The organism is Streptomyces populi (assembly GCF_002911015.1).
GTDB classification, from domain to species: Bacteria; Actinomycetota; Actinomycetes; order Streptomycetales; family Streptomycetaceae; genus Streptomyces; species Streptomyces populi.
This window is the reverse complement of record NZ_KZ626854.1, coordinates 1-112057: the sequence shown is the minus strand read 5'-3', so window position 1 is coordinate 112057 and position 112057 is coordinate 1. Positions and strand designations below refer to the sequence as shown.

At 69.8% G+C, this 112057-nt stretch carries 114 protein-coding genes, 3 tRNA genes and 1 pseudogene (1 of these 118 cut by a window edge); 25 read left to right on the top strand and 93 right to left on the bottom strand.

Annotation, left to right across the window (positions count from 1 at the left end):
• The 5 genes from CW362_RS11140 to CW362_RS11120 form a co-directional block, all read right to left on the bottom strand.
• Window positions 1–609: the 5' portion of an RNA polymerase sigma factor gene (locus tag CW362_RS11140; RefSeq protein ID WP_103549219.1), read on the bottom strand. It extends 690 nt beyond the left edge of the window; 609 of the gene's 1299 nt are visible here — the first part of the coding sequence; its start codon is at window positions 607–609; its stop codon lies beyond the left edge, outside the window.
• 46 nt (window positions 610–655) lie between these two features.
• Window positions 656–1012, bottom strand: a complete 357-nt coding sequence (locus tag CW362_RS11135) for a YciI family protein (RefSeq protein WP_103549218.1) — start codon at window positions 1010–1012, stop codon at window positions 656–658.
• Between the two features lie 188 nt (window positions 1013–1200).
• Window positions 1201–2268, bottom strand: a complete 1068-nt coding sequence (locus CW362_RS11130; RefSeq protein WP_103549217.1) for an LCP family protein — start codon at window positions 2266–2268, stop codon at window positions 1201–1203.
• Between the two features lie 83 nt (window positions 2269–2351).
• Window positions 2352–3734 carry a glycoside hydrolase family 10 protein gene (locus CW362_RS11125; RefSeq protein WP_103549216.1) on the bottom strand — a complete coding sequence of 461 codons (1383 nt, stop codon included), beginning with the start codon at window positions 3732–3734 and terminating at the stop codon, window positions 2352–2354.
• Between the two features lie 412 nt (window positions 3735–4146).
• On the bottom strand, window positions 4147–5175 hold the full coding sequence (locus CW362_RS11120) for a LacI family DNA-binding transcriptional regulator (protein ID WP_103549215.1): 1029 nt from the start codon (window positions 5173–5175) through the stop codon (window positions 4147–4149).
• 137 nt (window positions 5176–5312) lie between these two features.
• On the opposite strand from CW362_RS11120, the gene CW362_RS11115 reads away from it, so the two are divergent.
• Genes CW362_RS11115 through CW362_RS11100 form a run of 4 tightly spaced genes read left to right on the top strand, consistent with a single transcriptional unit; the run spans window position 5313 to window position 10837 of the window.
• Window positions 5313–6620, top strand: a complete 1308-nt coding sequence (locus CW362_RS11115; RefSeq protein ID WP_103549214.1) for an ABC transporter substrate-binding protein — start codon at window positions 5313–5315, stop codon at window positions 6618–6620.
• The gene (locus tag CW362_RS11110) at window positions 6617–7531 is read left to right on the top strand and encodes a carbohydrate ABC transporter permease (protein WP_103549213.1); all 915 of its coding nucleotides are present in this window, start codon (window positions 6617–6619) and stop codon (window positions 7529–7531) included. The genes CW362_RS11115 and CW362_RS11110 overlap by 4 nt, the downstream gene beginning before the upstream one ends.
• A 4-nt stretch (window positions 7532–7535) precedes the next feature.
• A complete protein-coding gene (locus tag CW362_RS11105) occupies window positions 7536–8435 on the top strand; it encodes a carbohydrate ABC transporter permease (protein WP_103549212.1) in 900 nt (299 codons plus the stop codon).
• Window positions 8436–8485: 50 nt separating this feature from the next.
• Window positions 8486–10837 (top strand): beta-xylosidase/alpha-l-arabinosidase, encoded by a 2352-nt coding sequence (locus CW362_RS11100; protein WP_103549211.1) that lies wholly within the window; start codon window positions 8486–8488, stop codon window positions 10835–10837.
• 122 nt (window positions 10838–10959) lie between these two features.
• Here the strand turns inward: CW362_RS11100 and CW362_RS11095 are convergent, their stop codons facing one another.
• The 4 genes from CW362_RS11095 to tsaB are packed head-to-tail and all read right to left on the bottom strand — an operon-like array spanning window position 10960 to window position 13448.
• Entirely contained in the window at window positions 10960–11211 is a 252-nt protein-coding gene (locus CW362_RS11095; protein ID WP_103549210.1) for a hypothetical protein, read from the bottom strand.
• Complete coding sequence (gene tsaD / locus CW362_RS11090) at window positions 11208–12311, bottom strand: tRNA (adenosine(37)-N6)-threonylcarbamoyltransferase complex transferase subunit TsaD (RefSeq protein ID WP_103549209.1); 1104 nt, start codon at window positions 12309–12311, stop codon at window positions 11208–11210. The genes CW362_RS11095 and tsaD overlap by 4 nt, the downstream gene beginning before the upstream one ends.
• Window positions 12304–12777: a ribosomal protein S18-alanine N-acetyltransferase gene (rimI, locus tag CW362_RS11085; RefSeq protein ID WP_103549226.1), complete on the bottom strand. Its 474-nt coding sequence runs from the start codon at window positions 12775–12777 to the stop codon at window positions 12304–12306. Before rimI ends, tsaD begins: the two co-directional genes overlap by 8 nt.
• A gap of 17 nt (window positions 12778–12794) precedes the next feature.
• On the bottom strand, window positions 12795–13448 hold the full coding sequence (gene tsaB / locus CW362_RS11080) for a tRNA (adenosine(37)-N6)-threonylcarbamoyltransferase complex dimerization subunit type 1 TsaB (protein WP_103549208.1): 654 nt from the start codon (window positions 13446–13448) through the stop codon (window positions 12795–12797).
• 111 nt (window positions 13449–13559) lie between these two features.
• On the opposite strand from tsaB, the gene CW362_RS11075 reads away from it, so the two are divergent.
• A complete protein-coding gene (locus tag CW362_RS11075; RefSeq protein WP_103549207.1) occupies window positions 13560–14126 on the top strand; it encodes a hypothetical protein in 567 nt (188 codons plus the stop codon).
• A 29-nt stretch (window positions 14127–14155) separates the two neighbouring features.
• Here CW362_RS11075 and CW362_RS11070 read toward each other — a convergent pair whose 3' ends face one another.
• The 8 genes from CW362_RS11070 to glmS all read right to left on the bottom strand — a co-directional run bounded on the left by CW362_RS11070 (window position 14156) and on the right by glmS (window position 23313).
• Window positions 14156–14347 carry a hypothetical protein gene (locus tag CW362_RS11070; RefSeq protein WP_103549206.1) on the bottom strand — a complete coding sequence of 64 codons (192 nt, stop codon included), beginning with the start codon at window positions 14345–14347 and terminating at the stop codon, window positions 14156–14158.
• A 264-nt stretch (window positions 14348–14611) separates the two neighbouring features.
• Window positions 14612–15145: a tRNA (adenosine(37)-N6)-threonylcarbamoyltransferase complex ATPase subunit type 1 TsaE gene (gene tsaE, locus CW362_RS11065; RefSeq protein ID WP_103549205.1), complete on the bottom strand. Its 534-nt coding sequence runs from the start codon at window positions 15143–15145 to the stop codon at window positions 14612–14614.
• Window positions 15111–16346, bottom strand: a complete 1236-nt coding sequence (locus CW362_RS11060) for an alpha/beta fold hydrolase (protein WP_103549204.1) — start codon at window positions 16344–16346, stop codon at window positions 15111–15113. The genes tsaE and CW362_RS11060 overlap by 35 nt, the downstream gene beginning before the upstream one ends.
• 127 nt (window positions 16347–16473) lie before the next feature.
• The gene (gene alr / locus CW362_RS11055; protein WP_103549203.1) at window positions 16474–17646 is read right to left on the bottom strand and encodes an alanine racemase; all 1173 of its coding nucleotides are present in this window, start codon (window positions 17644–17646) and stop codon (window positions 16474–16476) included.
• 88 nt (window positions 17647–17734) lie between these two features.
• Complete coding sequence (locus CW362_RS11050) at window positions 17735–18850, bottom strand: L,D-transpeptidase family protein (protein WP_240657746.1); 1116 nt, start codon at window positions 18848–18850, stop codon at window positions 17735–17737.
• 389 nt (window positions 18851–19239) lie between these two features.
• Window positions 19240–20670 (bottom strand): NAD(P)H-hydrate dehydratase, encoded by a 1431-nt coding sequence (locus CW362_RS11045; protein WP_103549202.1) that lies wholly within the window; start codon window positions 20668–20670, stop codon window positions 19240–19242.
• Between the two features lie 375 nt (window positions 20671–21045).
• Window positions 21046–21417 (bottom strand): holo-ACP synthase, encoded by a 372-nt coding sequence (locus CW362_RS11040; protein WP_103549201.1) that lies wholly within the window; start codon window positions 21415–21417, stop codon window positions 21046–21048.
• 48 nt (window positions 21418–21465) lie between these two features.
• Window positions 21466–23313: a glutamine--fructose-6-phosphate transaminase (isomerizing) gene (glmS, locus tag CW362_RS11035; RefSeq protein ID WP_103549200.1), complete on the bottom strand. Its 1848-nt coding sequence runs from the start codon at window positions 23311–23313 to the stop codon at window positions 21466–21468.
• A 152-nt stretch (window positions 23314–23465) separates the two neighbouring features.
• Between glmS and CW362_RS11030 the strand changes: the two genes are divergently transcribed.
• The 3 genes from CW362_RS11030 to CW362_RS11020 all read left to right on the top strand — a co-directional run bounded on the left by CW362_RS11030 (window position 23466) and on the right by CW362_RS11020 (window position 27074).
• Entirely contained in the window at window positions 23466–25007 is a 1542-nt protein-coding gene (locus CW362_RS11030; protein WP_103549199.1) for an FG-GAP and VCBS repeat-containing protein, read from the top strand.
• Window positions 25008–25088: 81 nt separating this feature from the next.
• Window positions 25089–26078, top strand: coding sequence for a type I pantothenate kinase (gene coaA / locus CW362_RS11025; protein WP_103549198.1), 990 nt, complete (start codon window positions 25089–25091; stop codon window positions 26076–26078).
• Between the two features lie 42 nt (window positions 26079–26120).
• Window positions 26121–27074, top strand: coding sequence for a DUF389 domain-containing protein (locus tag CW362_RS11020; RefSeq protein WP_103549197.1), 954 nt, complete (start codon window positions 26121–26123; stop codon window positions 27072–27074).
• A 110-nt stretch (window positions 27075–27184) separates the two neighbouring features.
• Here the strand turns inward: CW362_RS11020 and glmM are convergent, their stop codons facing one another.
• From glmM to rplM, 3 genes are all read right to left on the bottom strand, one after another.
• On the bottom strand, window positions 27185–28543 hold the full coding sequence (gene glmM / locus CW362_RS11015) for a phosphoglucosamine mutase (protein ID WP_103549196.1): 1359 nt from the start codon (window positions 28541–28543) through the stop codon (window positions 27185–27187).
• A gap of 194 nt (window positions 28544–28737) precedes the next feature.
• Window positions 28738–29259 carry a 30S ribosomal protein S9 gene (gene rpsI, locus CW362_RS11010; RefSeq protein WP_103549195.1) on the bottom strand — a complete coding sequence of 174 codons (522 nt, stop codon included), beginning with the start codon at window positions 29257–29259 and terminating at the stop codon, window positions 28738–28740.
• A gap of 42 nt (window positions 29260–29301) precedes the next feature.
• Window positions 29302–29745 carry a 50S ribosomal protein L13 gene (rplM, locus tag CW362_RS11005; protein WP_095936057.1) on the bottom strand — a complete coding sequence of 148 codons (444 nt, stop codon included), beginning with the start codon at window positions 29743–29745 and terminating at the stop codon, window positions 29302–29304.
• An 834-nt stretch (window positions 29746–30579) separates the two neighbouring features.
• Here rplM and CW362_RS11000 point away from each other — a divergent pair.
• Window positions 30580–31467: a hypothetical protein gene (locus tag CW362_RS11000; RefSeq protein ID WP_103549224.1), complete on the top strand. Its 888-nt coding sequence runs from the start codon at window positions 30580–30582 to the stop codon at window positions 31465–31467.
• Window positions 31468–31672: 205 nt separating this feature from the next.
• Here CW362_RS11000 and truA read toward each other — a convergent pair whose 3' ends face one another.
• The 33 genes from truA to CW362_RS10825 form a co-directional block, all read right to left on the bottom strand.
• Window positions 31673–32539, bottom strand: a complete 867-nt coding sequence (truA, locus tag CW362_RS10995) for a tRNA pseudouridine(38-40) synthase TruA (protein WP_103549194.1) — start codon at window positions 32537–32539, stop codon at window positions 31673–31675.
• A gap of 92 nt (window positions 32540–32631) precedes the next feature.
• Window positions 32632–33129 (bottom strand): 50S ribosomal protein L17, encoded by a 498-nt coding sequence (rplQ, locus tag CW362_RS10990; RefSeq protein ID WP_103549193.1) that lies wholly within the window; start codon window positions 33127–33129, stop codon window positions 32632–32634.
• Window positions 33130–33344: 215 nt separating this feature from the next.
• Window positions 33345–34367 (bottom strand): DNA-directed RNA polymerase subunit alpha, encoded by a 1023-nt coding sequence (locus CW362_RS10985; protein ID WP_003966937.1) that lies wholly within the window; start codon window positions 34365–34367, stop codon window positions 33345–33347.
• A 178-nt stretch (window positions 34368–34545) separates the two neighbouring features.
• Complete coding sequence (rpsK, locus tag CW362_RS10980) at window positions 34546–34950, bottom strand: 30S ribosomal protein S11 (RefSeq protein ID WP_003956432.1); 405 nt, start codon at window positions 34948–34950, stop codon at window positions 34546–34548.
• A 69-nt stretch (window positions 34951–35019) separates the two neighbouring features.
• On the bottom strand, window positions 35020–35400 hold the full coding sequence (gene rpsM, locus CW362_RS10975; protein WP_060901485.1) for a 30S ribosomal protein S13: 381 nt from the start codon (window positions 35398–35400) through the stop codon (window positions 35020–35022).
• A gap of 218 nt (window positions 35401–35618) precedes the next feature.
• Window positions 35619–35732, bottom strand: coding sequence for a 50S ribosomal protein L36 (gene rpmJ / locus CW362_RS10970; RefSeq protein ID WP_003998809.1), 114 nt, complete (start codon window positions 35730–35732; stop codon window positions 35619–35621).
• Window positions 35733–35801: 69 nt separating this feature from the next.
• Window positions 35802–36023, bottom strand: coding sequence for a translation initiation factor IF-1 (gene infA / locus CW362_RS10965; RefSeq protein WP_003948620.1), 222 nt, complete (start codon window positions 36021–36023; stop codon window positions 35802–35804).
• Window positions 36024–36396: 373 nt separating this feature from the next.
• The gene (map, locus tag CW362_RS10960; RefSeq protein WP_103549192.1) at window positions 36397–37236 is read right to left on the bottom strand and encodes a type I methionyl aminopeptidase; all 840 of its coding nucleotides are present in this window, start codon (window positions 37234–37236) and stop codon (window positions 36397–36399) included.
• 223 nt (window positions 37237–37459) lie between these two features.
• Complete coding sequence (locus tag CW362_RS10955; protein WP_103549191.1) at window positions 37460–38116, bottom strand: adenylate kinase; 657 nt, start codon at window positions 38114–38116, stop codon at window positions 37460–37462.
• Window positions 38116–39429 (bottom strand): preprotein translocase subunit SecY, encoded by a 1314-nt coding sequence (gene secY / locus CW362_RS10950; RefSeq protein WP_103549190.1) that lies wholly within the window; start codon window positions 39427–39429, stop codon window positions 38116–38118. The genes CW362_RS10955 and secY overlap by 1 nt, the downstream gene beginning before the upstream one ends.
• Before the next feature lie 245 nt (window positions 39430–39674).
• Complete coding sequence (gene rplO, locus CW362_RS10945; RefSeq protein WP_003974249.1) at window positions 39675–40130, bottom strand: 50S ribosomal protein L15; 456 nt, start codon at window positions 40128–40130, stop codon at window positions 39675–39677.
• A 2-nt stretch (window positions 40131–40132) separates the two neighbouring features.
• Complete coding sequence (gene rpmD / locus CW362_RS10940; RefSeq protein ID WP_052580766.1) at window positions 40133–40312, bottom strand: 50S ribosomal protein L30; 180 nt, start codon at window positions 40310–40312, stop codon at window positions 40133–40135.
• The gene (gene rpsE / locus CW362_RS10935) at window positions 40312–40917 is read right to left on the bottom strand and encodes a 30S ribosomal protein S5 (RefSeq protein WP_103549189.1); all 606 of its coding nucleotides are present in this window, start codon (window positions 40915–40917) and stop codon (window positions 40312–40314) included. The genes rpmD and rpsE overlap by 1 nt, the downstream gene beginning before the upstream one ends.
• A 38-nt stretch (window positions 40918–40955) precedes the next feature.
• Window positions 40956–41339 (bottom strand): 50S ribosomal protein L18, encoded by a 384-nt coding sequence (gene rplR, locus CW362_RS10930; RefSeq protein WP_103549188.1) that lies wholly within the window; start codon window positions 41337–41339, stop codon window positions 40956–40958.
• A 3-nt stretch (window positions 41340–41342) separates the two neighbouring features.
• Entirely contained in the window at window positions 41343–41882 is a 540-nt protein-coding gene (rplF, locus tag CW362_RS10925; protein WP_103549187.1) for a 50S ribosomal protein L6, read from the bottom strand.
• Window positions 41883–41906: 24 nt separating this feature from the next.
• Window positions 41907–42305, bottom strand: coding sequence for a 30S ribosomal protein S8 (gene rpsH / locus CW362_RS10920; protein ID WP_010986352.1), 399 nt, complete (start codon window positions 42303–42305; stop codon window positions 41907–41909).
• A 211-nt stretch (window positions 42306–42516) separates the two neighbouring features.
• Window positions 42517–42702, bottom strand: coding sequence for a type Z 30S ribosomal protein S14 (locus CW362_RS10910; RefSeq protein WP_003948630.1), 186 nt, complete (start codon window positions 42700–42702; stop codon window positions 42517–42519).
• A 5-nt stretch (window positions 42703–42707) separates the two neighbouring features.
• Window positions 42708–43265, bottom strand: a complete 558-nt coding sequence (gene rplE / locus CW362_RS10905) for a 50S ribosomal protein L5 (protein ID WP_103549186.1) — start codon at window positions 43263–43265, stop codon at window positions 42708–42710.
• Complete coding sequence (gene rplX / locus CW362_RS10900) at window positions 43262–43585, bottom strand: 50S ribosomal protein L24 (protein WP_037626986.1); 324 nt, start codon at window positions 43583–43585, stop codon at window positions 43262–43264. The genes rplE and rplX overlap by 4 nt, the downstream gene beginning before the upstream one ends.
• A 2-nt stretch (window positions 43586–43587) precedes the next feature.
• Window positions 43588–43956, bottom strand: coding sequence for a 50S ribosomal protein L14 (gene rplN / locus CW362_RS10895; RefSeq protein ID WP_003998823.1), 369 nt, complete (start codon window positions 43954–43956; stop codon window positions 43588–43590).
• A 100-nt stretch (window positions 43957–44056) separates the two neighbouring features.
• Window positions 44057–44341: a 30S ribosomal protein S17 gene (gene rpsQ / locus CW362_RS10890; protein WP_103549185.1), complete on the bottom strand. Its 285-nt coding sequence runs from the start codon at window positions 44339–44341 to the stop codon at window positions 44057–44059.
• The gene (gene rpmC / locus CW362_RS10885) at window positions 44341–44565 is read right to left on the bottom strand and encodes a 50S ribosomal protein L29 (RefSeq protein ID WP_003998824.1); all 225 of its coding nucleotides are present in this window, start codon (window positions 44563–44565) and stop codon (window positions 44341–44343) included. Before rpmC ends, rpsQ begins: the two co-directional genes overlap by 1 nt.
• Complete coding sequence (gene rplP / locus CW362_RS10880) at window positions 44565–44984, bottom strand: 50S ribosomal protein L16 (protein ID WP_007443989.1); 420 nt, start codon at window positions 44982–44984, stop codon at window positions 44565–44567. The genes rpmC and rplP overlap by 1 nt, the downstream gene beginning before the upstream one ends.
• Before the next feature lie 5 nt (window positions 44985–44989).
• The gene (rpsC, locus tag CW362_RS10875) at window positions 44990–45820 is read right to left on the bottom strand and encodes a 30S ribosomal protein S3 (RefSeq protein ID WP_037747976.1); all 831 of its coding nucleotides are present in this window, start codon (window positions 45818–45820) and stop codon (window positions 44990–44992) included.
• Window positions 45820–46167: a 50S ribosomal protein L22 gene (gene rplV / locus CW362_RS10870; RefSeq protein WP_003974262.1), complete on the bottom strand. Its 348-nt coding sequence runs from the start codon at window positions 46165–46167 to the stop codon at window positions 45820–45822. The genes rpsC and rplV overlap by 1 nt, the downstream gene beginning before the upstream one ends.
• A gap of 42 nt (window positions 46168–46209) precedes the next feature.
• The gene (rpsS, locus tag CW362_RS10865) at window positions 46210–46491 is read right to left on the bottom strand and encodes a 30S ribosomal protein S19 (protein ID WP_015035577.1); all 282 of its coding nucleotides are present in this window, start codon (window positions 46489–46491) and stop codon (window positions 46210–46212) included.
• Window positions 46492–46503: 12 nt separating this feature from the next.
• Complete coding sequence (gene rplB, locus CW362_RS10860) at window positions 46504–47340, bottom strand: 50S ribosomal protein L2 (protein ID WP_020132633.1); 837 nt, start codon at window positions 47338–47340, stop codon at window positions 46504–46506.
• 39 nt (window positions 47341–47379) lie between these two features.
• Window positions 47380–47796, bottom strand: coding sequence for a 50S ribosomal protein L23 (gene rplW, locus CW362_RS10855; RefSeq protein ID WP_103549184.1), 417 nt, complete (start codon window positions 47794–47796; stop codon window positions 47380–47382).
• Window positions 47796–48452 (bottom strand): 50S ribosomal protein L4, encoded by a 657-nt coding sequence (rplD, locus tag CW362_RS10850; RefSeq protein WP_103549183.1) that lies wholly within the window; start codon window positions 48450–48452, stop codon window positions 47796–47798. Before rplD ends, rplW begins: the two co-directional genes overlap by 1 nt.
• A gap of 5 nt (window positions 48453–48457) precedes the next feature.
• Window positions 48458–49102 (bottom strand): 50S ribosomal protein L3, encoded by a 645-nt coding sequence (rplC, locus tag CW362_RS10845; RefSeq protein WP_020135811.1) that lies wholly within the window; start codon window positions 49100–49102, stop codon window positions 48458–48460.
• 17 nt (window positions 49103–49119) lie between these two features.
• Entirely contained in the window at window positions 49120–49428 is a 309-nt protein-coding gene (rpsJ, locus tag CW362_RS10840) for a 30S ribosomal protein S10 (protein ID WP_003948644.1), read from the bottom strand.
• Between the two features lie 992 nt (window positions 49429–50420).
• A complete protein-coding gene (locus CW362_RS10830) occupies window positions 50421–50861 on the bottom strand; it encodes a hypothetical protein (protein WP_162684040.1) in 441 nt (146 codons plus the stop codon).
• 107 nt (window positions 50862–50968) lie between these two features.
• Window positions 50969–55468, bottom strand: a complete 4500-nt coding sequence (locus CW362_RS10825; protein WP_103549180.1) for a DUF6531 domain-containing protein — start codon at window positions 55466–55468, stop codon at window positions 50969–50971.
• A 204-nt stretch (window positions 55469–55672) separates the two neighbouring features.
• On the opposite strand from CW362_RS10825, the gene CW362_RS10820 reads away from it, so the two are divergent.
• Entirely contained in the window at window positions 55673–56692 is a 1020-nt protein-coding gene (locus CW362_RS10820) for a hypothetical protein (protein ID WP_103549179.1), read from the top strand.
• Window positions 56693–56708: 16 nt separating this feature from the next.
• Here CW362_RS10820 and CW362_RS10815 read toward each other — a convergent pair whose 3' ends face one another.
• Genes CW362_RS10815 through CW362_RS10805 form a run of 3 tightly spaced genes read right to left on the bottom strand, consistent with a single transcriptional unit; the run spans window position 56709 to window position 58416 of the window.
• On the bottom strand, window positions 56709–57359 hold the full coding sequence (locus CW362_RS10815) for a hypothetical protein (protein WP_103549178.1): 651 nt from the start codon (window positions 57357–57359) through the stop codon (window positions 56709–56711).
• The gene (locus CW362_RS10810) at window positions 57356–57565 is read right to left on the bottom strand and encodes a DUF397 domain-containing protein (protein ID WP_103549177.1); all 210 of its coding nucleotides are present in this window, start codon (window positions 57563–57565) and stop codon (window positions 57356–57358) included. The genes CW362_RS10815 and CW362_RS10810 overlap by 4 nt, the downstream gene beginning before the upstream one ends.
• Complete coding sequence (locus CW362_RS10805; RefSeq protein ID WP_103549176.1) at window positions 57562–58416, bottom strand: helix-turn-helix domain-containing protein; 855 nt, start codon at window positions 58414–58416, stop codon at window positions 57562–57564. Before CW362_RS10805 ends, CW362_RS10810 begins: the two co-directional genes overlap by 4 nt.
• Window positions 58417–58549: 133 nt before the next feature.
• On the opposite strand from CW362_RS10805, the gene CW362_RS10800 reads away from it, so the two are divergent.
• The 4 genes and pseudogenes from CW362_RS10800 (at window position 58550) to CW362_RS10785 (ending at window position 60877) form a co-directional block, all read left to right on the top strand.
• Entirely contained in the window at window positions 58550–58975 is a 426-nt protein-coding gene (locus CW362_RS10800; RefSeq protein WP_103549175.1) for an ATP-binding protein, read from the top strand.
• Window positions 58976–59264: 289 nt separating this feature from the next.
• Window positions 59265–60186 (top strand): annotated as a pseudogene (locus CW362_RS44405) (helix-turn-helix domain-containing protein).
• A 23-nt stretch (window positions 60187–60209) separates the two neighbouring features.
• Entirely contained in the window at window positions 60210–60458 is a 249-nt protein-coding gene (locus tag CW362_RS10790; RefSeq protein ID WP_103549174.1) for a type II toxin-antitoxin system VapB family antitoxin, read from the top strand.
• 2 nt (window positions 60459–60460) lie between these two features.
• The gene (locus CW362_RS10785; protein ID WP_103549173.1) at window positions 60461–60877 is read left to right on the top strand and encodes a PIN domain-containing protein; all 417 of its coding nucleotides are present in this window, start codon (window positions 60461–60463) and stop codon (window positions 60875–60877) included.
• Window positions 60878–60997: 120 nt separating this feature from the next.
• Here the strand turns inward: CW362_RS10785 and gdhA are convergent, their stop codons facing one another.
• The 5 genes from gdhA to rpsL form a co-directional block, all read right to left on the bottom strand.
• Window positions 60998–62353, bottom strand: a complete 1356-nt coding sequence (gdhA, locus tag CW362_RS10780) for an NADP-specific glutamate dehydrogenase (RefSeq protein WP_103549172.1) — start codon at window positions 62351–62353, stop codon at window positions 60998–61000.
• A 347-nt stretch (window positions 62354–62700) separates the two neighbouring features.
• Window positions 62701–63894 (bottom strand): elongation factor Tu, encoded by a 1194-nt coding sequence (gene tuf, locus CW362_RS10775; RefSeq protein ID WP_103549171.1) that lies wholly within the window; start codon window positions 63892–63894, stop codon window positions 62701–62703.
• A gap of 143 nt (window positions 63895–64037) precedes the next feature.
• Window positions 64038–66164 (bottom strand): elongation factor G, encoded by a 2127-nt coding sequence (gene fusA / locus CW362_RS10770; protein ID WP_103549170.1) that lies wholly within the window; start codon window positions 66162–66164, stop codon window positions 64038–64040.
• A 39-nt stretch (window positions 66165–66203) separates the two neighbouring features.
• Entirely contained in the window at window positions 66204–66674 is a 471-nt protein-coding gene (gene rpsG, locus CW362_RS10765) for a 30S ribosomal protein S7 (RefSeq protein ID WP_003992340.1), read from the bottom strand.
• 2 nt (window positions 66675–66676) lie between these two features.
• On the bottom strand, window positions 66677–67048 hold the full coding sequence (rpsL, locus tag CW362_RS10760; RefSeq protein WP_003948652.1) for a 30S ribosomal protein S12: 372 nt from the start codon (window positions 67046–67048) through the stop codon (window positions 66677–66679).
• A gap of 441 nt (window positions 67049–67489) precedes the next feature.
• On the opposite strand from rpsL, the gene CW362_RS10755 reads away from it, so the two are divergent.
• From CW362_RS10755 to CW362_RS10730, 5 genes are all read left to right on the top strand, one after another.
• Window positions 67490–68191 carry a Crp/Fnr family transcriptional regulator gene (locus tag CW362_RS10755; protein WP_103549169.1) on the top strand — a complete coding sequence of 234 codons (702 nt, stop codon included), beginning with the start codon at window positions 67490–67492 and terminating at the stop codon, window positions 68189–68191.
• A gap of 395 nt (window positions 68192–68586) precedes the next feature.
• Window positions 68587–69714 (top strand): hypothetical protein, encoded by a 1128-nt coding sequence (locus CW362_RS10745; RefSeq protein ID WP_103549168.1) that lies wholly within the window; start codon window positions 68587–68589, stop codon window positions 69712–69714.
• The gene (locus CW362_RS10740) at window positions 69711–71891 is read left to right on the top strand and encodes a hypothetical protein (RefSeq protein ID WP_103549167.1); all 2181 of its coding nucleotides are present in this window, start codon (window positions 69711–69713) and stop codon (window positions 71889–71891) included. Before CW362_RS10745 ends, CW362_RS10740 begins: the two co-directional genes overlap by 4 nt.
• Window positions 71892–71894: 3 nt before the next feature.
• Complete coding sequence (locus CW362_RS10735; protein ID WP_103549166.1) at window positions 71895–73358, top strand: PE-PGRS family protein; 1464 nt, start codon at window positions 71895–71897, stop codon at window positions 73356–73358.
• A 123-nt stretch (window positions 73359–73481) separates the two neighbouring features.
• Window positions 73482–74981: a M48 family metalloprotease gene (locus CW362_RS10730; protein WP_240657745.1), complete on the top strand. Its 1500-nt coding sequence runs from the start codon at window positions 73482–73484 to the stop codon at window positions 74979–74981.
• Between the two features lie 59 nt (window positions 74982–75040).
• Here the strand turns inward: CW362_RS10730 and CW362_RS10725 are convergent, their stop codons facing one another.
• The 11 genes from CW362_RS10725 to CW362_RS10670 form a co-directional block, all read right to left on the bottom strand.
• Window positions 75041–78940: a DNA-directed RNA polymerase subunit beta' gene (locus CW362_RS10725; protein ID WP_103549165.1), complete on the bottom strand. Its 3900-nt coding sequence runs from the start codon at window positions 78938–78940 to the stop codon at window positions 75041–75043.
• A 114-nt stretch (window positions 78941–79054) separates the two neighbouring features.
• A complete protein-coding gene (gene rpoB, locus CW362_RS10720; protein ID WP_037627035.1) occupies window positions 79055–82540 on the bottom strand; it encodes a DNA-directed RNA polymerase subunit beta in 3486 nt (1161 codons plus the stop codon).
• Window positions 82541–83176: 636 nt separating this feature from the next.
• The gene (rplL, locus tag CW362_RS10710; RefSeq protein ID WP_103549164.1) at window positions 83177–83560 is read right to left on the bottom strand and encodes a 50S ribosomal protein L7/L12; all 384 of its coding nucleotides are present in this window, start codon (window positions 83558–83560) and stop codon (window positions 83177–83179) included.
• Window positions 83561–83669: 109 nt separating this feature from the next.
• Complete coding sequence (gene rplJ / locus CW362_RS10705; protein ID WP_103549163.1) at window positions 83670–84200, bottom strand: 50S ribosomal protein L10; 531 nt, start codon at window positions 84198–84200, stop codon at window positions 83670–83672.
• Window positions 84201–84520: 320 nt separating this feature from the next.
• Window positions 84521–85372 (bottom strand): SCO4651 family lipoprotein, encoded by an 852-nt coding sequence (locus CW362_RS10700; RefSeq protein WP_240657744.1) that lies wholly within the window; start codon window positions 85370–85372, stop codon window positions 84521–84523.
• Window positions 85373–85563: 191 nt separating this feature from the next.
• Window positions 85564–86511: an SCO4651 family lipoprotein gene (locus CW362_RS10695; RefSeq protein ID WP_103549161.1), complete on the bottom strand. Its 948-nt coding sequence runs from the start codon at window positions 86509–86511 to the stop codon at window positions 85564–85566.
• A 213-nt stretch (window positions 86512–86724) separates the two neighbouring features.
• Window positions 86725–87450, bottom strand: a complete 726-nt coding sequence (gene rplA / locus CW362_RS10690) for a 50S ribosomal protein L1 (protein WP_103549160.1) — start codon at window positions 87448–87450, stop codon at window positions 86725–86727.
• A 94-nt stretch (window positions 87451–87544) separates the two neighbouring features.
• Window positions 87545–87979 carry a 50S ribosomal protein L11 gene (rplK, locus tag CW362_RS10685; RefSeq protein WP_037627044.1) on the bottom strand — a complete coding sequence of 145 codons (435 nt, stop codon included), beginning with the start codon at window positions 87977–87979 and terminating at the stop codon, window positions 87545–87547.
• 193 nt (window positions 87980–88172) lie between these two features.
• Complete coding sequence (gene nusG / locus CW362_RS10680) at window positions 88173–89015, bottom strand: transcription termination/antitermination protein NusG (RefSeq protein ID WP_103549159.1); 843 nt, start codon at window positions 89013–89015, stop codon at window positions 88173–88175.
• Window positions 89016–89092: 77 nt separating this feature from the next.
• Window positions 89093–89374, bottom strand: coding sequence for a preprotein translocase subunit SecE (gene secE, locus CW362_RS10675; RefSeq protein ID WP_103549158.1), 282 nt, complete (start codon window positions 89372–89374; stop codon window positions 89093–89095).
• A gap of 105 nt (window positions 89375–89479) precedes the next feature.
• Window positions 89480–89552: transfer RNA gene (locus CW362_RS10670), tRNA-Trp, on the bottom strand.
• A 246-nt stretch (window positions 89553–89798) separates the two neighbouring features.
• Between CW362_RS10670 and CW362_RS10665 the strand changes: the two genes are divergently transcribed.
• Window positions 89799–91025, top strand: coding sequence for a pyridoxal phosphate-dependent aminotransferase (locus CW362_RS10665; RefSeq protein ID WP_103549157.1), 1227 nt, complete (start codon window positions 89799–89801; stop codon window positions 91023–91025).
• A 171-nt stretch (window positions 91026–91196) separates the two neighbouring features.
• Window positions 91197–92228, top strand: coding sequence for an adenosine deaminase (locus CW362_RS10660; protein ID WP_103549156.1), 1032 nt, complete (start codon window positions 91197–91199; stop codon window positions 92226–92228).
• 51 nt (window positions 92229–92279) lie between these two features.
• On the opposite strand, the gene CW362_RS10655 is transcribed toward CW362_RS10660, so the two are convergent.
• Entirely contained in the window at window positions 92280–92960 is a 681-nt protein-coding gene (locus tag CW362_RS10655) for a TetR/AcrR family transcriptional regulator (protein WP_103549155.1), read from the bottom strand.
• 187 nt (window positions 92961–93147) lie between these two features.
• Here CW362_RS10655 and CW362_RS10650 point away from each other — a divergent pair, with 187 nt between their 5' ends.
• Window positions 93148–93780 (top strand): NAD(P)-dependent oxidoreductase, encoded by a 633-nt coding sequence (locus CW362_RS10650; RefSeq protein ID WP_103549154.1) that lies wholly within the window; start codon window positions 93148–93150, stop codon window positions 93778–93780.
• Window positions 93781–93938: 158 nt separating this feature from the next.
• On the opposite strand, the gene CW362_RS10645 is transcribed toward CW362_RS10650, so the two are convergent.
• From CW362_RS10645 to CW362_RS10610, 8 genes are all read right to left on the bottom strand, one after another.
• The gene (locus tag CW362_RS10645) at window positions 93939–94994 is read right to left on the bottom strand and encodes a UDP-N-acetylmuramate dehydrogenase (protein WP_206300928.1); all 1056 of its coding nucleotides are present in this window, start codon (window positions 94992–94994) and stop codon (window positions 93939–93941) included.
• A 159-nt stretch (window positions 94995–95153) separates the two neighbouring features.
• Window positions 95154–96653, bottom strand: coding sequence for a DHA2 family efflux MFS transporter permease subunit (locus CW362_RS10640; protein WP_103549152.1), 1500 nt, complete (start codon window positions 96651–96653; stop codon window positions 95154–95156).
• A gap of 99 nt (window positions 96654–96752) precedes the next feature.
• On the bottom strand, window positions 96753–97322 hold the full coding sequence (locus CW362_RS10635) for a TetR/AcrR family transcriptional regulator (protein WP_206300927.1): 570 nt from the start codon (window positions 97320–97322) through the stop codon (window positions 96753–96755).
• A 213-nt stretch (window positions 97323–97535) separates the two neighbouring features.
• On the bottom strand, window positions 97536–97964 hold the full coding sequence (locus CW362_RS10630) for a MaoC family dehydratase (protein ID WP_103549151.1): 429 nt from the start codon (window positions 97962–97964) through the stop codon (window positions 97536–97538).
• A 1-nt stretch (window position 97965) separates the two neighbouring features.
• Window positions 97966–98418, bottom strand: coding sequence for a MaoC family dehydratase N-terminal domain-containing protein (locus CW362_RS10625; RefSeq protein ID WP_103549150.1), 453 nt, complete (start codon window positions 98416–98418; stop codon window positions 97966–97968).
• Window positions 98419–98689: 271 nt separating this feature from the next.
• Window positions 98690–98854 carry a 50S ribosomal protein L33 gene (rpmG, locus tag CW362_RS10620; RefSeq protein WP_003948671.1) on the bottom strand — a complete coding sequence of 55 codons (165 nt, stop codon included), beginning with the start codon at window positions 98852–98854 and terminating at the stop codon, window positions 98690–98692.
• Between the two features lie 87 nt (window positions 98855–98941).
• A tRNA-Met gene (locus CW362_RS10615) sits at window positions 98942–99014 on the bottom strand.
• A 46-nt stretch (window positions 99015–99060) separates the two neighbouring features.
• Window positions 99061–99133 (bottom strand) — tRNA-Thr (locus tag CW362_RS10610).
• Window positions 99134–99999: 866 nt separating this feature from the next.
• On the opposite strand from CW362_RS10610, the gene CW362_RS10605 reads away from it, so the two are divergent.
• Window positions 100000–101265 carry an amidohydrolase family protein gene (locus tag CW362_RS10605; RefSeq protein ID WP_103549149.1) on the top strand — a complete coding sequence of 422 codons (1266 nt, stop codon included), beginning with the start codon at window positions 100000–100002 and terminating at the stop codon, window positions 101263–101265.
• Window positions 101266–101431: 166 nt separating this feature from the next.
• Here CW362_RS10605 and CW362_RS10600 read toward each other — a convergent pair whose 3' ends face one another.
• The gene (locus CW362_RS10600) at window positions 101432–102523 is read right to left on the bottom strand and encodes a hypothetical protein (RefSeq protein WP_240657742.1); all 1092 of its coding nucleotides are present in this window, start codon (window positions 102521–102523) and stop codon (window positions 101432–101434) included.
• 118 nt (window positions 102524–102641) lie between these two features.
• Here CW362_RS10600 and CW362_RS10595 point away from each other — a divergent pair, with 118 nt between their 5' ends.
• A complete protein-coding gene (locus CW362_RS10595; RefSeq protein WP_103549147.1) occupies window positions 102642–103298 on the top strand; it encodes an SDR family oxidoreductase in 657 nt (218 codons plus the stop codon).
• Between the two features lie 60 nt (window positions 103299–103358).
• Here the strand turns inward: CW362_RS10595 and CW362_RS10590 are convergent, their stop codons facing one another.
• The 10 genes from CW362_RS10590 to CW362_RS10545 all read right to left on the bottom strand — a co-directional run bounded on the left by CW362_RS10590 (window position 103359) and on the right by CW362_RS10545 (window position 109973).
• Complete coding sequence (locus tag CW362_RS10590) at window positions 103359–103583, bottom strand: hypothetical protein (RefSeq protein WP_103549146.1); 225 nt, start codon at window positions 103581–103583, stop codon at window positions 103359–103361.
• A 517-nt stretch (window positions 103584–104100) separates the two neighbouring features.
• Window positions 104101–104367: a hypothetical protein gene (locus CW362_RS10585; RefSeq protein ID WP_240657741.1), complete on the bottom strand. Its 267-nt coding sequence runs from the start codon at window positions 104365–104367 to the stop codon at window positions 104101–104103.
• Window positions 104368–104656: 289 nt separating this feature from the next.
• A complete protein-coding gene (locus CW362_RS10580; RefSeq protein ID WP_103549144.1) occupies window positions 104657–105484 on the bottom strand; it encodes a hypothetical protein in 828 nt (275 codons plus the stop codon).
• Between the two features lie 535 nt (window positions 105485–106019).
• Window positions 106020–107234, bottom strand: coding sequence for a tyrosine-type recombinase/integrase (locus CW362_RS10575; RefSeq protein ID WP_103549143.1), 1215 nt, complete (start codon window positions 107232–107234; stop codon window positions 106020–106022).
• Entirely contained in the window at window positions 107234–107434 is a 201-nt protein-coding gene (locus CW362_RS10570) for an excisionase family DNA-binding protein (RefSeq protein ID WP_103549142.1), read from the bottom strand. Before CW362_RS10570 ends, CW362_RS10575 begins: the two co-directional genes overlap by 1 nt.
• 2 nt (window positions 107435–107436) lie before the next feature.
• Window positions 107437–108831, bottom strand: coding sequence for a replication initiator protein RepSA (repSA, locus tag CW362_RS10565; protein ID WP_103549221.1), 1395 nt, complete (start codon window positions 108829–108831; stop codon window positions 107437–107439).
• A gap of 26 nt (window positions 108832–108857) precedes the next feature.
• Entirely contained in the window at window positions 108858–109106 is a 249-nt protein-coding gene (locus CW362_RS10560) for a hypothetical protein (RefSeq protein ID WP_103549141.1), read from the bottom strand.
• The gene (locus CW362_RS10555; RefSeq protein ID WP_103549140.1) at window positions 109106–109435 is read right to left on the bottom strand and encodes a hypothetical protein; all 330 of its coding nucleotides are present in this window, start codon (window positions 109433–109435) and stop codon (window positions 109106–109108) included. Before CW362_RS10555 ends, CW362_RS10560 begins: the two co-directional genes overlap by 1 nt.
• On the bottom strand, window positions 109432–109632 hold the full coding sequence (locus tag CW362_RS10550; protein ID WP_162684039.1) for a hypothetical protein: 201 nt from the start codon (window positions 109630–109632) through the stop codon (window positions 109432–109434). The genes CW362_RS10555 and CW362_RS10550 overlap by 4 nt, the downstream gene beginning before the upstream one ends.
• Entirely contained in the window at window positions 109629–109973 is a 345-nt protein-coding gene (locus CW362_RS10545; protein WP_162684038.1) for a hypothetical protein, read from the bottom strand. The genes CW362_RS10550 and CW362_RS10545 overlap by 4 nt, the downstream gene beginning before the upstream one ends.
• Window positions 109974–110150: 177 nt before the next feature.
• Here CW362_RS10545 and CW362_RS10540 point away from each other — a divergent pair, with 177 nt between their 5' ends.
• Complete coding sequence (locus tag CW362_RS10540) at window positions 110151–110510, top strand: GntR family transcriptional regulator (protein ID WP_103549137.1); 360 nt, start codon at window positions 110151–110153, stop codon at window positions 110508–110510.
• 120 nt (window positions 110511–110630) lie between these two features.
• On the opposite strand, the gene CW362_RS10535 is transcribed toward CW362_RS10540, so the two are convergent.
• The gene (locus tag CW362_RS10535) at window positions 110631–111848 is read right to left on the bottom strand and encodes a helix-turn-helix domain-containing protein (RefSeq protein WP_103549136.1); all 1218 of its coding nucleotides are present in this window, start codon (window positions 111846–111848) and stop codon (window positions 110631–110633) included.
• Window positions 111849–112057: the final 209 nt, after the last annotated feature.

Below are 112057 nucleotides of genomic sequence, written 5' to 3'. Positions count from 1 at the left end.
GAGGTAGATGACCTCCAGCACGGATCCGAGCCGGGCTTCGCGCTCGGGCCCGTACGGGACCTCGAAGGCGACCCCCTTCGCCGCCAGCGTCCGCTTGGCCCGCACGATGCGCTGGGCGACCGTCGCCTCCGGGACGAGGAAGGCGCGGGCGATCTCGGACGTCGTCAGGCCGCCGAGGAGCCGCAGGGTGAGCGCGATGCGGGCCTCGGCGGACAGGACGGGGTGGCAGGCGGTGAAGACCAGCCGGAGCAGGTCGTCGTCGATGTCGTCCGGGTCGGAGGGTTCGTCGACGTGGTGGGGCGCGGACAGCGAGAGGTCCCGCCCGACCTCCTCCAGCTTGCGCGCGTAGCGCTCCCGGCGGCGTACGAGGTCGATCGCCCGGTGCTTGGCCGTGGCCGTCAGCCAGGCGCCCGGGTTGTCCGGCACGCCGTCGCGCGGCCACTGCTCCAGCGCCGCGACCAGGGCGTCCTGCGCGAGTTCCTCGGCGATGCCGACGTCGCGGACGATCCGGGCCGCGCCCGCGATGATGCGGGGGGACTCGATGCGGAAGATGGTCTCGACGGCGGTGCCGACACCGCCGGCGGGTGCCGGCTCGGGCTGCTGTTCCACAACCCACCATGAGACACCCACGGCGGCGTCCGGCCAAGGAGCCCGCTCAGCCCTCGGCGATCTCCCGCACCTCGCAGGTGACCGTCCAGTGCTCCTCGTGCACCTTCAGGAACCGCTTGGTCCACTCCACGGCCTCGGCCATGTCCTTGCACTGCATGATCGCGTAGCCGCCGACGACCTCCTTGGACTCGGTGAAGGGCCCGTCGGTGACGGACAGCTCCCCGCCCGAGTAGTGGACGCGCTTGCCCTGCGCGCTGGGCGTCAGCCCCTCGGTCTGGAGCATGACGCCGGCCTTGGTGATCTCCTCGATGAGTTCGCCCATCCGCTGCATCAGTTCGGGGCTGGGACCCTCGGCGGGCGCGGTGCGCTCGTCGATCTGGACCAGGGAGAGGTAGCGGGGCATGGTGACTCCTCGTGTCTGTGGTGCCTGTGGTGTCTTCGGCGCCTCGGCGGCGGGGCTTCTCCCCGCCTCTCACCTGTGCGTCGAACGGCGGACACCGGTTTCGACACCCTCCCCGGATTTCTCCGAGAACTTTCCCCGCGCGGTGCCGGACGGACCCGGACGGGTCTCCCCCGCGGGCCCCGCCCCGTTCATCCGAGCGAGTTCCACAGCTCGCTCGCCTCCGGCTCGTCCGCGACCACCCGGTTGGGGTCGGACGGCGCCGTCGTCACCGGCATCGTCACCGTCCTGACCTCGTCGGAGGTGAGGGACTTCAGGCTCAGGCCGAGTCCCGACAGCTCGGCGAGCGAGTCCAGCCCGGTGTCCGTCGTCAGGCTGCCGGTCACCGCGTTCGCGACGCCGTAGAGCCTGGCCGGGTCGGTGAGCAGGTCGGTGCCGGCGATCCGCTCCAGCAGCGCCTTGACCAGCTTCTGTTGCAGGCCTATGCGGCCCAGGTCGCTGCCGTCGCCTATGCCGTGTCGGGTGCGGGCCAGGGCCAGGGCCTGTTTGCCGTTCAGGTGGTGGGTGCCCGCGGCCAGGTGCAGGTGGCTCCTGTCGTCGTCGATGTCCTGGCCGGTGGTGACGGTGACCCCGCCGAGGGCGTTCACCAGCTTCGCGAAGCCCGAGAAGTCGATCTCGACGTAGTGGTCCATCCGGACGCCCGTGACCGACTCGGCCGTCTTCACCGCGCACACCGGTCCGCCCACCGCGTATGCGCTGTTGAACATCGCGCCGTACGCCACCGCCGTCGAGCCCCCGGACGGCAGCGGGCAGGACGGACGGGTGACGAGCGTGTCCCGCGGGATGCTGACGACCGTGGCCCGGGTGCGTCCCGCGTCGATGTGCACGACCATCGCCGTGTCGGAGCGCGCGCCGGAACTGTCCCCGCCGCCGAGCTTCGCGTTCACCGTGCCGCTGCGCGAGTCGGAGCCGAGGACCAGGATGTTCAGGGCGCCGCTCGGCAGCGGGGACGCGGAGGGCGAGGCGGAGGCGGACGCCGGGGACGAGGGCGTCACCACCGCCTTCGCCGGGCGGTCGTCACCGAGCGCGCTGTCGATGTCGACGCTCCTGATGTTCCGGTTCAGCTGCCAGTACACCCAGCCCGCGGTGCCGGCGCCCAGCACCAGCAGTCCCGCCAGGGCGAGACCGGCGGCCTTCAGCACCTTCGACCGCCGGCCCCGCCGTCCGACCCCGTCGCCGTTCTCGTCGTGTCCGATCACGGGCAGGACCGTAGGACCGCATTATTAGGGGACTGTTAGGGAAACAGGCACGGAACGGTTTTCTTCGGAGAATCTCATCGTTCTCAGCCCAGCGTCACCGTGGGCACCGGATTGCTGCCGCTCCACGAGGCGTTGAACCCGAAGGTCACCGAACCACCGTCCGGAACACTCCCGTTGTAGGACGCGTTGGCGCAGCTGACGGCCGCGCCGCTCTGGGTGCAGGTCGCGTTCCAGGCCTGGGTGATCCGCTGGCCCGCGCCGTACGTCCAGTTCACCTTCCACGAGGAGAGCGCGGCCCCGGAGCACGCGATGCGCACCTGCCCCGTGAACCCGGTGTTCCACTGGCTCTGCACGCTGTACGTCGCCGTGCACGCGCCGGTGGGCGGCGGTGTGGTGGTCCCTCCGCCGAGCGAGGCCGCGATGGCGTCGTACGCCGGTTTGGGCGCGTAGTTCTCGTCGTACGGTGTCGCCGCGCCGTAGCCCGAGAAGACGTCCGGGATCCAGGAGTCGGAGTCGGTGAAGCCCCAGACGGTCACGCCGTAGCAGCGGGTCACGGCGACGCAGGCGTCGAAGACCGCCTTGTAGTCGGCGGCCTGCTGGGCCAGTTTGGTGCTGTCCGAGGGGAGCTGCATCCGGATGTCCAGCTCCGTGACCGCGACGTCGACGCCGAGGTCGGCGAAGCGCTGGATGTTCTGCTGGAGGGTGCCGGGGACCTGGCCGAGGATGAGGTGGGCCTGGAGGCCGACGCCGTCGATCGGGACGCCGCGCGCCTTCAGGGACTTGACCAGGTCGTACAGGGCGGTGCTCTTGGCGTTGACGCCCTCGACGTTGTAGTCGTTGATGTAGAGCTTGGCGCTCGGGTCGGCGGCGTGCGCCCAGGTCAGCGCCTGGGCGATGTAGTCGGCGCCGAGGCCGTTGTACCAGAGGGTCGAGCGGTAGGTGCCGTCCTCGTTGAAGGGTTCGTTGACCACGTCCCAGGCGGCCAGCTCGCCCTTGTAGCGGGTGACTTCGGTGGTGATGTGGTCCTGGAGCAGTCCGCTCAGCTCGGCGGTGGTCCAGGTGCCGTTGGTCAGCCAGCTCGGGTTCTGGCTGTGCCAGACCAGGGTGTGACCGCGCACCTGCTGGTCGTGGGCCTGCGCGAACGCGACGATCTGGTCGGCCTCGGCCCAGTTGAAGCTGCCCCGGGTAGGCTCGACGCTGCCCCACTTCATCGCGTTGCCCGGGGTCAGCGAGTTGAACTGACCCCCGGCGATGTCGCCGTACGTCCCGGTCAGCTTGGAGCCGGTGACGGCGGTGCCGATGACCTTGCCCTTGGCGGCGGCGAGGTCGCGCAGCGGGGTGCCGGCGGCGTGCGCCGTCGTACCGGCCGCGAGCAGCGCGGCCACCGTCAGGACGCCGGCGAACAGGGCGGCGACGCCGCGGCGTAAGGGACGGATTCTGAAGGAGCGGGTTCGGGAGGTTCTCATGGCGGGTGCCTCCGAAAGTTTCGGCCGTACAACCGATTGACTTCGCAGGAGTGTGGAGGGGGACGCCCCACCCGTCAATACGGCCTCCCCGGCCCCGCAGGACCGACCTGCCCCCTGGTGCCCCCTTTTTTCGCCCCCTCCGCCCCTACCCGACCCTTACCTGGGGGCTCCGCCCCGGACCCCGCTCCTCAAACGCCGGAGGGGCTGAATCTTCACGCCGGTGAGGAACTGCACCCGAGCCACCGATCACCCGCAGTCGGGATCCGGCGTGAGGGGCCGTGCCGGTACATCGATGCCCGTCGCCACCGACGCCCACATCTCCGTCCGACGGCGACGGGCTGATGCACCGGCACGGCCCCGACCCACGACGCACCGGCACCGAACCCGCACCGGAGGCACCCGGCACCCGGCCTCAAGCCGGAGGCGCCCCCGTGCTGCTGCGCACCACCAGGCTGGTCGCGAGCTCCATCCGCGTCCCGGCCGAGGGCCTCTCCTGGCGGCTCAGGTCGAGCACCAGCTTCGCCGCCGCCTCGGCCATCTCCGTCAGCGGCTGTCGCACGGTCGTCAGCGGCGGCCCCACCCAGCGGGCCACCGGCAGATCGTCGAAGCCGACGACGCTCAGGTCCTCGGGAATGCGCAGCCCCAGCTCACGGGCCGCCTCGTAGAGGCCGAGCGCCTGGAGGTCGTTGCCGGCGAAGACGGCCGTGGGCCGGTCGGGGCGGCGCAGCAGGTCGAGCCCGATCCGGTACCCGGCCTCGTGGTGGAAGTCCCCGGCGACGATCAGCGAGGGGTCGACGGGCAGCCCGGCCGTCTCCAGCGCCGCGCGGTAGCCGTCGACCCGGGCCCGGCTGCACATCATCCGGGACGGCCCGCTGATGGCACCGATCCGGGTGTGGCCGAGTTCGACGAGGTGGCGGGTGGCGGCGAGGCCGCCCTGCCAGTTGGTGGCGCCGATGGAGGGCACGTCGACGCCGGGGTCGCCCGCCGGATCCATCACCACGAACGGGATGGACCTGCTGTTCAGCAGGGCGCGCTGGGAGTCGTCGAGGCCCGACAGGACGAGGACCACGCCGTGCGGGCGACGGGCGGCGACCTGGTCGGCCCAGGTCCGGCCGGGGGTGAGCCGCCCGGCCGACTCGGAGAGCACGACACTGAGGCCGGCCTCCCTGGCGACGTTCTCCACGCCCCGGATGACCTCCATCGCCCAGGCGCTCTCCAGCTCGTGGAAGACCAGGTCGATCAGCGGCGAGCGGGAAGCCTCGGCCCGGCGGCGCCGGTAGCCGTAGGCGTGCAGCAGCTCCTCGACGCGGGAGCGGGTCGCGGGGGCGACATCGGCGCGGCCGTTGAGGACTTTCGAAACAGTCGGAGCCGACACGCCGGCCTCCCGAGCGATCTCGGCCAGCGTCGCCGTCTGTGGTTCTGCGGACTTCCCAGGCTTCATGGCGGCGATCGTATCTCTGCGCGACCTCTTGACGAGCCCTTCGGATCGTCTTACCTTCCCGGAACATTCGAAATATAACTCGAAACATTCGCGACGGATCATCGGCGATCCCTCGCGCTGACCGAGAGGTGCCGTCCATGGAGTCCTACAGCAGACGTTGGTTCCTCGGCGCGGGCACGGCCGCCCTGGCCTCTGTCGGCGGGCTCACCGCCTGCGGCTCCAGCGGCGGTTCCGGCGGAGACGGGACGCTCACCGCGTTCGTCTACGGCGACGACGCCGCGAAGATCCAGGTCAAGTCCGTCAACCGGTTCAACGCGTCGGCCGCGGCGAAGAAGGCCAAGGGCAGCATCAAGCTGCAGAAGGTGCCCGCGACCGACTACCCGGCCAAGCTGCGCACCGCGATGGGCTCGCCCAACGCCCCCGACGTGTTCTTCAACTGGGGCGGCGGCTCCATCAAGGCCTACCGCGAGGCCGGCCAGCTGATCGACCTGACCGACGTCATCGCGTCCGACCCGGTGCTCAAGAGCGGCTTCCTGCCGTCGGTGCTGGCCTCGGGCGGGCTGGACGGCAAGAACTACGGCGTGCCGATGCGCGGCATGCAGCCCGTGATCCTCTTCTACAACAAGACCGTCTTCGAGGAGCACAAGCTCCAGCCGCCCACCACCTGGGACCAGTTGCTGGACATCAACAAGAAGCTGAAGAAGGCGAACATCACTCCGTTCGCGCTGGGCGGGGCGGACATCTGGCCCGAGCTGATGTGGCTGGAGTACCTGGTCGACCGGATCGGCGGCCCCCAGGTCTTCGAGAAGATCAAGAACGGTGACGCCTCCGCCTGGGGCGACCCGGCGGTCCTCAAGGCCGCCCAGACGGTCAAGGAGCTGATCGACGACGGCGCCTTCGGCAAGGGCTACAGCTCGGTGGGCTACGGCAACGGCGGCGCGCCCGCGGTCTTCGCCAAGGGCAAGGCGGCGATGCACCTGATGGGTTCGTGGGAGTACTCCACGCAGCTCGGCAAGTTCCCCGACTTCGCCAAGAAGAACCTGGGCTGGTGCGCCTTCCCGAAGATCGAGGGCGGCGCCGGCGACATCCGCAACGTGGTCGGCAACCCCACCAACTACTGGTCGGTGAACGCCCGTACGTCCAACAAGGACGCGGCGATCGCCTTCCTCCGGGACTCCGCCTCCCTGGCCTACACGAAGGAACTCATCGCCAACGGCGACGTCCCGGCCACCTCGAACGCGGCGGACCTCCTGGACGCCTCGCCGAACCCGGAGTTCGCCAAGTTCCAGTACCAGATGGTGCAGCAGGCACCGGCGTTCACGCTGAGCTGGGACCAGGCGGTCGACCCGAACGTCGCGACGCCGATGCTCACCGAGGTCAACAAGCTGTTCGTGGGCAAGTCCTCGCCGACGCAGTTCGTGTCGGCGCTCAAGGAGCTGAAGTGAGCCTCACACAGCTCAAGGGCGGCCCGCGGGACGACGCGGGCCGCCCCCGCCCCACCCGGCGCAACAGGGCCGGCCGCCCCAGCGCCGCACTGGCCGTTCCCGGCGTGCTGTTCTTCGCGTTCTTCGCCCTCGCCCCGATGGTCCTGGCCTTCTACCTGTCGTTCACCAAGTGGAACGGCCTGGGCGACCCGGAGCCGGCCGGTCTGGCCAACTGGCGCAAGCTGCTGGGCGACGACCGGCTGACCCAGTCCCTGACGGTCACCGTCTCGCTGACCGTGGTGAGCTGGGCGTTCCAGACCGTGATCTCGCTCCTGCTGGGCGTGTGGGCGGCGGGCCGCCAGCGCAACCGCGCGGTGCTCTCGGCGATCTTCTTCGTGCCGTTCCTGCTGTCGTCGACGGCGATCTCGCTGCTGTTCTACGCCCTGCTCGACCCGAACTTCGGCATCATCCACAAGGACACCCTCGGCACGACCAGCGGCGCGTTCCTCGCGATCGTGTTCGTCGGCGGCTGGCAGTTCATCCCCTTCCACACCCTGATCTACCAGGGCGGGGCACGACAGATTCCCGAAGTCCTGTACCAGGCGGCCGCGATCGACGGTGCCGGCCGCCTGCGCCAGTTCTTCTCGATCACGCTGCCGCAGCTGCGCAACACGGCGACGACGTCGAGCGTGCTGATGATCGTCGGTTCGCTGACGTACTTCGAGACGGTCCTGATCCTCACCCAGGGCGGTCCGGGCACCGACACGGCGATCCTGCCGTACCTGATGTACCAGGCGGGCTTCAAGAGCTACGACTTCGGCTACGCGAGTGCCGTCGCCTCCTTCCTGGTGCTCGCGGCGACCGCGCTGTCCCTGCTAATGGTGAAGCTGTCCGGCTTCGGCGCCATGCGCAGCACCCGGGAAGGGATGTGACGCCATGTCACACGACACACTGCCCCGTCCCGTGAAGACGGAGGCCGCCCCGGCCGCCGAGCGGCCCGCGCGCCGCCGCGCGCACTGGACCCGGCGCGCCAACCCGCTCGCCGGCGCCGGAACGCTGATCTGGCTGGCCGTCGTGATCATCCCGATCTACGCGATGATCTCGGCCTCGCTCACCCACCAGGACGAGGCGCTCGGGCACAACGCCCTGAAGCCGCCGTCCCATCCGACGCTCGACAACTACGACACCGTCCTGCACAACGGCTTCGGCCACCTGCTGTGGAACACGGTGCTCGCGGCGGCCGGGGTCGTCCTCATCGTCCTGGTGCTGTGCGTCCCGCTGTCCTACGTGGCCGTGCGGACCCGCAGCGTCTGGTCGGGGGCGGCGTTCCGGCTGTTCCTGCTGGGCGTGGCGATCCCCGCGCAGGCCGTCGTGGTGCCGCTCTATCTGATGATCGCCAAGCTGAACCTCTACGACAGCCTGCTCGCGATCATCCTGCCGACCGCCGCGTTCGCCATGCCGGTGTCGGTGCTGATCCTCACCGGAACGCTGCGGGACATCTCGGAGGAGATGTACGAGGCGATGGCCCTGGACGGCGCCTCCACCACCCGGATGCTGTTCCAGCTCGTCATCCCGATGTCCAAGGGCGGCATCAGCACCGTCGTCATCTTCTCGGCGCTCCAGGCCTGGAACGGCTTCCTCTTCCCGTTGATCTTCACCCAGTCCGACGGACCGCGGGTACTGACCCTCGGCCTGTTCAACTACGTGAGCGAGTTCGGCGTGAACATCCCCGCGATCCTCGCCTCCGTCGTCCTCTCCGGGGTCCCGATCTTCATCGTGTACCTGGTGGCCCGCCGCGCGCTGGTCGGCGGCCTCATGGGTGTGGGCGGCAAGTGAACGTGTACGACCAGGGGCAGTCGATCCCCCCTTTCCCCGACAGGAGTTCCATGACCACCGCTCCCTGGCGCGACCCCGCCCTGCCCGCCGCGTCCCGCGTCGACGACCTGCTCTCCAGGATGACCCTGGAGGAGAAGACCGCCCAGCTCTACGGCGTGTGGGTGGGCGCCGCGACGGACGGCGACGGAGTCGCCCCGCTCCAGAGCGAGATGGCCTCCTCCTACGACTGGGACGAGCTGATCACCCGCGGCCTCGGCCAGCTCACCCGCTCCTTCGGCACCGCCCCCGTGGACCCGGTGCTGGGCGCGCAGGCCCTCGCCCGCGCCCAGCACCGGATCGCCGGAGCGAGCCGCTTCGGCATCCCCGCCATCGCCCACGAGGAGTGCCTGGCGGGCTTCACCGCCTGGCAGGCGACGGCGTACCCGGTCCCGCTGGCCTGGGGCGCCGCCTTCGACCCGGAGCTGGTGGAGGAGCTGGGCCGGCGCATCGGCGACGACCTGCGCTCGGTCGGCGTCCACCAGGGCCTCGCCCCGGTCCTGGACGTGGTCCGCGACCTGCGCTGGGGCCGGGTGGAGGAGACGATCGGCGAGGACCCGTACCTGGTCGCCACCGTCGCCACCGCCTACGTACGGGGCCTGGAGTCGGCCGGGGTCGTGGCCACGCTCAAGCACTTCGCCGGGTACGCGGCCTCGGCCGGAGCCCGGAACCTGGCGCCGGTGCGGGCGGGTGCGCGCGAGCTCTCCGACATCACGCTGCCGCCGTTCGAGATGGCACTGCGCGAGGGCGGCGCCCGTTCGGTGATGGCCGCCTACAACGACATCGACGGCGTCCCGGCGTCGGCCGACCCGACCCTGCTGACCGAGCTGCTGCGCGACGAGTGGGGCTTCACCGGAACGGTCGTCTCGGACTACTTCGGCGTCGGCTTCCTCCAGACGCTGCACCGGGTGGCCGGCAGCGAGGCCGAGGCGGCGCACAAGGCGCTGGAGGCCGGCATCGACGTCGAGCTGCCCACGCTGAAGTGCTACGGCGAGCCGCTGGTGGCCGCCGTCCGCGCGGGCACCGTCCCCGAGTCGCTGGTCGACCGGGCGGCCCGCCGGGTGCTGCTCCAGAAGTGCGAACTCGGTCTGCTGGACGAGGACTGGCGGCCGGAGACCGGCCGCCCCGTCGACCTGGACTCCGCGGGCAACCGGGCGCTCGCCCGCAGGCTCGCCGAGGAGTCGGTGGTCCTGCTGGACAACGCGGACGGCGTGCTGCCGCTGGCCCCGGACACCCGGATCGCGGTCGTCGGCCCGCGCGCGGACGACCCCCTGGCGATGCTCGGCTGCTACTCGTTCCCCTCGCACGTGCTCACGCACCACCCCGAGGTGCCCACCGGGGTGGACATCCCGACCGTGCTCGACGCGCTGCGCGCCGAACTGCCGGACGCCAAGGTGACGTTCTCCGAGGGCTGCGGGGTCTCGGAGCCGGACCGGTCCGGTTTCGAGGAGGCGGTGGCGCGGGCCGCCGAGGCCGACGTGTGCGTGGCGGTGCTCGGCGACCGTGCCGGACTGTTCGGCCGGGGCACCTCGGGCGAGGGCTGCGACGTCGCCGACCTCGGCCTGCCGGGCGTGCAGGGCGAACTGCTCGACGCCCTGGTCGCCACGGGGGTCCCGGTCGTCCTGGTGCTGCTCACCGGCCGCCCCTACGCCCTGGGCCGCTGGCAGGACCGTCTCGGCGGCGTCGTCCAGGCGTTCTTCCCGGGCGAGGAGGGCGGCCCCGCGGTGGCGGGCGTGCTGTCCGGCCGGGTCGGCCCGTCGGGCAGGCTGCCGGTGAGCGTGCCGCGCGGGGCGGGCGGCCAGCCGTGGACGTATCTCCAGCCGCCGCTGGGCCTGCGGAACGAGGTCAGCAGCCTGGACCCGACGCCGCTGTACCCGTTCGGCCACGGCCGCTCGTACACGTCGTTCGCCTGGGAGCCGTCCGGAGCGGCCGGAGCGGCCGGAGCTGCCGAGGCTGCCGAGGCTGCCGAGGCTGCCGAGGCGGAGATCGGCACCGACGGTTCGTACGACGTGTCGGTGACCGTCCGCAACACCGGTGAGCGCGCGGGCGCCGAGGTCGTCCAGCTCTACCTGCACGACCCGGTGGCCTCGGTGACCCGTCCGGACGTGCGGCTGATCGGTTACCGGCGGCTGGAGCTGGCGCCGGGCGAGGCCCGCCGGGTGACCTTCCGCTTCCACGCGGACCTGTCGGCGTTCACCGACCGCACCGGCACCCGGATCGTCGAACCGGGCGCCCTGGAGCTGCGCCTCGCCGCCTCCAGCACGGACGTACGGCACACGGCCCGGCTGAACCTGACGGGCCCGGTGCGGCGACTCGGCACGGACCGGCGCCTGCGCTGCGAGACCGAGGTCGAGCGGGTCTCCTGATCCGGCAGGTGCCCTGATCCGGGGGGAGGAGGGTCCGGTCCCCGTGGGCCGGGCCCCGGTGGGCCGGGTCCGCGCGTCCGGCGCTGACCCGGCCCACCGGCACGCAACCCCGGCCGCCTCCCTCAGTCCACCTGCTCGAAACGCCACCTGTGCACCGGACGGGACACCAGGTCCCCGTCCGGGTCCGGCAGTTCGGGAAGCTCGGCGTGGTACTCCGCGTCCCACCAGGTGATGACGAGGACCCGGTCCTGGGGCGCCCGCAGGACCTCCTGCCGCACCGGCTCCCCGGGGACCTTCTGCCCCCGTACCCAGGCGAGGAGGTCCTCGCCCCGGCCGGCGACGGCCCGTGCCTCCCACATCAGCGCGACGGTCACGGGTACAGGTTCTCCTTCGCCACCTCGTGCACGTGATCGTGCGTGTGCGCGTGCCCGTTCCCCGGCACGTGCGGGTCCGTCACCGGCAGCGACGAGTCCGCCGACAGGTCCCAGTCGGAGGCGGCCCGGTTCCGGGCGACCATCTCGGCGCCCAGCGCGGCGACCATCGCTCCGTTGTCCGTGCACAGCTTGGGGCGCGGCACCCGCAGTCGGATGCCGGCGGCCTCGCAGCGCTCCTGGGCGAGCACCCGCAGCCGCGAGTTCGCGGCCACGCCACCGCCGATCATGAGGTGGTCGACGCCCTCGTCCTTGCACGCGCGGACGGCCTTGCGGGTGAGCACGTCCACCACGGCCTCCTGGAAGGACGCGGCCACGTCGCGCACCGGCACCTCCTCCCCCGCCGCCCGCCTGGCTTCGATCCAGCGGGCCACGGCGGTCTTCAGGCCGGAGAAGGAGAAGTCGTAGGCGGGGTCGCGCGGTCCGGTGAGACCGCGCGGGAACGTGATGGCGTTCGGGTCGCCCTCCTTGGCGTACCGGTCGATGACCGGACCGCCGGGGAAGCCGAGGTTCAGCACCCGCGCGATCTTGTCGAAGGCCTCGCCGGCCGCGTCGTCGATGGTCGCGCCCATCGGCCGTACGTCGGAGGTGATGTCGGTGGACAGCAGCAGCGAGGAGTGGCCGCCGGACACCAGCAGGGCCATCGTCGGCTCCGGCAGCGCGCCGTGCTCCAGCTGGTCCACGCAGATGTGGGAGGCGAGGTGGTTGACGCCGTACAGCGGCTTGCCGAGCGCGTACGCGTACGCCTTCGCGGCCGAGACCCCGACGAGCAGCGCCCCGGCGAGTCCGGGACCCGCGGTGACCGCGATGCCGTCCAGGTCCCTCGCCGACACCCCCGCCTCCTTCAGCGCCCGCTCGATCGTCGGGACCATCGCCTCCAGGTGCGCCCGGGACGCGACCTCGGGCACCACCCCGCCGAAGCGCGCGTGCTCGTCGACGCTCGACGCGATGGCGTCGGCGAGCAGGGTGTGGCCGCGGACGATGCCGACGCCGGTCTCGTCGCAGGAGGTCTCGATGCCGAGGACGAGCGGTTCGTCAGCCATGGGTCTCTGTTCCTTGTACGGAGGTCGATGGGTCGTGCAGCCGCATCACCAGGGCGTCGATGTTCCCCGGCTGGTAGTAGCCGCGCCGGAAGCCGATGGGCTCGAAGCCGAAGCGCTCGTAGAGCTTCTGGGCGCGGACGTTGTCCACGCGGCACTCCAGCATCACCTCGGCGCAGTCGAAGTCGGTCGCGGCCCGCAGCAGTTCGGTGAGCAGCCGGCCGCCGAGGCCGGTGCCCCACTGGTCCCGCCGCACCGCGATCGTCTGCACGTCGCCCAGGTCTCCCGAGGCGGCGAGCCCGGCGTACCCGACGAGCCGGTCGCCGTCGCAGGCGACCAGGTAGCGGCGGGTCGCCTCGGGCCCGCGGGCGTGGGCCAGTTCGGACCAGAACATGCCCCGGGACCAGGCGTCCACGGGGAACAGTTCCTTCTCCAGCTCCAGTACGGGATCGATGTCCCACCAGCGCATCTCGCGCAGCACGACGGTCACTTGGGGGTGACCACCTTGTAGTTCTTGGGCACCTGGGCGTCCGGGCGGCGCAGGTACAGCGGTCTGGGCGGCTCCAGTTCCTCCCCCGCGGCCAGCCTCTCGGCGGCCAGGGAGGCCAGGGCCGCGGCCGAGACGTTCTCGGGCGCGCGGGCGTCCGCGAAGGTGTCGGGGTACAGGAGGGCGCCCGCGCCGACAGCGGGCAGCGCGGCGACCGCCTCGTCGATCTCCGCGGGGCGGTCCACGGCGGGCTCCGACAGCCGGGTGCGGCGGTCGGCGTACCGGGCCCAGTAGACCTCCTTGCGGCGGGCGTCCGTGGCGACGACGAACGGCCCCTCCACGTCGGCCGCGTACGCGAGCCCGTCGAGGGTGCACACGCCGTGCACGGGCACGCCGAGCGCGAGTCCGAAGGTGTCCGCGGTCATGAGGCCGACGCGCAGCCCCGTGTACGGGCCGGGGCCGACGCCCACGACGATGCCGGTGACGGCGTCCAGCCTGAGGCCTGCCTCGGCGAGCACCCGGTGGACGGCCGGCAGCAGCAGCTCTCCGTGCCGGCGCGCGTCCACCTGGCTCGACGAGGCGATGACGGACGTGCCGTCGTGCAGGGCGACGGTCACGGCGGGGGTGGCGGTATCCAGAGCGAGCAAGAGCACGCAAACAGCCTACGGCGCCGGAGCCCGGAGCAAGGCCGCCCGGGGCTCCTGTCCCTCTGCTGCTAACGTCAACAGCAAGGACGTACGAAGGTCGAGAGGTGGGCACACAAGGTGGCTAGGAGCAGCTCGGGAATCGTGGCCGGGCTCACCGTGGCGGCGCTCGCGGCAGTCGGCTTCCTCGCCTTCCAGGCATCCGCGAACGTTCCGGACACCCTGGGCGACAAGCCGGGCGTGAACACGCCGGTCAAGTCCTCCGCCCCCGAGGCACCCAAGGCGCCCAAGGCCAAGAAGGACCCCGCCGCGCTGCCGGCCCCGTCCGGCACCGGTGCGCGGGTCGTCTACTCGCTCGGCGCCGACCGGGTGTGGCTCGTCGGCGCGGGCAACAAGGTGAAGCGCAGCTTCGCGGTCACCCCGGGCACGGTCGACCCGGCCGCCGGCACCTACGCCGTCACGTCACGGACGGGCTCGGCCCCCGGGTCCGACGGGACGCAGATCGAGCACATCGTGCGGTTCACGCTGGTCGACGGCGTGGCCATCGGCTTCAGCTCCGCGGTGAACGGCTCCACGGAGGCTCCCGACCCCGAGAAGAAGCTCGGCGGCGTCCGCTCCTCGCGTGCCGACGGCAACGCGATGTGGGCCTTCGCCACCGTGGGCGCGAAGGTCGTCGTCATCAAGTGACCGCGCGAGCGGTGTCCCGGCCCCGGGCGTCAGGCGGCCCTGGGCGGGCGCTCCTCCGCGCCGCCGGGCTCGCGCAGGGGCGCGAGGGGCGGCCTGGACACCGCCTCGGCCGCGGCGCACGCCGCCAGCAGATCCCGCATCGACACCCCGGCCACCGCGCGCGGCACGGCCGACACGTCCTGTTCTGAAGCCGGCACTGCGGCCGACCCTGATGCCGACATGGACGCCTCCTCGGGCTTCGGGGGCAAACGTGGTTAGGTAGACCTAACCACGTACTGATGTCCATGTGACCACGGCCGGGACGCCGAACGCAATGTTTTGCCGACGGCCTGTCGGAAACGTTGGCCGAATGTACGAGCGGTGCGCGCGTCCGCCTCGCGGGGATCCCGGCGGGGGCCGCGAAGCCGTGACGCCCCGGCACGCGCGTGTCCGCCCCGCCCCGGGCCGCCGCGCCCGTGCCGGGCGGACACGCGCGCCCGCCCCGCTCAGGCCGCGAGCACCGTCAGGTCGGCGGAGGCCCAGCGCCGCCCCAGCCCCGTCACCGTCACGTGCCGCACCTCGTCGGTGGTGTCGCCGACGGCCCGGTGGATGACCACGTGCAGACGGTCGTCGGTCAGCTCCTCGACCTTGCCCTCGCCCCACTCCACGACGATCACGGAGTCGGAGAGCGAGACGTCGAGGTCGAGGTCCTCCATCTCGTCGAGCCCGCCGCCGAGGCGGTACGCGTCCACGTGCACGAGCGGCGGCCCGTCGCCGAGGGAGGGGTGCACGCGGGCGATGACGAAGGTCGGCGAGGTGACGGCGCCGCGGACGCCGAGCCCCTCACCGAGTCCGCGGGTCAGCGTGGTCTTGCCCGCGCCGAGCTCGCCGTTCAGCATCACGAGGTCGCCCGCGCGCAGCAGCTTGGCCAGTCTGCGGCCCAACTCCTGCATCTGCTCGGGAGAGTTGACGGTGATCTGCGCGCCGACGCCGTCCTGGGCGGGCTCAGCCGGGTTGTGCGCTGCTGCTGGTGCTTCCATAAGGGCCCACGGTAGCCCCTGCCGGCACGGCTCCCGCCCGCACGAGGAGGTCCGCGAGGCGGTCTATGACGACCTCGGGGTGCTCCAGCATGACCAGGTGTCCCGCGTCGGGGACGAGGACCAGCTCGGCGTCCGGCAGCAGATCGGCGATCGCCTCGCTGTGCTCGCTCGGCGTCACCAGGTCCTTGACCCCGGCGAGGACGAGGACGGGCAGCTCGGCGAAACGGGCCAGCGCGGCGGTCTTGTCGTGCTCGGTGAACGCCGGGTAGAACTCGGCGACCACGTCGATCGGCGTGCCCTCGATCATCCGCTCGGCGAACCGCACGACGGCCGGATCGACGTCCCGGCTCGCGAACGAGTACCGCTTGATGATCCCGGCGAACAGGTCGGCCGTGGCCCGCCGCCCCCGCTCCACCAGGGCCGCCTGCTGCCCGAGCGCCTTCAGCACCCCGGGGAGCACGCGCCGCACGGCGGCGACGCCCGCGACGGGCAGCCCGAAGTTGACCTCGCCGAGCCGCCCCGACGACGTGCCGACCAGCGCGACGCCGACGACCCGGTCGCGGATCAGCTCGGGGAACTGCTCGGCGAGCGCCATGACGGTCATGCCGCCCATGGAGTGCCCGACGAGCACGATCGGGCCCTCGGGCACCGCCGCCTCGATGACGGCCAGCAGGTCGCGGCCGAGCTGGTCGATGGTGACCGGCTTGCGGTCCTCCAGCTGGGCCGCACCGCGCCCCGAGCGTCCGTGGCTGCGCTGGTCCCAGTGCACCGTGCGCACGACACCGCGCAGCGCGGCGCGCTGGAAGTGCCAGGAGTCCTGGCTGAGGCAGTAGCCGTGACTGAAGACGACGGTGACGGGGGCGGGGGCCTTGCGGCCGAAGAGCCGGCGCCGACGCGGGGCGAGCGAGGCCTCCGGCTCGGCCTCGTCGACCTCGTAGTACAGCTCGGTGCCGTCGTCCGCGTACGCCTTGCCGGGCGTGCCGCGCAGCGTCCCGTACGGGCCGGTCGAGTCGAGGGCGAGGCGCGCCTTCTTGCGCATGCCGCGCCCGACCGTGAGCCGCTCGATGGCGACTCCGGCCGCGGCGCCCGCGGCGACCACGCCTATCGCGGCACCGGCGACGCCGGCCTTGCGCCAGTTCCCGGCGGAGGAGGCGGCGGCCGAGGCCGCGCTCACGACGGCCTCCGCACTGGTCTCGCTCACGTCCCGCTCCTCTTCGCTCCGGCTCTCGGCCCTGGGCTGTGCGCGCGCCGGTACGGCTCCCGTCCGCCGTGTGCCGCCCGCCGATCCTCGCTCGCCGGGCCCCGCGCGCCTGTTCGGCTAAGGGGTGTTACCCGCCTTGTTCCTCTTTCACCTTGACGTGGACGCGCGGCACGCGGGTTCCGATGCGCGTGACGATCTCGTACGCGATCGTGCCCGCCGCGCGCGCCCAGTCCTCGGCGGTGGGTTCCCCGCCGTCGCCGGGCCCGAACAGGACGGCGACGGCGCCGGGCTCCGGCTCGTCGCCGCCGAGGTCGACGACGAACTGGTCCATGGCGACCCGGCCCGCGACGGTACGCCACTTGCCGCCGATCAGGACGGGGCCGGTGCCCGAGGCGTGCCGCGGGACGCCGTCCGCGTAGCCGACGGGGACGAGGCCGAGGGTGGTCGCGCCCGGGGTGACGTAGTGGTGGCCGTAGCTCACGCCGTGGCCGGCCGGTACGTGCTTCACCAGCGCGAGCGACGCGCTCAGCGTCATCACCGGGCGCAGTCCGAAGTCGGCGGGGGTGCCGAGTTCGGGGCTCGGCGAGATCCCGTAGACCGCGATCCCGGTCCGCACGAGGTCGAAGTGGCTCTCGGGGAGGGTCAGGGTCGCGGGCGAGTTGGCGATGTGCCGCACCTCGGGGCGGACGCCCTGTTCCTCGGCGTACGCGACCATCTCGCGGAAGAGCGTGAGCTGGGCCTGGACGGAGGGGTGGCCCGGCTCGTCGGCGCAGGCGAAGTGGGACCACAGACCGGTGACGGTGATCAGCCCGCGCGCCTCGGCGGCCAGGGCCCCGGCGACGAGCTCCGGCCAGTCGGCGGGCTGGCAGCCGGCGCGCCCGAGGCCGGTGTCGGCCTTGAGCTGCACCCTGGCACGCGTCCCGACGGCCTCGGCGGCCGCCACGGCCTCCCGGAGCGCCCACATCCCGCTGACCGACACGTCGATGTCGGCCTCGATCGCCTCGGCCCAGGGGCCGCCCGGGGTCCAGAGCCAGCACATGACGCGGCCCGGCAGACCGGCGGCCCGCAGGGCGAGCGCCTCCTCAGGGGTGGCCGTGCCGAGCCAGGTGGCGCCCGCCTCGCGCGCGGCACGGGCGCACTGGACCGCGCCGTGGCCGTACGCGTCGGACTTGACCACGGCCATCAGGGCCGCGGTCGGCGCGTGGGCGCGCAAGGCGCGCACGTTGGCCCGCAGGGCGGCCAGATCGATCTCGGCGCGGGCGCGCAGGGGCGCGGTCCGTGGGTGTGCTGTCTCTGTCATCGCGCCCCAGTCTCTCAGAGGCGCGCGTCGGCCTTCCGGCACCGGTACCCGGTACGGGCCCGGAATGCACCGGGGATGTACCCGGCCTCTACCGGCGAGGCCTTCTGCCCCACACGTAGACGTGGTCGCCCGTCCTGAGCACCTTCCAGAGCCCGTGGGCGTCGGCGGGCCGCAGGTTCACGCAGCCCATCGAGCCGCCGACCGTGCGGATGCTGCCGCGGACGGCGTGGAAGGCCTGTCCGCCGCTGAAGAACTGGGCGTACGGCATGGGGCTGTCGTACAGGGTCGACCAGTGGTGACGGTGCCTCCAGAAGATCCTGAACCAGCCGGTGCGGGTGGGGTGCCCGACCCCGCCGCTGCGCATCGGCACGGGACCGAACAGGATCCGGCCCCGCTGCTGCACCCAGGTGCGCTGGTGGTCGAGGTCGACGCAGGCGACGCGGTAGGAGCGGGCCGGGCAGCCGCGGGGGGCGCGGGTGCCCGGGGCGCCGTGGGCCGACAGCATCCGCATGCGGGCCCAGGTCGCCGCTCCGGCGGTCCCGGTGGCGGGCTCGACGCCGTGCCTCCTCTGGAAGGCGCGGATGGCCCGGCAGTCGGCCGCCGACTGCTTCCCGTCCGCCCTCAGCCTCAGCCACCGCTCGGCCTGCCTCTGGTACGGGCCCTCGCGCCCGCCGCACGCGGCTCCCGGCCGCCCGCCCGCGGCGGCGGAGGACGAACCGCCCGCCCCGGACCCGCCCCGCCCGGATCCGGCCGACGCGTCCCCACCCGGCCCGGGCCCGACCCGCCGGTCCGTACCCGGCGTGACCGCGCCCACTCCGTCCCCACCGTGCCCGGCTTCGCTCCGCCCGGACCCACCGTGCCCGGACCCGCTCCGCCCGGGCCCACCGTGCTCAAACCCGCTCCGCCCGGACCCGGTGCGCCCGAACCCGACCGGCGTGTCCACGCCCTCGGGGGTGCCGTGCGGGCTCCGTCCCGCGGCGGGCATGTCCATGGCCTCCGTAACCTCCGACAGCATCCGGCCGCCCGGGGTGTCGCCGGGCCAGGACGGACCGAGTCCTCTCCCCTCGCCGGGCCACGGTTCGGCGACCCGCCCGGAGGCGGGTGGCAGCGGCGCGGCCGCGGCCGCCACCGCCCCCACGGGCACGGCCGTCACCACCGCCAGCAGCACCGCGATGCCCCGGCCCATACATCGTCTGCTCGTCACGCGAACAGACATACGCAACGTCACTCGCCACCGGGCCGCGCCACACGCAAAGGGTCCCCCGATCTGGGCAACGCCTCCGGCGCCGGTCCCGAGGCCCCGCGAACCGGCCGGCCCGGCGAGGGCCGACGGGGCCCGGCCACGGAGACCGGGTCGACCGACCCCGGCCGGACCAGGCCGCACGAGCCCCGGCCCCGGCCCCGGACGGACAAGACCGGACCGCCGAACCAGGTGAGCCGAACCAGGCAGGTCGGGGGCCGGGCCCGGTCCGGTGAACCGAGCCCGACCGGACCAGGTCACATCGAACCCGGACCCGGCCAGACGGGCCGGGTGAACCGGGCCGCCGAGCCTGGTGGTCCGGCCGGGCGCCGGGCCGGGCCGGTCGGGGTCGGTCAGTCGAGGGTGTCTCGCCAGGCGTCCGGGACGGCGGCGGCCACGTCGTGGGCTCCGGCGGGCGCGCCGTCCGCCGCGAAGCGCCCGGCGAGCCCGTGCAGGTACGCGGCGACGCTTCCCGCGTCGAGCGCGGAGAGCCCCGCCGCCAGCAGCGAACCCGCCAGCCCCGACAGCACGTCCCCGCTCCCCGCGGTGGCCAGCCACGCCGTTCCGGTGGCGTTCACCCGTACCGCACCGCCCGTGGGACCGGCGACCAGGGTCGTCGCCCCCTTGAGCAGGACCGTCGCCCCGTACAGCCCGGCCAGCTCCCGCACGGAGGCCAGCCGGGCCTCCTCGACCGCCTCCCGGGCGACCCCGAGCAGCGCGGCGGCCTCCCCGGCGTGCGGGGTCATCAGCGTCGGCGCGGTACGGGCCCGCACGGTCCCCCGGTCGGCGAGCCGCAGCCCGTCCGCGTCCACCAGCACCGGCACGTCCGCGTCCAGCACCTCCGCGACCGCCGAGGCGTCGTCCCCGGCACCGGGTCCCACCACCCAGGCCTGCACCCGGCCCGCCTTCGAGGGCCCCGCGTCGGACACCAGCGTCTCGGGGAAGCGGGCGATGACGGCGTCCGCGGCGGGCCCGACGTAGCGCACCGCCCCGGCCCCGCCGCGCAGCGCCCCGGCCACGGCGAGCACCGCGGCCCCCGGGTAGCGGGCGGACCCGGCGGCGATCCCGACGACACCGCGCCGGTACTTGTCGCTCTCCGCGCCCGGGAAGGGCAGCCGGACCGCGACGTCGGCGTGCTGGAGCGCCTCCAGGTCGGCCGGGTCCGGCAGGTCGAGCCCGATGTCGACGAGGCGTACGGACCCGGCGTACCCGCGCGCCGGGTCGACGAGCAGCCCCGGCTTGTGGGTACCGAAGGTGACGGTGAGGTCGGCGCGGACGGCGGCGCCGAGGACCTCGCCGGTGTCGGCCTCGACACCGCTCGGCAGGTCGACGGCGACGACGGCCGCACGGGACGCGTCCGCGAGACCGGCGAGTCGCGCGGCCTCGGGGCGCAGACCGCCCTTGCCGCCGATCCCGACGATGCCGTCGACCACGAGGTCGGCCCGCCTCAGGAGCGGTTCGGCGGCGTCGGGCGATGCGGAGGTGCCTCCGGCGCGCAGCAGGGCCGCCAGTCCCCCGGGATGGGTCCGCCCGGGGGCGAGCAGCACCGCGGTGACGCCGGCCCCGCGCCGGGCGAGGCGCGCCCCGGCGTACAGGGCGTCGCCACCGTTGTCCCCGCTGCCCACCAGCAACACGACCCGGCGGCCGTACACCCGGCCCAGCAGGTCCGCGCAGGCGGCGGCGAGCCCGGCGGCCGCCCGCTGCATCAACGCCCCCTCGGGGAGCCGTGCCATCAGCTCCCGCTCGGCGGCCCTCACGGTCTCCACGCTGTACGCAGTACGCATGCCGCCGAGTCTCCCGCACCGGCCCGGCCGGTGCGCGCTCCCCGCACCGGAAGGACCCGGACCCGGCCCGGGACCCCCGCATCGAGCGGGCCCGCGAACCCGCTCCGGGGACGAGGGACCGTGCGGGCCCCTGAACCCGGTCCGGGACCCTCGTGCCCCGCGGACTCATGTCCCCGCTCGAGTCCCCTCGCAGCTCACGAACCCGTGAACCCGGCGCGGAACTCCCGCGCCGTGCGGGCCCGGGCCCGCACCTCCGTGAACGCGTGCCCGTGAACGCGTGCCCCGGCCCGGAGTCCCCGCCCGGTGGGCCGCCCCCTCTGCGAACCCGGGCCCACGTGGCCCCCGTGCCACCCGGCCCGGCGGGGACGCCCCCGGCTACCCCTCCGCCACCACCACCGCCGAGGCCACCCCGGCGTCGTGACTGAGCGACACGTGCCAGGAGCAGACGCCCAGTTCGGCCGCGCGGGCCGCCACCGTGCCCTTCACGCGCAGCCGCGGCTGTCCGCTGTCCTCCACGTAGACCTCGGCGTCCGTCCAGTACAGCCCGGCCGGGGCGCCCAGCGCCTTGGCCAGCGCCTCCTTCGCCGCGAAGCGGGCCGCGAGCGAGGCGATGCCCCGCCGCTCGCCGCTCGGCAGCAGCAACTCGCTCTCCACGAAAAGGCGTTCGGCCAGCCCGGGCGTCCGCTCCAGCGACGCCCGGAACCGGTCGATCTCGGCCACGTCGATACCGACCCCGATGATGCTCATGTCCGCACCCTAGGGCCTGCGCGCCGCGGCCTCACACCGTGGCGGTGCTCACTCCACCGTCACCGACTTCGCCAGGTTGCGCGGCTGGTCCACCTCGTTGCCGCGGGCCGTGGCCAGTTCGCAGGCGAACACCTGGAGCGGGACCGTCGACACCAGCGGCTGGAGCAGGGTGGGGGTGGCCGGGATGCGGATGAGGTGGTCGGCGTACGGGACGACCGCCTCGTCGCCCTCCTCCGCGACGACGATCGTGCGGGCGCCCCTGGCCCGGATCTCCTGGATGTTGGAGACGATCTTGTCGTGCAGGACCGAGCGTCCGCGCGGCGACGGGGTCACGACCACGACCGGCATGTCCTCCTCGATCAGCGCGATCGGGCCGTGCTTGAGCTCCCCCGCCGCGAAGCCCTCGGCGTGCATGTACGCCAGCTCCTTGAGCTTCAGGGCGCCCTCCAGCGCGACCGGGTAGCCCACGTGCCGACCGAGGAACAGCACGGTGCCCTTGTCCGCGAGGGAGCGCGCGAGCTCCCGTACCGGCTCCATGGTCTCCAGGACCCGCTCGACCTCGCGGGAGATGCGCGACAGCTCCCGGACGACGTCCCGGATCTCGTCGCCCCACTTGGTGCCGCGCACCTGGCCCAGGTACAGCGCCACCAGGTAGCAGGCCACGAGCTGGGTGAGGAACGCCTTGGTGGAGGCGACGGCGACCTCGGGACCGGCGTGCGTGTACAGGACCGCGTCGGACTCGCGCGGGATCGTCGAACCGTTGGTGTTGCAGATCGCCAGCACCCTGGCGCCCTGCTCACGGGCGTGCCGCAGCGCCATCAACGTGTCCATGGTCTCGCCGGACTGCGAGATCGCGACGACGAGCGTCTGCCGGTCCAGGATCGGGTCCCGGTAACGGAATTCGCTGGCCAGCTCCACCTCGCACGGGATGCGCGTCCAGTGCTCGATGGCGTACTTGGCGATCAGGCCCGCGTGGAAGGCCGTGCCGCAGGCGACGATGACGACCTTGTCGACCTCGCGCAGTTCGGCGGCGCCGATGCGGACCTCGTCCAGGGTCAGCGAGCCGGCCGCGTCGATCCGCCCCAGCAGGGTGTCGGCGACCGCCTTGGGCTGCTCGGCGATCTCCTTGAGCATGAAGTAGTCGTAGCCGCCCTTCTCCGCCGCCGACGCGTCCCAGTCGACGTGGTACGAGCGGACCTCGGCGGGACTGCCGTCGAACCCGGTGACGGTCACCCCGTCGCGGCGCAGTTCGACCACCTGGTCCTGCCCCAGTTCGATCGCCGACCGGGTGTGGGCGATGAACGCGGCGACGTCCGAGGCGAGGAAGGCCTCGCCCTCCCCGACACCGACCACCAGGGGCGAGTTGCGGCGCGCGCCGACGACCACGTCCGGCTCGTCGGCGTCCACCGCGACCAGCGTGAACGCGCCTTCCAGACGCCGGCACACCAGCCGCATCGCCTCCGCCAGGTCCGCGCACGAGGAGTACTCCTCGGCGAGCAGATGGGCGACCACCTCGGTGTCCGTCTCGGAGGCCAGGTCGTGCCCCCGCCCGGCCAGCTCGGCGCGCAGCGCGGCGAAGTTCTCGATGATGCCGTTGTGGACGACGGCGACCCGGCCCGCGTTGTCGAGGTGCGGATGGGCGTTGGCGTCCGTGGGGCCTCCGTGGGTGGCCCAGCGGGTGTGCCCGATCCCCGTCGTTCCGGCCGGCAGCGGCCGGTCGGCCAGTTCCTTCTCCAGGTTGACCAGTTTCCCGGCCTTCTTCGCGACGGCGAGCCCCCCGTCCGCGAGGACGGCGACACCCGCCGAGTCGTACCCCCGGTACTCGAGCCGCTTCAGTCCGGCCATCACCACGTCGAGCGCCGGCTGCGACCCCACATAACCCACGATTCCGCACATGCGCGGCAGCCTACGGGCAGACGGACGTCACAACCGGCCTCTCCGTGCCCGGAATCGGAAATAATCACCGGCTTCGAGGCCTGTACAACCTTCGCCCTCGTGCGGCCGTCTTCTTGTCGACAGACCCCACCCGAACACCAGGAGACGCATAAATGAAGCGCAGCCATCGCACAGCCTTAGCCGCCACAGTGGCCACCGCCCTGGTCGGCGGACTCACGGGCGCTCTGACCGGCTTCGTGGCTGCGGGCACGGCTTCCGCGTCACCGGCCGCCGCGAAGCCGGTCAAGACCGACTTCAACGGTGACGGCTTCGGCGACGTGGCGGTCACCGCACCCGCCGCATGGCGGCAGGGGAAGTGGCGGGTCGGGTCCGTCACCGCGCTCTACGGATCCGCGCACGGCGTCTCGGCCGCGAACCACACCACCTTCGACCAGGACTCGCCCGGTGTCCCCGGTGCCGCCGAGAACGGGGACCTCTTCGGTGCGGCGACCGCGTCCGGGGACTTCAACTCGGACGGTTACAGCGACCTCGCGGTCTCCAGTCCGCTGGAGGACGTGGGCGAGGACACCAACGGCGGGGTGGTGCAGATCCTCTGGGGTTCGGCGAGGGGCCTGGTCGGCGGCTCCACCGTGCCGGACCCCGCACCCGCCGAGCACGACCGGTTCGGCGCCTCGCTCGCCACGGGCGACTTCGACGGGGACGGCCGGACCGACCTGGCCGTCGGCACCAGCTCGTCCACCCTCTACACCTTCCGCGCGGGCATCGCGAAGAGCGGGAGGGCCGGTGCGGTGTCCAAGCGCTCCCTGCCGCTGCATGGCGCGCCGGACGCGGGGATCCTCAACCTCACCGCCGGAGACGTGAACGGGGACGGCCGCGCGGACCTGATGGTCGACGGGCTGTACCGCACCCCCTCCGCCACCGACCACAAGTACTACAACGTCAACTACTACGTGCCGGGCACCTCGGCCGGTCCGTCGCGCACCGTCGCCAAGCGGATGCCCGGTGGTGTCAGCGGTGCCATCGGCGACATCGACGGGGACGGCTACGGGGACGTCGTCACCGGTGTGTACTGGGGCCGCACCACCGCCGACGGGCCCATCGGCGGCAAGGTCCTGGTCGCCTACGGCTCGTCCGCCGGCCCCTCCTCCCGCGTCCAGACGATCACCCAGGAGTCCGGCACCGTTCCGGGAGACTCGGAGGACTGGGACAAGTTCGGGGCGTCGGTCGCTCTCGGGGACGTCGACGGCGACGGCAGGCAGGACCTCGCCATCGGCGCCCCGGACGAGAACATGCGGCTCTGGGGCACCATGAGCTACCACCTGGGCACGGTCACCGTGCTGCGCGGAACCCCGGCCGGCGTCGACACCACCACGGCACCGCAGTACTTCTACCAGGGCAATCACGGGGTCCCCGGCTCCGCGGGCGGCGGCCAGCAGTTCGGCACCGCCGTACGGCTGGCCGACCTCGACCGGGACGGCGGAACCGATCTGCTCGCCGGCGCCCCGTGGGGGGACAACGGCGACGGGACGGTCACCGTGCTGCCCTCCACGGCGGCGCCCGGCGGAGGGAAGACGATCGGCACCACCGGGGCCGCTCTGATCGAGCCCGGCCAGGTCGGAGTGGACACGCACGGCATACCGCAGTTCGGCACCGTCCTCCAGGGCTCGCGCCAGGTGTCCCTCATCAACAACTGACACACCGCACGACGCAGGTCGAACGGGGCGGCGTGATGCACCCCACCCGCCGCCCCGTTCAAATTCCGTTAACAATGGACTGTGATCTCTCCGGTCTCCCTGTCGCCGCGGAGCGCCCACCGGTCGAAGCCGGAGGCGACTCCCTACGTCGACCTCACCCGTGCCGAGTGGAGCGCGCTGCGCGAGAAGACGCCGCTCCCGCTGAACGCCGAGGAGGTCGAGAAGCTGCGCGGTCTGGGCGATGTCATCGACCTCGACGAGGTCCGGGACATCTATCTGCCGCTGTCACGGCTGCTGAACCTGTACATCGGCGCCACGGACGGACTCAGGGGTGCCCTGAACACCTTCCTGGGCGAGAAGGGCTCGCAGTCCGGCACCCCGTTCGTCATAGGCGTCGCCGGTTCCGTGGCCGTCGGCAAGTCCACCGTCGCCCGACTGCTCCAGGCCCTGCTCTCCCGCTGGCCCGAGCACCCCCGCGTCGAACTGGTCACCACGGACGGCTTCCTGCTCCCCACCGAGGAACTCGAGGCGCGCGGGCTGATGTCCCGCAAGGGCTTCCCCGAGTCGTACGACCGCCGGGCCCTGACCCGGTTCGTCGCGGACATCAAGGCGGGCAAGGACGAGGTGACGGCGCCCGTCTACTCGCACCTGATCTACGACATCGTGCCCGGCGAGCGGCTGACCGTCCGCCGCCCCGACATCCTCATCGTCGAGGGCCTGAACGTGCTTCAGCCCGCGCTGCCCGGCAAGGACGGCCGCACCCGGGTCGGCCTCGCGGACTACTTCGACTTCAGCGTGTACGTCGACGCCCGCCCCGAGGACATCGAGCGCTGGTACCTGAACCGCTTCCGCAAGCTGCGCGCGACGGCCTTCCAGAAGCCCGACTCGTACTTCCGCAAGTACACCCAGGTCTCCGAGGAGGAGGCCCTCGACTACGCCCGCACGACCTGGCGCACCATCAACAAGCCGAACCTGCTGGAGAACGTGGCCCCCACCCGCGGCCGGGCGACCCTCGTCGTACGCAAGGGCGCGGACCACAAGGTGCAGCGCCTGAGCCTGCGCAAGCTCTAGTCCCCTGCCGGGGCGGCGGGTACGTACGGCTACTCTGCGGCCATGCTGCACCTGCGCCTGATCACCCCCGCGGACCGGACCGACGACGTCGTAGAGCTGATCGGGCGAACGGTCGGCGCCACCCATCTGGTGGTGCTCCCGGGCGCCGCCCGCAACCCGGAGGGCGACGTCGTCATGTGCGACGTCGCCCGGGAGGCAGGTGACGAACTCATCCGTGGCCTGCGTGGGACGGGCATCGACCGCACGGGCTCGATCGCGGTCGAGGACATCGACCTGTCCCTGTCGAAGCGCGCCGACGAGGCGGAGGCCGAGGCCCCGGGCGAGGGCGTCGACGCGGTGCTGTGGGAGCACCTGGAGGAGGCCACGCACGAGGAGTCGACGCTGTCGGTCACCTACGTCGCGTTCATCACGATCGCCACGATGATCGCGGCCTGCGGTGTGGTGCTCGACAACGCGGTACTGATCGTGGGCGCCATGGCCGTGGGACCGGAGTTCGGTCCGCTGGCAGGACTGTGCACGGCGATCGTGCAGCGGGGGCACCGTCTTGCCCTGCGGTCCCTGACGGCACTGCTGGTCGGCTTCGCGATCGCCATGGCGGTGACGGTGCTCTTCAGCCTGTTCATGGACGGGGTGGGCCTGTTCAGCGAGGCCCAGCTGGAGGGGCCGCGCCCCAACACCGGGTTCGTCTACGCCCCTGACTGGTTCTCCTTCGTCGTCGCGGTGCTCGCCGGCACCGCCGGCGTGCTGTCCCTGACCTCGGCGAAGTCCGGGGCTCTGGTCGGTGTCGCGATCTCCGTGACGACGGTCCCGGCCGCCGCGAACGCCGCGGTGGCCCTGAGCTACGGCGACATGGCCCAGACGTGGGGTTCCACCAAGCAGTTGCTGTTCAACCTGCTCGGCATCGTTCTCGCCGGCACGCTCACGCTCATGGCCCAGAAGTGGTTCTGGGCCATGCAGCGCAAGAGGAGGGCCGTGACGCCGGAGCCGGCACGGTGACGGGTCACGGTCTTCCCCGTGACCCGGCTCCCGGCAAAGGCTCGGGGACGCGCACAGTTCTGAGGCCCGGCACCCCCGAGGGGTGCCGGGCCTCACGGCTTCGGGTGGGGCTAGCCGAGTGCCGACTTCACGGCGTCGGCGAGGCGCGCGGCCACCGACCGGGCGTGGTCGATGTCGGCGGCCTCGACCATGACGCGGACGAGCGGCTCGGTGCCGGAGGGGCGCAGCAGCACCCGTCCGGTGGTGCCGAGTTCCTGTTCGGCGTCGGCGACCGCGGCGGCGAGCTCGGTGGAGGTGCTCACCCGCGTCCTGTCGACGTCGGGCACGTTGATCAGGACCTGCGGCAGCCGTTCCATGACCGAGGCGAGGTCCTGGAGCGTACGGCCGGTCTGGGCGACCCGGGCGGCGAGCAGCAGGCCGGTGAGCGTGCCGTCGCCGGTGGTGGCGTGGTCGAGGACGATGACGTGCCCGGACTGCTCGCCGCCGAGCGCGTAGCCGTGCCGCTTCATCTCCTCCAGGACGTAGCGGTCGCCGACCGCCGTCTGGACGAACGCGACGCCCTCGCGCTCCATGGCGAGCTTGAAGCCCAGGTTGGACATGACCGTCGCGACAACGGTGTCGGAGCGCAGTGCGGAACGCTCCCGCATCGCCAGCGCGAGAACGGCCAGTATCTGGTCGCCGTCGATCTCCTCGCCGGTGTGGTCCACGGCGAGGCAGCGGTCGGCGTCGCCGTCGTGCGCGATGCCGAGGTCGGCGCCGTGCTCGACGACGGCGGCCTTGAGGAGCTCCAGGTGGGTGGAGCCGCAGCCGTCGTTGATGTTGAGCCCGTCGGGCGCCGCGCCGATGGTGACGATCTCGGCACCGGCCTGCTCGAAGGCCGCGGGGGAGACCCGGGCGGCGGCGCCGTGCGCCTCGTCGAGGACGACCTTCAGACCGTCGAGGCGGTTGGGGAGGACACCGAGGAGGTGGGCGACGTACTGGTCGAAGCCCTGGTCGTAGGAGTTCACCCGGCCGACGCCGGCACCGGTCGGGCGGTCCCAGGGAGCGCCGGTGCGGTGCTCGTCGTAGACGCCCTCGATCCGGTCCTCCAGCTCGTCGGCGAGCTTGTGGCCGCCGCGGGCGAAGAACTTGATGCCGTTGTCGGGCATGGCGTTGTGGCTGGCCGAGAGCATCACGCCGAGGTCGGCACCGAGCGCCCCGGTGAGGTGGGCCACCGCAGGGGTCGGCAGCACGCCGACGCGCAGGACGTCCACACCGGCGCTGGCGAGGCCGGCGACCACGGCGGCCTCCAGGAACTCCCCGGACGCGCGCGGATCCCGCCCGACCACCGCCACGGGCCGGTGGCCTTCGAACGTACCCGCCTCGGCGAGTACGTGCGCCGCCGCCACGGAGAGCCCCATCGCGAGCTCGGCCGTCAGATCCGCGTTGGCGACACCACGCACGCCGTCCGTGCCGAAGAGTCGTCCCACTTGTCCTCCTGAGAAAGCTGCAGAGTACGGAAGTCCCCCGAGGATACGGAGTCATCCGATCCCATGAGCCTATGAGCACCTTGTGCCGTTATACGCCCAACCATTGTGATAAACGAACGCCCCGGCAGCACAGTGACGTGCCGCCGGGGCGTTCGGAGCTACGCGTACTGACGCGCAGAAGCAAGCAGCGAAGATTAACGCTTGCTGTACTGCGGAGCCTTGCGAGCCTTCTTGAGACCGGCCTTCTTGCGCTCGACCGCACGGTCGTCGCGCTTGAGGAAGCCGGCCTTCTTGAGGGCGCCGCGGTTGTTGTCCACGTCGGCCTCGTTCAGCGCACGGGCCACACCGAGGCGCAGGGCACCGGCCTGACCGGAGACACCGCCACCCGCGATGCGGGCGATGACGTCGTAGCGGCCGTCGAGCTCGAGCACCTTGAAGGGCTCGTTGACTTCCTGCTGGTGCACCTTGTTGGGGAAGTAGTCCTCAAGGGTGCGACCGTTGATCTTCCACTTGCCGGTGCCCGGGACGATCCGGACGCGGGCGATGGCGTTCTTGCGACGGCCCAGGCCGGCGGCCGGCTGCGGGTCGCCGAAGCGGCCCGCGAGCGACTCCGAGGTGTACTCGCCCTCGAGGGGGACCTCGGACTCGGTGGTGTAGTTCTCGATGTCGACGAGCTCAGTCTCTTCGACCGGCTGCTCAACGGTGGTCTCGGCCACGATTCTCCTCAGATTCTTTTTCGTCTTAGGGGGTGGCCGGAACTACTGCGCGACCTGGGTGATCTCGAACGGGACCGGCTGCTGCGCAGCGTGCGGGTGGTTCTCGCCCGCGTAGACCTTCAGCTTCGAGAGCACCTGACGGCCCAGGGAGTTCTTGGGAACCATGCCCTTGATGGCCTTCTCGACGGCCTTCTCGGGGTTCTTCGCCAGCAGCTCGTCGTAACGGACGGAGCGCAGACCACCCGGGTAACCGGAGTGGCGGTACGCCAGCTTCTGGGTCTTCTTGTTGCCGGAGAGGTGCACCTTGTCGGCGTTGATGATGATGACGAAGTCACCAGCGTCGACGTGGGGCGCGTAGATCGGCTTGTGCTTGCCCCGCAGAATGTTCGCGGCGGTGGTCGCCAGACGGCCCAGGACGACATCCTGGGCGTCGATGACGTACCACTGGCGAGTGATGTCGCCGGGCTTGGGGCTGTACGTACGCACGGTCGTAGCCTTCGCTTCTTCAGTGAGTGGGTCCTGACATGGCCACCACGGACGATCACGACAGCCCTGACCGCACTGCGGTGACGCATACCGCGTGCTGGTCGCTGGTCATCGGCCCCGGTGGACCGGTGTAAGGGCCCCTCACGTGAGAATGAGCAAGCCAATACACATAACGAACCGCAAGCTTACCCGCGGTGGCCCGCAAGGGTCAAAACGCGAGGGCTCACCCCTCGTGACCCGTCCTCCCCGTCGCTGGGCGACGAAGCGGTCCGGACCGGCGAGCGGCGGGTGACGGCGGCGCCGGAGCACCACCGATGCAGTCGGTACACACAGGGTAGAGCAGTCCCGGGAGGAACGCCGGATCGCCGCCTCCGGCGCCGGGGCGGCGCGGCCGCCGGAGAAGCCTCGCGGAGACGGGCGAAGCCGCCGTGACCGCGCGCCGGAACGGCGGCCTCCGTGTGACGAACGCCGCAGGACCGGGCACCGGTGCCGGCCCGCCGACGACTCGCGAAGAAGCCGACGACTCGCGAGGAGGAAGAAAAAGGAGGAAGGGGAGTGTCCCGGGGCGCGCCCGGCGGGTCCGGGCACCCCGGGACGGCCGCGCCGGGAAACCGGGAGCACGCACGTCGGGAACCAGGAGCACGTACGCCGGGAACCGCTGTCGCCGCCCCGCCTCGGGCGTCGCGCCCGGGGCCGCTCACTCGTGTCAGGAGGCCCTACGCACCAACCACCCGGAGATGTCACTTTTGCCCTCGCGCACTCAGATCACACTAGGAAATCAAGTGCCCGGTGGACCTGACCGGCACCCCCCAACCCCCGTCTAAGATGCGGCGCATGAGTTATGGGCAGGGTGGGCAGGGGCAGCCCCCGTGGGACCCCTGGAAGCCGGGGTCTCAGCAAACGCCTCAGTGGAACAACCAGCGTTCCACCGGGAATCCCGACTGGGCCGCCATGGCGGAGGCTTCCGAAACGCGCAACAAGCGCCGCAAAGTGCTGTTCATCGTGGGCGGGGCGCTGGCCACCGTCGGGGTCGGCGTGGCCGTGGCCATGGCCGTCGCGGGCGCGAACGGGAACAACGAGGCCGCGAACCAGCCGTCCAAACTGCCCGCCAGCGCGGACATCCCCGGTACCACGACGCCGGCACCGTCCTTCGAGCCGACCTCGGCTCCGCCGCCGCTGGACCCGAAGCAGTTCATAGCCAGCGCGCAGAAGGACACCGCGCCGCTGAGCCCGGACATCCTCTTCCCCGGCACGCAGCTCACCATGGGCAACCGCGTGTACCGCAAGGGTCCGACGGCCGACACGAAGAACTGCGCCTCGGCCGTGAAGGACACGCTGCCGCCGATCCTCACCAAGAACGGCTGCACCCGCTTCATGCGCGTCACCTACGTCAAGGACGGGGTGGCGGTGACGGTCGGCGTCGCGGTCTTCGACACCGAGGCGCAGGCGAGCAAGGCCAAGGCCGAAACGAACGACAAGAGCATCATCGCCTCGCTCGCCGGCAACGGCATCAAGGCGTTCTGCAACTCGGCCGTCTGCCGTTCGACCCGCAACGCCTACGGCCGGTACGGCTACTTCACCCTCGCCGGCTTCACCAACGGCAAGGACGTGACGACGAAGGACACCGCGGTGTTCACCACCGGCGACGATCTCGCGGAGTTCGCGTTCCGCCAGATCAGCCGACGGGGCCAGGCCCAGGCCTCGGCCGCGGCCAACCAGTAGCGGTTCCGGGCGCGGCGGCCGACGAACACCGGCCGCCGCCCCGCCCTTCCCGGACGGCCCGCACCCCACTCGCGCATGCCCGGCCGTCCACCGGCTCCACGCCCTTCACACCCGTCCGTGAACTCCCGACCGGCCTTCGGCGTCCCACAATTGACGCCCGTTCAGGCGAGCAAGCCCCGCGCGGGCCCGAACCGGTGAGCAGGCGTCAGCAGGATGCGCACCCGGCCGCTCCCGGCAACGTCCGCTTGTTCCGCGCCTCCTTGTTCCGCGCGGCCAGCAACTCGTCGGCCGGATAACCGACTTCCTCCAGCGTCAGCCCGTGCGGCCGCACGACGTGAACGGCCGAGTCCCGTACGCCGGCGGCGAGCACCTCGCCCGGCCAGTCGGGTCCGCGGTGTCCGTCCCCCACGAACAGCAGGGCCCCGATCAGCGACCGCACCATGTTGTGGCAGAAGGCGTCGGCCCGCACGGTGGCGGTGATGACACCGTCCTCGCCCCGCACCAGGCTCAGTTGCTGGAGCGTGCGGATGGTCGTGGCACCCTCGCGCTTCTTGCAGTAGGCGGCGAAGTCGTGCTCCCCCAGCAGCCGTTCGGCGGCCTGGTTCATGGCGTCCACGTCCAACGGCCAGTCGTGCCACAGGACATGACTGCGCAGCAGCGGGTCGACACCGCCCGGTTCGTCGGTCACGCGATAGGCGTAGCGCCGCCAGATCGCCGAGAACCGCGCGTTGAAACCGGCCGGCGCCTCGGTGAGCGACCACACCCGCACGTCCTTGGGCAGCCGTCCGGCCAGCCGCTTCAGCAGCTTCTCCCGGTGCTCGGCCCACAGTTCCTCGGGCAGGTCGACATGGGCGACCTGGCCGCGCGCGTGCACCCCGGCGTCCGTCCGGCCGGCCACGGTCAGCTCGTACGTGGTGTCCCTCGTCCGGGTCACCGTCCGCAGCGCGTCCTCGATCTCGCCCTGCACGGTCCGGCGTCCGGAGGCCTGCCGCGCCCACCCGGAGAACTCGGTCCCGTCGTACGACAGGTCCAACCGCACCCGGACGTACCCGGGCTCCGCTTCGTCACTCACACCTAGATCCTCTCAAGCCCGGGCTCCTCCCCGGGAACGCGAAAGCGGGCCCGCCCCGAAAGGGACGGACCCGCTCACAGCAAGGCAGTGCCTCAGGCGTCCTTCGACTCCTCGGCGGGAGCCTCGGCGGCGTCCTCGACCTTGGTGTCCTCGACCTTGGCCGGAGCCTCGGCGTCCTTGGCGGCACGCTTGGTGGCGGCCTCGGCCTCACCGGTGGCCTGCTGGGCCACGGTCAGGGCCTCCACCAGCTCGATGACGGCCATGGGCGCGTTGTCGCCACGGCGGTTACCGATCTTGGTGATACGGGTGTAACCACCCGGGCGGTTCTCGTAGCGCGGGCCGATCTCGGTGAAGAGCGTGTGCACGACGCTCTTGTCCGTGATCACCGAGAGCACCTGACGGCGGTTGTGAAGGTCGCCCTTCTTCGCCTTGGTGACCAGACGCTCCGCGTAGGGACGCAGGCGGCGGGCCTTGGCCTCGGTGGTGGTGATGCGGCCGTGCTCGAAGAGCGACTTCGCGAGGTTCGCGAGGAGCAGCTTCTCGTGCGCGGCGCTGCCGCCCAGACGGGCACCCTTGGTGGGCTTCGGCATGGTGTTTCTCCTAGGTGTCTGCCCCGGCCGTATGAGGTACCGAGGTCAGTATCCGAGCGGGCGGTCGCCCGTCGAAGATCCGGCACTTTTCAGCACCGGAGGAACCGAGCCCCGTAAGGGGCGCGGGGAACTGCGTGATCAGCCAAAGCCGACCGGCAGTCGAGATCGAACCCGGCGGGACCACCGCCCGGAGACGGCTGTCCCGCCGGAGGCGATCAGTACTGCTCGGTCTCGACGAAGCCCGCGTCCGCGTCGTCGTCGGCGCCGAAGGCGTCGGCGGCAGCGGTCGGGTCGAATCCGGGCGGGCTGTCCTTGAGGGCCAGGCCCATGCCGGCCAGCTTCGCCTTGACCTCGTCGATGGACTTCGCACCGAAGTTGCGGATGTCCAGGAGGTCGGCCTCGGAGCGGGCGACGAGCTCACCCACGGAATGGATGCCCTCACGCTTGAGGCAGTTGTACGAGCGGACCGTGAGCTCCAGCTCCTCGATCGGCAGCGCGAGGTCGGCGGCGAGGGCGGCGTCCGTGGGGGACGGGCCCATGTCGATGCCCTCGGCGTCGATGTTGAGCTCGCGGGCCAGACCGAACAGCTCGACCAGGGTCTTACCGGCCGACGCCATGGCGTCACGGGGACGCATGGCCTGCTTGGTCTCGACGTCGACGATCAGCTTGTCGAAGTCGGTGCGCTGCTCGACACGGGTCGCCTCGACCTTGTACGTGACCTTCAGCACCGGCGAGTAGATCGAGTCGACCGGGATGCGCCCGATCTCCTGACCGACCTGCTTGTTCTGAACGGCGGAGACGTAGCCGCGACCGCGCTCGACGGTCAGCTCCATCTCCAGCTTGCCCTTGCCGTTGAGCGTGGCGAGGACGAGGTCGGGGTTGTGGACCTCGACACCGGCCGGGGGCGCGATGTCGGCGGCGGTGACCAGACCCGGGCCCTGCTTGCGCAGGTACATCACGACCGGCTCGTCGTGCTCCGAGGAGACGACCAGCTGCTTGATGTTGAGGATCAGGTCGGTGACGTCCTCCTTGACGCCCGGCACGGTGGTGAACTCGTGCAGGACACCGTCGATGCGGATGCTGGTGACAGCAGCGCCGGGGATCGACGAGAGGAGGGTGCGGCGCAGGGAGTTGCCGAGGGTGTAGCCGAAGCCCGGCTCCAGCGGCTCGATCACGAACCGGGAGCGGAATTCGTCGACGACCTCTTCGGTCAACGAGGGACGCTGAGCGATCAGCATGTGGTGATCAGATCCTTCATTCGTGGACGCCCGCTATTTGACGCCCGACAGAACCGAGCCCCCGAGGAGGCCGGGTACAGCAAGGGTACGGGCGGTACGGCCCTTTTACGGAGCCGTACCGCCCGAAAACCTCTAACCAGCACAAGGCCGTCGAGATCGACGACCGAGCAGCCGTGCGTCAGACGCGGCGGCGCTTCGGCGGACGGCAGCCGTTGTGCGGGGTGGGGGTGACGTCCTGGATCGAGCCGACCTCGAGGCCGGTGGCCTGGAGGGAGCGGATCGCGGTCTCACGGCCGGAGCCGGGACCCTTGACGAAGACGTCGACCTTGCGCATGCCGTGCTCCTGCGCGCGGCGGGCGGCCGACTCGGCGGCCATCTGCGCGGCGAAGGGGGTGGACTTGCGCGAGCCCTTGAAGCCGACGTGGCCGGCGGAGGCCCAGGAGATCACGTTGCCCGAGGGGTCCGTGATCGAGACGATCGTGTTGTTGAACGTGCTCTTGATGTGCGCGTGGCCGTGAGCGACGTTCTTCTTTTCCTTGCGGCGCACCTTCTTGGCAGCGCCCTGACGACCCTTGGGGGGCATCTGTTTCTCCTACGGGGAGGTGGTCGGTCCTACAGCGAAGACCGCTGATGAAGCGTTGTCCGCTGAGGACTACTTCTTGCCCGGCTTCTTCTTACCGGCGATGGCGCGACGCGGGCCCTTGCGGGTACGAGCGTTCGTGCTGGTGCGCTGACCGTGGACGGGCAGGCCACGACGGTGGCGCAGACCCTGGTAGCAGCCGATCTCCACCTTGCGGCGGATGTCGGCCTGAATCTCGCGACGGAGGTCACCCTCGGTCTTGATGTTGGCGTCCACGTACTCGCGGATCTTGACCAGCTCCTCCTCGGAGAGGTCACGAACGCGCGTGTTCGGGTTCACGCCGGTCTCGGCCAGCGTCTGCTGGGAAAGGGTCCGGCCGATGCCGAACACGTAGGTGAGGGCGACCTCCACACGCTTTTCGCGCGGGATGTCAACACCGGAAACGCGTGCCATTCAATGGCTCCAGTTGTCGTTCGGAGGTCTTCCGCAGAACCGGATCCCGCCCGCCGTCGTCCTCTGATCCGATGGATCGAGCATTCGGTACGAACCGGGTCCCCGGCCTCCGACCGGGGGTGTCAGGCCTGATGAGAGTCAGCCCTGGATCCTGCGTATGAACATGTACTGCTTGCGTCGCGCGAAATATCTGCGGGTGCAGAAGGTGCGGTCGTGCGTCAGCCCTGGCGCTGCTTGTGGCGCGGGTTCTCGCAGATGACCATGACCCGACCGTGACGGCGGATCACCCTGCACTTGTCGCAGATCTTCTTGACGCTCGGCTTGACCTTCATTAGGTGAGGTTCTCCGGGTCAGTGCCACCCCCCGCGCCCCGGAATCGGGAACGCGGAGCAAGGCAAGATCTACTTGTAGCGGTAGACGATCCGGCCACGCGTCAGGTCGTACGGAGACAGCTCCACCACGACCCGGTCGTCAGGGAGGATGCGGATGTAGTGCATACGCATCTTGCCGCTGATGTGTGCCAGGACCTGGTGGCCGTTCTGGAGCTCGACCTTGAACATGGCGTTCGGAAGAGACTCGACGACAGTGCCCTCGATCTCGATGGCACCTTGCTTCTTGGCCACGCTTCGCCCTTCGAATCGACTACCTTGATCGACTTCGTGCGAGCGCATGCAGACATGCGGGTGCACGAGAGCCGACGAGTCAGTCTACGTCAGGGCTCCCGGAAAGACGAATTCGTCGCCGCCCTCCCCCGCCACTCATGACGATGCCCCACCCGTCGGCGCGGTATGCGCGAGGGGCGGGGCTGGCCGATTTACGGGGCCGGCGGGGAATGGGCGGACGAAAACACGCGGTGTGATATCGAACGCAAGATCGATATTAAACGATCTTGCGTTCCTCATCTGCCGCGGCTTCTTCCGGCCCCGGGGGGGGCGGCCCGCGGCGATCGCGAGCCGACGGCCACGGGCCCCGGCCCGCTCCCGGACCGGCGCTCCTTCAGCCCGCGAGGGGGTCGGGGGCCGCCGTGACCCCGTACTCGGCGAGCTTCGCCCGGCCGCCGTCGGGAGCCGTGAGGACCAGCGGCCCCTCGGCCGTCAGCGCCACCGAGTGCTCCCAGTGCGAGGACCAGGTCCCGTCCGTGGTGACCACGGTCCAGTCGTCCTCCAGCACCTCGGTCCGCGGTGTGCCGAGCGACACCATCGGCTCGATCGCGAGGCACAGACCGGGAACCAGCTTCGGCCCCTTCCCCCGCTTGCGCTCGACGTAGTTCAGCAGGTGCGGGTCCATGTGCATCTCGGTGCCGATGCCGTGGCCGCCGTAGTCCTCGACGATCCCGTACTTGCCGCCGCCCGGCTTGGGCTGGCGGCGGATGTACGTCTCGATCGCCCGGGAGATGTCGACCAGGCGGTTGCCCACCTTCATGGCCGCGATGCCCGCCCACATCGACTCCTCGGTCACCCGGGAGAGCTCGATCAGTTCCGGGGCGTGACCGGAGCCGACGAACGCGGTGAACGCGGCGTCGCCGTGCCAGCCGTCCACGACCGCGCCGCAGTCGATGGAGATGATGTCGCCGTCCTTCAGGACGGTCTTGTCGTCCGGGATGCCGTGGACGACGACCTCGTTGGCCGAGGTGCAGATGGTCGCGGGGAAACCGCCGTACCCGAGGAAGTTCGACTTGGCGCCGTGCTCCTCGAGGACCTTGCGCGCGACCTCGTCCAGATCCCGGGTGGTCGCGCCGGGCACCGCGGCCTCCCGCGTGGCCGCATGGATCGCCGCGACGACCAGCCCCGCCTCACGCATCTTGGCGATCTGCTCGGGGGTCTTGATCTGCACCATGGTGGCTGCGGCCTTTCTGGACCGGAACTACGGACTGTTCCAACGATACGGGGGACTCGACCCACCCCGCCCGGGGTCGGGGGACCCCGCCCCGGGCAGGGCCTCGGCCCCGCCCGGCTCGCACGTCGGCCGCGGCACCCGGTTGCGGGTGCCGCGGCCGATGCGACGTACTGCTTCACGCCCTCCACGGTGCCTGCGCACCGCGGAGCGGACCGCGCACGGACTAGGCGTCCTCGCGGGCCAGCGCCTCCATCGAGCGCGCCGTGACCTCTTCCACCTTGCCGAGCGCCGGGATCGTGACGACCAGGCCCTGGGCCATGTAGTAGTCGATGATCGGCTCGGTCTGCGTGTGGTAGACCTCCAGCCGCGTGCGGACCGTCTCCTCGGAGTCGTCGTCCCGCTGGTACAGCTCGCCGCCGCAGACGTCGCAGACGCCTTCCTGCTTCGGAGCCTTGTACGACACGTGGAAGACGTGCGCCGAGTCGTTGCGGCAGATGCGCCGGCCGGCGATCCGCTTCACGACCTCGTCCTCGGGGACCTCGAGGTCCAGGACCGCGTCCAGCTTCATGCCCTCGGTGTTCAGCATCTCGTCGAGCGCCTCGGCCTGCGAGACGTTGCGCGGGAAGCCGTCGAGCAGGAAGCCGTTCTCCGCGTCGGGCTGCTCCATGCGGTCCTTGGCCATGGCGATGGTGACCTCGTCCGGTACCAGTTCGCCCTTGTCCATGTAGGACTTCGCCAGCTTGCCGAGTTCCGTCTGCTGAGAGATGTTGGCACGGAACAGGTCGCCCGTTGAGATGTGCGGGATCGCCAGATTCTTGGCGAGGAACGCGGCCTGCGTTCCCTTCCCGGCACCGGGCGGCCCGACGAGGACGATTCGCATCAGCGGAGGAACCCTTCGTAATTGCGCTGCTGAAGCTGACTCTCGATCTGCTTCACCGTCTCGAGGCCCACACCCACGATGATGAGGATGCTGGTGCCACCGAACGGGAAGTTCTGGTTTGCCCCGAAACCAACCAACGCCACCGTCGGCACGAGAGCGATCAGCCCCAGATACAGCGAACCCGGCCAGGTGATCCGGTTGAGTACGTAGCTGAGGTACTCAGCGGTCGGCCGGCCAGCCCGGATGCCCGGGATGAAGCCACCATACTTCTTCATGTTGTCGGCGACTTCCTCGGGGTTGAACGAGATCGCCACGTAGAAGAACGCGAAGAACACGATCAGAAGGAAGTACAGCGTGATGTAAATCGGGTGATCGCCCTTGGTCAGGTTGTTGGTGACCCAGGTCTTCCACCCGGAGTTGCCCTTCGAGAACTGGGCGATCAGGCTCGGAATGTAGAGCAGCGACGACGCGAAGATGACAGGAATCACACCTGCCTGGTTGACCTTCAGCGGAATGTAGGTCGAGGTCCCGCCGTAGGAACGGCGACCGATCATGCGCTTCGCGTACTGGACCGGAATCCGGCGCTGCGCCTGCTCGACGAAGACCACCAGGGCGACCATGGCCAGACCCACCGCGATGACCGTGCCGAACTCGATCCAGCCGTCGGCCAGCTTGCCCTGGATCTTGACGGTCCACAGGGCGCTCGGGAAGGTCGCGGCGATCGAGATGAACATCAGGATCGACATGCCGTTGCCGATGCCGCGGTCGGTGATCAGCTCGCCGAGCCACATGACGACACAGGTACCGGCGGTCATCGTGATGACCATCGTGATGGTCGTGAAGATCGACTGGTCCGGAACGATCTGGTTGGCCACGGGGCAGCCCGAGAACAGCGCGCCGCTGCGGGCGGTGGCCACCAGGCCCGTGCCCTGCAGGACGGCGAGCGCGACCGTCAGGTAACGGGTGTACTGCGTGATCTTCGCCGTGCCGGCCGAACCCTCCTTCTTGAGGGCTTCCAGTCGCGGGATCACCACGGTGAGCAGCTGGAGAATGATGCTCGCCGTGATGTACGGCATGATGCCGAGCGCGAAGATCGTGATCTGCAGCAGCGCTCCGCCACTGAACATGTTGATCAGGCTGAACAGCCCACGGTTCGAGTCGGCCACGTCCATGCACGTCTGGACGTTCTTGTAGTCCACGCCGGGGATCGGGATGTGGGTACCGACCCGGTAGACCACGATGATGCCGAGCGTGAAGAGGAGCTTCTTGCGCAGGTCGGGCGTCCTGAACGCCCGGGCGAACGCGGTGAGCACGGTGCCTCCTGCGACCCCCGCGCTACTGCGTCAGAGGGTGACGGTCTTGAGGTTCGACGGATGACTGACAGCTAACCAACAGTCAAAGACCGCCCGGAGTTCCCGTGAGGCACGCCGGACGAAAATTAACAGTGCAGGCCACCTTACCGGCGACACTGCCCCCCTTGGAACGACCAACCGGGGATGCCCCTTTTGTGGGGCATCCCCGGTCGGGATCGTTCAGGTCATCGAGACGCCTGCTGAATTCAGACGAGCTCGGTGACGGTACCGCCGGCGGCGGTGATCTTCTCCTTGGCGGAGCCGGAGACGGCGTCGACCGTCACCTGCAGCGCCACGGAGATCTCGCCCTGGCCGAGGACCTTGACGAGGCTGTTCTTGCGAACGGCACCCTTGGCGACGAGACCCTCGACGGTGACCTCGCCACCCTCCGGGTACAGCGCGGCCAGCTTGTCGAGGTTCACGACCTGGAACTCGGTCTTGAACGGGTTCTTGAAGCCCTTCAGCTTCGGGAGACGCATGTGGAGGGGCATCTGCCCACCCTCGAAGCGCTCCGGAACCTGGTAGCGGGCCTTCGTGCCCTTGGTACCACGACCGGCCGTCTTACCCTTCGACGCCTCACCACGACCGACACGGGTCTTGGCGGTCTTGGCGCCCGGGGCGGGACGGAGGTTGTGGATCTTGAGCGGGTTGTTCTCCGCCATGATCAGACCTCCTCAACCGTCACGAGGTGGCGGACGGTGTGCACCATGCCGCGGAACTCGGGGCGGTCCTCCTTGACGACCTGCGTGTTGATGCCCTTGAGACCAAGGGAGCGCAGGGTGTCACGGTGGTTCTGCTTGCTGCCGATGTACGACTTCACCTGCGTGATCTTGAGCTGTGCCATCAGACACCAGCCCCGGCACGCGCACGGAGAAGAGCCGCGGGGGCGACGTCCTCGAGGGGCAGACCACGGCGAGCCGCGATCTCCTCGGGACGCTGCAGGCCCTTGAGGGCCGCCACGGTCGCGTGCACGATGTTGATCGCGTTCGAAGAACCGAGCGACTTCGACAGGATGTCGTGAACGCCGGCGCACTCGAGCACTGCACGCACGGGACCACCGGCGATAACACCGGTACCGGGGGAAGCAGGCTTGAGCAGGACGACGCCCGCGGCCTTCTCGCCCGTGATCGGGTGCGGGATGGTGCCCTGGATACGGGGGACCTTGAAGAAGTGCTTCTTGGCCTCTTCAACACCCTTGGCGATCGCGGCCGGCACCTCCTTGGCCTTGCCGTAACCGACACCGACGGTGCCGTCACCATCGCCCACCACGACCAGCGCGGTGAAGCTGAAGCGACGACCACCCTTCACAACCTTGGCGACGCGGTTGATCGCGACGACGCGCTCAACGTACGCGGTCTTCTCGGCGGCAGCAGCGCCGCCGTCACGGCCCTTCCGGTCCCGCCGCTCGCCGCCACCGGCACCGCTTCCACGGCGCTGGGGTCCAGCCATTGGATTACCTCTCTCTTTCCGCTAGCTACGGAAGCGGCTCAGAACTTGAGCCCGGCTTCGCGGGCGGCGTCCGCCAGGGCGGCGATGCGCCCGGCGTACTGGTTTCCACCACGGTCGAATACGACAGCCTCGACACCGGCGGCCTTGGCGCGCTCGGCGACCAGGGCGCCGACCGACTTGGCCTGCGCGGACTTGTCGCCCTCGCCACCACGGATCGTGGTGTCCAGGGTCGACGCCGACGCGAGGGTGTGACCCTTAACGTCGTCGATGACCTGGGCCACGATGTGGCGGTTGGAGCGCGTCACGACCAGACGCGGACGCTCAGCCGTACCCGAGATGTGCTTACGGATGCGGATGTGACGACGCTTGATGGCAGCACGCTTGTAAGCGTCGCCCTTAGCAATCTTGACACCGTATGCCATGGCTTACTTACCCGCCTTTCCGACCTTGCGGCGGATGACTTCGCCTTCGTACTTGACGCCCTTGGCCTTGTACGGGTCGGGCTTGCGCAGCTTGCGGATGTTGGCCGCAACCTCGCCGACCTTCTGCTTGTCGATGCCCTCGACCGAGAAACGGGTCGGGGTCTCCACCTTGAAGGTGATGCCCTCGGGGGCCTCGACAGTGATCGAGTGGCTGTAACCGAGCGAGAACTCCAGGTCGGAGCCCTTCGCCAGGACGCGGTAACCAACACCGCTGATCTCGAGCTTCTTCACGTAACCCTCGGTCACGCCGGTGATCATGTTCGCCACCAGCGTGCGGGACAGGCCGTGGAGGGCCTTGTTCTGACGCTCGTCGTTGGGGCGGGTGACGTTCAGAACGCCGTCCTCACCCTTGGCGATGTCGATCGGCGCCACGACGGTGTGGGTCAGGGTGCCCTTGGGGCCCTTGACCGCGACCGTACGGCCGTCGATGGTGACGTCCACGCCGGCGGGAACCGTGATGGGGAGCTTGCCAATACGCGACATAGCTGTTTCCTCCGTTCCCTTCCGCTACCAGACGTAGGCGAGGACTTCTCCGCCTACGCCCTTCTTGCCGGCCTGCTTGTCGGTGAGGAGCCCGTGCGACGTGGAGATGATCGCCACGCCGAGGCCGCCCAGTACCTTGGGCAGGTTGGTGGACTTCGCGTAAACCCGGAGACCGGGCTTGGAGATCCGCTTGATGCCCGCGATGGAGCGCTCACGGTTCGGGCCGAACTTCAGCTCGAGAACGAGGTTCTTGCCGACCTCGGCGTCCTCGACCTTCCAGCCCGTGATGAAGCCCTCCTGCTGGAGGATCTCCGCGATGTGCGACTTGATCTTGCTGTGCGGCATACCCACGGTGTCGTGGTACGCCGAGTTCGCGTTACGCAGACGCGTAAGCATGTCTGCGATCGGATCAGTCATGGTCATGAATTGGCCTTCGGCCTCTCTCGCCGGGGTTTCCTGTATGCGCCATCCCTCTCCCCGCTCATGGGCGGGACGGGTGCGGTGCGGGGACCTACGGCGTAGTAAGTCGTGTGGGCGTCAGGCGCCCAACCCTCCTAGCCTAAGCCATGGAGAGCTGGGCACCCGACAGAGCCCGTTACTTACCGAGAGCCCTGGAATCCCAGAATTACGGGGACTACCAGGAGCTCTTGGTCACGCCCGGCAGCTCGCCACGGTGAGCCATCTCACGAAGGCACACGCGGCAGAGGCCGAACTTGCGGTACACGGAGTGCGGACGACCGCAGCGCTGGCAGCGCGTGTAGCCACGCACACCGAACTTGGGCTTACGAGCAGCCTTGGCAATCAGAGCCTTCTTCGCCATCTCGCTTACGCCTCCTTGAAGGGGAAGCCGAGGTGACGGAGAAGGGCGCGGCCCTCAGCGTCGTTGGTCGCCGTGGTCACCACGGTGATGTCCATGCCCCGGGTACGGTCGATCTTGTCCTGGTCGATCTCGTGGAACATGACCTGCTCCGTGAGACCGAAGGTGTAGTTGCCGCGGCCGTCGAACTGCTTGGGGGACAGACCACGGAAGTCGCGGATGCGCGGGAGCGCGAGCGACAGGGTGCGGTCCAGGAACTCCCACATGCGGTCGCCACGGAGCGTGACGTGGGCACCGATCGGCTGACCCTCACGCAGCTTGAACTGCGCGATGGACTTGCGGGCCTTGGTGATGGCCGGCTTCTGACCGGTGATCGTGGTGAGGTCACGGACGGCACCGTCCATGAGCTTCGAGTCACGGGCGGCGTCGCCGACACCCATGTTGACCACGATCTTCACGAGGCCCGGCGTCTGCATGACGTTCTCGTAGGAGAACTCTTCCTGCAGCTTCGCCGCGATCTCCTCGCGGTACTTCGTCTTGAGACGCGGAGTGGTGGTAGCCATCAGATGTCCTCACCCGTCCGCTTGGCAACGCGGATCTTGTTGCCCTCTTCGTCGAAGCGGTAACCGACGCGCGTGACGACCTTGTTGCCGTCCTTCTCAACGACCAGCTGGACGTTGGAGACGTGGACGGGCGCCTCGGTCGTGACGATGCCGCCGGCCTGCGAACCCTTGGCGGTGGGGCCGGCCTTCGTGTGCTTCTTGACCCGGTTGACACCCTCGACCAGGACGCGGTCCTCGCGGGGGAAGGCCGCGATGACCTTGCCCTGCTTGCCCTTGTCCTTACCGGTGATGACCTGGACCAGGTCGCCCTTCTTGATCTTCATGCTTACAGCACCTCCGGCGCGAGCGAGATGATCTTCATGAACTTCTTCTCGCGCAGCTCACGGCCGACGGGGCCGAAGATACGGGTGCCACGAGGGTCGCCGTCGTTCTTCAGAATGACGGCGGCGTTCTCGTCGAAGCGGATGTACGAGCCGTCCGGACGGCGGCGCTCCTTGACGGTGCGAACGATGACGGCCTTGACGACGTCACCCTTCTTCACGTTGCCGCCGGGGATCGCGTCCTTGACGGTGGCGACGATGACGTCACCGATGCCCGCGTAGCGGCGACCGGAGCCACCGAGCACACGGATGCAAAGGATTTCCTTCGCACCAGTGTTGTCGGCGACACGCAGTCGCGACTCCTGCTGGATCACGTCTATCTCCTGATTGTCTGCCGGTTCCCGGGGCGGGGCCGTCTAGGACGGTCCCGCCCCGAGCCTGGCGGAACGAACCTGAGGGAAACCCCTCAGGTGATTACTTGGCCTTCTCGAGGATCTCGACGATGCGCCAGCGCTTCGTCGCAGACAGCGGCCGGGTCTCCATGAGGAGGACGCGGTCGCCGACGCCGGCGGCGTTCTGCTCGTCGTGGGCCTTGAGCTTGCTCGTACGGCGGATGACCTTGCCGTACAGCGCGTGCTTGACGCGGTCCTCGACGGCGACGACGACGGTCTTGTCCATCTTGTCGCTGACGACCAGACCCTCACGGGTCTTGCGGAAGCCGCGCTCGGTCTTCTGCTCAGTCACGTTGCTCTCGCTCATCAGGCGCTCTCCACCGTCTCGATGCCCAGCTCGCGCTCACGCATCAGGGTGTAGATCCGCGCGATGTCCTTGCGGACGGCCTTCAGCCGACCGTGGTTCTCGAGCTGACCGGTCGCCGCCTGGAAGCGGAGGTTGAACAGCTCTTCCTTGGCTTCGCGGAGCTTCGCGAGAAGCTCCTCGTCACCCAGTTCGCGCAGCTCGGACGCCTTGGTACCGGCCGACATCACGCTTCACCTGCCTCGCGCTTGACGATCCGGCACTTCATCGGCAGCTTGTGGGCTGCGCGAGTGAGGGCCTCACGGGCGATCTTCTCGTTGGGGTAGGACAGTTCGAACATGACCCGGCCCGGGTGCACGTTCGCGATCCACCACTCCGGCGAACCCTTACCGGAACCCATGCGGGTCTCGGCAGGCTTCTTCGTGAGGGGGCGGTCCGGGTAGATGTTGATCCAGACCTTGCCGCCACGCTTGATGTGGCGGGTCATCGCGATACGGGCCGCCTCGATCTGGCGGTTGGTCACGTAAGCCGGCGTGAGGGCCTGGATGCCGTACTCGCCGAACGCAACAGTCGTACCGCCCTTGGCCATACCACGGCGCTTCGGGTGGTGCTGCTTGCGGTGCTTGACCCTACGGGGGATCAGCATGTCGGTCAGGCCTCCGTTCCGGTGCTCTCAGCCGGAGCGGCGGCGGGAGCCTCGGCCTTGGGGGCCTCGGCAGCCGGAGCCTGCTGCGGCTTACGACCGCGACCGCCACGCTCGCCACCGCGGCCACCACGGCCGGCCGGGCGGTCAGCGCCGCCACGGGCCGGGCGGTTGCCCGCGCGGGCAGCAGCGTTCTCGGCGCGGACCTCGGCGATGTTCTTGACGTCGCCCTTGTAGATCCAGACCTTCACGCCGATGCGGCCGAAGGTCGTCTTGGCCTCGAAGAAGCCGTAGTCCACGTTCGCGCGGAGCGTGTGCAGGGGCACACGGCCCTCGCGGTAGAACTCCGAGCGGGACATCTCGGCGCCACCGAGGCGGCCACCGCACTGGATCTTGATGCCCTTGGCGCCGGCCTTCATGGCGGACTGCATGCTCTTGCGCATGGCCCGACGGAAGGAGACGCGGGAGGAGAGCTGCTCGGCAACGGCCTGGGCCACGAGCTGAGCGTCCGTCTCGGGGTTCTTGACCTCGAGGATGTTCAGCTGGACCTGCTTGCCCGTGAGCTTCTCGAGGTCGCCGCGGATGCGGTCGGCCTCGGCGCCACGGCGGCCGATGACGATGCCGGGACGGGCGGTGTGGATGTCCACACGCACGCGGTCACGGGTGCGCTCGATCTCAACCTTCGAGATGCCGGCGCGCTCCATGCCGGACGTCATCATCCGACGGATGGCGACGTCTTCCTTGACGTAGTCCTTGTACAGCTTGTCGGCGTACCAGCGGGACTTGAAGTCCGTGGTGATGCCGAGCCGGAACCCATGCGGGTTAACCTTCTGGCCCATTACCGGGTTCCTTCCTTGCTGCTGACGACCACGGTGATGTGGCTGGTCCGCTTGCGGATCCGGTAGGCACGGCCCTGGGCGCGCGGACGGAACCGCTTCAGGGTCGGACCCTCGTCGACGTACGCCTCGGAGATGAAGAGGCTGTCGGCGTCGGTGTGGTCGTAGTTGTGCGCGGCGTTGGCAATGGCGCTGTCAAGCACCTTGCCGACCGGCACGCTCGCGGCCTGCGGGGCGAAACGCAGGACCGCCTGAGCCTCCGTGGCATCCATGCCACGGATAAGGTCCACCACGCGGCGGGCCTTCATGGGCGTAACGCGGATGTACCGCGCCTGGGCCCTGGCTTCCATGGTTGTCCTTCCAGTGTCTGTCATGGTCATTCCACCCCGCTACTAGCGGCGCTTCGACTTCCGGTCGTCCTTGACGTGACCCCGGAAGGTGCGCGTCGGCGAGAACTCGCCGAGCTTGTGGCCGACCATCGACTCGGTGACAAACACCGGAATGTGGGTCTTGCCGTTGTGCACCGCGATCGTGTGGCCGAGCATGGCCGGGATGATCATCGAGCGACGGGACCAGGTCTTGATGACGTTCTTGGTACCGGCTTCGTTCTGAGCGTCCACCTTCTTTACGAGGTGTCCGTCGACGAAGGGTCCCTTCTTGAGACTGCGCGGCATCTAAACCCGCTCCTAGCGCTTCTTGTTCGTCTTGCGGCGGCGGACGATGTACTTGTTCGAAGCCTTCTTCGGCGAACGAGTACGACCCTCCTTCTGACCCCACGGCGAGACCGGGTGACGACCACCGGAGGTCTTGCCCTCACCACCACCGTGCGGGTGGTCAACCGGGTTCATCGCCACACCGCGGACGGTCGGGCGAACGCCCAGCCAGCGCTTGCGGCCGGCCTTACCCCAGTTGATGTTGCTCTGCTCGGCGTTGCCGACCTCGCCGACCGTGGCGCGGCAGCGCTGGTCGACCAGGCGGATCTCACCCGAAGGCATGCGGAGGTGGGCCATGGTGCCCTCCTTCGCGAGCAGCTGCACCGAGGCACCCGCGGAGCGAGCGAACTTGGCACCGCCACCGGGACGGATCTCGATCGCGTGGATCGTGGTACCGACCGGGATGTTGCGGAGCGCCAGGTTATTGCCCGGCTTGATGTCGGCCCCGGGACCGTTCTCGACGCGGTCACCCTGCGACAGGTTGCGGGGGGCGAGGATGTAGCGCTTCTCGCCGTCCGCGTAGTGAAGCAGCGCGATGCGCGCGGTGCGGTTGGGGTCGTACTCGATGTGCGCGACCTTCGCCGGCACGCCGTCCTTGTCGTGACGACGGAAGTCGATCACGCGGTAGGCGCGCTTGTGTCCGCCACCCTGGTGGCGAACGGTCACACGACCGGCGTTGTTACGGCCGCCCTTGCTGTGCAGCGGGCGGACCAGCGACTTCTCCGGCGTGGACCGCGTGACCTCGACGAAGTCGGCGACGCTGGAGCCACGACGGCCCGGCGTAGTCGGCTTGTACTTGCGGATTCCCATTTCTCAGTCCTCGTCCGATATTCGGACCAGGGCGCTCCGTTAGGAGGCCTGGCCGAAGATGTCGATACGGTCGCCCTCAGCGAGGGTCACGATCGCGCGCTTGCTGTCAGCACGCTTGCCGAAGCCCGTCTTGGTCCGCTTGCGCTTGCCCTGACGGTTGATCGTGTTGACCCCGGTGACCTTGACCGAGAAGACCGCCTGGACGGCCTGCTTGATCTGGGTCTTGTTGGCCCGCGGGTCCACGACGAAGGTGTACTTGCCCTCGTCGAGCAGCGCGTAGCTCTTCTCCGAGACGACCGGCTTGAGGAGCACGTCACGGGGGTCCGTGAAGGACTTGCTCAGCGGGGTCTCAACGGTGTTCTTGCCCTCGGCCTCGTGACGCTTCGCCTTGGCGATGCGCGCGACCTTCTTGGCCTTGGCGGCCTTGGAGGCAATGCTCGGGTGACGCGTAGCCATCAGGCTTCGCTCCCTTCGGTGTCAGCGGCCTGGGGGCCAGACACGAAGGACTCGAAAGCGGCCTGGGTGAAGACCACGTCGTCCGAGACGAGAACGTCGTACGTGTTCAGCTGGCCCGGCTCCAGGATGTGGACCTGGGGCAGGTTGCGCGCGGAGAGCAGCGCGGCCTCGTCGGAGCGCTCGATGACCAGGAGCACGTTCTTGCGCTCGCTGACCTTGCCGAGGAAGCTCTTGGCGGCCTTGGTGGAGGGGGTCTCGCCCTCGATCACGCCGGTGATGACGTGGATGCGAGCGTTGCGGGCCCGGTCGGTGAGGGCGTGGCGCAGGGCCGCGGCCTTCATCTTCTTCGGGGTCCGCTGCGAGTAGTCACGCGGCGTGGGGCCGTGGACGACGCCACCGCCGGCGAACTGCGGCGCACGGGTCGAACCCTGGCGCGCGCGGCCGGTGCCCTTCTGGCGGTAAGGCTTCTTACCACCACCGCGGACCTCGCCACGACGCTTGACCTTGTGCGTGCCCTGACGGGCGGCGGCCAGCTGCGCGACGACGACCTGGTGAAGCAGCGGAATGCTGATCTTCTCGACGTCGAAGATCTCGGCCGGGAGCTCGACGGTCCCGGCGTTGTCGCCGGAGGGCGACAGAATGTCAATGGTGGTCATAGTCCTCAGGCCCCCTTGGCCGCGGTGCGGACCAGGACGAGGCCGCCGTTCGGACCAGGAACCGCGCCCTTGATGAGGAGCAGGCCCTTCTCCGCGTCAACGGCGTGAACGGTCAGGTTCTGGGTGGTGACCCGCTCGTTGCCCATGCGACCCGCCATGCGGAGGCCCTTGAACACACGGCCCGGGGTGGCGCAGCCACCGATGGAACCGGGGGAGCGGTGCTTGCGCTGGGTGCCGTGTCCGGCGCCGAGGCCCTTGAAGTTGTGACGCTTCATGACACCGGCGAAGCCCTTGCCCTTGCTCTTGCCGGTCACGTCCACCTTGATGCCGGCCTCGAACACCTCAGCGGTGATCTCCTGGCCGAGGGTGTACTCGCTGGCGTCAGCGGTACGGATCTCGACGAGGTGGCGGCGGGGGGTGACGTCGGCCTTCGCGAAGTGGCCCTTGAGGGGCTTGTTCACCTTGCGCGGGTCGATCTCGCCGAACGCGATCTGGACGGACTCGTAGCCGTCGACGTCGTTCGTACGAACCTGGGTCACGACGTTCGGGCCGGCCTTGACGACGGTGACCGGAACAACACGGTTGTTCTCGTCCCACACCTGCGTCATGCCGAGCTTCTCGCCGAGGATGCCCTTGATCTGCTTAGCCATTCTCAGATCACCGATCCCTAGAGCTTGATCTCGATGTCGACACCGGCCGGAAGGTCGAGTCGCATCAGAGAGTCAACGGTCTTGGGCGTGGGGTCGAGGATGTCGATGAGGCGCTTGTGGGTGCGCATCTCGAAGTGCTCGCGAGAGTCCTTGTACTTGTGCGGCGACTTGATGACGCAGTACACGTTCTTCTCAGTGGGCAGCGGCACCGGGCCCGCGACCGACGCACCAGTGCGGGTCACCGTCTCGACGATCTTCTTCGCCGAGGAGTCGATGACCTCGTGGTCGTAGGCCTTGAGCCGGATGCGGATCTTCTGTCCCGCCATGGCTACTCAGTAGTCCTTTGTCTCGATTTAAACGCTCTGGCACTCGGGGGTTCGCGTCCTGGTCTCCGACCCACGCGGTCGGGTGTGTCGCGCTCCTGGCGACAGGGATATCCGTCACGGATTTCCCTACCAGGGACGCGGCTCCGCCCGAAAGCAACCGCGGGACCGGGGGCGAGAACACCCACCGGGCGCCTGGCCTGCACCCCGCTGACACTTCCCGGAAGATTCCCGTACGTCCGCCCCAGCGCTGCCTCGCGGCAGAGTGGGCGACGAGTACTGTGGGACTCGCTTCCAGTCCTCCCGACGGGAGGCGCGCAGCATCGGCACTCGACCGAGCAACCCCGTTAGTCTGCCATACCGGACGCCCCCCTGGCCAATCGAGCCGAGGATCGTACCCCTAAGGTGACGCAGATCAAACCCGGCTCGACCACAACCGAAACCGCCCCGGCGAAATCCACCGATTGACCCGTTTCGGCCTGCCGAACAGCGCGTCACCCTTCGACCTCACGAACGACACCGTCGACGATCCGGGGGAGGGAGACACGCCTTCACCGCTTTCCCAGTCCCACCTGGCCGCCAAGCTCTCCCCACCCCGCCTCACCCCTCCGCCTACGGCTACGCACCGCCGGGCATCTCGGCGTCGTCGATGCCCAGTTCTTCCGCCGCCTGCCGGCGCAACGGGGCCGGCCACTCACTCGGCGTGCCAGTGGCGATACCTCCCTGTGCCGGTCCTGGGAGTCACGCGCCACACGCAGCCAGTCGAGGATGCGGGCGCGTGACTCGGGAACCGTCTGGGCCACCTCCGCGGCCCGGCTCTCCCCGATGTACCCCATGCCGAGGACGACAGCGTCCACCCGGTCCATCAAGTCCCAGTCGTCCGCCACGAATTCCGTTCTCCTCCCCCGCACCGCATGCGATGCCCAGCCTGCGGCCCCCGACCTACGACACCGCGCTCGCCGGCACCCGCGGTGGTCCTCCCGGCCGCCGACGGATCAATCCCACGGATCACGCAGTGGCCTGCGCTTCCACCACTGCGCGAGTTCCGCCTCGGGACGCTCCTTCGTCGGACGTACCCAGGCGCGCAGGGATCGCTCCGGATCCGGAACGCTCGCGGCCGCGAAGCGTTCGTCCAGCTGCGCCAGCAGTTGCCCCAGCGCACCCTCCCGGGCCTCCGCGGGCAGCCCGGGCATCAACTGCTCGAGCGAGTCACGGGAGTCGAGGTCGTTCTCGTAGGCGCTGATGGGATAGAAGTCGTCGCTCGACCAACCGGGCTCCATCCGGCGCACCACACGCTCCCAGGAAGCGAACCGATCGGCGACCGAGTAGACGGGAGTCGTGATCCTCTCCCGCAGCGCCGGCGCGACCCGGGACCGCTCCACCTCGAGACGCTCCGTGTCGCACCGGGCGACGGCTTCCAGGACCTCTGCCGGCAATCCCGCCCACACGGACCTCGTGTCCGGCGCGGATCGGAACACGTCGCGTGGTTCCCGTTTCCTGCCCCGTCGCGCCGGGGTGGGCCCCTCTGCCCGCGTCAACGCAATCACTCCTTCAGTTGCTTCAGGAAGTACTCATAGCCGTCATCGGGCTGCATGAAGGTCCCGTTGTCCCCTTCCCGGATCAGCATCGTTCCCGTCGCATCGTCCCACCAGGCGAAACGAGGATTGCCCGACGTGGTGCTTCGCATACGGATACCTGGGGAGTTGGTCATCAGATCCTCCAAGTGCTCCGGCACGTCCAGGTCGTCGACGCCCGGAATCCCTCTGTTCTTGATGTCTCCGTGCGCCGCGATCTTGTCGGCGAGCATCGGCAGATTCCCTGCCTGGCTCGCGGGGTCCGGCTTGCCGATCTCGTAGAGCCCGAGCGGGTCGGCCATGAGAAGTGGATCGAGGACGTAGAGGAAGGGATGCGGAGCGGGCCCCAGACCGAGCGGATCGGGGCTGACGTAGCCCGCCGTCTCCGGGTCGTAGTAGCGGTGCACGTTGTAGTGCAGACCGGTCTCAGGGTCGTAGTACTGCCCAGGGGACCGAAGCGGCGTATAGGCGCGGCCTCCGCTCTTCCAGGCGGTGACCCCCCACAGCGTGCTCCGCGCCCGCCAGGCGACGCTGCCGTCCTCACCGACGAGTTCGGTGGGCGCACCCGCCAGATCGGCGACGACGGCGAAGAACCGTGAGTCGATCTCCTCGTGCGAGGCGGTGAGGATGCGTTCGGTCTGGGCGATGGGGCGCAGCCCGTCGTACTCCCAGGACAGGGCCACGGGCCGAGTGCCTTCGGCGTCGGTCGTGACCTGCTCGCAGAGAGTGGCTCCGTCCCAGGTGAAACGGGTCTCCTCCACCACGGTGGTTCCCCCGACGGCCAAACGCTGCTTGGCGATGCGGCGTCCCATCGGGTCGTAGCGGTATCGCCAGCACGTCCCGTCGGGGGTGTGCACGGAGGTGAGCCGATCTTCCGCGTCCCATGTGTAGGCCCAGGCCTCCGGCTTGCGTGAGAGGCGCGTGCGGTGCCGACGGATCAACCGCCCTTGCTCGTCGTACCGATAACGGGTGGCTCCCGCCCCGACGATCCGGCCGCCCCCGTGGGCGCGAGGGCCCACCGCCGCCTGGCCGGGGTGCCGACTCGGCCAGGCGGCATCCGTCTGCGCTCCGGTCTCGTCGTACGCGTAGGACTCCAGCCAGTCTTCCGCCCGTACGGCGGTGGTACGGCCTGCGGCATCCAGCTCGAAGCCCCGGCTCTCCCCGTCCAGGCCGTCGATGCCGATCAGATGCCCGTCGGCGCGGTAGTGGTAGGAGCGGTCGCTCACGGTGCGCCCGTCGCCGGTGGCAACGGCCTGCGTCGTGACTCTGCCGAGTCGGTCGTACCCGCGGCTCAGCGACAGAGCGTCGTCCACGCCGACGGAAAGCAGTCGCCGTGCGTCGTCGTAGCGGAAGTCGAGCGTGCGTCCCGCGGTACGAACCTGGGCGACCTCGCCACGGCCGTCGTACGTCTTCGTGCTGGTGACACCCGTGGGGGTGGTGCGGCTCAGCGACCGCCCCGCCGCATCGTGCGTGAAGGTGGTGGTCCGACCGTTGACGGTCTCCGAAAGGAGGCGTCCCTCGGGGTCTCGCCGGAGGACCACCGTGGCGTCCCGGCCCACGGCCTCGCAGAGCCGGTCGTTCAGGTCGTAGGTGTACGTGCTCACCGCACCGTCCACGTCCTTGACGATCATGCGACCGAAGGGGTCCCTGGTGATGCGGACCGTCTGCCCGAGCCCGTTCCTGCGCAGGACGACCTGGCCCTTGGCATCCCGGCCGTAACGCCTGGACCGCCCGTCGAAATCCGTCTCCGAGGCGAGTCGCCCCGCGACGTCGTACTCGTACGTCCAGTGACGACCGTCAGGGCGGCCCACCTTGATCAGTCGCAGGGAGGGGTCGTACGCGAAGGTGTGGCGGACGCCGTCGGGCCCGGTCCGTGCCGCGAGCAGATTGAAGTGGCCGTACTCGAAGCGTGTGACGGCTCCCATGACATCGGTGTGGCTGACCCGGTTCCCCTCGGCGTCGTACGTCCACACCTCCGTCTGCCCGTCCGCGTCGGTGCGCCGCGTCAGTTCGCCTTCCGCGCCCCACTCCATGGAGGTCATGTGGCTCAAGGGATCCGTGACCGTCGCCACGCGGCCGAAGGCGTCGTGTGCGTAGCGCGTGACACCGCCCAGGGGATCGGTGACGTGTTCGGCCAGGCCCGCCGGGTCGCACCGCACCCGGGTGAGGCCCCCTGCCGGATCAGTCACCGATGACAGGTGTCCGGCGTCGTCGTAGGTGTAACGAGTCGTCGCTCCACCAGGCTTGACGACCGTGACGCAGTTGCCGCGGGCGTCGTACTCCCGACGCAGCACCCGGCCGTCCGGGCGGACGGTGGTGACGAGGTGGCCCCGGGCGTCGTACGCGAGACGCACAGACGCACCGTCCGGGCGCCTGACCTCGAGGAGTCGACCGAGGTCGTCGTAGCTCCTGGTCGTGGTGTGGCCCAGCTCGTCCGTCCAGGAGGTCGGCCGGTGGTGCTCGTCCCATGACGTGCGGGTCGTGCCGCCGAGCGGATCGATCTCGGCGACGACCTGGCACCTGTCGTTGACGACGAACCGGCTGACAGCGCCCTCCGCCGTGGTGACGGTGGTGATCCGGGCATCGGGCCAGGCGGCGTCGACGCCGTCGTAGTCCAGGCTGAGGCTGAGGTGCCCTGCCTCCCCTCCTTCCGCTACGCATCGGTCCGCCGTGTCGTACGCGTACGAGTAGCCGCGGCCGTTGCGATCGGTCCACGACGTGATGCGGTGCCGCTCGTCATAGGTGAACCGCATCGGATGGCCCGTGGCGTTGACGACGGTGGTGAGGCAGCCGTCGGTGTAGCCGTAAGAGCGCAGGAGGAGGTTCGAACCGTCCTCGCCCGCGCCCGCGAGGTGAAGAGCCGTGACCCGACCGTCAGTGACCGTGACCTCGATTCGGTAGCCACCGGAGTGCCGGATCGCGAGCGGGGTTCCGTCGGGAGCGTGATCGAAATCGATCGTTTCACCGTTGCGGTTGGACATGCGCTTGAGGAGAGCGATGCCGTCGACCGGAACGTCGAACTCACGAGTGATGCCGGTGAGCGGGTCATCCACGTGGTAGCGGCCATTACCGAGACGGGTCAGGGGGAAACGCGGGCCTGCCTCGGGAAGGACCGGTCGCCGCGGCCCTGCGGGATGGGCATAACTGAGGAGCAATCCGTCCTCGGTGACCAGTACGACGCCGGCTCCGTCGACTTCCAGGCGCTGGTCGACCGTGGAGGCCCAGGTGCTACCGAACCACCAGCCCGTCCGGTAATCGGACGCGGCCCTGCGCGTGAAGACGAGGGGCAGGCTGCCGGGCAGACTGACGTCGGTCTCCGGGAAGTACATGGCCCCGGTGGCCATGTCCACGGGGTCGCTGCCCTTGGAGCGGACCGCGTTCTTGAGCCGGTTGTACGCGCCCTTCGCACCGTCCGCGAGCATGCCACGGGCGTTCTTGCCCAGCCCCCGCGCCGCCAGGCTCATCCCCTTCAGCCCGCCCTTGAGCCCCTTCATCGCCGCGAGGCCGCCCTTGAGTCCCTTGGCGAGTCCGCCGAGGGTGGTGAGCCCCTTCATGCCGGGTATGCAGTCCAGCGCCGCGAAGGCCACGTCCCACAGGGACGCCTGCCCCTTCGCGTATTTGTTGAGCGTGTCGGCGAGCACCACCAGGGCAGCGACCAGCACGATCGCGCCGAGGATCGGCCCCCCGATGATCATCGCGATGACCCCGAGCACCGCCACCACGACCTTGCACACCGTGACGATGGTGTCCCAGTTGTCGGAGAACCAGTCCCCGACCTCCTCCCACCACTTCCGGTTGTGGATCCCCGCGTCCGACGCCTCGCCGATCTTCGACTTCGCGTCCCGCGCCGCCTCCTCCCGCATCTTCCGGGCGTCCTCGGCCATCTTCTTCGCCGCGTCCAGCGCACCGTTCGCATCCGCCACGTCCGACCGCGCACTGGCCTGCGCCGACTTGGCGTGCTGGGCGTCCCGGGTCGCGGCACGGACCTTCGCCTCGTCCGGCTTCTCCGCGTCCTTGCTGCCGGTCGGATCGTCCTTGTACTTGTCCGCCTCCTTGCCGGCCCGCGTCACCCACGAATCCGCCGACGACAGACGCGACTTGGCCGAGGCGAGATCGGCCTGCGCCTCCCGCCCCTTCACCAGCGCCTTGTCCGCCAGCGCCTGCGCCCGCTCCAGCCTCGGCCAGTAGTCCCCGAGCGCGTCCCCCGCCATCTCGTAGGACTTCTTCAGCTTCTTCAACTGCTTCGGCACACCCGAGAACTCGGCCTGGAACGCCTCCGCCGACTTCCCCGCCCAGGCCAGAACGGCGTCCTCGCCCGCCATCCCCTTGATCAGCCGCAACGCGTCCGACACGTCATCGGCGAAATCATGCAGATCCTTCGACAGCTTCCGCACCCGGTCCGGATCACCCGGCGTCGGATCCCGGTCCAGATCCAGCACATGCCAGTCCCCCGGCCGGTTCCCCGCCATGCCGCAACCCCCGTCACGCCCGTCTCAACAACACCCGTACGCACAAGCGAACTTACAGGGAACACCCATGCGGCACGACGATCACCGCGGCGCGGGGCACGCGTGCGTCATCGGTCCCCGGGCCCTTGCACCGCCGGCGCGCCGAGCCCGGAAGCGGTTCATCCACCCGCGGCGCGGCGGGCGTCGGGCCCGTAGCCTCTCCCCATGGCTCGGACCACTCCCCCACGGCCCCTCGACATCACCGTCCCGTTTCCCGAACTCGCGGCGCTGGCCCGCAGCGCCGTGCGGCTGCATCCGCGGCCGGGCGCGCCGACGGCCCGGGACAGTTCGGTCGGCGGTCCCCTGCTGTGGCCGGCCGGCGAGCCGTGGCCCACGTGCCCGGACCACGACGCGCCCACGCACCGCGGTGTGGCGCCCGACGACGTACGGCAGCGGCGGCGCATCCTCGCCGACGCCTGGACCCGGCCCCGGGCGCAGGGCGCGGACCTGCTCACCCCCGATGAGCGGGAGATCGTCGACCGCGCGGTCGACGAGCGGCCCCTCCCTCAGGACGGGCCGATCCCCCTCATACCCGTGCTCCAGGTCTACGCCGCCGACGTCCCCGCGCTGCCCCGCCCGGCCGGCACCGATCTGCTCCAGGTCCTGTGGTGCCCGTTCGACCACGACGAGGACCACCTCCCCGCCGTGGAGCTGCGCTGGCGTGCCTCCGCCGACGTCACCGACCCGCTCGCCGCACCGCCCGCGCCCTCGGTGATCGGCAGCGACACCTACCTGCCCGAGCCCTGCCTGCTCCACCCGGAGACGGTCACCGAGTACCCGGCCCCGCACGAGCTGCCCGAGGAGCTGGCGGACCGGATCGAGGCGTGGGAGGACGAGCAGAACCCCGACGACGAGGACGACGTCGAGACCGTCGACTACCAGTACGACCTCAGCGTCGCCCCCGGCTGCAAGCTCGGCGGCCACGGCCCCTGGAGCTTCAGCGACCCGTTCCCGATGGCCTGCCCCGAGTGCGGCTCGGACGTGCGCCCGCTGCTCACCGTCGACGGCACCGAATGGGACGGCGGCACCGGGAGCTGGCGCCCCCTGGAGGACGCCGACTACGACGGCCTGCACTTCCTCGGCCCGGCCTGCTCCACCGGGCTCACCATCGGCCGGAGCTACAACCTTCAGATCTACGTCTGCGTGTCCTCGTACGACCATCCGCACGTGCAGAACATGCAGTGACCGGCCCCGGCGGGGCTCAGCTCGGCGCCAGCAACCGCTCCAGCTCCGCGTCGTACGCCCTGTACCCCGCCTTGCCCCACTCCGGCGCACCGGAGTCCGGGCGCAGGACGTCCGGCAGGCGGGCCACCCGCCACATACGGAACACGTTCTCCGGGGTGCTGCGACCGGTGTCGTCCACCAGCTCGCAGGCGTCGCGGACGATCTCCGCGATCAGGCCCCCGCCCTCCTCGGCGTCCACCCCGGCCGCGATTCCGGCGGTCGCCAAGGCGTCCACCAGATCGGTCAGTTGGAGGTCCGCGCCCATCCTGCACATCCGGCGCACCACTCGCGGCTCCGCCAGGTACGCGAGGTTCTCCGCCGACTCCGGGTCCCAGGTGATCCCCGCCGACCAGAGCAGCATGAACGGCGCCTCGACGGGGTGCTCGCGCAGGTACCCCAGCTCGTCCGCGACGGCCATGACGGCGTCGTCGAACCGGCCGATCGTCCGTACCGCCGTCATGACCCGGGCGACGGCCTCGCCCCTGGGCGCCAGGAAGTCCCCGACCGAGACATCCGTCAGATCCCACGTGCCGGTGTGGTTCACCGCGCCGATCTCGACGACTCCGCCGAGGGCCGCGAAGACGGTACGGGCGTAGCTCTGCGGGTGGATCTCCGCTCCCTCGGTCAACGCCGAGCCGCGAACCGGACGAATGCAACCCAGGCCCCGGGCGCCACCATCAGTTGGGCACCGCCCGGCTCCTTGGAGTCGCGGATGAGGACGGTGGCGGGGGTGTGGGCTACTTCGACGCAGTCACTGGGGTTACTGCTGTCGCTGTAGCTGCTCTTCAACCACTTCAGTTCGGACGCTTCGCCGGCCGAGGTCCCGTGGGTCATGTCTCTCCCAGCACTTGCTCGATGAAGGCCAGCGACTCCCCCGGTGAGAGAGCTTGAGCCCTGATGATGCCGTACCGCAGTTCGAGAATCCGGAGCTGTCTCGGGTCGGAGACCGGGCGTCCGTTGAACTCGTCGTCGGTACGTCCCACCGCCGTGCCGTCTCCGAACTTCAGCACCTGGATCCGTCCGGCCGCGCCAGGATGATCGGCTCGTGCGGTGGGCATCACCTGGAACTCGACCTGCGTCAACTCTGCCATCTCCCGCAGGTGTTCGAGCTGACGGCGATGCACCAAATTCCCGCCGACGGGTCGGCGCAGGGTCACCTCCTCCTGCACGAAGCTGAGTTCCGGAACGGGTGACCGGCTGAAAATCGTCCGCCTGGCCATACGTGCGGCCACCGCGCGTTCCAACCCGTCCTGAGACAGAGTGGGCCGCCACGTACCGAACAGCGCCCGCGCGTACTCCTCCGTCTGCAACAACCCATGGATGTTGTGGTTGCTGTACAGCAGCAGCTCGACCGCCCGCTCCTCCAGCATCTTCAGCTCGCGCACCTTCTTCGGGTACCGAGCCTTCTCCATGTCCTCCTTGAAGGCCCGAAGGCGCCCCTCGGCGTTCAGGACGTCGTCCGCGCGGTCCAGGAAGTCCGCCCGGGGGATCCGGGCGCCGCGCTCCACCTTGCGGACCAGGTCCTCCCCGTAGCCGATGGCCCGTCCGAACTCGACCACCCGCATCCCGGCCGCCTCGCGCCAGAGCCTGATCTGGCGGCCGGTCGCCTCGACGACCGGGGCGACCTCGTCCTCGGGGCTGACGTCCCACCCCGGCTCGTCCGCGCTCTCGCTGCTCACACCCACCCACCTCCAACGCGGACCGTCCCCGTACGACACCCCGGACAGCCGGGACAGATCAGGACAACGACCGGACAGTCCCGGTACGTACCGATGTCATCGCAGCTCACAGTAGGCAACGTCGGCCACGCTGAGTGACGTGAATCAGGAAACCGCCGGGCCGGAGGCCCAACGCGTCGAACCCGTGCGCAACTTCAGCGTGCTGCTGTCCCCCACGTCACGCGGTGCCCGTCTGGCCCGGCTGCTGGCGACCGAGCAACTCCGCTCCTGGGGGCTCCCCCTGAGCCCGGCCGACCAGATCGTCGCGGAACTCGCGGCCAACGCGGCGACGCACGGCCGCGTACCGGGGCGGGACTTCCGGCTGACGCTGTACGTCGTCGGCGACACCCTCCGCATCGAGGTCGCCGACACCCGCGACGACCGCCGGCCGCTGCTCCGACGCCCCGCGGAGGACGCCGAGTCGGGCCGGGGACTGCTCCTGGTCGACGCCCTCGCCGACCGCTGGGGCAGCGCTCCGGGGCCACGGCCGCGCAAGATCGTCTGGGCTGAACTGGGGCTCCGGTGACCGGAACCCGAGAAAACGTGCTCCGGTGCCGCCGGCGCTCTTTCCCAAGGACCACGGGGAGAAAGAAACCTCCCAAGCCCCACCCCTCCCGCCCGCGGCGCGGCCTCACTCCCTCGAGTGAATATGCCCAACTGGGCTGGATTTGAGACGGGTTGCCTGCCCTACGCTCAGCACGACGGAACACGACCGCAGGCCACCACGGACCTGTGGCAGGAAATGTGACGGCCCCCGCCGGGAGTAGCAATCCCAATGCGAGGGCCTGACCACCGAGGAAGTTCGGAGCTTCCTGATGGACACCGAAAACCCTAGCGCGCCCGCGCGCCCCCAGTCCCGGATCCCGGGCAAGAATCACCCCCACAGGCGCCCGCATTCCGGCGTCATCCACGACAACGTCCGCCACACCAGCAATTTCACGGTGGTCGGCAACCACCTCGCCCAGCACCCGGAGCTGTCCGGACTCGCCATGGGGTTGGGTCTCCACATCCAGTCCCTCCCCGCCGGCGCCCCCCGTCGACGTCAAGACCCTCGCCGCCCGCTTCCCCGAAGGCGCCACTCGGGTAGCCGCCGCCCTGCGCGAGCTGGAGACCCACGGCTATCTGCGCCGCACCCGCGAACGCACCCCGGACGGCCGGATCACCACCCGCACGGTCTCCTGCAACCGCCCCGGACACCGGGAAACGGCAGACGCGCCCGCGGCCCGCAGACCACCCGCCCGACACCCGGCCCCGGCGGCCGCGCGCCCCCGCCGCAAAGCACTCCCCGCGGTCCCGCGGCCCGCGTCCCCCTCCCCCGCCCTCCTCCGGACAGCCGTCGATCTCCTCGCCGACCTCCGCCGCGAGGACCCCCGCCTCCTGCTCTCCGCCACCGACGCCGAACACCTCGCCCCTGGTGTAGCCGCCTGGCTGGAACGCGACCTCACCCCGACCGCCGTACGCCACGCCCTGACGAGCACCTTGCCGGACGAGCCCCTGCACCGCCCGGCCGCCCTCCTGGCCCACCGCCTCACAGCCCAGTTGCCGCCCCCGCCCCCGTTCCGTGCTCCCGCGTCGCCACCAGCCGTCCGACACCCCCTCCAGAACTGCGACAACTGCGACCGCGCCTTCCGCGGTCCGGAACCGGGCAGATGCGGCGACTGCCGGACCGCCCCGCACACTCCGGAACCCGGCAGATTCGAGGCGCCAATGTATGGAGCATTGGGTACCTTTGTATGAAGCCCATCTCAGGGAGGTGCCCCATGTCCGCCACCCAGATCGACATCGACGACGAAGCCCTCGCGGAAGCGATGAAGCTGTCCAACGCCAAGACCAAGAAGGAGATGGTCAACCTGGCGCTGCGGGAGTACGCCGAGCGGCGACGACGCACCGAGGCCAGGCTGCGCCACCTGGACAGGGCTCAGCAGTGGGACGAGGACGGGTTCTGGGCACGGCACTCGGCGGAAAAGGGCCGGGCGAGTGACGACCGCACGGACAAGGACATCGCCTGACCGTGATCCGTTACCTCGCCGACTCCACCGCCGTGTGGCGGCTTCAGCGCGACCGGAAGCTCAACGACCTCTGGGCCCACGAGATCGACGAGGGAGCCATCGGGTCGTGCGCCGCTCAACGCACGGAGTTCCTCCAGTCAGCTCGGAACCTCGACGAGTTCGACCACATGACGGAGATGTTCGCCGACCTCTATCCCGATGCCGCAGTCCCGAAGAGTGCTTGGCGCTGGATCGAGGCGGCCCAGTACCGGCTCGCACAGCGCGGACAGCACCAGAGCCTGTCCGCGGTCGACTGGCTGGTCTGCGCTACGGCCGCCCACCACGGCCTCACCGTCCTGCACGACGACCAGGACTTCCGAGCCGCCGCCCGCATCCTCCCGGACCTGGTGGAACGAAGCGTGTTCGCACCGGCGGGATGACCTCCGGATTCCATCCGGCCCCCGACACGGCGAAAGGCCCGTACGACCGAAGCCGTACGGACCCTTGCCGACGCCGACCGCCCGGCCGCCCTCGCGGACCTCGGTCGGATCGGACCCCGGTCAGATCACGCCCTGCTCCAGCATCGCGCCCGCGACCCGCTCGAAGCCCGCGATGTTCGCGCCGCTGACGTAGTCGCCCGGGACGCCGTAGCGCTCGGCGGTCTCGTGGCAGGTGTCATGGATGCCGTTCATGATCCCGGTCAGCTCGTCCTCGACGCGCTCGCGTGACCACGAGGTACGGGCGTGGTTCTGGCTCATCTCCAGGGCGCTGACCGCGACACCGCCCGCGTTGGCCGCCTTGCCGGGGCCGAAGGCGACGCCCGCCTTCTGGAAGAGGTGGACCGCCTCGGGGGTGGTGGGCATGTTGGCGCCCTCGGAGACCGCCTTGACGCCGTTGCCGATCAGGGCTGCCGCCGCGGTCGCGTCCAGCTCGTTCTGGGTGGCCGAGGGCAGCGCGACATCGCCCGGCACGTCCCAGACGCTGCCGTTCGCGACGAACCGCGCCGACGCGCCGCGCCGTGCCGCGTAGTCGGAGACCCGGCCGCGCTCGACCTCCTTGATCTGCTTGAGCAGTTCGAGGTCGATGCCCTTGTCGTCGACGACGTAGCCGGTCGAGTCGGAGCAGGTCACCGCGTTGGCGCCGAGAGCGGCGAGCTTCTCGATGGTGTAGATCGCGACGTTTCCGGAGCCGGAGACGACCGCGGTCTGGCCCTCCAGGTCCTCGCCGCGCCGGCGCAGCATGGCGGCGGCGAACAGGACGTTGCCGTAGCCGGTCGCCTCGGGCCGGATCAGCGAACCGCCCCAGTGCGCGCCCTTGCCGGTGAGGACACCGGCCTCCCAGCGGTTGGTGATGCGGCGGTACTGGCCGAACAGGTAGCCGATCTCCCGGCCGCCCACGCCGATGTCGCCCGCCGGCACGTCCGTGTGCTCACCGATGTGCCGGTACAGCTCCGTCATGAACGACTGGCAGAACCGCATGACCTCGGCGTCGGACTTCCCGCGCGGGTCGAAGTCGCTGCCGCCCTTGCCGCCGCCGATGCCGAGACCGGTCAGGGCGTTCTTGAAGATCTGCTCGAAGCCGAGGAACTTCACGATGCCCAGGTTCACCGACGGGTGGAAGCGCAGACCGCCCTTGTACGGGCCGAGCGCGCTGTTGAACTCCACCCGGTAACCCCGGTTGACCTGGACCTTGCCGTGGTCGTCCTGCCACGGGACACGGAAGATGATCTGCCGCTCGGGCTCCACCAGGCGCTCGACGAGGGCCGCGTCCGCGAACTCCGGTCGCTGCGAGAGGACCGGGGCCAGGGTCTCGAGCACCTCGTGCGCGGCCTGGAGGAACTCGGGCTGCGCCGGATTGCGCCGCTCGATGTCGGCGAGGAGGGCGGCGATACGGCTCTTCGTGTCGGGGCGGGTCACGGGGGTCCCTTCAGACAGGGCCGCCGGAAGGGGTGACCGGGGTCGGTTCGACCGGTCGTCTCCGGCGGCGTCGGTGCAGCAGTCGGCCCCCCGTCCACGGGCGGGAGACCGTCCCTACAGTCTTCCTCCTGAATTACGTACGTGTTACGTGATTCTTTCGACACCCGCCAAGAATCGTTTCACCTGCGGGAATCACCCCGTCGCCACCAGGGAGTTCACACTTCGTATACACATACGACCGCCTCGTGCGAGGGCCGGGCATGCGAAAGGGGCCCGTACGACCGAAGTCGTACGGGCCCCTTCGTGGAAGCTCAGCTCAGGCTGAAGCTACCGGGTCAGGCACAAGATCACTTCGTGATCTTGGTGACCTGGCCGGCGCCCACGGTCCGGCCACCCTCACGGATGGCGAACTTCAGGCCCTCTTCCATGGCGACCGGCTGGATCAGCGCGACGGTCATCTCGGTGTTGTCACCCGGCATGACCATCTCGGTGCCCTCGGGGAGGGTCACAACGCCCGTCACGTCCGTCGTACGGAAGTAGAACTGCGGACGGTAGTTGTTGAAGAACGGCGTGTGGCGGCCACCCTCGTCCTTGGACAGGATGTAGGCCTGGGCCTCGAACTCGGTGTGCGGGGTGACCGAACCCGGCTTGATGATGACCTGGCCGCGCTCGACGTCCTCGCGCTTGATGCCACGGAGGAGCAGACCGACGTTCTCACCGGCCTGGCCCTCGTCGAGCAGCTTGCGGAACATCTCGATGCCCGTGACCGTGGTCGTGGTCTTGTCCTGCTTGATGCCGATGATGTCAACGGTCTCGTTGACCTTCAGGACACCACGCTCGATACGGCCGGTGACGACCGTACCGCGACCGGTGATCGTGAAGACGTCCTCGACGGGCATGAGGAACGGCTTGTCGACGTCACGAGCCGGGGTGGGGATGGACTCGTCGACGGCGGCCATGAGGTCCAGAACGGTCTGGCCCCACTCCTTGTCGCCCTCGAGCGCCTTGAGCGCCGAGACCTTGACGACCGGCAGGTCGTCGCCCGGGAACTCGTACTCGGAGAGGAGCTCACGGACCTCGAGCTCGACGAGCTCCAGGATCTCCTCGTCGTCCACCATGTCGGCCTTGTTCAGGGCGACGACGATGTACGGAACGCCGACCTGGCGGGCCAGGAGCACGTGCTCCTTGGTCTGCGGCATCGGGCCGTCGGTGGCGGCGACAACGAGGATGGCGCCGTCCATCTGCGCCGCACCCGTGATCATGTTCTTGATGTAGTCCGCGTGACCGGGGCAGTCGACGTGGGCGTAGTGACGGCCCTCCGTCTGGTACTCGACGTGCGCGATCGAGATCGTGATACCGCGCTGGCGCTCCTCGGGAGCCTTGTCGATCTGGTCGAAGGCCGAGGCCTCGTTCAGGTCCGGGTACGCGTCGTGCAGCACCTTGGTAATGGCGGCCGTGAGGGTCGTCTTACCGTGGTCGATGTGACCGATGGTGCCGATGTTGACGTGCGGCTTAGTCCGCTCGAACTTCGCCTTCGCCACTGGGGTCCTCCTACGGAGTGGTTCTGTACGCCTTACTCATCGGCGCCAGGTGATCTTTGCTGGGGTGCCGTCCGCCGGGATTCTCCCTTGCCGGTCGAACCCCGGCGGTCGGTGTCAAGCCTAAAGCGTGTAAACGAGGTGTGTTACTCGCCCTTGGCCTTCGCGATGATCTCCTCGGCGACGTTCCGCGGAACCTCGGCGTAGGAGTCGAACTGCATCGAGTAGCTCGCGCGACCCGACGTCTTGCTGCGGAGGTCTCCGACGTAGCCGAACATCTCCGAGAGCGGGACCAGACCCTTGACGATCCGGGCGCCCATGCGCTCCTCCATGGCCTGGATCTGGCCACGGCGGGAGTTGATGTCGCCGATGACCTCACCCATGTAGTCCTCGGGCGTGGTGACCTCGACGGCCATCATCGGCTCGAGGAGCACGGGCTTGGCCTTGCGCGCGGCCTCCTTGAAGGCCTGCGAACCGGCGATCTTGAAGGCGAGCTCGGAGGAGTCGACCTCGTGGTAGCCACCGTCGAGAAGAATGACGCGGACGCCCGTCATCTCGTAGCCGGCCAGGATGCCGAACTGCATGGCCTCCTGCGCACCCGCGTCGACCGAAGGGATGTACTCCTTCGGGATGCGGCCACCGGTGACCTTGTTCACGAACTCGTACGAGGCGTCGCCGCCCTCGATCGGCTCGATCGCGATCTGCACCTTGGCGAACTGACCGGTACCACCGGTCTGCTTCTTGTGCGTGTAGTCGTGACGCTCGACGGCCTGACGGATCGTCTCGCGGTACGCGACCTGCGGCTTGCCGACGTTGGCCTCGACCTTGAACTCACGGCGCATACGGTCGACCAGCACCTCGAGGTGCAGCTCGCCCATACCACCGATGATGGTCTGGCCGGTCTCCTCGTCCGAGTGAACCTGGAAGGAGGGGTCCTCCTCCGCGAGACGCTGGATGGCGACACCCAGCTTCTCCTGGTCACCCTTGGACTTGGGCTCGATGGCGACCTGGATGACCGGAGCCGGGAAGTCCATGGACTCCAGGATCACCGGGCTCTTGTCGTCGGACAGCGTCTCACCGGTGGTGGTCTGCTTCAGGCCCATGACGGCGACGATGTCGCCGGCGCCCACCGACTCGATCTCCTCACGCTTGTTCGCGTGCATGCGGTAGATCTTGCCGATGCGCTCCTTCTTGCCCTTGACGGAGTTCAGCACGGCGGTGCCGGACTCCAGGCGGCCCGAGTAGACCCGGACGAAGGTGAGCTTGCCGAGGTGCGGGTCGCTCATGATCTTGAACGCCAGCGCCGACAGCGGCTCCTCGTCGGACGGCTTGCGCTTGACGACCTCCTCCGGGTTGTTGACGGCGTGGCCCTCGATGGCCTCGACGTCAAGCGGGGTGGGGAGGTAGCGCACGACCGCGTCGAGCAGGGGCTGGACGCCCTTGTTCTTGAACGCGGTGCCACAGAACACCGGGGTGACCGTGACGCCGTCGGACTTGCCGGACGCGATGGTGATACGACGGATCGCGGCGTACAGCTGCTCCTCGGTGGGCTCCTGGCCCTCCAGGTACAGCTCCATGATCTCTTCGTCGTTCTCCGCGACGGTCTCGACCAGCTTGCCGCGCCACTCCTCGGCGGCCTCGGTGTGCGTGGCCGGGATGTCGACGACGTCGTACATCTCGCCCTTGGCCGCCTCGGCGGACCACACGAGCGCCTTCATGCGGACCAGGTCCACAACGCCCTTGAAGTCCATCTCGGCACCGATCGGGAGCTGCATGACGATCGGGACCGCGCCGAGGCGGTTCTCGATCATGTCCACGCAGCGGTGGAACTCGGCGCCGGTGCGGTCCAGCTTGTTCACGAAGCAGATGCGCGGCACGCCGTAACGGTCGGCCTGACGCCACACCGTCTCGGACTGCGGCTCGACACCCGCGACACCGTCGAACACCGTGACGGCACCGTCGAGGACGCGGAGCGAACGCTCCACCTCGACCGTGAAGTCGACGTGCCCGGGGGTGTCGATGATGTTGATCGTGTAGTCGTTGTCCTCGAGCGGCCAGTGACAGGTGGTGGCAGCAGAGGTGATCGTGATGCCACGCTCCTGCTCCTGCTCCATCCAGTCCATGGTGGCAGCGCCGTCGTGGACCTCACCGATCTTGTAGCTGACGCCGGTGTAGAAGAGGATCCGCTCGGTGGTGGTCGTCTTGCCCGCGTCGATGTGGGCCATGATCCCGATGTTGCGGACCCTGGCCAGGTCAAGTGAAGTGGTAGCCATAAGGCTTCAGTCTTCTCTCGGTCTCGATGTGGGTAGCGACTACCAGCGGTAGTGCGCGAAGGCCTTGTTGGACTCGGCCATCTTGTGGGTGTCCTCGCGCTTCTTCACAGCGGCACCGAGGCCGTTGGAGGCGTCGAGAAGCTCGTTGAGCAGACGCTCGGTCATGGTCTTCTCGCGACGGGCGCGGGAGTAACCGACGAGCCAGCGCAGCGCGAGCGTGTTGGCACGACCGGGCTTGACCTCGATCGGAACCTGGTACGTCGCACCACCGACACGGCGGGACTTGACCTCGAGGGTCGGCTTGATGTTCTCCAGCGCGCGCTTCAGCGTGATGATCGGGTCGTTGCCCGTCTTCTCACGCAGACCCTCCATGGCGCCGTAGACGATGCGCTCGGCGGTGGAGCGCTTGCCGTTCAGCAGCACCTTGTTGATGAGGGAGGTCACCAGAGGAGAGCCGTAGACCGGGTCGATGATGACCGGGCGCTTCGGGGCGGGGCCCTTACGAGGCATTCTTACTTCTCCTTCTTGGCGCCGTAGCGGCTGCGGGCCTGCTTGCGGTTCTTGACACCCTGGGTGTCGAGGGAGCCGCGGATGATCTTGTAGCGAACACCCGGCAGGTCCTTCACACGGCCGCCGCGCACGAGCACGATGGAGTGCTCCTGCAGGTTGTGTCCCTCACCCGGAATGTAGGCCGTGACCTCGATGCCGCTGGTCAGACGCACACGCGCGACCTTACGCAGGGCCGAGTTCGGCTTCTTCGGGGTGGTCGTGAACACACGCGTGCAGACGCCGCGACGCTGGGGCGAACCCTCGAGTGCGGGCGTCTTGTTCTTCTCGACCTTGTCCTGCCGGCCCTTCCGGACCAGCTGCTGGATCGTAGGCACTACTTCTCCGGTTTCTGTGTGCCGAATGGTGAAGCTAACCTGAAACGCCACCGACCCACGCGGTCGGGTGTGTCGAATGCTGCAGACCCCTCGCCGCAAGGCGAAAAGGGCGCAGATTGCGGCGGCCGCTTACGGCTCCCCTTGCGGTCTGAAGGCACGCACGAGAGCCAGGGCACACCCCAGGCACAAGGTATGAGCGTACCTACCTCACGGACTTCGGTCAAAACAAATGCCGTGGTGCCCGACACGCCGGACTTCTCCCGATCCATTCTCGGGGTACTTCACACTTGGCGCAGCTTGTCACCGGTTCCGCGATGAAAGCCCGTGATTCGTCCGCACCGCACACACTGGGTGAGTACGTTGACCCGTTGCCGCGCATCGGTCACCGTGCGTCGGCCGACGGGGCCGATCGGGGGACATCGGGGGACGGGGGACGCACTCGTGACGGCTGGATCCTTAGGCGGGGACGAGAGCCTGGACGACCGGGTGCCGTTCCTGGCGCGCCTGGAGAGCGAGGACCGCTCCGCGCTGCTCTCCCTCGGCCGCGAGCTGTCCTTCACGACCCGGACGGTGCTCCTGCGCCAGAGCGAGCCCTCCTCGCACGTGCTGATCGTGACGCACGGCTGGACGAAGGTGACGGCGGCCGCCGCCAACGGCTACGAGGCACTGCTCGCGCTGCGCGGCCCCGGCGACATCGTCGGGGAGTCCGCCGCCCTCACCGGCCGGCCGCGCTCCGCGACGGTGACGGCCCTGGAGCCGGTCCGCACCGTCGCCCTCGTACGCGAACACTTCCGGGACTTCCTCGCCCGCTCCCCCGCGGTCTCCTTCGCCCTCCTCGGCCTCACCTCGGACCGCACCCGCGCCGCCGACCGCCGCCGTCTGGAGTTCGCCTCCATGAGCGTCCGCGAGCGCTTCGCGGCGCTCCTGCTCGACCTGGCCCGCACGAACGGCCGCCGCACCGAGGAGGGCATCGAACTCTCCGTCCCGCTGAGCAAGCAGGAGCTGGCGGGTTCGGTGGGGGCCTCCCGGGAGATGGTCCAGCGCCTCCTGAAGGAACTCCGCGAGCGGGAAGCGGTGCTGACGGGCCGCCGGACGATGGTGATCCTGCGCATGGACGTCCTGCGGCGGATCGCCCGGGGATGAGCCGACAGCTCCCGTCCGGGCGCGGCCCCGCCCCGTACCGACGGCAGGCACGGCGGCACGCCCACAGCCTCTCCCCACACCGACCGCCCTCGCCCGCCCACGCCCACGACCCCGCCCGACGGCGACCGTCCGTACCGGGCCACGCCCACGACTCCGCCCGACGGCGACCGTCCGGGCCCTGGGCGCGCTCGCGGCTCCGCCCCGGCCGGACCCCCTTACCGGGCCGCGCCCACGGGTCTGCGGCGGGGCGGGCGGTCGCTGACGGCTGGGGCTCCCGTGACCGGGGACCACTTCTGTGCACACGGTCACACTCCGAGTGGGACATCCGCCCTCACACCCGGCCCACCGGTGACGCCAACCTGCTTGCCAGGCGAGGCCCCCACCGAAAGGCGACCATGACCGATCCCGTGAGCCGGACGATCCTCCTGCTGGACATCGAGAAGTACAGCGACCGGGACGACGTGGAACAGGCCTATCTGCGCCGGATGCTCTACGACATCACGGACCGCGCCCTGGAGAGCGCCGGCATCGACGAACGGCTGCGCCTGCGGGCGGACCGCGGCGACTCGGTGATGGAACTGATCGACGCCAACGCCTCCGTCACGGCGTTGCTGCGCACCCTGCTCGCCGAGGTGCCCGGGCTGCTCCGCGCGGTCAACCGGACGGCGTCCAGCTCGGCCCAGATCCGGCTGCGCGGTGTCGTCGCCACCGGATACGTCGCCGTCGACGAGCGCGACGGCTGGGTCGGCTCCGACCTCAACCACGCCTGCCGGCTCCTCGACGCCCACCTGCTGCGCGCGGCCCTGCGGGAGCGGCCGGACGACTTCGTCCTGTGCGTCTCGGAGAACGTGCACTCCGGGATCGTGCGGCACGACCACCCGGGCATCCCGGCGGACGGCTTCCACCCGGTGACGGTGGACAGCAAGAACGGACCCCTGCGGGCCTGGCTGCACGGCCCGGTTCCGCACGGGGCGGACGACCACGGTGAAAGAGGGGGAGCCCCGGCGCCGGACTGCTCGGGGGAGAGCCCGGCGCCGGGGGCGGCCACCGCCGGAACCCGAGCCGAACCGTCGGGAACAGCGGAGTCGGCGGAGTCGGCGGGGGCGACGGAGTCACCGGAAACGGCAGAGTCGCCGCGAACGGCGGGACCGGCGGAACCGACAGGAACAGTGGAGCCGACCGCAACGGCGGGGGCGCCCGGGTCGGCGGGAACGCCCAGGTCGGCCGAATCGGCGGATGCTGCCTCCGACCTGCGCGAACCGCGCGAGTCCGCCCGCCCCGGGCAGCCCGAGAGGCCCGACCCGGCCGAGGGGGCCGAGCCGGCCGAGGGGGCCGAGCCGGCCGAGGAGCCCGCACGGCAGCCCGTTCCGCCCGCCGCGCCGCCCGCGAACGTCGTCTTCAACTTCGGCTCCGGATCCCCCAGCTTCGGCGGGAGCCTCGTCGCGGGGGACCAGCACGGGGTGTCCGGCGGGCAGGTCACCGGGGACGTCCACCTGGGCAGGAGCGGGGGTGAACCCGCGTGACGGCGCCCGCGCCCGTACGGGACGGCTCCGACGACGTACCGCCCCCGGACCCGCCCTGGCCGCCGGGACCGCACCCGGATCCGGAGGCGGGCACCGCGGCGGGCGAGCCCGAGGAGGAGACCCAGGAAGCCAGGGCCGCACAGCGCGAACTCGTCGCGCACACCCCGGGATTCATCTTCAGCGAGGCCGCTTCCTTCGGCGGCAGCCTGGTCGGCGGGGCCCAGCACGGGGTGTCGGCCGGCGGCTCGGCCCGTGATGTGTTCCTGGGCGGCAAGACGGAGATCCACCACCACCAGGCGGCCTCCGCGGCGGCGTACGTCTCCGGCGAGATCCCCCGGCAGCGGCTCGACGCGCTCGCCGCGGTCTTCGTCGAGGGTCCCTCCTTCGCCGCCGCCCTGGCCCGGCTGCGCGAGGAGCGCGTCCTGGTCCTCGCCGGCGCCCACTCCACCGGCCGTCACTCCGCGGCCCTCATGCTCCTGCACCACCTGGGCGTGCCCGCCGTGCACGCGCTGTCCGCCGAGACCGGCCCGGCGAACCTGGGCGCCCAGCTCACCGCGCCCGGCGGCCACGTCCTGCGCGACCTGCCGCTGAGCCGCAACCGCCCGCTGCGCGACACCCACCTCTACGCGGCCCGCGACCGGCTCGCGAAGAGCGGCGGCTACCTGGTCGTGACCCTGGAGAACTCCCCCTTCCTGCTGGGAGTCGCCCCCTCCGTCTGGGAGCCCCCGGAAGCGGCCGCGGTGCTGCGCGCCCACCTGTCCGACCTGTGCGAGGAGCAGGCGGACAGCGCCGGTCTGCTCGACCTCGGACCCGTCCGCGACTTCCTGGCACGCGGCGCCCACCGGCCCGCCGAGGTGGCCCGGTTCGCCGTCGAGGTCGCCCGCTACGACGGCGGCGAACGGGCGGCGGCCCGCCTCGCCGACTTCGGGCACGCGGCGGTCGAACAGCAGTGCCGGGAGTGGCTCGGCGACCCCGAGTCCACCCTGCGCGACAAGGCGTTCCTCATCTCTCTCGCCGTCTTCGACCAGGCGCCCTACGTGCTCGCCGCCGAACTCGCCGACAAGCTGTACGTGCACTTCCAGCGGCTCCAGCACCCCGAGCAGCCGCCGGAGATCCCGGTGTTCGGCCTGCCCGCCGAGACCCGGCTGGAGCGGGCACGCGCCGAGGGCGAGTTGCGCAACGAGGACACCGACTGGGGACCGGTCCCGCAGTTCACGGCCCGCTTCAAGAAGGAGAACACCCCCCGGGTGCTCCTCGGCGAGGTCTGGACGGGCCATCCGTCGGCCCGACCCGCGCTGGTCGCCTGGCTCAGGGAGCTGGCCCGCGACAGCCGTCCGGTCGTCCGGACCCGGGCCGCCGCTGCCGCCGCGCTGCTGGCCCGCGCCGACCTGCCCTCGGCGATGGCGCTGCTGATCGACGGCTGGGCGGTGTCCAAGGCCTTCGGTCCCCGCGTCACCGCCGCGAACACCCTCACGCTCGCCCAGCTCCTCGACGCGCCCGTCGTCCTGCGCCTGCTCACCCAGTGGTGCACGGACACCCACTGGGGCCGCCGCTGGACCGCGATCCGCGCCTTCGGCCTGCTCACCCCGCTGCGCCCCGACCTCGCGGGCCCGGCGCTGAGCGCGCTCGCCGCCCGCGCCCGTGCCGGAGGCAGCAGCAGGACCGAGTCGAACAACCTGGTCGACTCCACGGCCCTGCTGCTCTCGGTGGGCGCGCGGCGCGGCGAGATGCTCTCCGAGCTGGTCCGCCTGCTCCACCACGACACCGCCTCGGTCCGGGCGCTCGCGCTGGCCGCGTTCGTGCGCGCCTGCGACAACGCGGAGGAGGGCGCGCTCGTCGAGTGGTACGCCGACACCGGCATGTACGAGATGGACTCGGCGCGTGACCTGGCCACCCTCTGGCGAACCGCGCTCGGCGACCGCGGGCACACCCGTGGCGCCCTGGCCGCCCTGCGGACCTGGGTGTGGCTGGCCGAACGCCGGGCGGACGTCGCGCAGGCCCTGGAACTGCTGCTGCCCGCGCTGGTCGTCACCGCGGACGACCGCAAACGGCTGAGCCACGAACTGGTCAACCTGCGCGCCCCGGACGGCGGCCCGCGCCCACCCGTGGCCGACCGCCTGCTCGGCCTCCTGACCCCCTCCACCCCAGATCCGTCGAGAGATCCATCGAGGAGTTGAACCATGGCGGAGTTCCGCCGTCAGCCGGAGTGGCAGCAGGACGCCAACCGGCACACCGCGCTCATCGACCCGGTGCTCACCGTGCGGCCGATCGCGCGCTTCGACTACACCGTCCGCCGCGCGGTCACCGCGATCGACCACGCGCTGGTCTTCGTCACCGCGAAGGGCACGTACGACGTCTACACGCCACCGCACCGGCCCAGCCGCTCGGACGCGGCCACCCGCCGCTACACCTCCGTCTACGAGGTGGACATGGGCAGCCACCCCGTCCAGCTCGCGCTGGAGATGCCGAGCGACGACGACGCGTTCTCCTTCGGCGCCACGGCCGATCTGACCTGGCGGGTCGCCGACCCGATCGCGTACGTGGCGAGCGGCGAGCGCGACGTGCCGACGCGGCTCACCCGTGAGCTGCACCAGCTCGCGCGGCCGGTGAGCCGCGCCTTCTCCATCGAGGACAGCCCGGCCGCCGAGCGCGCGGTCCAGCGGGCCGTGGAGGCGGGCGGTTTCGCGGCGGGCATCGGGCTCTCCGTGACCTGTGCCGTACGGCTGCGGCTGGACGACGAGGCGATCGCGCACCGGCGGCGGCAGCGGAGCCTGCGCTACGAGTCCGACATGCTCGACCCCGAGCACGAGTTCCGGCTCCGGCTGGCCCGGCAGCAGCACGAGCTGGAGATGCTGCGCCAGCAGCAGGACCACCATCTGATCGCCGAGAAGATCAACTTCTACCAGTACCACCTCCAGCACGGAGGCGTCGCCGCCTGGGCCCTGCACCTGTCCCAGCACCCCGAGGACACCAAGATGGTCGTCGGGTCCATCCAGAAGGACCAGCTGTCCATCATCAGGGGCCAGTTGCAGGCCATCGCCGGGGACAGCATGGAGGACTTCCAGAAGGCGGAGTCGGCGCGCTCGACCCTGCGGGCCGTCGACGAGCTGATCCAGCAGCAGACGCCTCCGGCACAGGGGGCGCTGCCCGCCGGGGCGGCGCCCGGACAGCCGCAGACGCCGCCCCAGCCGCCGTACCCGGGCCAGTCCCCCTACCCCGGCCCCTCGCCCCAGCCGCCCCACACGGGACAGACACCGTACGGGGACCGGCCCCCGTACGACGGCGGCCGGCCCCCGTACGCCGAGCAGCCCCCGTACGCCGGGCAGCCTTCATACGCCGGGCAGGCTCCGTACGCCGGACAGCCTTCGTACGCGGGAGACCCGGGCGGGCAGGCTCCGTACGCCGGGCAGCCCCCTCACCCGGGCGACCGGCCGCCGTACGCCGGCGGTCCGGATACCGGGCCCCCCGTGGTGCCGGGGCGGCCCGACGGTCCCGCGGCCCCGTACGGACCGCCCTCCACGACGCCCTACCCGGCGGCCGGACCCGCCCCGGCCGTACCCCCGGTACCCGGTCTCCCCGACGGCGCCCGAGCCGCCGTGACTCCCGCCGTGCCGGACGGCGCCCCGGACGGCGAGCCCGCGTGACCACCCCCGCCGGGGCACCGCCGACGCCCACGGCTCCGCCGGCCCCCGTCGTCCCACCGCCGGCCGCGCCGCTCACCGGCTGACGTCCCCGCACAGCCACCAGCCACACCGTAAGGAGCCGTCATGTCCCAGCCTCCAGGCCCGGCCCACGAGCCCGTGTACCCGGGAGCCACGCCCCCGCCACCCGAACATCCCGGGGCCTCCGCTCCCCCGCCGCAGTACCCCGGGAGCCCCGGCCCCGGCGGACCGGGACCGCAGTATCCGGGGGCGGCGGCCGGAAGCCCCGCTCCCCGGTACCCGGGAGCGGAGGCCGCGAGTCCCGCGCCCCCGTACCCCGGGGCGGGTGCCGCACCCCAGTACCCGGGAGCCGGAAACCCCGCACCGCAGTACCCGGGGGCGGCGGCCGTTCCCCCGCAGCACCCCGGAGGTCCCGGGCCCGGCGGACCGTGGCCGCAGTACCCCGGGGCGGCGGCCGGAAGCAGCGCGCCGCCGTACCCGGGTACGGCCGGCCAGGCCCCCCAGTACCCCGGGAACCCCGGAGCCGGCGGACCCGGGCCGCAGTATCCGGGAACAGCGGACCCCGGTCCGCAGTACCAGGGAGCCGATCCGCGGGGCGCGGGGCAGCAGCCGGAGCCGAAGCCGTTCATCCCGCGGCCCGCCGTAGCGCCCGACGACCTCGACTACCGCCACCAGGGCTCACGCGTCCACCTGGCGAGCCACCAGCGGGGCGCCGACGCCACCGCCATCGGGCAGCTCGCCACGCAGATCCCCGGTGCCCTGGTGAGCCTCGCCGTGGTGTCGGCCCTCGCGCTGGGCATCTGCGGCACGGTCGTGGGCTGGCTGGTCGTCGTGGCCTGGGTGGCCTCCGGAGCGCTCGTCTTCCACCGGCCCACCGAGCTGCGCTTCGCCCGGCACGTGCTCAAGCTGCGGGAGCCGCTGGCCGAGGAACGCGCCCGGCTGGAGCCGATCTGGCGCGAGGTCACCGCACGGGCCGGGATCGAGGCGAACACCTACGAGCTGATGGTGGAGAACAGCGACGACCTGAACGCGGTCGCGGTCGCCGGCCACGTCGTCGGCGTCACCACCTACTCCCTCAACAAGATCCCCAGCAGCAACCTGGCCGCCGTGCTCGCCCACGAGCTCGGCCACCACACCGGCGGTCACGCCTGGGCCGGTCTCCTCGGCTACTGGTACTCGCTGCCCGGCCGGCTCGCCTGGGCCTTCACCCGCGGGATGGCCAGGATCGCGCTCACCGTCGCCGGGGTCTTCTCCGCGGCCGCGACCGGACTGCTGATCCTCTTCATGGGGATGTTCGTGGTCGCCGGGTTCCTCGTCGCCTGGTACATCACCGTCCCCCTGGTCGTCGCGCCCTACCTCCTCGCCTGGGCGGGCCGCCTCGGCGAACTGCGCGCCGACCAGCAGTCCGCCGCCCTCGGCTTCGCGCCCGAGATGGCCGAGGTCCTGCGCCACTTCCAGGCCGAGGAGGACGCCGCGAAGTCGGCGGCCGCCGCCCAGGGCAAGAAGCTCCAGGAGCCCACCGGCCTCGCCAGGCTGCTGTCCACCCACCCCGACAACCACACCCGGCTGCGCGCCCTGGAGCCGTACCTCCAGCTCCCGCGCTGAGCCCGGGAACGCCGAAGGGCGGCCCCCCCGGGGGGGGGGGCCGCCCTTCGTACTACCGCTTACTGGTTGTACGGACCGTAGTCGTAGTCCTCCAGCGGGACGGCCTGGCCGGAGCCCGTGCCGAACGGCGAGTAGTCGATGTCGTCGTAGCCGACGGCCGAGTACATCGCGGCCTTGGCCTCCTCGGTCGGCTCCACCCGGATGTTGCGGTAGCGGGACAGACCCGTACCGGCCGGGATGAGCTTACCGATGATGACGTTCTCCTTGAGGCCGATGAGGCTGTCGGACTTGGCGTTGATCGCCGCGTCCGTCAGAACTCGGGTCGTCTCCTGGAAGGAGGCGGCCGACAGCCAGGACTCCGTCGCCAGCGAGGCCTTGGTGATACCCATGAGCTGCGGACGACCCGAAGCCGGGTGACCACCCTCCTGGACCACACGACGGTTCTCGGTCTCGAACTTCGAGCGCTCGACCAGCTCGCCGGGCAGCAGCTCCGCGTCGCCCGACTCGATGATCGTCACACGGCGCAGCATCTGCCGGATGATGATCTCGATGTGCTTGTCGTGGATCGACACACCCTGCGAGTTGTAGACCTTCTGGACCTCGCCGACCAGGTGGACCTGGACGGCACGCTGACCCAGGATGCGCAGCACGTCGTGCGGGTTGGTGGCACCCACGGTGAGCTTCTGGCCCACCTCGACGTGCTCGCCCTCGGACACCAGGAGACGGGCGCGCTTCGAGATCGGGAACGCCGTCTCGTCGCTGCCGTCGTCCGGGGTGACGACGATCTTCTTGGTCTTCTCGGTCTCCTCGATCCGCACGCGGCCGGAGGCCTCGGAGATCGGGGCGACACCCTTCGGGGTACGGGCCTCGAAGAGCTCGACGACACGGGGCAGACCCTGGGTGATGTCGTCACCGGCCACACCACCGGTGTGGAAGGTACGCATCGTCAGCTGGGTACCGGGCTCACCGATGGACTGGGCGGCGATGATGCCGACCGCCTCACCGATGTCGACCAGCTTGCCGGTGGCCAGCGAGCGGCCGTAGCACATGGCGCAGGTGCCGACGGCGGACTCACAGGTCAGGACCGAGCGGGTCTTGACCTCCTCGATGCCGTGCTTGACGAGCTCGTCGATGAGGACGTCGCCGAGGTCGGTGTTGGCCGGGGCCAGCACCTTGCCGTCGACGGTGATGTCCTCGGCCAGCGCACGTGCGTACACGCTGGTCTCGACGTTCTCCGTCTTGCGCAGCACGCCGTCCTCGCCGCGCTCGGCGATGGCCAGACGCAGACCGCGGTCGGTGCCGCAGTCCTCCTCGCGGATGATGACGTCCTGCGAGACGTCCACCAGACGACGGGTGAGGTAACCCGAGTCGGCGGTACGCAGGGCGGTGTCGGCCAGACCCTTACGGGCACCGTGGGTGGAGATGAAGTACTCCAGCACGGACAGGCCCTCACGGAACGAGGCCTTGATGGGACGCGGGATGGTCTCGTTCTTGGCGTTCGACACCAGACCACGCATACCGGCGATCTGACGCATCTGCATCATGTTGCCTCGGGCGCCCGAGTTCACCATCATCGAGACCGGGTTGGTCTTCGGGAAGTTCTCGTTCATCGCCTCGGCGACCTCGTTGGTCGCCTTGGTCCAGATCGCGATGAGCTCCTGAGTGCGCTCTTCCTTGGTGATCAGACCACGCTCGTACTGCTTCTGGACCTTCTCGTCCAGGTCCTCGTAGCCCTTGACGATCCCGCGCTTGGCGTCGGGAACGACGATGTCGGAGATGGCCACGGTGACACCGGAACGGGTCGCCCAGTAGAAGCCCGCGGACTTCAGGTTGTCGAGCGTCGCCGCCACGATGACCTTGGGGTAGCGCTCGGCGAGGTCGTTGACGATCTCGGAGAGCTGCTTCTTGCCCACCTCGTAGTCGACGAACGGGTAGTCCTCGGGCAGCAGCTCGTTGAAGAGCGCGCGGCCCAGGGTCGTCCGCAGGCGGAAGGTGTCACCCTGCTGCCACTCCGGCTCGCCCTCCTCCTGCGCCGGCGGGGTCCAGCCGCGCGGCGGGATGGTGCCCACCGGGAAGCGGATGTCCACGCGCGACTGCAGCGAGAGCTCACCGGCGTCGAACGCCATGATCGCCTCGGCGACGGACGCGAAGGAGCGCTCCTCGCCCTTGACGTCGCGCAGCTCGCCGTCGGTGGTCAGGAAGAACAGACCGAGGACCATGTCCTGGGTCGGCATCGTGACCGGGCGGCCGTCGGCGGGCTTGAGGATGTTGTTCGAGGACAGCATCAGGATGCGGGCCTCGGCCTGCGCCTCCGCGGAGAGCGGCAGGTGCACGGCCATCTGGTCACCGTCGAAGTCCGCGTTGAACGCGGTGCAGACGAGCGGGTGGATCTGGATGGCCTTGCCCTCGACGAGCTGCGGCTCGAAGGCCTGGATGCCGAGGCGGTGCAGCGTGGGCGCACGGTTCAGCAGGACCGGGTGCTCGGCGATGACCTCTTCGAGGACGTCGTACACGACCGTGCGGCCGCGCTCGACCATCCGCTTGGCGCTCTTGATGTTCTGCGCGTGGTTCAGGTCGACCAGGCGCTTCATCACGAACGGCTTGAAGAGCTCCAGCGCCATGGCCTTGGGCAGACCGCACTGGTGCAGCTTCAGCTGCGGACCGACGACGATGACGGAACGCGCGGAGTAGTCCACGCGCTTGCCGAGCAGGTTCTGACGGAATCGACCCTGCTTGCCCTTGAGCATGTCGGACAGCGACTTCAGCGGACGGTTGCCGGGGCCCGTGACGGGGCGACCACGACGGCCGTTGTCGAAGAGCGCGTCGACGGCCTCCTGGAGCATGCGCTTCTCGTTGTTCACGATGATCTCGGGCGCGCCGAGGTCGAGAAGCCGCTTCAGGCGGTTGTTGCGGTTGATCACGCGGCGGTACAGGTCGTTCAGGTCGGAGGTCGCGAAGCGGCCACCGTCGAGCTGCACCATCGGACGGAGGTCCGGCGGGATGACCGGCACGCAGTCGAGCACCATGCCCTTGGGGCTGTTGCTGGTCTGGAGGAACGCGGAGACGACCTTGAGGCGCTTGAGCGCACGGGTCTTCTTCTGGCCCTTGCCGGTGCGGATGATCTCGCGGAGGCGCTCGGCCTCCTCGTCCAGGTCGAAGGACTCCAGGCGCTTCTGCAACGCCGCGGCACCCATCGAACCGTCGAAGTACGTGCCGAAGCGGTCACGCAGCTCGCGGTAGAGGAGCTCGTCGCCCTCCAGGTCCTGGACCTTGAGGTTCTTGAAGCGGGTCCACACCTCGTCGAGACGGTCGATCTCGCGCTGCGCGCGGTCGCGCAGCTGCTTCATCTCGCGCTCGGCGCCCTCGCGCACCTTGCGGCGCACGTCGGCCTTGGCACCCTCGGCCTCGAGCTCGGCCAGGTCGGTCTCGAGCTTCTTGGCGCGGGCCTCGAGGTCGGCGTCGCGGCGGTTCTCGACCTGCTGGCGCTCGACGGAGACGTGGGCCTCCAGCGAGGGCAGGTCGCGGGTGCGGCGCTCCTCGTCCACGAACGTGATCATGTACGCGGCGAAGTAGATGACCTTCTCGAGGTCCTTCGGCGCCAGGTCCAGCAGGTAGCCCAGGCGCGACGGGACGCCCTTGAAGTACCAGATGTGGGTGACGGGAGCGGCCAGCTCGATGTGGCCCATCCGCTCACGGCGCACCTTGGCGCGCGTGACCTCGACGCCACAGCGCTCACAGATGATGCCCTTGAAGCGGACACGCTTGTACTTGCCGCAGTAGCACTCCCAGTCCCGGGTCGGACCGAAGATCTTCTCGCAGAAGAGTCCGTCCTTTTCGGGCTTGAGGGTGCGGTAGTTGATGGTCTCGGGCTTCTTGACCTCGCCGTGGCTCCACTGACGGATGTCGTCAGCGGTGGCCAGACCGATCCGGAGCTCATCGAAGAAGTTGACGTCGAGCACTATGCGTCAATCCCTCTCAGGGTTGTAAGTCTTTGGGGTCTGATACGGGGGTCCTGGGGCCGGCGGGCCTTGATCACCTTTTCCACAGGTGGCCAAGGCCCGGCCGGACTCCCGTCAGACCTCTTCGACGCTGCTCGGCTCGCGCCGGGACAGGTCGATGCCGAGCTCCTCCGCCGCGCGGAAGACGTCCTCGTCGGTGTCGCGCATCTCGATGGACATGCCGTCCGAGGACAGCACCTCCACGTTGAGGCACAGGGACTGCATCTCCTTGATGAGCACCTTGAAGGACTCGGGGATGCCGGGCTCGGGGATGTTCTCGCCCTTGACGATGGCCTCGTAGACCTTCACGCGGCCGGTCACGTCGTCGGACTTGATCGTCAGCAGCTCCTGGAGGGCGTAAGCGGCGCCGTACGCCTCCAGCGCCCACACCTCCATCTCACCGAAGCGCTGGCCACCGAACTGAGCCTTACCACCCAGCGGCTGCTGGGTGATCATCGAGTACGGACCGGTCGAGCGGGCGTGGAGCTTGTCGTCGACCAGGTGGTGCAGCTTGAGGATGTACATGTACCCGACCGAGATCGGGTCCGGGAACGGCTCGCCGGAGCGGCCGTCGAACAGCCTCGCCTTGCCGGACGGGAGGACCAGACGGTCGCCGTCGCGGTTGGGCAGGGTGTGCTCGAACAGACCCGCGAGCTCGTCCTCGCGCGCACCGTCGAAGACCGGGGTGGCGACGTTCGTCCGCGGCGGGACCTGGTCGGCACCGATGGCCTGGAGGCGCTTCGCCCAGTCGTCCGCGAGACCGGAGACGTCCCAGCCGCGGCTGGCGAGCCAGCCGAGGTGGATCTCCAGCACCTGTCCCGGGTTCATTCGGGACGGGACACCGAGCGGGTTGAGGATGATGTCGACCGGGGTGCCGTCCTCCAGGAACGGCATGTCCTCGATCGGCAGGATCTTCGAGATGACACCCTTGTTGCCGTGACGGCCGGCGAGCTTGTCACCGTCCGTGATCTTGCGCTTCTGCGCCACGTAGACACGAACCAGCTGGTTCACGCCCGGCGGCAGCTCGTCGCCCTCTTCACGGTCGAAGACGCGGACGCCGATGACCTTGCCGATCTCGCCGTGCGGGACCTTCAGGGAGGTGTCGCGGACCTCGCGGGCCTTCTCACCGAAGATCGCGCGCAGCAGGCGCTCCTCCGGCGTCAGCTCGGTCTCGCCCTTGGGCGTGACCTTGCCGACGAGGATGTCGCCGGCGACGACCTCGGCACCGATACGGATGATGCCGCGCTCGTCGAGGTCGGCGAGGACCTCCTCGGAGACGTTCGGGATGTCCCGGGTGATCTCCTCGGGGCCGAGCTTGGTGTCACGGGCGTCGACCTCGTGCTCCTCGATGTGGATCGAGGAGAGGACGTCGTCCTGCACGAGGCGCTGCGACAGGATGATCGCGTCCTCGTAGTTGTGACCCTCCCACGGCATGAACGCCACGAGCAGGTTCTTGCCGAGGGCCATCTCGCCGTCCTCGGTCGCGGGACCGTCGGCCAGGACCTGGCCCTCGATCACGCGGGCGCCCTCGTCCACGACAACCTTCTGGTTGACGGAGGTGCCCTGGTTCGACCGGGAGAACTTGTGCAGGCGGTACGTGGTGTACGTGCCGTCGTCGTTGGCGGTGGTGATGTAGTCCGCGGAGACCTCCTGGACCACACCGTCCTTCTCCGACTTCAGGACGTCACCGGCGTCGACCGCGCAGCGGTACTCCATGCCGGTGCCGACCAGCGGCGCCTCGGACTTGATGAGGGGCACGGCCTGGCGCATCATGTTCGCGCCCATGAGGGCACGGTTGGCGTCGTCGTGCTCCAGGAACGGGATCATCGCGGTCGCGACCGACACCATCTGGCGCGGGGAGACGTCCATGTAGTCGACGTCGTCACCGGGGACGTAGTCGACCTCGCCGCCACGGCGGCGGACCAGGACGCGGGACTCCTCGAAGCGGAGCTCGTCCGTCAGCGGCGCGTTGGCCTGCGCGATGACGAACCGGTCCTCTTCGTCGGCCGTGAGGTAGTCGACCTCGTCGGTGACGACACCGTCGGTGACCCGGCGGTAGGGCGTCTCGACGAAACCGAACGCGTTCACGCGGCCGTAGGAGGCGAGCGAGCCGATCAGACCGATGTTCGGGCCTTCAGGGGTCTCGATCGGGCACATGCGGCCGTAGTGCGACGGGTGCACGTCACGGACCTCGAAGCCGGCCCGCTCACGGGAGAGACCACCCGGGCCAAGGGCCGACAGGCGGCGCTTGTGGGTGAGACCCGACAGCGGGTTGTTCTGGTCCATGAACTGCGACAGCTGGCTGGTGCCGAAGAACTCCTTGATGGAGGCGACGACCGGCCGGATGTTGATCAGGGTCTGCGGCGTGATCGCCTCGACGTCCTGGGTCGTCATGCGCTCGCGCACGACGCGCTCCATACGAGCCAGACCCGTGCGGACCTGGTTCTGGATGAGCTCGCCGACGTTGCGCAGACGGCGGTTGCCGAAGTGGTCGATGTCGTCGGTCTCGACGACGATCGAGGTGCCGTTGTCGCCGACGGTCTCGGTCTCACCGGCGTGCAGCTTCACCAGGTACTTGATCGTCGAGATGATGTCCTCGACGGTCAGGATCCCGGCGTCGAGCGGGGCGTCGCCGCCCAGCTTCTTGTTGACCTTGTAACGGCCGACCTTGGCGAGGTCGTAGCGCTTCGGGTTGAAGTAGAGGTTCTCCAGAAGCGTCTGCGCGGCCTCGCGCGTCGGCGGCTCGCCCGGACGCAGCTTGCGGTAGATGTCCAGCAGCGCGTCGTCCTGGCCCTGGGTGTGGTCCTTCTCCAGGGTGGCGCGCATGGACTCGTACTCGCCGAACTCCTCGAGGATCTGCTCGGTGGTCCAGCCGAGAGCCTTCAGGAGGACGGTGACGGACTGCTTGCGCTTGCGGTCGATGCGGACACCGACCATGTCGCGCTTGTCGATCTCCATCTCCAGCCAGGCACCCCGGGAGGGGATGACCTTGGCCGAGAAGATGTCCTTGTCGGACGTCTTGTCGATGGAGGAGTCGAAGTAGACACCCGGCGAGCGGACCAGCTGCGACACGACGACACGCTCGGTGCCGTTGATGACGAAGGTGCCCTTGTTGGTCATGAGCGGGAAGTCGCCCATGAAGACCGTCTGGGACTTGATCTCGCCGGTCTCGTTGTTGGTGAACTCGGCGGTGACGAAGAGCGGGGCCGCGTACGTGAAGTCGCGGTCCTTGCACTCGTCGATGGAGTTCTTCGGCGGCTCGAAACGGTGGTCGCGGAACGTCAGGGACATCGACCCGCTGAAGTCCTCGATCGGGGAGATCTCCTCGAAGATCTCCTCCAGACCGGACTTGGTGGGGACGTCCTGTCCGCTGTCCAGAGCCGCCTCGACACGAGCCTTCCACGCGTCGTTGCCGAGCAGCCAGTCGAAGCTCTCGGTTTGCAGCGCAAGAAGGTTCGGAACCTCGAGGGGCTCCTTGATCTTTGCAAAGGAGATGCGCAGCGGGGCGGTGCTGGCGCCGTTGTTCGTATTCGCGGTCGAGGCAGTGCGCGAGGCGGCCAAGAGGGGGTCCTTCCGAGGGCTCGGACTCACTACGCGCGTACCGGTCCCATGTCGGACATGGCGTCGGGCCGTTCCCGATCCAGCCGGTAAAGGCCAGGTCAGAGGTGGTCCAACAGTCGATGCTCAAACACGGGCATGCCCCTGGTGACGGGCAGGAGGCAGCTAACAGGCAGCGCAAAGGGTCAGTGTAGCCACTAGGCCCACTGATGTCCAGTCCCTGTTTTTTGAGACTCTCACTGTTCTCAACACCTGCGGCAAGCCACGCCCTCAATGCACATCGATACTGCCCTCTCCGTCAGCGATCCATGCCTCGGATACGGATCGTTGTGACGACGCGTCCTGAGAATTGCGCGCTGCGTGCGGTTCGTCAAGGCCCCCCATGCCCAAAGCAAGTGCCGCGATCGTCACGTGCGGCCCGTCTTGCAACCCGTCCCTCTGCCTGTCACAGGGTGGCCGGAGGCACAACGAAGATCACCATACTCTTCGCGTCCCACAGCGCAAGGCTGCCGCTTCAGGACCCCTGGAACGCCGAAGAGCGACCACCCAGTTGGGTGATCGCTCTTCGGTGCGTCAGCGTTACAGCGCTACGGGAGCGACTGTGTCGGCTTCACAGGAGTCCTCGGGGGACTCGTCGAGTTACTTGACCTCGACGGAGGCGCCGGCGCCCTTGAGGGACTCGGCAGCCTTCTCGGCGGCCTCCTTGGCGACCTTCTCGAGGACGGGCTTCGGGGCGCCGTCGACGAGGTCCTTGGCCTCCTTGAGGCCCAGGGAGGTGAGCTCGCGCACGACCTTGATGACCTGGATCTTCTTCTCGCCGGCACCCGTGAGGATGACGTCGAACTCGTCCTGCTCCTCAGCGGCCTCGGCGGGGGCACCGGTGGCGGCGGGGCCGGCAACGGCGACGGCCGCGGCGGCGGTGACGTCGAACTTCTCCTCGAAGGCCTTCACGAACTCGGCGAGCTCGATGAGGGTGAGGTTCTCGAACTGCTCGAGCAGCTCTTCCTGGGACAGCTTCGCCATGATGGCGTCCTTCCACTAAATCGGCAGGTGCCGGATGTACGGGTGAGGCGGGCGTACGTTCGGCCCGCTACGACCGTCGCCTCAGGCGGCGGTCAATGCGCGAGCCGAATTACTCGGCACCGCCCTGCTCGGCCTGCTTGGCACGAAGCGCCTCCGCGGTGCGGACGAACTTCGAGGGCAGGGCCTGGAAGAGGCGAGCAGTCTGCGTCTGCTTGCCCTTGAAGGCACCCGCCAGCTTGGCGAGCAGAACCTCGCGGGACTCGAGGTCCGCAAGCTTCTTGATCTCGTCGGCGGACAGCGCCTTGCCGTCAAGGACACCGCCCTTGATGACGAGGTTCGGGTTGTCCTTGGCGAAGTCACGAAGACCCTTCGCCGACGTCACCGGGTCACCGGTGATGAAGGCGACCGCCGTCGGACCGTTGAACAGGTCGTCGAGCGTGGAGATCCCGGCCTCGTTGGCCGCGATCTTGGTCAGCGTGTTCTTCACCACGGCGTACTGGGCGTCTTCACCGAGCGAACGGCGCAGCGTCTTGAGCTGCGCCACGGTGAGACCCCGGTACTCGGTCAGCACGGCGGCGTTCGAGCTGCGGAACTGGTCCGCGAGCTCGGCTACCGCGGCAGCCTTGTCGGGCCTTGCCATAAGCGTGGCCTCCTTCCGGGTGATGAGGACCGCTCAGAAGGGGCCGACACAACAAAACGCCCCGGCGCAGGCGCACGGGGCGTAGCTCGACCGGATTCCTCCGCACGCTGGGCGTACGGACTCCGGGAACACATCCACGATCACCTGCGCGGGTCGTCCGCAGTTCAGCGGATCCTTCGGTCACCACGCCCTCTTGCGAGCGCGGGGCAACGACCAGCGGTCTTTGGCTTCTCGAGGAGAGTACGTGAAGGGGACGGCGTCAAGCAAATCCGGCCGAACGGCCCGGCCGCGGGCCGCGCCCGCGGCTCCGGCGGCGCCGGTCAGCCCTGCTGCTGGACGCCCTTCATCATCTCGGCGAGGTCGAAGGTGTCCTTGGCCGGCGGGGCGGTCACGGTCACGGGCTTGTTGTAGTCCAGGAAGGTGATGGTCAGGTCGAGCGGACCCTTGTCGGCGGTCCCGCGCATGCGGAACTGCTTGGTGTGGTCGTCCCCGTCGATCCACATGTCCATCGTGAGCGAGTCGATGCCCATCTTCGTGTACTGGTCGAGGGCCTTCTCCCGCTTCTCGCGCGTGGCCTTGTCCTGGCCCTTGAGCGACTTGCGGAACTCGTCGAGGGGGACCGTTCCCTTGTAGTGCGTGGTCTTCACGCCGTCGACGGTCTCGGTCCCGACCTTCTTCAGGTCCTTGGAGCCGGTGAGGAAGGTGGAGTCGGTGGCCGGGTTCTTGTCGGCCTGTCCGCCGCCCAGCTGGTTCGTGTTCAGCTCCTTGTCCGCGCCCAGCGCGGACATGTCGAACTTCATCCAGCTCTTGCCGTCCATCTCCTTGGCGACCTTGGCGCCCCCGCCGATGTACATCGCCTTGCCCACGAGCCGGATCTCGACCGGGCCGTCGGTGGCCTGGTCCTCGGCGGTTATTTTCATGCTCATGGCCAGCGGCTTCATGCTCATCGACGCCTCACCGGAGACGTTGCCCTCCCCCGGGGCCTTGCCCTTCATCCGGTAGTGGAGCGAGGTGATGTCCTCGGTCTTCTTCGCCGCCTTCGCCACGGCCGCGGCGGGCGTGAGTTCGGGCGACTCCTCCTTCGCGCCCTTCGTGCAGCCCACCGCGCCCCCGCCGAGGACCAGGGCCGCGAGTGCCGCCCCGGTCGCCCGGCGCCGTACCGAGTTGCTCACAGAAAGCTTCAAGGTTCCCCCCAAGGAACAGGTGCTCGATTCACAGATTCGGCGTGAGCGTAGCCCAGGAGACCGGAACGATCACCTGCGTTTTCACGTGACCGTCTTGCGAGCGGAAGGGGTTGGGGCGGTGCGGGCCGGAAGGGGCTCGCACCGGACGGTGAGAGGGCGTGCGCCGGTGCGCGAGGGACTCAGGAGGCGGAGCCGGTCGAGGAGCCGGTCGCCGTGTCGCCGCTGCCCGGGGTCACGCCCTGCTTCGACAGGAGGTCCTTGAAGTCCTCGGTGTCACCGACCGGGGGCGCCTCGGCGGAGACCTTCACCCCGTAGTCGCTGTAGTACGTCGTGGAGGACATCGTGCCGCTCGCCATCGCGGCCTCGGAGACCGCCTTGACGAGCAGGTCCTTGGCGTCGACCCAGATGTCCACGTCCTCCGTCGTGATGCCGGCCGTGGTGAACTGCTTCTTCATGTCGGCGAGTTGGCTCGCGGTGAGGTGGGAGCTGCGGGCCGCGAGGTCGCTCACGTCCACCGTGCCCGCGTAGTGCGTGGTCCTTCGGCCGCGGACCGTCTCCTCGCCCACCTTCTTGACGTCGCCGGACGCCAGCAGGAGCTTCACCGACTGGTTCGGCGAGCTGTTCTGCATCTGGTCCTTCAGGAGCGCGCCGGAGCCGCCCCCGAACTCCGCCAGGTCGTCGTACCCGTACCTGATCCAGTGCTTGCCGCCCGCCTGCTGGGCGAAGGCGTCGCCCATCTTCGCGTAGTAGGCGTCGGACAGGTAGCGGGCCTCCATGGAGTCGCTGCCCATCTTGCGCATCGCCTCGGCCATCGAGCCGCCGGTGTACGTGATCTTCATGTTGCCGGTGAAGCCGTCGCCCCAGGCCATGACGCCGCCCGACTTCATGGACATCAGCGTGCCCAGGGTCGTCGTGGACTCGATCCTCGCGGAGTCGGCGCCGTCGGTGGACCGCTCCGCGGAGCGCAGGGCCGCGATGGGACTGACGCGCGCGGCGCTCTTGTGACCGGCCTTGTCTCCCTTGCCCGAACCCCCGGAGGAGTCCGAGGAGTTGCAGGCCGCCACCCCGGCCAGCGCGGTCGTCAGCGCGATCGAGACAGTCACACGGCGCACCATGGTGCTCTTCATTCGTCCCACCCCTATGCGAATTCTGTGAACCGCACGCTAGCGCGCCCCACTGACACTCGTACCCGGATTTCCGGCCGGGGCGACCGCCCCGGAGAGGCCCCGGACAACGCCCGGAAAAGCCTCCGCACATGAGGACGGGCCCCGCACCTCGAAAGGTTGCGGGGCCCGTTCAGATACGCGTGCGCGACGCGGTCACCGGGGTGAGCGAAAGGCTCAGACGGCGGCCGGGTCCTCCTCGACGAGGAGGTTGCGGGTGCGGTTCGGGTCGACAGGAATGCCGGGGCCGATCGTGGTGCTGATCGCGGCCTTCTTGACGTACCGGCCCTTGGCGGCCGACGGCTTCAGACGGAGGATCTCGTCGAGCGCGGCGCTGTAGTTCTCCACCAGCTTGGCGTCGTCGAAGGACACCTTGCCGATGATGAAGTGCAGGTTCGAGTGCTTGTCGACGCGGAACTCGATCTTGCCGCCCTTGATGTCGGTGACAGCCTTGGCGACGTCGGGGGTCACGGTGCCGGTCTTGGGGTTCGGCATGAGACCACGGGGACCGAGCACGCGACCGAGGCGGCCGACCTTGCCCATGAGGTCCGGGGTGGCGACGACGGCGTCGAAGTCCAGACGGCCCTTCGCGACCTCGTCGATCAGTTCGTCGGAGCCGACGATGTCGGCGCCAGCGGCCTCCGCGGCCGCAGCACGGTCACCGGTCGCGAAGACCAGGACCCGGGCGGTCTTGCCGGTGCCGTGCGGCAGGTTCACGGTGCCACGGACCATCTGGTCGGCCTTGCGCGGGTCGACACCCAGGCGGAAGGCGACCTCGACGGTGCCGTCGAACTTGCTGGTGGAGGTCTCCTTGGCGAGACGGACGGCCTCGAGCGGGGCGTAGAGCTTGTCCCGGTCGACCTTGGCGTCCGCAGCCCGGAGGGACTTGCTGCGCTTGCTCACTACTGCTCCTGATGTGTTCTGAGGAGTCGTGGTACGGGCCGAGCAGGCCCCGCCACGTGCGGCCGAGGCCGCATGGTTCCTACGAAGGTGGGTGTCAGCCCTCGACCGTGATGCCCATGGAACGGGCGGTGCCGGCGATGATCTTCGCAGCGGCGTCCAGGTCGTTGGCGTTGAGGTCGGGCATCTTGGTCGTGGCGATCTCGCGGACCTGCGCCTCGGTGATCTTGGCGACCTTGGTCTTGTGCGGCTCGCCGGAGCCCTTCTCGACACCCGCGGCCTTGAGGATCATCTTGGCGGCCGGCGGAGTCTTGGTCACGAAGGTGAAGGAACGGTCCTCGTAGACCGTGATCTCCACCGGGATGACCCAGCCACGCTGCGACTCGGTCGCGGCGTTGTAGGCCTTGCAGAACTCCATGATGTTGACGCCGTGCTGACCGAGCGCGGGGCCGACCGGCGGGGCCGGGTTCGCCGCACCGGCGTTGATCTGGAGCTTGATAAGCCCCGTGACCTTCTTCTTCTTGGGAGGCATTCCGGGTCCTCTTTCGTTTTCGCCTTCCTACGTCCGAGTCGCCCCGGACGGCTGCCTTCAACCGAGGAAATGATCCGGATGGAGGCATACCGCACAACGATAACGGGTATCTGTGCGCGGCTAAAAACCGAGCAGGTCAGATGGGCTGCACCAGCCCGTCTGACCTGATCGGAAGACGTACGTCCAGAAGGTGCTAGTTCTTCTGGATCTGGTCGAAGGAGAGCTCGACCGGGGTCTCGCGGCCGAAGATCTCGACGAGGCCCTTGACCTTCTTCGAGTCGGCGTTGATCTCGTTGATGGTGGCCTGCAACGTGGCGAACGGGCCGTCGGTGACGGTGACCGAGTCGCCGACCTCGAAGTCCAGCACCTGGACCTCGACCTTGCGCTGCGGAGCGGGCTTGCCCTCGGCCTCGGCGGCCTCGCGGGCGGCCTTCTCCTCGGCCTCCGGGGCGAGCATCTTCACGATCTCGTCCAGGGTCAGCGGGTACGGGTCGTAGGCGTTGCCCACGAAGCCGGTGACGCCGGGCGTGTTGCGGACGACGCCCCAGGACTCGTTCGTCAGGTCCATGCGGACCAGGACGTAGCCCGGGAGCTTGTTCTGCTTGATCGTCTTGCGCTCGCCGTTCTTGATCTGCGCGACCTCTTCCTGCGGCACCTCGGCCTGGAAGATGAAGTCCTCGACGTTCAGCGAGACGGCACGCTGCTCGAGGTTGGTCTTCACGCGGTTCTCGTAACCGGCGTACGTGTGGATGACGTACCACTCGCCGGGGAGCAGGCGCAGTTCGTCGCGCAGGGCGGTGACGGGGTCGACGGGCTCGGCCTCTTCCTCGGCCTCGGCCTCGTCGGACGCGTCCTCGTCCTCGACGTCCTCACCGGACTCGTCCTCGACGTGCAGGGCCTCGTCCTCGGCGCCCTCGCCGGCGGCGGCATCGGCAGCCTCGAACTCGTCCTCGACGTCCGCTCCCTCGACGGTCTCGAGCTCGTCGTCAACGGACTCGACCGACTCGGAGGCATCGTTCAGGTTCGGGTCAGACACGGTGGCTGCTTCTTCCTGGATACATGGGGGTGGAACGCGCGAAAGGGGCGCCGATGTCGGCGCCCTTCGCTCTCGGCTCAGCCGAAGACGTACTTGGCGGCGTGGTTGAGCCCATAGTCAATCACGGTCACCAGGCCGATCATGATGACGACGAACACAATCACCACTGTGGTGTAAGTCGTCAGCTGATTGCGAGTCGGCCAGACGACCTTGCGGAGTTCCGCGATGATCTGGCGATAGAAGGTGGCGAGGCGCTTCAGCGGGCCCTTCTTGGCACGCTTACCGCCCTTGCGGGCCTTCTTCTTGGACTCCGGCGCCTCGGCATCAGGCATGTCGATGGAGCCCACGGCGTCCGTCACTCGTCCTCACCTGATTCCCGGGTCGTGACCGTGCCGCGCCCGGTGGAGCCGCACGGCGGTGCATTGCAGTACGTACATGCGCACACATCCTGGCGGTGTGTGTAGCAGGGCCGGAGGGACTTGAACCCCCAACCGCCGGTTTTGGAGACCGGTGCTCTACCAATTGAGCTACGACCCTTTGTCTCCCCCAACGTACCGCATCCGACCGGGTGCTCGGTGTGCACCGGTTGGGCGCGGCCGGTGAAGGCCAACGAGGTGAGAGTGTACGTGGTCCGGAGCCGGGCGTCGAACAGAAAGTGCCCGTGCGGCCCTCTCCCGCTGAAGATCCACTGGTGGACCGCGCGGATCCGGACGGATGTTCTGCCGTTGTTCAGTCCGTGAAACCCGCGTGCCGGGGGTGTTTCCGGTCTGAAACGATGGGGTCATGAGCCCTGCAACCCCTCCCACCGAGCGCCGGGTCTCCGCCCGAGTCGGCGCGATCTCCGAATCCGCCACCCTCGCCGTGGACGCCAAGGCCAAGGCACTCAAGGCCGCCGGACGTCCGGTGATCGGCTTCGGCGCCGGTGAGCCCGACTTCCCGACCCCGGACTACATCGTCCAGGCCGCCATCGAGGCCTGCTCGAACCCCAAGTACCACCGCTACACGCCGGCCGGCGGGCTTCCCGAGCTGAAGGCCGCGATCGCCGCGAAGACGCTGCGCGACTCCGGCTTCGAGGTGGAGGCCGCCCAGGTCCTGGTCACCAACGGCGGCAAGCAGGCCATCTACGAGGCCTTCGCCGCGATCCTCGACCCGGGCGACGAGGTCATCGTCCCGGCGCCGTACTGGACGACCTACCCGGAGTCCATCCGCCTGGCCGGCGGTGTCCCGGTGGAGGTCGTCGCCGACGAGACCACCGGCTACCGCGTCTCGGTCGAGCAGCTGGAGGCCGCCCGCACCGAGAACACCAAGGTGCTGCTCTTCGTCTCCCCGTCCAACCCGACGGGCGCGGTCTACACCCGCGAGCAGATCGAGGAGATCGGCCGCTGGGCCGCCGAGAAGGGCCTGTGGGTCCTGACCGACGAGATCTACGAGCACCTGGTCTACGGCGACGCGGAGTTCCACTCGCTGCCCGTGGTCGTCCCCGAGCTGCGCGACAAGTGCATCGTCGTCAACGGCGTCGCCAAGACGTACGCGATGACCGGCTGGCGCGTGGGCTGGGTCATCGGCCCGAAGGACGTGATCAAGGCCGCGACCAACCTCCAGTCGCACGCCACCTCGAACGTCTCGAACGTGGCCCAGGTCGCCGCGCTCGCCGCCGTCTCCGGCGACCTCGAGGCCGTCGCGAAGATGCGCGAGGCCTTCGACCGCCGCCGCAAGACCATCGTGCGCATGCTGAACGAGATCGACGGCGTGCTGTGCCCCGAGCCCGAGGGCGCCTTCTACGCGTACCCCTCGGTGAAGGGTCTGATCGGCAAGGAGATCCGCGGCAAGCGCCCCGCGGACACCGTCGAGCTGGCCGCGCTCATCCTGGAGGAGGCCGAGGTCGCGGTCGTCCCGGGCGAGGCCTTCGGCACGCCGGGCTACCTGCGGCTGTCGTACGCGCTCGGCGACGAGGACCTCGTCGAGGGCGTCAGCCGGATCCAGAAGCTGCTGGCCGAGGCGACGGACTGATCCTCCCCGTCCTCCCGCGCCCTTCGGGACGCCGGTGACGTCATCACGCTCCACGCGCGTACGGGGGCCGGGCACTCACGGGAGCGCCCGGCCCCCGTTCATCTGTTCGGGCAAGCGCCCGAACAGGGAAATCCCTACCAGCACGCCATCCGGGTGCGGCAAGATCCTGGGATGGAGCGCGTACGTGATGTGAGTGAACTTCCGAAGGCCCATCTGCACCTGCACTTCACCGGGTCGATGCGGTCCACGACCCTGCTGGAGCTCGCCGACAAGTACGGAGTGCGGCTGCCAGAAGCGCTGACCGAGGCTCTGACCAGCGGGGAACCGCCGAAGCTGCGGGCGACCGACGAACGCGGCTGGTTCCGCTTCCAGCGCCTGTACGACGCCGCGCGGTCCTGCCTGAGAGAGCCCGAGGACATCCAGCGGCTGGTGCGCGAGGCCGCCGAGGAGGACCTGAAGGACGGCTCCGGCTGGCTGGAGATCCAGGTCGACCCGACGTCGTACGCCCCGCGCCTGGGCGGTCTGATCCCGGCCCTGGAGGTCATCCTGGACGCGGTCGACTCGGCCGTGCGGGACACCGGGCTCGGAATGCGCGTCCTGGTGGCCGCCAACCGGATGAAGCATCCCCTGGACGCCCGCACGCTGGCCCGGCTCGCCGTGCGGTACGCGGACCGGGGGATCGTCGGTTTCGGGCTCTCCAACGACGAGCGGCGGGGCATGGCGCGCGACTTCGACCGGGCCTTCGCCATCGCCCGCGAGGGCGGGCTGCTGTCCGCCCCGCACGGCGGCGAGCTGACCGGGCCCGCCTCGGTCCGCGACTGCCTGGACGACCTGCACGCCTCCCGGATCGGCCACGGCGTGCGCGCCGCCGAGGACCCGCGGCTGCTGAAGCATCTCGCGGACCGCGGGGTGACCTGCGAGGTCTGCCCCGCCTCGAACGTGGCCCTGGGCGTCTACGAGAAGCACACCGACGTCCCCCTGCGAACTCTGTTCGAAGCCGGGGTGCCGATGGCCCTCGGCGCCGACGACCCGCTGCTCTTCGGATCCCGGCTCGCCGCCCAGTACGAGATCGCCCGCCGCCACCACGCCTTCACGGACCAGGAGCTGGCCGAGCTGGCCCGGCAGTCCGTCCGCGCCTCGGCCGCGCCCGAGGACGTCCGCGCGAAACTGCTGGCCGGCGTCGACGACTGGCTGACCGGCTGAGCCCACCTGTCCGGTCCGACCGCTCCGGCCGCTCCGGCCGCTCCGGCCGACCTATCCCGCGTCGGCGGTCGCGGCACCCGTGTCCCGGGGCGCGATCCCGGCCAGCAGGGTGCGGGCCAGCGTCGGGGCGAAGGTGTCCAGGGGCGGCGCACCCTCCTCGGTGGCCTCGTAGGCGAAGGCCCGCTGCGCACAGGCCCCGAGGAGCAGGGAGGCCGCCGCGTAGGTGTCGGCGTCCGGCTGGACGCGCCCGGCCCGCTGCTCCGCCAGCAGATAGGCGGCGACGCCCCGGATCGGCATGTGCGGCCCCGCGCCCATGGCCCGTACGGCCTCGTCGTGGCGGCGCTTGAGCTGCGGGTCCGCGTACAGCGAGGCGGCGATCGGGAAGCTCTGCTCGTAGAAGAGGGCCGCCTGGCGGGCGATCTGCGTGAGGTTCTCCTCCAGGGAGTGCTCCCGGGGCTCGGCCGTCAGCCGCTCCAGGAGAGGGCCCAGCCGGGGCAGCCGCTCGTGGAGGACCCGGATGAACAGTTCCTCCTTGCTCGCGAAGTACTTGTAGAGCGCCGCCTCGGAGCAGCCGGCCGCCCTGGCGATCTCCTTGGTGGTGGTCCGGGAGAGGCCGAGGGTGAGCATGAGCTCGTGCGCCGCGTCGAGGATGCGGATCCTGGCCGGCTTCGACGGCTTCGACGACTCGGTCGGCGTGGTCGGCGTGGTCTCCGTGGCGGATTTCTGCTGCATGGGGCCCAAGGATTCCATGGCCACTCCTCTTGGGGTTGACGAGTGGGTGAGTACTTACCCACCCTAGAAGGAGCAGGGGTGAGTGAACACTCACCCACCTGGACGGGGGCCGGTCGGACGGACGGCCGTCGCGGCGTCCCGTCCTCCGTCCAGCCCATCTCCCCTCTCATACGTTGCGGAGCAGGTCATGAAACTCACCGTTCTGGGTGCCACCGGAGGCATCGGCCAGGAGATCGTCCGCCAGGCCCTGGGCACGGGTCACCAGGTCACGGCGGTCGTCCGCGATCCCGCGCGGCTCACCGTCACGGGCGCGGGCCTGGAGGTCGTCCGCGCGGATCTCACCGACCCGGGACCGCTGCGCCCCGCCGTCGCGGGCCGGGACGCGGTCCTGTCCGGCCTCGGCGCGCGCAGCCGCAAGGACGCCGGGGTGGCGGCCCGGCTCACCCGTACGGTGCTGGCCGCCATGGAGGCGGAACAGGTACGACGGCTGCTGGTCGTCAGCGCGGCCCCGGTCGGGCCCGCCGCACAGGACGACGCGCTCCTGGACCGCGCGATGCTGCGGCTGGTCTCCGCGCTGCTGAAGGACGTCTACGCCGACCTGCGGGAGATGGAGGGCGCACTGGCGGCCAGTGCCACGGACTGGACCGCGGTCCGGCCGCCCCGGCTCCAGAACAAGCCGCTGACCGGCTCGTACCGCACGGTCGTCGGAGGCTCCCCGCCCCGGGGCCGCTTCATCGCGCGCGCCGACGTGGCCCACGCGATGCTGGCGATGATCGACGATCCGGGGACCGTGAAGCAGGGGGTGGGGATCGCCTATTAGGGGGGCACCGCCCGCGCGGCCGCGTCGGTGCGTGGGAGCACGGGGGCGCGCGGGGGCGTGGGTGACGGGCGCCCACCGTGGGGGCGCGGCGCAGGGCGCCGGAGTGCCCGGGCACCGGGGCACCGGGGCACCGGTAGGCCGGTACCCCGGCAGGCCGTTCAGAGGGTCGCGTTCACCGTCACCGGCTCGTTGACGAGCGTGATCCCGAAGGCATCGTGGACCCCCGCGACGACCTCGCGGGCCAGTGCGAGAAGGTCCTCGGTGGTCGCCGCGCCCCGGTTGGTCAGGGCGAGGGTGTGCTTGGTGGAGATGCGGGCCGGGCCGGTGCCGTAGCCCTTGGTGAAGCCGGCCTTGTCGATGAGCCAGGCCGCGGAGGTCTTGGTGTGGCCCTCGCCCGCCGCGTACGCCGGGGGCACGGCGTCGGCGCCGAGCCGCTCCCGCACGCGCGCGTGGAACGCGGCGAACGCCTCGTCCGTGAGGATCGGGTTGGTGAAGAACGAGCCGGCCGACCAGGTGTCGTGGTCCTCGGGGTCGAGCACCATGCCTTTCCCCGCACGCAGCTTCAGGACGGTCTCGCGGGCGGCGTCGAGGGGCACGCGGTCCCCGGGCTCCACACCGAGCGCACGGGCCGTCTCCGCGTACTTGAGCGGCGCCGACAGTCCCTGCGCGTCCTCGAGGCCGAAGCGCACCCGCAGCACCACATGGCGCTCGGGATCGGCCTTGAAGCGGCTGTGACGGTACGAGAACTCGCACTCGGCGTTGGTCAGGGTGACCGTCTCGCGGGTCCTGCGGTCGTAGGCGACCACCTCGGTGATCGTCGACGACACCTCCTGGCCGTACGCGCCCACGTTCTGGATCGGCGTCGCACCGGCGGACCCGGGGATGCCGGCGAGGCACTCGATCCCGGCGAGCCCGGCCTCCACGGAGCGCGCGACCGCGTCGGTCCACACCTCGCCCGCGGCCAGTTCCAGGCTCGTACCGTCGAGGTCGAAGCCCTTCGTGGCGATGCGCAGGGCGGTCCCGGCGAAGCCCTTGTCGCCGATGACGAGGTTCGATCCGCCGCCGATGAGCAGCAGCGGCGTACCGGCGTCGTCGGCCTCGCGCACGGCGGCGATCACCTCGGCGTCGGTCGTGGCGGTGATCAGCCGGGCGGCCGGGCCGCCGAGCCGGAAGGTGGTCAGCGGGGCGAGCGGGGCATCGTGGAGTTCCTGCACGGGCCCAAGACTACGAGACGGCACCGACTGCTCCGGGCGCACGGGGTCGCACGGGTTCCGGGGGACGGGGTCGCCGGGAGGGGCGGGTGGCGGTCGCCGGACCGGCACGCGTACGGCCCCGTCCGCCCGGACGGGGCCGTACGCGTGAGGGCCCGGTGTTCAGCGGCCGACGCTCTCCAGCACCGGGGCCGACCCGGCGGAGCCGGACTGGGCCGCGTCCACCGCGTTCCCCGCGGTGCGGCGCCCGGCCGGGATCGCCAGGGCGGCGATTCCGGCGAGGGCCACGACCGCCGAGCCGGTGACCAGCGCGGGCCGCAGTCCGTCGACGAAGGCCTGGCCGGACTCGTATCCGCCCTGAGCGGCGAAGATCGACGACATGATCGCGACACCGAGCGCGCCGCCCACCTCGCGCAGCGCGTTGTTGGCGCCCGAGGCGATGCCCTGCTCCTGCGGCCGGACGCTGGACATGACCAGGTTGGCGGCCGGGGCGAAGTACAGCGCCATGCCGACACCGCTGATGATCAGAGCGGGCAGCTGAGCGCCGTAGGAGGCGTGGGCGGTGGCCACGACGGCCATGTAGCCGAGGCCGACGGCCTGGAGGAAGAGGCCTGCGGCGACGACCGGGCGCCCGCCGATGCGATCGGACAGGATGCCCGCGATCGGCGCGACGAGCATCGGCATGCCGGTCCAGGGGAGCATTCGCAGCCCCGCCTCGGTCGGCGAGTAGCCGAGCACGCCCTGCATGTACTGGCTGAGCAGGAAGATCGAGCCGAACATCCCGAGGAACATCAGCAGACTGGCCGCGTTGATCCCGGCGAAGGCGCGGGAGCGGAAGAGGCGCATCGGGAGCATCGGGTTCTTCGCCCGGGTGCCGTGGACGACGAAGCCGGCGAGGAGGACGCCGCCGGCGATCAGACCGGTCAGGACGAGCCCGCTGGTCCAGCCGTCGGAGGGGCCGCGGACCAGGCCGTAGACGATCCCGAAGAGGCCGCCGCTGGCGAGCAGGGTGCCGGGGAGGTCGAGCCGGGCACCGGCTCCGAACGACTCGGACAGGCGCAGCCGGGCGAGCGGGAGCACCGCGAGACCGAGCGGGACGTTCAGCCAGAAGATCCAGTGCCAGGAGACGTGCTCGGTGAGGCTGCCACCGATGAGCGGGCCCGAGGCGACCGCGAGTCCGTTGACGGCGCCCCAGATCCCGTACGCCATCCCTCGTTTGGCGGCGGGGACCGCGGCCGTCAGCAGGGTCAGGGTCAACGGCATCATGATCGCCGCGCCGACGCCCTGGACCGCGCGGGCGGCGATCAGGGAGTCGATGCCGGGGGCCATGGCCGCGGCGGCGGAGGCTCCGGTGAAGACGGTCAGACCGACCATGAAGAGCCTGCGGCGGCCGAACCGGTCACCGAGCGCCGCGCCGAACATCAGCAGGACGGCGAAGGTGAGCGTGTAGGCGCTCACGGTCCATTCCAGGTCGCTCAGGGCTCCCCCGAGATCCTCGCGGATGGAGGGCAGGGCGGTGGTGACGACGAGGTTGTCGAGGGCCGCCATGAACCCGGCGACGCTCGTGATGAGGAGGGCCCACCCGGCTCCACCGCGGCGCGGGGCCGGTTCCGGTGTCGCGTCTGCTGTCTTTGTCGTCCGCTGAGTCGTCCGCTGAGACATCGCTCCCCCTGAGCGTGATGTGATCGCCATTGACGTTAGTTATTGATGACTAACTTTTGTGGACATGAAAAGGCGCGGAACTCCGCCTTTCCTCTCGCGCTACTTCTCCAGCCGGCCCGTGATCCGCGCCGACGGGTAGAGCCCTTCCCAGACCCGGTGCTCGGGCGGGAACCCCATCGCCACCAGGCAGTTGATGAGCATTCCGTACGCCATGAAGGTCGACGTCTCGTCGGCGTCGGCCCCGAGCGGCACATGGACGGCGTCCCAGAGTCGCATCCAGCCGGCCCGGACCGTCTCGCCGAACTCGTGATCGCCCTCCTCCTCGGCCGCCGCGACCGCGACGTACGTCTGCATCTGCATGAGCAGCCGCTCCGGGTGCTCCGAGATGACCTTGACGTAGGCGTTGGCCATGGCATGCAGGGCTTCCTCGCCCTCCAGCCCTTCGGCGGCCCCCACCATGGTCTGCCGGGCGAGCTCCATGCAGCGCTCGGCAGCGGCCAGGAAGATCGCCTTCTTGCCCGGGAAGAGCCTGAAGAGGTACGGCTGGGAGACTCCCACGCGCCGGGCGATCGCCTCGGTGGACGTGCCGTGGTAGCCGCCGCGGGCGAACTCGCTCATCGCCGCGCGGATGACGCTCTCGCGCCTCTCCTCCGCACTCATCCTGACCATGCGACAAAGTTAGTACTCAATCACTAACTAAGTCAAGGGCGAGTGGGACCGGAAACGCGTAAGGGGCGCCCGTCACGGACGGGCGCCCCTTACCGGACGGCCGAAGCATCGCTGCCCGGCAACCGAAACATCACTGTCCGGCGGCCGAAGCATCGCCGCCCGGCAGCCGAAGCGCGGACGCCCGGTGGCCCCGGACGCCTCCGGACTCCGAGGTCAGGCCAGTCGTACGACCGCTCGCGACATGCCCAGCACCTTCTGTCCGGCGCTGGTCGCCGTGAGGTCCACGCGGACGGTGTTGTCGTCGAGCTTGGCGGCCACCTTGCCGCTGACCTCGACGGTGGCACCCTTGTCGTCGTTCGGGACGACGACGGGCTTGGTGAAGCGGACGCCGTACTCGACGACGGCACCCGGGTCGCCCGCCCAGTCGGTCACCACACGGATCGCCTCGGCCATGGTGAACATGCCGTGCGCGATGACGTCGGGAAGGCCCACCTCGACCGCGAACTTCTCGTTCCAGTGGATCGGGTTGAAGTCCCCGGAGGCTCCCGCGTACTGCACGAGCGTGGCACGCGTCACGGAGAACGTCTGGGCCGGCAGCTCGGTGCCGACCTCGACGTCCGCGTAAGAGATCTTCGCCGCCATGTCAGCCCACCTCCGCCGCGCGGGCCACGAGCTTCGTGACAGCCGTCACGACGTGCTCACCCGCCTCGTCGTGGACCTCGCCACGGACGTCCAGGATGTCGTTGCCCGCGAGGGACTTGATCGACTCGATGGTCGAGGTGACCGTGAGCCGGTCGCCCGCGCGCACCGGGCGGGTGTACGCGAACTTCTGGTCGCCGTGCACCACGCGGCTGTAGTCGAGGCCCAGTTGCGGGTCCTGGACGACCTGGCCCGCGGCCTTGAACGTGATGGCGAACACAAAGGTGGGCGGGGCGATCACATCGGGGTGACCGAGAGCACGTGCGGCCTCGGGGTCCGTGTACACAGGGTTGCTGTCCCCCACGGCCTCCGCGAACTCGCGGATCTTCTCCCGACCGACCTCGTAGGGGTCGGTGGGCGGGTAGGACCGCCCCACGAAGGACTGGTCGAGCGCCATGGGCTCGGCACCTCCTGGTTGTCTTCGCTGCGCTGATTGTCTTCGCTGCGCCTGGCGTCCTCACGACGCCGAGTGTCTTCACCGTCCCGGCCGCCTTCATCACGACGGTCGTCACGGCTGCCGCAGCGGGCCCGGCCGTTCTGGCCGGACGGCCCATCTTCGCTCGAAAGACACCAGTTCGCCTACGACGCCGGATACGCGCCGGGCACCGGTTCCACAACGACGCGAGGCCGCCCCCCGTGAGGGGGACGGCCTCGTGTACGAGCCTGAATTATCGCGTTTCGCGGTGCGCGGTGTGCGCGTTGCAACGCGGGCAGTGCTTCTTCATCTCCAGTCGGTCCGGGTTGTTACGCCGGTTCTTCTTGGTGATGTAGTTCCGCTCCTTGCACTCCACGCAGGCCAGCGTGATCTTCGGGCGGACGTCGGTGGCAGCCACAGGAGTGCTCCTTGACGAACGGATGGGACATTAACGCATAGAAGAGTAGCCGATCGAAGGACCGACCCCACAATCGGCTACTGTCTGTAGCGGTGACCGGACTTGAACCGGTGACACAGCGATTATGAGCCGCTTGCTCTACCGACTGAGCTACACCGCTGAGATGCGATCGGGCCCCGTCTTGCGACGGGAACCTTTCACACCAGAGCCCCAATACGGAATCGAACCGTAGACCTTCTCCTTACCATGGAGACGCTCTGCCGACTGAGCTATTGGGGCGAGCGATGAAGACATTACACGGTCCGCCGCCGATCGCCCAAATCCGTTTCGCGGCCCCCGCCCCGGCCGGATCTCCGACGTTTCCCCGGGTGTTCCCGGAAGCCTTCGCCCGCCCCTCGGGGATCCTGGAGCACACGGGATGACGGCTCTCCGGCCGACCGCGGCGCGGTCGTGGCCTGCTCGGGGCGGCCGGGCGCGGTCACGGACGGCTCGGAGGCGGCCGGGCGCGGTCATGGCCTGCGGGGAGGGGCTGCCGGGCTCCGTCGCTCCCTGAGCCGGGGCCACCCGGTCGCAGAAGCGGCCGGGGCGGGACGCGGCCGGGGCGGGAGAGGCCGGAGACGAGTACGCGAGCGGGGCGGGCCGGAGACGGGCAGGTGGGCGCCGGCCGGTCCTGGGTGGTCGGTCCTGGACGGTCGGCCCCGGGCGGTGGTCCTGGACGGTCGGCCCTGGGCGATGGTCCGGACAGCCGGTCTCCTGGACGGTCGGCCCGAGGCTGGTCCTGGACGGTCGCACCGGCCGCGCCATGGCAGGCCCTGAACCGGTCACGCGGTCGCCGACCACGAACCGTCCGTGAGCCGGGCACGAGCCGTCCGTGAGCAGGCGTGAGCCGTCATGAGCCGGTCGTGAGCCGGTCGTGAGTCGGCCACGAGGTTTCCGCCCGAACCGGTCGCGAGACGGCCGCCCCCCGGGTCGGTCTCGAAGGCGGCCGTCCTCTGGCCGGTCGACGGGCCACGCCGGTACGACTATTGCGCTCCTCCCTGACGTCGACGGGTCTCCGCCCTAGGCTCGACTCACGCTGCGTGATCTTGTGTCCCCACGCTCCGCAGTCGTCCCTCCCGCAGCCGCCCCCGAGCCACAGGAGTGCGATGCCCGACAGCCAGCAGCAGCCGCCCCATTCCGCCTCGGGTCATTCCGCCCCGGGACAGACCGACACGGCCGCTCTCCTGCTGTGCGGGGCGCGCCTCACCGACGGCCGGACCGTGGACGTGCGGCTGGGCGGCGGCCGTATCGAGGCGGTCGGCACCGCGGGAAGCCTGGCGGCGGGTGCCTCGGGGGCTCGCGCCGCGAAGGTGGACCTCGACGGCTACCTCCTCCTGCCGGCCCCGGCCGAGGTCCACGCACACGGCGACACGGCCCTGACGGCCGACGGCCACGGACCTCTCGCGTACGACGACCGGGCGGTCCAGCGCCGGGCCACAGAGGCGGCACTGCTCCAACTCGGTCACGGCGCCACGGCTTTGCGGTCCCATGTGCGCGTCGGTGACGTGCAGGGACTGGACTCGCTGACCGCGGTGCTCGAGGCGCGGCGGTCCCTGCGGGGGCTCGCCGAACTGGCGACGGTGGCGATGCCCCGGGTGCTGACCGGCGCGGCCGGTGCCGACGGGCTCGCGATGCTGCGGGACGCCCTGAAGATGGGCGCTTCCGTGGTGGGCGGCTGCCCGGACGCGGACCCCGATCCGACCGGGTACGTCGAGGCCGTCCTGGAACTCGCCTCCGAACACGGCTGTCCGGTCGATCTGCACACGGACGCCGCCGATCCCGCCCGGCTCGCCCGGCTCGCCGCCATGGCGGGCGGGCTGCGGCCGGGGGTGATCCTCGGCCCGTGCGGCGGCCTCGGACGGCTGCCCTCCGAGGTGGCCTCCCGCACCGCGGACCGGCTCGCCGCGGCCGGGGTGACGGTGGTGTGCCTTCCGCAGGGCGGCTGTGGTTCGGCCGACCGGCGCGGCACCGCTCCCGTACGGCTGTTGCGGGCGGCCGGGGTACGGGTCACGGCGGGCAGCGGTGCCCTGCGCGACGTGTCCAACCCGGTGGGACGCGGGGACCCCTTGGAGGCCGCCTACCTGCTGGCCTCCCGGTGCGGACTGCGCCCCGAGGACGCGTACGACATGGTGAGCCGCACCGCCAGAGCCGCCCTCGGGCTGCCCGAGGTGCGCGTGGAGGCGGGATTCCCGGCCGAGTTGCTCGCCGTACGCGGGGACCGGCTCTCGGGGGTCCTGTCCCTCGCGTACAGCCGGGTCGTGATCCACCGCGGGCGCGTGGTGGCGCGGACCAGCGCGGTGCGGGAGTACTGCGACTCGGCGGCCGAGTCCGGGCTGGAACTGCCCCGGCAGGGACGGGAAGAGCCGTCCTAGCCGGGGCGGACACCCGGCGGCCACGCGCGCGTGAGGCGAAAGCGTTCCACGCGCGCGTGAAGGCGACCGGGGCAGCCCAGCGCGCCGCGTCGTCCCGCGGGCGGCTGCCGAGATCGACGTCCGCGGTCGACGTCGGCGGTCGACGTCGGCGGTCGACGTCGGCGGTCTAGAACCCGCTGCCCATGAACGCACGACTCAGCGGGCTGCCCCCGGGAACCTCGTCCACGGGGAACTCGGTGGCTCCGGACGGCGCGCTGACGTCACCCGCCTCGGAGAACTTCAGGACGAGGGGCAGCTTGACCTTCTGCGGGCCGTCGGAGAGGACGGCCAGGTCCGTCCTGATCTGCCGGAGGTCGCCGTTCTTCAGGGTGAAGTCCACGGCGACCTTCTTGTCCGGCGCGTCCTTGAGTTCCTTGGCGGTGGGGAACTCCGCGCCCGCCGGGAGGTCCTCCTGCAGCGGACGGAGCTTGTCGAAGACACCGGTGAGCAGGTCACGGAAGTTGCCCGTGGCGATGACGTGCTCGACCCCGTCGGAGCCGCCCTTGGTCCGGAACTTGACCTCACGGCCGATGACGGTCCGTACGGCGTCGAGAGCCTTCTTCTGGGTCTTCGCGTCGACGTCCCCGGAACCGGCGGCCCCCTTCGAAGCGCCCCCGGCGGACTTCCGCTCCAACTCCTTGGCGTTGACCTTCACCCAGTCGCCTTCGAGGATCTTCTTGAACTGCTTCTGGCCCGGGGGGAGATCGTCGGCCGACGGCATGGGGACGCCCATCGCCTCACCGATGGCCTTCATGTCGCTGCGGTAGTACATGAAATCGCCGACGACCCGGTACTCGGCCAGGACGCTGCCGGTCCCCTTGATCTTGACGCTCGTCCCGATGAGGTCCTTCTGGCCGGAATCCGCCAGCTTCTTCCTCGACTTGACGGAGACGTCGACACTCAGCGTGCTGAGGAACTTCGCGGCCTCCGGCGGCAGCGGTTCGCTGGAATCGTCCTCGCTCGCAAGGGCTTTGATCGCGTCCGCGTCGGCGTCCAGGTCCAACTGGAAAGCGAGCGACTTCTGTTCGCCGAGGCGGTCCACGGCGTGGTCCACCTTCTGCCCGGCCGTGAGGTTCTGGACCGTGCCGCAGGCGGCCGCCGCGGTGAGGAGGACAGCGGTGCAGCCGACCGCGGTGGCTGTCTTGCGTATGGCAGTGATGGTGATCTCCTCCACGACGCCGTACGGACCCGCACGGCGTTCCCTCGTTCGCGTGTTCACTCGTTCCGGCAAGTTCTCCCGGCGATCACCCACGCGTTCACAGTGATCACCCATGTGACTCACGAGTCACCCACAAGGTTGCGCGCGAACGCGGTCGTCCGGGCGTACGGTCGGAGACATGCGCATTGTCATCGCTGGTGGTCATGGTCAGATCGCGCTGCGGCTGGAGCGGCTGCTCTCCGCGCGCGGGGACGAGGTCGCGGGGATCATCCGCCGTGCCGAACAGGGGGACGATCTGCGGGCGGCCGGTGCCGAGCCGGTCCTGTGCGATCTGGAGTCGGCGTCGGTGGAGGAGGTGGCCGCGCATCTGCAGGGCGCGGACGCGGCCGTCTTCGCGGCGGGCGCGGGGCCGGGCAGCGGTGCGGACCGCAAGCAGACGGTGGACAAGGGTGCCGCGATCCTGTTCGCGGACGCCGCCGAGCGTGCCGGCGTACGCCGGCACGTGGTCGTCTCCTCGATGGGCGCGGACCCGGCCCACCCGGGCGACGACATCTTCGACGCGTACCTGCGCGCCAAGGGCGAGGCCGACGAGTACGTGCGCGGTCGCACGAACCTGGACTGGACGATCCTGCGCCCCGGCAGCCTGATCGACGACGCCGGGACCGGCCTCGTACGCCTGGAGGCCTCGACCGGCCGCGGCATGATCCCCCGTGACGACGTCGCCGCGATCCTCGCGGAACTGGTCGACACTCCGGCGACGACCGGTCTGACCCTGGAAGCCATCAGCGGCTCGACACCGATCTCGGTCGCGGTGAAGTCGGTGGCGGGCAACTAGCCGGTTCGCTCTTGGCCGATCCGTCCCTGGACGATCCCTCCCTGGCCCGGTTCAGAAGAGTCAGAAGAGCGGGAGCTGACCGGGGAACTCGGGGACGGTGTACCCGTCCAGCGTGGGCTGCGCCGCCCCGATGAACGCCTCCCGGCGCGAACCGGAACACGAGACCAGTTCCCCGCTCCCCCGCGCGCTCCCTCGCGCGCCGGGGGGATCGTGCCGGGCGAACCGCCCCGCGACGACGGCGATCTCCCGACGGCACTCGGGACAGTTCCTGCGACGCGATGACATGGGATCAGTGTGCCCCGCGGGCCCGGGATCCTGTCCCCCGCGTGTCGCCGCCTGTCGCTGTCTGCCGCCACCCGGCGCCCTCGGCGGCCCGGCCGATGGCCCGCGTCGGCCGGAAGGCTCCGCCCTTCACGGGATTTCCGGACGGGCGCCGACGGACGGGCCGACGGCGAGAAGCGATTCACCGCATTGATCCGGCCACCACCGGGTGAGGCGTTTCCCGCCCGGTGAATTCGCCGCACGAAAACAGAGCGGAACGGAATGGAACGACGCGCGGCCGCCCCGGAATCCGGGGCGGCCGCGCGAGAGATACCGGCTCAGGGCGGTCACTGAACACCGGCCGGAACAAGCACCGGCCCTGCCGTGGCCGACGGAATCGGAAAGCGCATGCCGCCCTGGACCGCTCACCCTCCGGGCCGGTGTCACGCCGGTCGGCCGGGCCGATCGCCGACACCGCCATCGGCACCGAGACCGGGACCGGGACCGGGACCGAAGTCAGCCCCGCCGCGAATCCCTTCCCTCAGACAGGCAGTTCATCCACGTAGCGCTTCGCCGTCACGAGCGAGACGCAGGGGTGCTCCTCACGAACCGCCTTGATGGCGGCGACGTCACCGCTCTGCCTGCGGACCCCCTGGATGCGTTCCGTGTCGACCTGGCCGCGGAACCCTTCGAAGGATCCGTACCTGTCCCGGAATTCTCTCTTCCGCTTCTTCGTGGCCCTGTCACCGGCCACGCAGGCCGCGATCGCTATTCCGACCGCGATGAAACCCGCCATTCCCCCGAACATGACCCTCCTTCGGTACCCGCACGGACGACGTCGTGCGTGATTCCCAATTTACCCGTTCACGGACGAGGGCATTCGGAGGCCTTGATCACGGACGAAAACCAGCCGACATCTTCCAATCCGGAACCAGCGATTTTCGGCCTGGAATTTCCGGCCGCCGGCTCGGCCTCGGCGGGCGGCCCACCGACCGCCGCCGAGCTGGCCGTCGTGGCGGAACACGGGCCGCGCGGCCCGGCGGGGGCACGCCGGCCAGGGCCGGGGGTGGCGAGATCCCGGCCCTGCGCCCGAGGCGTCAGCGCACGTCGACGTAGTCGGCCGCGCTGGTGGCGGCGCCGGTCGTCGAGTTGCCGTAGTACACCCAGCGGTAGGAGCCGTCGACCGTGGCGGTGACCGTGGCCTTCAGGCTCCCGGTGCCGCTGGTGGTGGCCTTCTTGACCGTCTTGAAGGTGTCGGCACCCTTGGCCCGGAACTGGAGGCTGACCGTACGGCCGCTGTAGGCGTCGTACTTCTTCGTGCTCCAGTTCGCCCGGGTCACCTTGCCCGTGACAGTGATCGTCCTGCCCTTGGTGACCGGCTCCGGCGAGGCGTCGGTGGTCGCCTTGGCCGCGCGCTTGAGCTGGGCGGTCGTGGACCGCGTCTCCCGTTCCCCGGTCTTGAGGCCGCCGTCGGCCTTCCACAGCCGCAGCGAGACGCCGACCTTCCAGGTCGTGGCGTCGCTGTTGGAGTCGACGTGCTCCTGGCTCGGGTGCGGGTCGATGTAGAGGTTGCCCTCGCAGCGGGCGTGCCTGGAGTCGATCTCGTAGCAGGTGTAGCTGCCCGGCTGGATGAAGTTCTCCCCGGTGTCGGCCGCCGTATCGATGCCGCCGCGGTAGAGGAAGGGGTACGCGTCGTAGCGCGAGGGGTCGGCGGTGCTGTACCCGGAAGGCAGCGCGATATTGAAACTGATGGGCGGCTCCACTTCCTTCGACGTGCCGACGACGATCGGCTTGCCGTGGTTGATGACGATGCTCGACACGGTGATACCGGTGTCCGCCGCCCGGGCCACCGGCACGTTCAGCACCGAGAACCCCAACGCTCCCACGAACGTGGCCACCGCGACGGTTCGTCTGCCTGTCTTCATTCACACCTCTTCAGGAGCATGCCGTTGCAAGAGGCGGCAGCCTATCCGTCGCGTTCATGCCCCACTCCGTCCACCCGGCCCGGCTCCGGCGCACGACCACGGCGACCGCCACGCGAGCCGGCCACGGGAAGGTGCGGGCGAAGGATCGAAGGAACCCGCGGAGCGAGGCGGAGACGGCCTCACCGCTGACCCACCACCCCCGCGGCCCCCGGCACGCCCGAGTGCCGTTCCGGCTCGCCCCAGGGACGGAACGATCCGGAGTGATCACGCTCTCCCCGGGGGACGCCGGGGGGCGCACGCCGGTCAACGGCGGGGTATTACGAGACACGGCGAGGCACGGCGGTACGAGGCGAGACACGCCCGCACCCCGCCCATAACGCCCCAAACAGGAAGAAACCCCCTCCGATCTACGTTTCCGCAGATCGGAGGGGGTTTACCTTCATGTGGCGGCGCCAGGATTCGAACCTGGGAAGGCGAAGCCGGCAGATTTACAGACTCCGGCGAACGATCAGGTTCAGCGGACCGTCTGTGCAGGTCATCCGCCGTGATCGTCAGACTCGGAAGCGGCGCCCGTCTCTTCGTGCAACGTCCGTGCCACGTCGCCCTTCCCCCGCTTGGCCTTCCTGGCACGAGCACGCTTGGCCCGCTCGTGGTCGGCGTTGAGTCCCTTTGCGATCTCCGCGTCCTGACCATCACGCGACCGCGCGTAGTGCCGCGTGGTGACGCTCGCGTTGGCGTGGCCCAACCTCTTGGCCGCAGCCATGACGCCGTGCCGGTCGGCCACCTGGGAAGCGTGCGTCGCTCGGAGGTCCTGCGGGGTGACGTCTTCGAGGCCGGCGCGACTCACGGCCTTGTCGAAGTGCGTCCGGCGCCATGAGTTGTACCGAAGCGGGCGGCCGGTGCGACCGAGAAACAGTAGCGCTTCCGGATCGTCCGCCACGTGCGACGTGAGGTGTTCCCGGAGCTCCCCGACGAGGTACGCGGGCAGCGTCAACGGCCGCTTCTGGTGCGACTTTGGGGTGTCGAAGAACAGTTGCCCGGCAACCTCCGCCAACGCCTCATCCACCCAGATCAAACCGTTGACCAGGTCCACGTCCTTCCGCCGCAGGGCGAACCCCTCACCGATCCGAAGCCCGGCGTACGCGAGGAGCTTGACCAGCAGGTCATGCGGCCGGTTGAGGTTCGAGATCAAGCGCTCGACTTCGCGCGTGCTCAGGATGTGCGGCTCGGTCTCGGGCAGACGCGGGAGCTTGATCCCCCGGCAGGGCGTGACCGCGATCAGGTCGTTGTCGACAGCCGACGCGAAGATCTGAGACAGCACCCGGTAGGCGGTTCGCGTACGCGAGGCACTCAACCCGGCTTTCTGAAGTCCGGCCAGCCACTCCTTGATGTGGATCGGACGCACCGCCGACAGCTCATAGCCACCGACCCGAGGATCAATCCACAGCCGGATCAGTCCGGCATAGAGCGTCACGGTCCGCCGCTTGAGGTGCGGGGAAGCCGAGTCGAACCACCGCTTGCCCCACTCTGCAACGGTGATCTTCCCTGCGCTCGGATCACGGAACGTGCCTTTGATGATCTCTGCCTCAGTGGTGGTGAGCCACAGATCAGCGTCCGTCTTCGTCCCGAAGGTGTGCGGCGCGGACCGCAGGAGACCGGTTGCCGGATCACGGTACCGAGCTTGCCAGCGACCGGACTTCAGTTGCCGAACCGCGCCGAAGCGCCGACGCCGACCACGGCTGTTGGGCATCAGGCCACCGCCCTCAGCCGACGGACCACACGATGCACCGTGTTCGCGGCGACATACTCGTCTAGAGCGCTCTGCGGGATACGAACGTGCCGACCAACCTTCACGAAGGTGATCCGGCGTTCCTCGATCAGGCGCCGGGGAAAGCGGACACCCGTCCCAAGCACTTCGGCGACCTCCTGAACGTCCAAGAGCCGATCCATGGTCACCACTCCCCCTCAGCCTCAATGGCCAGCACGTCGGCCAGCGCGTCGCGTGCGGTCTCTCGGTTCAGTTGGATCTCCTTTGCGATCGATGCGGCCAGCCAGGACTCTCCCGGCGTGTGGCCCTGTCCGGCATAAATCCAGTGGGCGAGCACGAGCGTGGAGCCCTCCGAGTCGTCGAGGTCTTCGGAGAGTCCGCGTTCGCGGCGTTCTTGCCGGGCTCGGTAGTCGGCGCGGACCTGGCGCAGTGCGCCGAGGGTGGTGGAGTAGCGGCGGGACTTGGTGGAGAAGTGACCGCGGAAGCCGAGCATGTGGGCCCAGCGCGCCAGCATCCGTTCCGGGTAGGCCCCGTCGAGGTCCCAGCAGGCTTCGATCAGGCGCCGGGTGTGCGCGGGCAGCGGCAGCTTGTCGAGCTCGGAGAGCTCCCCGATCCGTTGATCCACGGTGCCGGTGGTCTCGGCCGCCTTGGTGGCGTACTTGGCCACGTACGAGGCGACCGCCTGTTCGGTCAGCTCCTCGTGCCCCAGGGCGCCGATCGGCTGTACGTCGACCTGAGAGCCCCAGCGCAACGTGCGGGCCGGGAAGTCCCCGGAGGCGGCCACGGGCACGAAGACCCGCCCGGCAGCCGCCTTGATCGCATCGTCCAGGAGAGCGACCGTCGCCCAGGCCGGCGGAGTCGCGTCGGGCCCATCGGGACCGTCCAGGCGCACCACCGCGTGGAAGTGCACCGAGCCGCGCTTTTGGAACTCGGCGACCTTGCCGAAGGAGACCCGGCACACCTCCGTCATGGCCGTCTGAGACAGCCCGGCGCGGGCGGCGATCTCCCGGCGCAGGTAGATCGTGAAGCGGCGCCACAGGTCGCCTGCGAAGTTGTTGAACAGCACCGCCCCGGCGTAGTCGTAGCGGCCCGGATCGAGCGCCGTCCCCAACGCCGGATCACTCTCCGCGTGGGAGCTCCCGCAGCGGCAGCACCCGGCATCGGGCCGGTTGTGCACGGGCCCGAACGAGGGGGCGGTGAGCGTGGCGAAGACCCGGGGGTGATCCTGGACCACGGCCGGGACGCCCTTGTTCACGTCGCCCGTGATCCCGGCCCGGATCAGGTGGTAGGTGTCCCCCGCGTAGGTCCAGGCGCAGGCCGGGCAGCGCGAGGCCCGCCGGTTGCCGCAGGCGACCCGGAGCATGCCGCCGGGCTCGTTCTCGGTGCTGTAGGAGTACAGGACGTCGCCGGTCGCGCGGTCGCGGGTGACGGTCTGGCCCTGGAGCCGGATCGGGTGCGCGCAGCCGCCGGTGCGTTTGATCTGTTCTTGCCAACGGTCGAAGCCGGGCGCGTTGGCGACCCGCAGCAGATCCGCGAGGGTCAGTGGGCCGACCCCGACCGAGGCAGCCTGGGGGGCCACCTCAGCCGGGGATACGGGGAAGTCGGTCACGCGCTGCCCTTCCTGTGCTTGATGGGCGGGTCGGAGTGGTAGCGGGTGGTGCCCAGGTCGCGGCCGTCGTGCTCGTAGCGCGGGGCGTCGGGGTGGGAGTCGTTCCAGTCCTCCGCGCATACCTTGTGGACCGGTTCACCGGAGTGGGAGCGCATCGGAGTCGTCACCTGGCACTGCATGCAGGGGCGGGCGCCGTCCTGCGACTGATCGAAGTGGCGCCGGTCGCGCCAGTCGAGCAGGCCCATCACCGGCCCCCGTTCTGGCGCGGGGGCAGCGGCATGCCGTTGCGTTCCCAGGGACGGTCGGTCTTGTCCGGGCAGGCACGGCCGTGGTCGTTCCAGCCCTTGACGACCTCCTGCACTCCCCGCACGCCGGAGGCTTCAGCGGTCTTGCCGCAGTGGCAGGCGTAGGAGGCGCGAGGGGTGTCGCCGAGGGTCTGGGGGACGTTATTCGAGGTCTCCAGGTGGCTGGGCGAGGTCGGGTAGCCGGGTGCGCGTTCGTCGGCCGACGGGGCGTAGATCCGTAATCCAGGGGACTGCGGGGTCGGGTTCGCCTTGTCCTTCCTGCGGCTCATGCGGCCACCACCAGCGGAGCCGGGGCGGGGGCGTAGCCGAAGGTGTGGTCCTTCGGGCAGATCAGGTCACCGTCGTGAGTGAGGATGCGCAGGCCATCGGCGCGAACCCAGCGCCAGTGCGGGGCGTGCGCCTCGCAGCCGGGGCAGGTGGGCGAGACGACGTCGACCAGGTCGGGGCAGGACGCGAGCATGCTCATGCCGTCACCGCCAGACGCCGGGCCGGGAACCGGGTCACGAGGGTGGTCAAGCGGGCGATGTGGGCGGCGTGCCGCATCTTCGCGGCGTCGCTGATCTGATCGGGGCTGATGTCGCCGGGCCGGTACTCGTCGAGGCCGGAGCCGAGGCAGTGGCGGCAGAAGATCTCCAGCGGGTCGGAGTCCTCGCTCGCCCAGCCGGAGCCCCCGCACTTGAGGCAGTCGCCCCACGGACGAGACGTCAGGAAGTACAGGCACTGCGCCGGGTTGGCGCACTTCACGTCACCGCAGGCCGGGCAAGCTCGCTGACGTGAGACGTGCACGCGGAGAGGAGTGGACGGCATGATGGAAGCTCCCTTTGGTGGGAACCGGGGCGGCGAATCTGCTTGGCGGTAGGAGCGCCGCCCCGGCATCGTTGGCTACTCATCTAGCTTCTCTTGTGTTACCTAGATTAGTTGGTCCAAGTTGATGCGCAAGGCCCTGGGGCAGATTTCTTTAGGTCACTTAGGTAACCTGGGGAGGTGACGGTGAGCCAGGATGATCCGCGTAGCGCCTACGAGCAGGTAGCCGACGACCTCCGAAGGAGGATTGCCTCCGGAGCTCTCAAGGCCGGCCAGCGGCTCGACGGGAACGCCAAGATGGCTGAACGCTATGGCGTTGCGCCGATGACCATCCGCCACGCGCTCGACATCCTGCGACGCGAACAGCTCATCGTGAGCCAGCAAGGTCGCGGAACCTTCGTGGCCAGTGATCCAGTTTTCGCGGACTCGGCGGAAGAGGCCAGCACCATGGCCGATGAACTCGGCGAGATCAAGGCCGCCCTGGAGCTGATCAACTCGCGGCTTGACCGCCTTGAGACCCAGGTTCGCGAACGTCCTTGACCGAGGAAGACAGCCGCTCGACCCGCTGGGCGGCTTCGGCGAGCTTCTTCCGGATCTCGTGCAGCTCCACTAATAATCGCGCCCTGTCCGCGACCCTCACGGCGGCCTTCCCCCTGTCAGTCAGCCCAGTTTCATACTCGCGGCGAGACGCCTGATCTCCGCCGTGTGCGCGTGCTTGTCCGTCGACCTCAGATCGTCCACGAGGTTCCGGGCAATCGGCCTGTTGCGTACGTGCTGAGGGGCGATCGCGTCAGCCCGCAGGATCGCGTCAGCCGCCGGAGCCGACTTGCCGTTCATCATCTGGCCGACAGCAGTGCAGACCCAGAAGTGCGACTGCCGCTCCCCCGACGCGATACGCCCGACGTTGACCAGCTCGGCACGCGAGAGCACGTCGCGGGGGTGACCCAGTTCCAGGCTCACTTCCACCGAGTGGATCTCGGCATTGACCGCATTGAACTGAGTCTGGAACGCGTTTCCGTCCTCCGGTACGCCGGCGGCTGCCTGGCGAGCCTCAGCCAGATGGGACTCTGCCTCCGGGCGATCCCAGAGCCGGGACCACGCGACAGCGGCCCGAAGGTGCATCGCGCCCCATAGTGCGCGCAGCGTCTGATCGGCCGTACCCATGTGAGGTTCGAGGTCGTCGAGAGCCTGCCGGGCCATGTCGCGCGCCGCGCCCAGCTCTCCTTCATGCAGCCAGAGCCCGCACAGGTCCCACCGAGCCGCAGCCCGGAGGATCGGGGACTCTGCCCGCTCAGCCGCCACCAGCTCACGCTGAACGGCGCTCCATCCGAGGTCATGGTGCCCAAGGAGATTGGACGACACCCGCGCCATGTGGCTCGCCCGCAGCATGAGCGACTCGGCCCGCGGCACGTCTTCGCCCTCGGCCACATCGCACAGGACGACCAGATCACGAAGGATCTGAGGGAGAACATCACCCAGAGCGGCGAACTTCGCGTCCTGCCTCAGCCTCTCGGCCGCCTCTACCCGTGACGTGAGCTCGGGAAGAGCCGGGACGTCGGTCATGGCGATCAGCGCTGCGCCGCCAGGCATGGTCGCCTGTTGGAGTGCGAGACGAAGGCCGGGGATCGCAGCGTGCCCGGAGTCGAGTTCCGCAGTCTCGTGACGGTACGGCTGTCCGGTCAGCTCTACGACTTCAACACCGAGAACCTCAGCGATCTGGCCGAGGACGCTCATACGATCGAGCGGAAGGCGACCGGTTTCGATCTTCGAGACCCAGCTAACGGAGCGGTCGACAGATGCCGCCAACTGCGCTTGATCCCAGCCGAGTCGGCGCCGCGCCCGTGCTACGCGCTGCCCTGTGGTCAGTTCAGCCATCATGGGTTCCCTTCGACACTACGACGGTACCCACGCCGAACCGAGACGCTGTCAGTAAAAGTGACAGTGGACGCCCGAACAGCCCTCTGTCAGGTGTCTAGTCCCAGGTGATGTTTGACGTTCTGGTCCCAGGTGATGCTTGACAGTGGGCCTAGACAACATGGGAAGCCCCGTGGGGCTTGTTCGCTTTCACGTTACGGACCGGGACGTCG

What these genes read in the sequence shown, in the direction of transcription:
- CW362_RS11135 (WP_103549218.1), bottom strand. Translation starts at nt 1,012, where the DNA reads ATGCCCCGCTACCTCTCCCTGGTCCAGATCGACGAGCGCACCGCGCCC.
- CW362_RS11125 (WP_103549216.1), bottom strand. Translation starts at nt 3,734, where the DNA reads ATGAGAACCTCCCGAACCCGCTCCTTCAGAATCCGTCCCTTACGCCGC.
- CW362_RS11120 (WP_103549215.1), bottom strand. Translation starts at nt 5,175, where the DNA reads ATGAAGCCTGGGAAGTCCGCAGAACCACAGACGGCGACGCTGGCCGAG.
- CW362_RS11115 (WP_103549214.1), top strand. Translation starts at nt 5,313, where the DNA reads ATGGAGTCCTACAGCAGACGTTGGTTCCTCGGCGCGGGCACGGCCGCC.
- CW362_RS11105 (WP_103549212.1), top strand. Translation starts at nt 7,536, where the DNA reads ATGTCACACGACACACTGCCCCGTCCCGTGAAGACGGAGGCCGCCCCG.
- CW362_RS11100 (WP_103549211.1), top strand. Translation starts at nt 8,486, where the DNA reads ATGACCACCGCTCCCTGGCGCGACCCCGCCCTGCCCGCCGCGTCCCGC.
- tsaD (WP_103549209.1), bottom strand. Translation starts at nt 12,311, where the DNA reads ATGGCTGACGAACCGCTCGTCCTCGGCATCGAGACCTCCTGCGACGAG.
- rimI (WP_103549226.1), bottom strand. Translation starts at nt 12,777, where the DNA reads ATGCGCTGGTGGGACATCGATCCCGTACTGGAGCTGGAGAAGGAACTG.
- CW362_RS11070 (WP_103549206.1), bottom strand. Translation starts at nt 14,347, where the DNA reads ATGTCGGCATCAGGGTCGGCCGCAGTGCCGGCTTCAGAACAGGACGTG.
- tsaE (WP_103549205.1), bottom strand. Translation starts at nt 15,145, where the DNA reads ATGGAAGCACCAGCAGCAGCGCACAACCCGGCTGAGCCCGCCCAGGAC.
- alr (WP_103549203.1), bottom strand. Translation starts at nt 17,646, where the DNA reads ATGACAGAGACAGCACACCCACGGACCGCGCCCCTGCGCGCCCGCGCC.
- CW362_RS11045 (WP_103549202.1), bottom strand. Translation starts at nt 20,670, where the DNA reads ATGCGTACTGCGTACAGCGTGGAGACCGTGAGGGCCGCCGAGCGGGAG.
- CW362_RS11040 (WP_103549201.1), bottom strand. Translation starts at nt 21,417, where the DNA reads ATGAGCATCATCGGGGTCGGTATCGACGTGGCCGAGATCGACCGGTTC.
- glmS (WP_103549200.1), bottom strand. Translation starts at nt 23,313, where the DNA reads ATGTGCGGAATCGTGGGTTATGTGGGGTCGCAGCCGGCGCTCGACGTG.
- CW362_RS11030 (WP_103549199.1), top strand. Translation starts at nt 23,466, where the DNA reads ATGAAGCGCAGCCATCGCACAGCCTTAGCCGCCACAGTGGCCACCGCC.
- CW362_RS11020 (WP_103549197.1), top strand. Translation starts at nt 26,121, where the DNA reads ATGCTGCACCTGCGCCTGATCACCCCCGCGGACCGGACCGACGACGTC.
- CW362_RS11000 (WP_103549224.1), top strand. Translation starts at nt 30,580, where the DNA reads ATGAGTTATGGGCAGGGTGGGCAGGGGCAGCCCCCGTGGGACCCCTGG.
- rplQ (WP_103549193.1), bottom strand. Translation starts at nt 33,129, where the DNA reads ATGCCGAAGCCCACCAAGGGTGCCCGTCTGGGCGGCAGCGCCGCGCAC.
- CW362_RS10985 (WP_003966937.1), bottom strand. Translation starts at nt 34,367, where the DNA reads ATGCTGATCGCTCAGCGTCCCTCGTTGACCGAAGAGGTCGTCGACGAA.
- rpsK (WP_003956432.1), bottom strand. Translation starts at nt 34,950, where the DNA reads ATGCCCCCCAAGGGTCGTCAGGGCGCTGCCAAGAAGGTGCGCCGCAAG.
- rpsM (WP_060901485.1), bottom strand. Translation starts at nt 35,400, where the DNA reads ATGGCACGCGTTTCCGGTGTTGACATCCCGCGCGAAAAGCGTGTGGAG.
- rpmJ (WP_003998809.1), bottom strand. Translation starts at nt 35,732, where the DNA reads ATGAAGGTCAAGCCGAGCGTCAAGAAGATCTGCGACAAGTGCAGGGTG.
- map (WP_103549192.1), bottom strand. Translation starts at nt 37,236, where the DNA reads ATGGTGCAGATCAAGACCCCCGAGCAGATCGCCAAGATGCGTGAGGCG.
- CW362_RS10955 (WP_103549191.1), bottom strand. Translation starts at nt 38,116, where the DNA reads ATGCGAATCGTCCTCGTCGGGCCGCCCGGTGCCGGGAAGGGAACGCAG.
- rplO (WP_003974249.1), bottom strand. Translation starts at nt 40,130, where the DNA reads ATGGCGGAGAACAACCCGCTCAAGATCCACAACCTCCGTCCCGCCCCG.
- rpmD (WP_052580766.1), bottom strand. Translation starts at nt 40,312, where the DNA reads ATGGCACAGCTCAAGATCACGCAGGTGAAGTCGTACATCGGCAGCAAG.
- rpsE (WP_103549189.1), bottom strand. Translation starts at nt 40,917, where the DNA reads ATGGCTGGACCCCAGCGCCGTGGAAGCGGTGCCGGTGGCGGCGAGCGG.
- rplR (WP_103549188.1), bottom strand. Translation starts at nt 41,339, where the DNA reads ATGGCATACGGTGTCAAGATTGCTAAGGGCGACGCTTACAAGCGTGCT.
- rplF (WP_103549187.1), bottom strand. Translation starts at nt 41,882, where the DNA reads ATGTCGCGTATTGGCAAGCTCCCCATCACGGTTCCCGCCGGCGTGGAC.
- rpsH (WP_010986352.1), bottom strand. Translation starts at nt 42,305, where the DNA reads ATGACCATGACTGATCCGATCGCAGACATGCTTACGCGTCTGCGTAAC.
- CW362_RS10910 (WP_003948630.1), bottom strand. Translation starts at nt 42,702, where the DNA reads ATGGCGAAGAAGGCTCTGATTGCCAAGGCTGCTCGTAAGCCCAAGTTC.
- rplX (WP_037626986.1), bottom strand. Translation starts at nt 43,585, where the DNA reads ATGAAGATCAAGAAGGGCGACCTGGTCCAGGTCATCACCGGTAAGGAC.
- rpsQ (WP_103549185.1), bottom strand. Translation starts at nt 44,341, where the DNA reads ATGAGCGAGAGCAACGTGACTGAGCAGAAGACCGAGCGCGGCTTCCGC.
- rpmC (WP_003998824.1), bottom strand. Translation starts at nt 44,565, where the DNA reads ATGTCGGCCGGTACCAAGGCGTCCGAGCTGCGCGAACTGGGTGACGAG.
- rplP (WP_007443989.1), bottom strand. Translation starts at nt 44,984, where the DNA reads ATGCTGATCCCCCGTAGGGTCAAGCACCGCAAGCAGCACCACCCGAAG.
- rpsC (WP_037747976.1), bottom strand. Translation starts at nt 45,820, where the DNA reads ATGGGCCAGAAGGTTAACCCGCATGGGTTCCGGCTCGGCATCACCACG.
- rplV (WP_003974262.1), bottom strand. Translation starts at nt 46,167, where the DNA reads ATGGAAGCCAGGGCCCAGGCGCGGTACATCCGCGTTACGCCCATGAAG.
- rpsS (WP_015035577.1), bottom strand. Translation starts at nt 46,491, where the DNA reads ATGCCGCGCAGTCTCAAGAAGGGACCCTTCGTCGACGGACACCTCGTA.
- rplB (WP_020132633.1), bottom strand. Translation starts at nt 47,340, where the DNA reads ATGGGAATCCGCAAGTACAAGCCGACTACGCCGGGCCGTCGTGGCTCC.
- rplW (WP_103549184.1), bottom strand. Translation starts at nt 47,796, where the DNA reads ATGGCTACGCGTCACCCGAGCATTGCCTCCAAGGCCGCCAAGGCCAAG.
- rplD (WP_103549183.1), bottom strand. Translation starts at nt 48,452, where the DNA reads ATGACCACCATTGACATTCTGTCGCCCTCCGGCGACAACGCCGGGACC.
- rplC (WP_020135811.1), bottom strand. Translation starts at nt 49,102, where the DNA reads ATGGCTAAGCAGATCAAGGGCATCCTCGGCGAGAAGCTCGGCATGACG.
- rpsJ (WP_003948644.1), bottom strand. Translation starts at nt 49,428, where the DNA reads ATGGCGGGACAGAAGATCCGCATCCGGCTCAAGGCCTACGACCACGAG.
- CW362_RS10825 (WP_103549180.1), bottom strand. Translation starts at nt 55,468, where the DNA reads ATGGCGGGGAACCGGCCGGGGGACTGGCATGTGCTGGATCTGGACCGG.
- CW362_RS10820 (WP_103549179.1), top strand. Translation starts at nt 55,673, where the DNA reads ATGGCTCGGACCACTCCCCCACGGCCCCTCGACATCACCGTCCCGTTT.
- CW362_RS10810 (WP_103549177.1), bottom strand. Translation starts at nt 57,565, where the DNA reads ATGACCCACGGGACCTCGGCCGGCGAAGCGTCCGAACTGAAGTGGTTG.
- CW362_RS10790 (WP_103549174.1), top strand. Translation starts at nt 60,210, where the DNA reads ATGTCCGCCACCCAGATCGACATCGACGACGAAGCCCTCGCGGAAGCG.
- fusA (WP_103549170.1), bottom strand. Translation starts at nt 66,164, where the DNA reads ATGGCTACCACTTCACTTGACCTGGCCAGGGTCCGCAACATCGGGATC.
- rpsG (WP_003992340.1), bottom strand. Translation starts at nt 66,674, where the DNA reads ATGCCTCGTAAGGGCCCCGCCCCGAAGCGCCCGGTCATCATCGACCCG.
- CW362_RS10745 (WP_103549168.1), top strand. Translation starts at nt 68,587, where the DNA reads ATGACCGATCCCGTGAGCCGGACGATCCTCCTGCTGGACATCGAGAAG.
- CW362_RS10735 (WP_103549166.1), top strand. Translation starts at nt 71,895, where the DNA reads ATGGCGGAGTTCCGCCGTCAGCCGGAGTGGCAGCAGGACGCCAACCGG.
- CW362_RS10730 (WP_240657745.1), top strand. Translation starts at nt 73,482, where the DNA reads ATGTCCCAGCCTCCAGGCCCGGCCCACGAGCCCGTGTACCCGGGAGCC.
- rplL (WP_103549164.1), bottom strand. Translation starts at nt 83,560, where the DNA reads ATGGCGAAGCTGTCCCAGGAAGAGCTGCTCGAGCAGTTCGAGAACCTC.
- rplJ (WP_103549163.1), bottom strand. Translation starts at nt 84,200, where the DNA reads ATGGCAAGGCCCGACAAGGCTGCCGCGGTAGCCGAGCTCGCGGACCAG.
- CW362_RS10695 (WP_103549161.1), bottom strand. Translation starts at nt 86,511, where the DNA reads ATGAAGAGCACCATGGTGCGCCGTGTGACTGTCTCGATCGCGCTGACG.
- rplK (WP_037627044.1), bottom strand. Translation starts at nt 87,979, where the DNA reads ATGCCTCCCAAGAAGAAGAAGGTCACGGGGCTTATCAAGCTCCAGATC.
- CW362_RS10665 (WP_103549157.1), top strand. Translation starts at nt 89,799, where the DNA reads ATGAGCCCTGCAACCCCTCCCACCGAGCGCCGGGTCTCCGCCCGAGTC.
- CW362_RS10660 (WP_103549156.1), top strand. Translation starts at nt 91,197, where the DNA reads ATGGAGCGCGTACGTGATGTGAGTGAACTTCCGAAGGCCCATCTGCAC.
- CW362_RS10655 (WP_103549155.1), bottom strand. Translation starts at nt 92,960, where the DNA reads ATGCAGCAGAAATCCGCCACGGAGACCACGCCGACCACGCCGACCGAG.
- CW362_RS10650 (WP_103549154.1), top strand. Translation starts at nt 93,148, where the DNA reads ATGAAACTCACCGTTCTGGGTGCCACCGGAGGCATCGGCCAGGAGATC.
- CW362_RS10640 (WP_103549152.1), bottom strand. Translation starts at nt 96,653, where the DNA reads ATGTCTCAGCGGACGACTCAGCGGACGACAAAGACAGCAGACGCGACA.
- CW362_RS10635 (WP_206300927.1), bottom strand. Translation starts at nt 97,322, where the DNA reads ATGGTCAGGATGAGTGCGGAGGAGAGGCGCGAGAGCGTCATCCGCGCG.
- CW362_RS10630 (WP_103549151.1), bottom strand. Translation starts at nt 97,964, where the DNA reads ATGGCGGCGAAGATCTCTTACGCGGACGTCGAGGTCGGCACCGAGCTG.
- CW362_RS10625 (WP_103549150.1), bottom strand. Translation starts at nt 98,418, where the DNA reads ATGGCGCTCGACCAGTCCTTCGTGGGGCGGTCCTACCCGCCCACCGAC.
- CW362_RS10605 (WP_103549149.1), top strand. Translation starts at nt 100,000, where the DNA reads ATGCCCGACAGCCAGCAGCAGCCGCCCCATTCCGCCTCGGGTCATTCC.
- CW362_RS10595 (WP_103549147.1), top strand. Translation starts at nt 102,642, where the DNA reads ATGCGCATTGTCATCGCTGGTGGTCATGGTCAGATCGCGCTGCGGCTG.
- CW362_RS10590 (WP_103549146.1), bottom strand. Translation starts at nt 103,583, where the DNA reads ATGTCATCGCGTCGCAGGAACTGTCCCGAGTGCCGTCGGGAGATCGCC.
- CW362_RS10585 (WP_240657741.1), bottom strand. Translation starts at nt 104,367, where the DNA reads ATGTTCGGGGGAATGGCGGGTTTCATCGCGGTCGGAATAGCGATCGCG.
- CW362_RS10580 (WP_103549144.1), bottom strand. Translation starts at nt 105,484, where the DNA reads ATGAAGACAGGCAGACGAACCGTCGCGGTGGCCACGTTCGTGGGAGCG.
- CW362_RS10575 (WP_103549143.1), bottom strand. Translation starts at nt 107,234, where the DNA reads ATGCCCAACAGCCGTGGTCGGCGTCGGCGCTTCGGCGCGGTTCGGCAA.
- CW362_RS10570 (WP_103549142.1), bottom strand. Translation starts at nt 107,434, where the DNA reads ATGGATCGGCTCTTGGACGTTCAGGAGGTCGCCGAAGTGCTTGGGACG.
- CW362_RS10560 (WP_103549141.1), bottom strand. Translation starts at nt 109,106, where the DNA reads ATGGGCCTGCTCGACTGGCGCGACCGGCGCCACTTCGATCAGTCGCAG.
- CW362_RS10555 (WP_103549140.1), bottom strand. Translation starts at nt 109,435, where the DNA reads ATGAGCCGCAGGAAGGACAAGGCGAACCCGACCCCGCAGTCCCCTGGA.
- CW362_RS10550 (WP_162684039.1), bottom strand. Translation starts at nt 109,632, where the DNA reads ATGAGCATGCTCGCGTCCTGCCCCGACCTGGTCGACGTCGTCTCGCCC.
- CW362_RS10545 (WP_162684038.1), bottom strand. Translation starts at nt 109,973, where the DNA reads ATGCCGTCCACTCCTCTCCGCGTGCACGTCTCACGTCAGCGAGCTTGC.
- CW362_RS10535 (WP_103549136.1), bottom strand. Translation starts at nt 111,848, where the DNA reads ATGATGGCTGAACTGACCACAGGGCAGCGCGTAGCACGGGCGCGGCGC.